Genomic DNA, 113,945 nt, shown 5'->3' on the forward strand with positions numbered 1-113,945 from the left:
TCAGCTTGCCCTTGGCGTGCTGCGCCTCGGTCGCCCGGTCGCTCGGCCCGCGCCGGGCTTCCTCGCGGAGGGCGTGCAGCTCGGCCACGCGCCCGCGGGCGTCCGTCGGCTCGCTCGGAGTCTGGTCCACAACGGTCATGTACCGACCTTACGAAGCCCGGCCCCGAAAACCCTCCGTTGGTTCTACACAGTCTCGGACCCGATCCGCTGTGCGGGCCGGACAGAACCGCCGCAGGATGCAGGGACTCCCCCAGTCGGGACGAGGGGGCTTTGTGAGAGTCCTACAAAAGGCGTGACGCGCCAGCTCCCCAGGGGCGGCTACCAGCCGCCCCCGCCGTCGAAGCCGCCACCCCCGTCGAAGCCGCCCCCGCCGCCGAAGTCCCCGCCCCCGAAGTCGGCGGGGTTGAAGTCGGCCCCGGAGACGTCGCCGCCCTCGAAGCCCGAGCCGAAGTCCGCGCCGCCGAAGTCGGCGCCGTAGGCGGGCGAGGACATCATCGAACCGAGCATCGTTCCCACCAGCAGGCCGGGCAGGATGCCGCCGCCGAAGTAGCCGCCGGCCCAGGGACCGTACGCCGGGCCGGCATCGTAGTACGGGCGCGGTCCCCGGTCGGTCTCGACGGTGCGGACGGCCGGGTCCAGGCCGTCGCGCAGCCGTACGGCGTCCGCCGCGCAGACCGGCACGCTGCGGGCGGCCCCGCCGGCCGGGGCCCAGGTGGCGTCCTCGGTGCTCGGCCCGTGGCGCGGGTCGAAGAAGCACGGCGCCCGGCGTTCCGGTACGGGCTCGCCCCGGCGGCGCGCGTCGAGGCGGGCCAGTGCGAAGCGCCCGTCCTCCAGGGCCTGGGTCACGCCCTGCACCTCTTCCGGGCGCTCTACCGAGGCCATGATCTGCTTGGCCTTCTCGTAGGAGTCCAGGGCCTGCTCGTAGTCCGTGCGCATGGCGTCGTCGGCGCCCGGCTCCCCCGGGTGGAAGTCGAGCCGGTCGAGCTCCTCGCCGAAGGCGGTGATGTCCTCGTCCACGACCACGCCGAGGCGGGCGACGGCCTCGCGGCGCGCCTCTTCCTTCTGCCTGCGGCTGCGCCTGACCAGCGCGTACGCACCGCCGCCGCCGATCACCGCGACCGCGCCGAGCCCGATCAGGGCGCCGCCCGAGAAGGAGCCGTCCGCCGCGGAGCCGCCCCAGGAGGCCGGGGCGTGGCCCTTGACCTGGGGCAGGGCCTGGTCGACGAAGTTGTTCAGCTCGGTGTTCGCGTCCACCGGGGCGCCGGTCTTGACGGCCTCGGTGAGGTTGCGGACGGCGTTGACGGGCATCACGGACCGGTCGGCGCCGGCGTTGAAGCCGTCGCCGAGGCGGATCGCGTAGAGCCCGGTGATCCCGGTCTCGGCGCGGACGGCGCCGAGCACCTTGTCCTGCGGGAACTGCGCGGAGTTGGGCAGAACGGCCACGAACAGCGGCTTCCCGGCGTCCTTGATCTTCTTGGCCAGCGCGTCGGCCTGCCCCTGGGACAGCTGCGCCCGCGCGCCGGGGTCCACGTAGACGGGGCCCTCCTTCAGCGCCTCGCCGACGGCGGACACCCCGGTGGCCGCCGACGCCTGCGGTGCGGCCACGAAGGCCGTCGCCGACAGGGCCAGCAGCATCCCGGCGAGCAGCGGTCGAACGCGTACGGACGTGCGCCTGGTCCTCATGTCTACGACGCTACCGGAACCGCTACTTTCCCGTGTGAGCCGGGCATAAGCGCCCTACTCCGCCGGTTCGACCCCGGCGTGCAGGAGGCCGAAGGTGAAGGCGTCCTCCAGGGCCTGCCACGAGGCGGCGATGACGTTCTCGGCGACACCGACGGTGGACCACTCGCGGGTGCCGTCCGTCGTGGCGATCAGGACACGGGTCGTGGACTCCGTGCCGTGCTTGCCCTCCAGGATGCGGACCTTGTAGTCGACCAGCTCGAACTTGGCCAGCTGCGGGTAGAAGCGTTCGAGGGCCACCCGCAGCGCCCGGTCCAGGGCGTTGACCGGGCCGTTGCCCTCCGCCGTGGCGACGATCCGCTCGCCCTTGGCCCACAGCTTGACGGTGGCCTCGTTGGCGTGGGTGCCGTCGGGGCGGTCCTCGACGATGGCGCGCCAGGACTCGGTACGGAAGTACTTGCGGGACCGGCCCTCGACCTCGGCGCGCAGCAGCAGCTCGAAGGAGGCGTCGGCGGCCTCGTACGTGTAGCCCCTGAGCTCCCGCTCCTTGACCCGCTCGACGACCCGGGAGATCAGCGCGCGGTCCCCGCCGAGGTCGACGCCGAGCTCCTTGCCCTTGAGCTCGATGGAGGCGCGGCCGGCCATGTCGGAGACGAGCATCCGCATGGTGTTGCCGACCCGCTCGGGGTCGATGTGCTGGTACAGGTCGGGGTCGACCTTGATGGCGGAGGCGTGCAGGCCCGCCTTGTGCGCGAAGGCGGAGACGCCGACGTACGGCTGGTGCGTGGAGGGGGTGAGGTTGACGACCTCGGCGATGGCGTGCGAGATCCGGGTCATCTCGGCGAGCGCGCCGTCGGGCAGGACCCGGCGGCCGTACTTGATCTCCAGGGCGGCGACGACCGGGAAGAGGTTGGCGTTGCCGACGCGCTCGCCGTAGCCGTTCGCGGTGCACTGCACGTGGGTGGCGCCCGCGTCGACGGCGGCCAGGGTGTTGGCGACGGCGCAGCCGGTGTCGTCCTGGGCGTGGATGCCGAGGCGGGCGCCGGTGTCGGCGAGGACGGTGGCGACGACGGCGGTGACCTGGGCGGGGAGCATGCCGCCGTTGGTGTCGCAGAGGACGACGACGTCGGCGCCGGCCTCGTGGGCGGTGCGGACCACGGACTTCGCGTACGCGGCGTTGGCGCGGTAGCCGTCGAAGAAGTGCTCGCAGTCGACGAAGACGCGGCGGCCCTGGGCGACGAGGTGGGAGACGGTGTCGCGGACCATCTCCAGGTTCTCTTCGAGGGTGGTGCGCAGCGCGAGCTCGACGTGCCGGTCGTGGGACTTGGCGACGAGGGTGATCACCGGGGCGCCGGATTCCAGCAGGGCGCGGACCTGCGGGTCCGTGGCGGCGGAGCCGCCGGCCCGGCGGGTGGCGCCGAAGGCGACCAGCTGGGCGTTCCGGAAGGTGATCTCGGCCCGGGCGCGGGCGAAGAACTCGGTGTCGCGGGGGTTGGCGCCGGGCCAGCCGCCCTCGATGAAGCCCACGCCGAAGTCGTCCAGGTGCCGCGCGATCGTCAGCTTGTCCGCGACCGTGAGGTTGATGCCCTCACGCTGGGCGCCGTCGCGCAGGGTGGTGTCGAAGACGTGGAAGCCGTCATCGAGTGCCGCTGTCGGCTCAGTCGCCTCTGGCGTCGTCATGCTGATCTGACTCCTGTCGGATGAGTGGTTCCGGAATCCCGGGATCCACTGCCCCCATCATCGCGCGCCGCCGCTCCGCCGTGTTCGGTACCGGGAAACGAAAAGACCCCTCGCGGGTGCGAGAGGTCTGCGCGCGGGTCTGAGGCACGGTGGCCGCTGCCGCGAAGGTCTTCCACGGTCTCAGCGGTCACAGAGGACCGGCGCGCCGCTGTCCATAATCATGAGCTGAGCGGGCACGCTCGCAGTGTGCCATACCGCCCGGCGTCCGTGGACGCCGGTCTCAGCATGCGGTCAACGTCCCGGCGGGCCCCGCTCACCCCTGCGGGGCGAGTGCGTCGGTGAGGAACTCCCGTACGTGGTCCAGGATCGCCTCGCGGGACAGGAGCGGCAGCCCGACCGCCAGCTGGATGCTGAACCCGTCGAGCAGGGCCCGCGTCCTGGTCGCGAAGCGGTCGGCGTCCACCGGTCGGAACTCCCCGCGCGAGATGCCCTCGGCGAGGAGGGCGACCAGGTCGCGGTGCCAGGCCCCCTCGATGGCGGCCTGCCGGTCGCGTTCCTCGGGGCCGGCGTTCTGGGAACGGTTCCAGACCTCCAGCCACAGCGTCCAGTGCGGGTCCCGGGGGCCCTCGGGCACGTAGAGGTCCACGTACGCCCGGACCCGCTCGCGCGCCGTGCCGGGCCGGGACAGCAGGGCGCGGCGCTCGGTGCCCAGGGCCGCCTCGCTCCACTCCAGGGTCTGCAGCAGGAGCTCGTCCTTGCTGCCGAAGTAGTAGAGGAGGTGGCCGCTGCTCATGCCGACCTGCCGGCCGAGGCCGGCCATGGTCAGGCCCTCCAGGCCCCGCTCGGCGATCGTGGCCATGGCGGCGACGAGTACGTCCTCGCGCGGGGGCGCGTTCTTGCGCGCCGCCCGTACCGGTACTCCACCCGCCACCATGGGCCACTCCTTCACGAGGTACGCCGGTGGTCCGTGGATCAGACCTTCGGCTGCTGCTGGGTGATGCAGTGGATACCGCCACCCCCGGCGAAAATCGTACGTGCGTCGACGAGGGTCACGGTCCGCTCGGGGAACAGGCCGCGGAAGATCTCGGCGGCCTCCTCGTCGCGCGGGTCGTCGAAGGCGCAGAGCACCACGCCGCCGTTGCAGAGGTAGTGGTTGATGTACGAGTAGTCCACCCACTCGCCGTCCTCCTCCAGCACGGTCGGCGCGGGGACCTCCACGACCTCCAGCCGCCGGCCCCGGGCGTCGGTGGAGGCGCGCAGGAGGGCGGCGATGGTCTTGCAGCGCTCGTGGTCGGGGTGGGCGGGGTCGGGCTGGGTGTGGACCAGCACCACACCCGGGCGGGCGAAGGCGGCGACGATGTCCACGTGGCCCTGGGTGCCGTAGGTGCCGTAGTCGCCGGCCAGGCCGTACGGGAGCCAGATGGCCTTGGTGGTGCCGAGGTGGGCGTGGATCTCGGCCTCGACCTGCCGGCGGGTCCAGCCGGGGTTGCGGCCCTCGCCGAGCTGCACGGTGTCGGTGAGCAGGACGGTGCCCTCGCCGTCGACGTGGATGGCGCCGCCCTCGTTGACCAGGCGGGTGCTGTACGTACGGGTGCCCGCGAGGTCCGAGACGTGCCGGGCGATCTTCGCGTCGTGGTCCCAGCGGGCCCACTCCTGGGCACCCCAGCCGTTGAACGTCCAGTCGACGGCGGCCAGTTCCCCGGCGTCGTTGGTGACGAAGGTCGGGCCGATGTCGCGCATCCAGGCGTCGTCCAGCTCACGCTCCACGAGCTGTACGTCCTCCCCGACGATCGCGCGGGCGGACTCGGCGTCGCCCGGGGCGACGACGAGGGTCACGGGCTCGTACGCGCGCACCGCGCGGGCCACGGCGCCCCAGGCCTCGCGGGCCTCGGCGAGCTCCCGCTCGTTGGTGAAGGTCGGGTTGGGGCTGGGCCAGGCCATCCAGGTGCGCTCGTGGGGGGTCCACTCGGCGGGCATCCGGAAACCGGCGTCGGCGGGCGTGTTCGTGGTCATGGCAGGCGTCCTTCGCGGTGCTACAGGAAGTACAGGCGGTTGAGGGAGACCGATTCGGCCGCTTGGGAGCGCAGCGGTTCCCCGTCGAGGGAGACGAGTCCGCTGCGCGCGTCCACATCGACCGCGCCCACCCGGGAGTTGAGGAGGAGGTCGCCCGGACCGATGCCGCGGGTGCCGCGCACGGCGACCCGGCGGCGGCGCGTGGGCATGTCGTCGGAGCCCAGCGCGGCGGCCGCGGCGGAGACGAAGGCGACGGAGATGTCCGCGGCGGTGGCCCCGTAGGAACCGAACTGCGGTCCGAGGACGAGGGGTTCGCAGGTGTCGGTGGCGGCGTTGGGGTCACCGGTCACCCCGTAGGCCGGGAAGCCGGATTTCAGGACCAGCTGGGGCTTGGCGCCGAAGAACTGCGGGCGCCAGAGCACGATGTCGGCGAGCTTGCCGACCTCGATGGAGCCGATCTCGTGGGCCAGGCCGTGGGCGATGGCCGGGTTGATGGTCAGCTTGGCCATGTAGCGCAGGACGCGGGCGTTGTCGTCGCCCTCGCCGTCGCCCTCCAGCGGGCCGAGCTCGCCCTTCATCTTGGCGGCCATGGCGAAGGTGCGGCGGATGGTCTCGCCCGCGCGGCCCATGCCCTGGGCGTCGGAGGAGGTGATGCCGATCGCCCCGAGGTCGTGCAGCACGTCCTCGGCGCCCATCGTCCCGGCCCGGATCCGGTCGCGGGCCATGGCCGCGTCGCCGGGGAGGTCGGGCTTGAGGTCGTGGACGGAGACGATCATCCCGTAGTGCTCGGCAACCGCGTCCCGGCCGAAGGGCAGGGTGGGGTTGGTGGAGGAGCCGATGACGTTCGGCACGCCGGCCATCTTCAGGACGTTGGGGACGTGGCCGCCGCCGCAGCCCTCGATGTGGAAGGCGTGGATGGTGCGGCCGTCCAGGACGCGCAGGGTGTCCTCGACGGAGAGGCACTCGTTGAGGCCGTCGCTGTGCAGGGCGACCTGGACGTCGTGCTCCTCGGCCACCCGCAGCGCGGTGTCCAGGGCGCGGGTGTGCGCGCCCATGTCCTCGTGGACCTTGAACCCGGACGCGCCGCCCTCGGCCAGCGCCTCGACCAGCGGGGCCGGGTCGGAGGAGGAGCCGCGGGCCAGGAAGCCGATGTTGACGGGCCAGGCGTCGAAGGCGTTGAAGGCGTGCTTCAGCGCCCACGGGGAGTTGACGCCGACGCCCCAGACCGGGCCGAACTCCTGGCCGATGATCGTGGTGACGCCCGCCGCGAGCGAGGCCTCCATGATCCGCGGGGAGAGCAGGTGGACGTGGGTGTCCACGGCTCCGGCGGTGGCGATCATGCCCTCGCCGGAGACGATCGAGGTGCCGGTGCCGACGACGACGTCGACCCCGTCGAGGGTGTCGGGGTTGCCGGCCCGGCCGATCGCGTGGATGCGGCCCTCGCGGATGCCGATGGACACCTTGCGGATGCCGAGGACCGCGTCGATCACCAGGACGTTGCTGATCACCACGTCGCAGGTGTCGCGGACCGCGGCCGCCTTCAGGTGCAGGCCGTCGCGGGCGGTCTTGCCGAAGCCCGCCAGGAACTCGTCGCCCGGCTTCTGGGCGTCCGACTCGACGCGCACGGTCAGCCCGGAGTCGCCGAGCCGGACCCGGTCGCCGGCGCGCGGGCCGAAGACGGAGGCGTACTCGTACGGGTCGATGTGCCGGCTGCCGGGGGCGCAGTGGTCGCTGTGGGGGGTCTTCTTGCTCACGCCGGGGCTCCGTCCGGGCTGTCGGGGGTGCCGGGGGTGCCCGGGGCATCGGCGGCGGCGACGCCGAGGTAGCCGCACGCGGCGGCCCGGCGCAGGGCCTCCGCCCGGGCACCGGGGGCGTCCAGGGGGCCGTCGACCAGGCCCGCGAAGCCGATGGCGATCCGGTCGCCGCCGATCGGGACCAGGCCCACCTCTCCCTCCCCGTGCGGGTCGAACCGTACGGAGGAGCCGGCGGGCACGCACAGCCGCATGCCGTAGGCGGCGGCCCGGTCGAAGTCGAGCCGGGGGTTCGCCTCGAAGAAGTGGAAGTGGGAGGTGACGCTGACCGGCACCGAGGCCGTGTTGCGCACCCGCAGGTGGCGGACCGGCTCGGGCTGCGGGACGCCCGGGCCCGGCACCACGGCGCCGGGGGCGTCGTCGCCGAGGCCTGCGGCGCCGCGGATCGGGGCGGAGACCACCGCGAGCCGGGATCCGTCGTCGAAGACGGCCTCCACGTGCACCTCGGTGACGACGTCGGCCACCCCGGGCAGCACGTCGTCGGGGCCGAGGACGCTGCGGGCCTCCTCGATGGCCTCGGCGAGCCGCTTGCCGTCGCGCGCGGCCTCGCAGACCGTGTCCGCGATCAGCGCGGTGGCCTCGGGGACGTTGAGCCGCAGGCCCCGGGCCCGCCGGGCCCTGGCCAGTTCCGCGGCGCTGCGCAACAGCAGCCGGTCACGCTCCGTAGGGGTCAGCCGCACGCCGATCCACCACCTTTTGAGTCGATGGGTTAGAGCATCACTCTAACTCTTCATTTGCCTGCAAGGAATCATTGACCTGGGACCAGGGCTTAGGTCACATTGAATGTCGCTCAAACAACGGCGCAACCACCCCCCGCCCTGCCAAGGGAGTCCCCCCATGCCCATCGAACAGCGCGGAGTCGACACCATCCCGGAAGAGGAACGGACGAGCGGTCCCCGTGACCTGATCTCGATCCTCCTCGGCTCCAACCTCTGCCTCGGCGTCATCGTCTTCGGCTGGCTGCCCCCGTCCTTCGGGCTGGGCCTGGTGCCCTCGGTCACCGCCATCGTGACCGGCACGCTCGTCGGGATCGCCTTCACCGCGCCGCTCGCGCTGGTCTCCCTGCGCACCGCGACCAACCTGTCCACCTCCAGCGGCGCCCAGTTCGGCGTACGGGGAAGGCTCGTGGGGTCGGTGGTGGGCCTGCTGCTCTCCCTCGGCTACACCGCCCTGACCCTGTGGATCGGCGGCGACGTGATGGTCGGGGCCCTGTCCCGGCTCACCGGGCTGCCCGACACCGGCCTCTCGCGGGCCGCCATGTACGGCGTGCTCGCCGCCTGTACCGTCGTCGGGGCCGTCTTCGGCTACCGGCTGCTGCTGCGCATGAGCAAGGTGCTGTCCATCGGCATGGTGATCCTGCTGGCCGTCGGCCTCTACGCCTACGCGCCCGACTTCACCAGCGCCGCCCCGCCGGACACCGCCTACCTGCTCGGCTCCTTCTGGCCGACCTGGCTGCTGGCCGCCGTCGCCGCCGGCCTGAGCGGTCCCGTCGCCTTCATCACCCTGCTCGGCGACTACACCCGCTACATCTCCCCCACCCGGCACAGCTCCCGCAAGGTGCTCTGGGCCACCGGCTTCGGCCTGCTGATCGGCCTGCTCATCCCGCAGCTGTTCGGCACCTACACCGCCCTCGCCGCCCGGGCCGGCACCGACTACGCCGGACCCCTCGTGGCCGCCTCGCCCTTCTGGTACCTGGTCCCGCTGCTCGCCGCCGCCGCGGCCGGCTCGGTGGGCAACGCCGGGCTGATGCTCTACTCCATGGGCCTCGACCTGGACGCCATCGTGCCCAAGGCCACCCGGACCAAGGCCACCGTCATCGCCGCCGCCGTGGCCACCGCCTTCGTCTTCGTCGGCTCCTTCGAGTGGAACGTGCAGTCCGCGATGACCTCCTTCGTCCTGGTGCTGACCGCCATCGGCACCCCGTGGGCCGTCATCACCCTGATCGGCCACGTACGCTGCCGCGGCCGGTACGACGCCGACGCGCTCCAGGTGTTCAACCGCCGCTCGGTGGGCGGCATCTACTGGTACCGCGGCGGGTGGAACCTGCGCGCCACCGCCGCCTGGGCCGTGGGCGCCGGCGTCGGGCTGCTCGCCGTGACCACTCCCTTCTACGAGGGGCCCCTGCTCGCCCTGACCGGCGGGGTGGACTGCTCCTTCGTCCTCTCCGGCCTGGTCGGCGGGCTCGTCTACCTGGCGCTGGGCAGGGGCGGCGCGCCCGTGTCCGCCTCGGCGGCGGCGGCCCCGGCGGAGGAGCCGGCCACCGTGTGAGGCCGCCCCCGACCGGTGTAAGAAGGCCCGCGCTCCCTGGTTCCGGAGGCGCGGGCCTTCGTACGTAAACGTGGTGCCGGGGGGTACCGGCGGGTGCCGGCTAGCCGAGCGGGTGCATCCAGCCGTGGTCGTCGGCGGTGCGGCCCGTCTGGAGGTCCAGGAGCGCCTTGCGCAGCTTCATGGTGACCTCGCCGGGCTCGCCGTCGCCCTGGGTCCAGTTGGCGCGCTCGGACTTGACCGAGCCGACCGGGGTGATGACGGCGGCCGTGCCGCAGGCGAAGACCTCGGTGAGGGTGCCGTTCTCGTTGTCGCGCTTCCAGTCCTCGGTGGTGATGCGGCCCTCCTCGGCGGTGTAGCCGAGGTCGCGGGCGATGGTGAGGAGGGAGTCGCGGGTGATGCCCGGCAGGAGCGAGCCGGTCAGCTCCGGGGTGACGATGCGGTCGCCGTACACGAAGTACAGGTTCATGCCGCCCATCTCCTCGATCCAGCGGTGCTCGACGGCGTCCAGCCAGACGACCTGGTCGCAGCCGTGCGAGGCGGCCTGCGCCTGGGCGACGAGGGAGGCCGCGTAGTTGCCGCCGGTCTTGGCGGCGCCGGTGCCGCCCTTGACGGCGCGGACGTACTCCTCGGAGAGCCAGACGGAGACGGGCTTGACGCCGCCGGGGAAGTACGCGCCGGCGGGCGAGGCGATGACCATGAACAGGAACTCGTTGGCCGGGCGGACGCCCAGGCCGACCTCGGAGGCGAACATGAACGGCCGCAGGTACAGCGAGGCCTCGCCGGAGTCCGGCACCCAGGCGCGGTCCTGCTTGATCAGGGCGTCGCAGGCCTCGATGAAGAGGTCGGCGGGCAGCTCGGGCATCGCCATGCGGCGGGCGGAGGCCTGGAAGCGCTCGGCGTTGGCGCGCGGGCGGAAGGTGGCGACGGTGCCGTCGGGCTGCTTGTAGGCCTTGAGGCCCTCGAAGATCGTCTGCGCGTAGTGCAGGGTCATGTTCGCCGGGTCGATCGACAGCGGCGCGTACGGGACCAGCTCGGCGTCGTGCCAGCCGCGGCCCTCGGTCCACTTGATCGTCACCATGTGGTCGGTGAAGTGGCGGCCGAAGCCGGGGCTGGCCAGGATCGCCTCGCGCTCCGCGTCGGACAGCGGGTTCGAGGAGGGCTTGAGCTCGATCGTGGGCGTCGTCATGAGTGCTTGTCCTTCACCGTTTGGGTAGGGCGGACCGCGCTCATGTCGTACTAGGACGTCCGAGCTTCCCCGTATTCCGCGGCCTCGCGTTCGATTATCGCCCGGGAGGGGTCGTCGCGGTGAAACGGGGTGGGTAGCGGCCCAGGGGAGATGGTGGCACCCGGGGCCGCACAGGAGAAGCCGCCGGGTCGGTGGTCGCTTCCCGGCGGCTTCCTGAGGTGGGGCTGCCGGGTCAGCCGGCTACGCGGGCGGCGAGGGCGTCGCCGATCGCGTCGGTGGAGCGGAAGGTTCCGTCGCGCTCGGCGAGGTCGGCGGTGACCGCGTCCTCGATGCGGACGGCCTGGTCCTCGTAGCCGAGGTGGCGCAGCAGGAGGGCGACCGAGAGGATCGTCGCGGTCGGATCCGCCTTGCCGGTGCCCGCGATGTCGGGGGCGGAGCCGTGGACGGGCTCGAACATGGACGGGAAGGCGCCGGTCGGGTTGATGTTCCCGGAGGCGGCCAGGCCGATCCCGCCGGTCACGGCGGCGGCCAGGTCGGTGAGGATGTCACCGAAGAGGTTGTCCGTGACGATGACGTCGAAGCGCTCCGGCTGGGTGACGAAGAAGATCGTCGCGGCGTCGACGTGCAGGTAGTCGGTGGTGACCTCGGGGTACTCGCGGCCGACCTTGTCGAAGGTGTTCTTCCACAGGTGGCCGGCGTAGACGAGGACGTTGTTCTTGTGGACCAGCGTCAGCTTCTTGCGGGGGCGGGCCTTGGCCCGCTCGTACGCGTCCCGGACCACGCGCTCGACGCCGTACGCGGTGTTCACGCTGACCTCGGTGGCCACCTCGGCCGGGGTCCCGGTGCGCAGGCTGCCGCCGTTGCCGGTGTACGGGCCCTCGGTGCCCTCGCGGACCACGACGAAGTCGATCTCCGGACGGCCGGCGAGCGGGGTCGCGGTGTTCGGGAAGAGCTTCGAGGGGCGCAGGTTGATGAAGTGGTCGAAGGCGAAGCGGAGCTTCAGCAGCAGACCGCGCTCCAGGACCCCGGACGGGACCGAGGGGTCGCCGATCGCGCCGAGCAGGATCGCGTCGTGGTGGCGGAGGGCTTCGAGGTCTTCGTCCGGGAGGGTCTCACCGGTGCGGTGCCAGCGCCGGGCGCCGAGGTCGTACTCCCTGGTCTCCAGCTTCACGTCCTGGGGCAGGACCGCGGTAAGGACCTTGAGTCCCTGAGCCACGACTTCCTGGCCGATGCCATCACCGGGGATCACTGCGAGATTGATGCTGGTCGACATGACGGAACCGTACTCCGTGTATCAGCCCTCGGGCATATCGCGTCCACCATATGGACGTGGTGCGGACGCGCGGGGACGCGACAGGCCCGAGGGGTGGGTCCGTACGGACTCAGTGGCCGGTCGAGCCGCCGTTGTCCCGGCGGTCCAGGGCGCGCTGGAGGGCGGCGGCGGCGTTCTTGCGGTCGGCGTCGGCCGGGGAGGCGTGGCGGACGCGACGGGTGGCGGCGGAGGTGGGGGTCATGGTGATCGACTCCTTGAGATCACGGCGTGGCGGGGCCACGGATGAGGGGTTCCTTCAAGGCGCCGGAAGAGGCGGGGAGCGGGGCGCCGCAGGGGTTGCCTGCCAGGGGCGCGCGCTCTCGACCGCCATTCGCCGGATCGGCGAGACGTTCGGCTCCTACAAAGCTAGGCCAGGTCCCGCTGTATGTCTCGGCAATTACTCGGGCTTCCTACTATTTGAGACGGGCCCGACCGTCCGGCAGGCCCCCGATCCCCCGTCCCAAGCGACCGCCCCGCTCCGCTTTCAGCCCTTCTCGGCCCTGAGTTCCCTGATCAGAGCCCTGACGGCGAGACTCGATGCCAGTTCCGGTGTGGTGACGTACCCCACCCGCCTCACCGGCCCCTCGGGCCCCAGCGGGGCGATGTCGACGGCGTCCGTGGCCTCCCGCAGCGACAGTTCGGGCAGGATCGCCATGCCCAGGCCCCGGCCGACCATGGTGAGCACCATGGCGTCGTCCTCGGCCTTCAGGGTGGCCCGGGGGATCCAGTCCTGGGCCCGCCACCAGTCCCGGGTGTAGGAGCCGCAGTTCTCGTCCCAGTCCAGCAGCGGCAGCGCCCTGGGGTCCGGATGGCCGGCCGGGTGGACGAGGGCGTACGCCTCCCGGGTGAGTTCCCCGGCCAGCAGGCCGGGCGGCAGTCCCTCGGACGGTACGTCGCCGGGCCCGCCCAGGGTGGCGAGGGCGAGATCCGCCCGCCCGGCGGCCACCTCCCCCGCGGTCCCGGCGCCGAGTTCGCGCACCACCCGCACCTCGGGCCGGATCCCGGGATGCAGCGCCGCCAGCCGTTCCAGGGCGGGCGGCAGCAGGTGCAGGGCCGCGCTGCGGAACGCGGCCACCCGCAGCACCCCGTCCAGCGGCCGCGGACCGGCGTCGGAGCGGCCGGCGGCGCGGGCCTCCGCGCCGAGGACCTCGTACAGCCGCAGGATGCGCCGGCCCAGGGCCACCGCACGCTCCCCCGCCGGGGTGGGCGAGGCCCCGGCGCGGCCGCGCTCGAAGAGGACCGCCCCGACCTTGGCCTCGCTGCCGCGCACGGAGTGCGAGACGGCCGACTGGGTGATCCCGAGCCGGACGGCGGCGGCGGAGAAGCCGCCCGTCTCGGCGACGGCCGCCAGCACCCGGAGTTCTTGCGGAACGAGCTCGGCCACGGGTCCCCCACCTGGACGTATGAGCCGCGTTCATGGACGTGCGGCTGCCATGAGGGCAACCTACTGCCCGGGCCGGGGATTCCTTCCTACCGTCGTGGCCATGACCACGCACACCGCTTCCGCCGTCCACCTGACCGCCCGCCCGAGCGGCTTCCCCGCCGCCTCCGGCTTCGCGTACGTCTCCTCGCCGGTCCCCGAACCGGCCCCGGGCACCGCCCTGGTGGAGAACCTGCTGCTCTCGGTGGACCCCTACCACCGCGGGCTGATGGACGGCGGCGAGGACGGCTTCGACCTGCACGCCCCGCTCGAAGGGCGCGCGGTGGGCCGGGTGACCGCCTCCCGGGATCCGGGGCTCGCCGAGGGCGACCTGGTCTTCCACCGCGCCGGCTGGCGCACCCACGCGCTGGTCACCCTGGGGGTGGACGGCACCCGTAGGCTCCGGGGCCACGCGGGCGTCCCGCTGGAGGCGTACCTGTCGATCCTGGGCGGGACCGGCCTGACCGCGTACGCCGCCCTCACCCGGACGGCGGTCCTGCGGCCGGGCGAGGACCTGTTCGTCTCGGCGGCCGCCGGCGGGGTCGGCACGGCCACCGGGCACCTCGCCCGGCTGCTCGGCGCCCGCCGGATCATCGGCAGCGCGGGTTCGGCGGCGAAGGTGGCCCACCTGACCGGCGCCCTCGGTTTCGACGCCGCCTTCGACTACCACGACGGGCCGGTCGGGGAGCAGCTGGCGCAGGCCGCCCCGGACGGCATCGACGTGTACGTGGACAACGTGGGCGGGGACCATCTGGAGGGGGCGATCGATGTCCTGCGGGAGTACGGGCGGATCGCCTGGGTCGGCGGGATCTCGATGTACAACGGCGACCGCTCCCCCGCCGCGCCGCGCAATCTCTTCGAGGTCGTCCACAAGTCGCTGCGCCTGGAAGGGGTATTGGTTCGAAATCACACCAATCTGCAAGATGAGCTGGAGGACTTCCTGGTCCCCCATCTGCAGAGCGGCCGGGTGCGCCCCGACACCACCGTTGTCCAGGGCTTCGACCGCACGGTGGAGGCTTTCCAGGGCATGCTCCGGGGGGACAATCTGGGCAAGATGCTGGTCCGTCTCACGGACTGATTCCAGCCAACCGGAAGTTCACCGAGTTCTTACCGCACGGATGTAGACCTTTGCGGTGGCTGCCGCCACTCTTGCCGTCAATGTGCCAGCGGGGCATTCGAGTTGGAGGCGAGCAGCCAGTGACACCCATCAGCCGCAGAGGTTTCGTGGGAATCGGCGCCGGGCTCGTGGCGGGGGCGGCCCTGCCCGCGCTCACGCCGGCGTCGGCGGCCGCGGCCGCCGCGAGCGGCACGATCACCGATGTGAAGCACGTCGTGATCCTGATGCAGGAGAACCGCAGCTTCGACCACTACTTCGGCAGGCTGAAGGGCGTCCGCGGCTTCGGCGACCGCGCCGCCGGCAACATCCCGGGCGGCTGGGGCACCTTCAACCAGCCCAACTGGGGCGGCCGCCAGTACCCCTGGAAGCTCTCCGCCACCCCGCCGGCCGGCGGCGCCGACAGCGAGACCCTGGCCCAGTGCACCGGCGACCTGCCGCACAGCTGGACCTCGCAGCACGCCGCCTGGAACAAGGGCCGGATGGACAACTTCGTCACCGGCGTCGGCAACACCCGCACCCTCGGCTACCTGGACCGCGGCGACATACCCTTCCACTACGGGCTCGCCGACAACTACACGATCTGCGACGCCTACTTCTGCTCGACGCTGAGCGCCACCGGACCCAACCGCACCTTCCTGTGGAGCGGCAAGGTCGACCCCTCCAGCAAGGACGGCGGCGACGAGTCCGGGCTGACCTGGGAGACGTACGCGGAGGCCCTCCAGCGGGCCGGGATGACCTGGAAGGTCTACCAGAACGCGCAGGACAACTACGGGGACAACGGCCTCGCCTACTTCAAGCAGTTCACGGACGCCGTCCCCGGCACCCCGCTGTGGGACCGGGGCATGGCCTCGGTGCCCAAGGTCACCGGCTCCACCCCGGACGACATCGCCGCCGCGATCCGCGCGGACGTGGTCGCGGGCACGCTGCCGCAGGTGTCCTGGGTCGTGGCGAACGAGGCCTTCTCGGAGCACCCGTACGCCCCGCCCGGCGACGGCGCGCACTTCGTCGACCTGGTCTACCGGGCGCTGGCCGCGAACCCGGAGGTCTTCGACTCCACCGTCCTGTTCCTGAACTACGACGAGAACGACGGCTTCTTCGACCACGTCGCCCCGCCCGTCGCACCGCCCGGCACGCCCGGCGAGTACATCGACGGCCTCCCCGTCGGCCTCGGCTTCCGCGTGCCGATGCTCGTGATGTCCCCGTGGACCCGTGGCGGCTGGGTCAGCTCCGAGGTCTTCGACCACACCTCCGTGCTGCGGTTCATGGAGACCTGGACGGCGGCCCGGGGCACCCCCGCCGTCTGCCCCAACATCAGCGAGTGGCGGCGCAAGGTCGTGGGCGACCTGACCGGCGTCTTCGACTTCAAGAACCCGGTCTACGGTGTCCCCTCCGGCCTGCCGTCCACCGCGAAGGTGATCGGGCAGGCGACCTGCGGCCCGCTGCCCAACCCGGCCCCGCAGGACAACGCCCTCCCGGCGCAGGAGCCCGGTACCCGCCCGGCGCGCGCCCTCCCGTACCAGGTCAACGGCAACCTCGACCGGCTGGAGTTCGGGGCGGCCGGGCAGATCCTGGCCTGGTTCTCGATGGCGAACCAGGGCGCGCCGGCCAAGCGGGCGGCGCACTTCTCGATCCACCCGCACCAGCACCGCGACACCACCCCGTGGCAGTACACCGTCGAGCCGGGCGCCACCTCGACGGACTTCTTCAACGTCGGCCTGGCCAACGGGACCGGCCAGTACGACATCTCCATGTACGGGCCGAACCGCTTCCTGCGGCGCTTCATCGGCGACGCGAACAAGGCGGGCAGGGCCCTGGAGGTCGCCTCCCGCTTCGCGGTGGAGCAGGGCACCGGGAAGATGGCGATCTGGTTCAAGATGACGAACGGCTCGTCGGCGCCGGTCACCTTCACCATCCACTCGAACGCCTACCGGAGCGACGGGCCGTGGACGTACACCGTGCCGGCGAACTCCTCGCGCGAGGACTTCTTCAACGCGGTGGCCTACCACAAGGGCTGGTACGACTTCACGGTCCTGGCCGACGCGGACGGCACCTGGTCGCGCCGCTACACGGGCCACATCGAGACGGGCGCCCCCAGCGTCAGCGGCAGCTAGCGGTTCTCACACCACGTCGCCCTCCCGCCAGTCGAAGTCGATCCGCCCGGCGGGGTCCGGCACGGCCCCGCCGGGCGGCGTCCACACGTAGGTCGTACCCTCCTCGTCGGGCAGCCGCTCGGGGCCCCGCGGTCCGAGCACCCCGATCCGCCCGGCGTACGGGCGCCAGCCCCGGCCCTCGTACAGCGCCGCCCCGGCCGCGGAGGCGGAGAGCGCGCCGAGTACGTAGGCCCCGGCGATGACCCCCTCCAGCGCCTCCATCACGGCCCCGCCGAGCCCCTGCCGGCGTACGTCGGCCCGTACCGCCACGGCCTCCACGTACCCCGTGCGCAGGGCGCGGCCGTGGTGCAGCACCCGGCGCTGGACGACACTGCCGTGCGCGAGGAGCTCGCCGTCCCGGTGGACCAGGGCGTGCATCCCGCCGAGGGCGTGCTCGAAGTCCGCGTCGTCGAAGTTCCCCTCGAAGGCGGCGCCGAGCAGCGCCCGGATCCCCGCGAGTTCACCCGGATCGAGCTGCGCGGTGTGCACGAGCCGGTTCCACGTCCTGTTCATCCCCCCAGTCTGCGGCGCGGTCGGGGAAGCGTTCCGGGAAAGGCCGGAAATACGCGGGGGCCGCGAAACCCGGAGTGCCTCACCACACGCCCCGGACGTCCCGGTGCCCGATGCCGGCGAGCGGGATCCGCAGGGGCGTCGGCCCGGCCGGGCGGGGGGCGTGGTCCACCCCGGTCTCGTCGTCGTTGCGCAGGTCGATGACGGTCCGCACCCGGTGCGCGGCCGGCCTGGTCCAGCCCCGGGCCGTGTGCCCGCCGGGGCTGTCGGCCCGTACGAGGACACCGCGCGGCGGCGTCCCGAGACCGCCGGGGTCGCGGGCGTCGAAACAGCCCGGCCGGTCCACGAATCGACCGACGTTCGTCACGGTCATAGCCCCCCTGTCCGTACACAACGGACAGCCGTGGCGGACGCGACTCTGGCCACAGGGGTTCCACCGCGTGAAAATCTGGCCATGTCGCCCCATACCCAGCAGTGGACCCCGACCCATGGCCAGCCCTACCGGCCCGTCGCCTACCGGCCCGCGCGCATGCCGAGTCAGGAATCCCTCGCGCGCGCGGCGGAGCTACGGGCCCGCATGGACGAGCGGCGCACCGTACGCCACTTCTCCCCGGACCCCGTCCCCGACCAGGCCGTCCGCGACGCCATCGCCTGCGCGGCCACCGCCCCCTCCGGGGCGCACCAGCAGCCGTGGACGTTCGTCCTGGTCAAGGACCCGACGATCCGCCGGCAGATCCGCGCGGCCGCCGAGCAGGAGGAGCAGATCTCCTACGACGGCCGCCTCGGCGACGAGTGGCTCGCGGCGCTGCGCCCCATCGGCACCGACGCCGTGAAGACCCACCTCACCGACGCCCCGGCGCTGCTCGTGGTGTTCCAGCAGCGCTACTGGCTCGGCCCGGACGGCACGAAGCGCAAGCACTACTACGTCGACGAGTCGGTCGGCATCGCGGTCGGCATGCTCCTGTCCGCCCTGCACCTGAGCGGCCTGGCGGCCCTGATCCACACCCCGAGCCCGATGCGCTTCCTGTCCCACGTCCTCGGCCGCCCCGAGAACGAGAAGGCCTTCGCGGTCCTGCCGATCGGCTACCCCGCCGACGACTGCGAGGTCCCGGACCTGACCCGCAAATCCCTGGACCAGGTCCTGGTGGAGGTCTGACCCGGCCGTGCGGCCCGGCCGTGCGGCCCCGGACATGGAGACCGCCCCCGCTCCGGGCTTGGGGGTACCGGAGCGGGGGCGGGGTGGGGCGGGGGCGGTCAGCCCATGTGGGGGTAGCCGTACTCGGTCGGCGGGACCAGGGTCTCCTTGATGGAGCGGGTCGAGGTCCAGCGGAGCAGGTTCGAGGCGGCGCCCGCCTTGTCGTTCGTGCCCGAGGCGCGGCCGCCGCCGAAGGGCTGCTGGCCGACGACGGCGCCGGTCGACTTGTCGTTGATGTAGAAGTTGCCCGCCGCGAAGCGGAGCTTCTCCATCGTGTCGGCGGCCGCGTAGCGGTCCTGCGCGATGACGGCGCCGGTGAGGGCGTACGCGGAGACGTTCTCCATCTGCGCGAGCATCGCGTCGTAGTCCGCGTCCTCGTAGACGTGGACCGCGAGGATCGGGCCGAAGTACTCGGTCGTGAAGACCTCGTTCTCCGGGTCGGTGCACTCGATGACGGTCGGGCGGACGAAGTAGCCCTCCGAGTCGTCGTACGTGCCGCCCGCGACGATGGTGCAGGTCGGGTCGGCCTTCGCGCGGTCGATCGCGGCCTTGTTCTTGGCGAAGGAGCGCTCGTCGATGACGGCGCCGATGAAGTTCGTCAGGTCGCGGACGTCACCCATGGCGATGCCGTCGACCTCGGCCGCGAACTGCTCCTTGAAGCCGTCGTTCCAGATGGAGGCCGGGACGTAGGCGCGGGAGGAGGCCGAGCACTTCTGGCCCTGGAACTCGAAGGAGCCGCGGGTCAGGGCGGTCTTCAGGATGCCGCGGTCCGCCGACGGGTGCGCGACGACGAAGTCCTTGCCGCCGGTCTCGCCGACCAGGCGCGGGTAGGAGCGGTACTTCTCGATGTTGTTGCCGACCGTCTTCCACAGGTACTGGAAGGTCTTGGTCGAGCCGGTGAAGTGGATGCCCGCCAGCTCGGGGTGGTTCAGGGCCACCTCGGAGACGGCGATGCCGTCGCCGGTCACCAGGTTGATGACGCCCTTGGGCAGGCCGGCGGCCTCCAGGAGCTCCATCAGCAGGACCGCGGAGTGGGTCTGCGTCGGGGACGGCTTCCACACGACCACGTTGCCCATCAGGGCGGGGGCGGTCGGCAGGTTGCCGGCGATGGCCGTGAAGTTGAACGGCGTGATCGCGTAGACGAAGCCCTCCAGCGGGCGGTGGTCGCTGCGGTTCCACACGCCGGCGGAGTTCGCCGCGGGCTGCTCGGCCAGGATCTGCCGGGCGAAGTGGACGTTGAAGCGCCAGAAGTCGACGAGCTCGCACGGGGTGTCGATCTCGGCCTGCTGGGCGGTCTTCGACTGGCCGAGCATGGTGGACGCGGCCAGCTTCTCGCGCCAGGGGCCGGCCAGCAGCTCGGCGGCGCGCAGGATGATCGCGGCGCGGTCGTCGAAGGACATCGCGCGCCAGGCCGGGGCGGCGGCCAGGGCGGCGTCGACGGCTTCCTGGGCGTCGGCCTCGGTGGCGTTGGCGTAGGTGCCGATGACGGACTTGTGGTCGTGCGGCTGGACGACGTCGAAGCGCTCGCCACCGCCCATCCGCTTGACCCCGTTGATCGTCATCGGGAGGTCGATCGGGTTCTCGGACAGCTGCTTGAGCTGGATTTCGAGGCGGGCGCGCTCGGCGCTGCCCGGGGCGTACGAGTGGACCGGCTCGTTGACCGGCGCGGGGACCTGGGTGACAGCATCCATGGTGCTGGTAACTCCTTGAGCTAGTGGGGTGCCTAGTTCTTGGTGATCATCGAGCGGAGGAAGAAGAGCAGGTTGGCCGGCTTCTCCGCGAGGCGGCGCATGAAGTAGCCGTACCAGTCGGTGCCGTAGGCCGTGTAGACGCGCATCCGGTGGCCCTCGGCGGCGAGCCGCACGTGCTCCTCGCTGCGGATGCCGTACAGCATCTGGAACTCGTACTCGTCCAGCTTGCGCCCCGCCTGGCGGGCCAGCTCCTGGCCGATGGCGATCAGGCGCGGGTCGTGGGACCCGATCATCGGGTAGCCGTCGCCCTCCATCAGGATCTTCATGATCCGGACGTACGCCTTGTCGATCTCGGCCTTGTCCTGGTACGCGACCTCGGCGGGCTCCTTGTAGGCGCCCTTCACGATGCGGACGCGGCTGCCGGCGGCGGCCAGGCGCCGGGCGTCGGCCTCGGTGCGGAAGAGGTAGGCCTGGATCACGCAGCCGGTACGGGGGAAGTCCCGGCGCAGCTCCTCGTGGATGGCGAACATCGAGTCGAGGGTGGTGTGGTCCTCGGCGTCCAGGGTCACGGTGGTGCCGATGGCGGCGGCGGCCTCGACGACCGGGCGGACGTTGGCGAGGGCCAGCTCGTGGCCGCCCTCCAGGGCCTGGCCGAACATGGAGAGCTTGACCGACATCTCGACGGACTCGCCGAGGCCCAGCGCGGCGAGGCGCTCGATCAGTTCGAGGTACGCGTCGCGGGCGGCGTGCGACTGCTCCACGGCGGTGATGTCCTCGCCGACGACGTCGAGGGTGACCTCCAGGCCGTGCCGCGTGAGGTCCTCGACGATCGGGATGACCTGGTCGACCGTCTCACCGGGGATGAACCGGTTCACCACGGGCTTGGTCACCGGGGCGGCGGAGACGATTCGGCGCATCTTGTCGCTGCGCGAGGCGGCGAGGATCACGGGACCCAGCACGGGGCACCTCCAACGGGTGGCAGAAGCGGATACGGCCACCGCACGGGTGGGCCGCGGCCGTCAGGAAAACGCAAGTGAAACCACCGTGAAACCTAAGGATCTCCACGATCCTCTGCCATCGACAGCTGTCACGCATCCGTGTCCCTGATCTCATACATCTGTCTGAAGCGCGGTCGGCGGGGTGGGAGAATGGGCGCGTGAAGGGCGATTACCAGGACCTGGTCGACGAGATCTCGGCGCTGCTCGGCGCCCCGGCCACGCTGGAAAACCGGGATTTCCGTCTGATCGCCTTCGGCGCCCACGACAGCGACGACGACCTCGCCATGGACCCCGTCCGCACCCGCTCGATCCTCACCCGCCAGTCGACGGCGGCCGTCCGGTCCTGGTTCGAGGCGTTCGGGATCGCCCGCGCGACCGGCCCCGTCCGGATCCCGGCGGCCCCCGACGCGGGGGTCTTCCGGGGGCGGATCTGCCTGCCCGTGCGGTACCGGGGCATCGTGCAGGGTTACGTGTGGCTCCTCGACCGGGATCCCGGTCCCGGGCCGGAGGCGCTGGCCGCGGCCATGGAGGTGGCCCAGCGGATCGGGGTGCTGCTCGCCGAGGAGGCCAAGGCGGGCGCCGACCTCTCCCGGGAGTTCCTGGCCGTGCTCACCGCCGGCCGGGGCTGGCAGCAGGACATGGCGGTGGCCGCGCTGCGGCTGGCGCTGGGGGCGGAGGCCGAGGGGGTGCACGCCGCCGTGTGCGTGGCGCCGTGGTCCGGGGAGGCTCCGGCGTCGGTGCCGGGTGCGTCGGCGGTGTGCGTGGTCCCGGGGGACCCGGGCGGGGCGGCGGTGGGCCCGGCGGTACTCGCCGTCCTGCTCCGCCTCCGCTCGCCGGACGCCCTGGCTCCGGCCCTCACGGCGATCGGCCGCCTCCTCCCCCGCGCGCCGGCCTCGGGCGCGGCGGCGGGCGCCGGGCACGGGGTGACGGCCGGGCTTTCCGAGCCCGTACGGGGGCTCGGGGGGCTGCCCGGCGCCTGGGCGCAGGCCACCGCCGCGGCCCGGGCGGCCGCCGCGCAGCCGCGCTTCGGGCCGGTGGCTCGCTGGTCGGAGATCGGCCCGTACCGGATGCTGGCCGCCCTGGCGGCGGACCCGGTGGACGACCCGGCGACCCGGTCGCTGCTTGCCCCGGCCCACCACGAACTGGCCCGTACCGCCGAGGTGTTCCTCGACTGCGCGGGCCAGGCGGGCCGCGCGGCGGCGGCCCTGGGCATCCACCGCCAGACCCTGTACTACCGGCTGGGCCGAGTGGAGCAGCTGACGGGGCTCGACCTGGACGAGGGCGAGGACCGTCTCCTGCTCCACATGGCCCTCAAGTCGGCCCGCCTGCACGGCTGACCCGCCGCGGACCACCGGGCCGCCGGGACCACCGGCGACCGGCGACCGGCGACCGGCGACCGGCGACGGTCACGCCGGCCGCGGCCCCTGCGGATCGCGCCGCGGGCCCGCCGTGCGCGTCAGCCCCTCCGCCACCCGCCGCAGCCCCTCCGTGAACTCCTCCGCCGTCGCGGCGCTCGCGGGGTCGAACAGCCACTGCACCATCAGGCCGTTGAGGAGCGCCTGGTAGACGGCACCGAGGGTGCGCTCGTCCTCAGCCGTGACCTCCTCCTCCGGCGTCCCGGTCAGCATCGAGATCAGCCCCCGGCGCCCCTCGGCCTGTGACGCGGCGAGCAGCGCCCGTACCTCGGGCAGCCGGTCGCCGCTCAGCGCGACCTCCAGGCTGGCGGCCCAGACGGGCGCCGTCGCCTCGTGCTGGTCCAGCACCCCCTGCCACAGCCACCGCATCCGCTCCAGCGAACCGTCAGCCCCCCCGGGCCCGGAGGCGTGCACCCCCTCCCCCCACTCCTCCATGAGGGCGACGAAGGCCTGGGTGAGCAGGGCGTCCTTGGAGCCGTAGTGGTAGCCGATGGACGCCAGGTTGGTACCGGAGGCGCTGACGATGTCCCGCGCGGTGGTGCGCACGAAACCCTTCTCGGCCAGGCACTTCTTCGCGCCTTCGAGCAGATCTTCACGATGTCCCATGCCGTCCACCGTAGCAAGACAGCTGTCCTAGACGGAAGTTCCATACAACCGTCATAGACAAGCGTTTAAGACGTGTGTACCGTCCTCCTCATGACGAACCCCGCCGCTACGGCGCACCTCGCCGGACGCCGTGAATGGACCGCGTTCACCGTCCTCCTGCTGCCCCTGCTCCTGGTCTCGATGGACGTCTCCGTCCTCTACTTCGCGATCCCGGCCATCACCCGGGAACTCGACCCGAGCGCCACCCAGCAGCTCTGGATCTTCGACAGCTACGCCTTCGCCCTCTCCGGCCTGCTGATCACGATGGGCTCGCTCGGCGACCGGATCGGCCGCCGCAAGCTGCTGCTGATGGGCGCGACCGCCTTCGGCCTCGCCTCCGTCGCCGCCGGGTACGCCACCAGCGCCGAGATGCTGATCGCGGCCCGCGTGCTGCTCGGCATCGGCGGCGCGACGCTGATGCCGTCCACGCTGGCCCTCGTACGCAACCTCTTCCGCGACGACAAGCAGCGCGGCAAGGCCATCGCCATCTGGTCCGGGGCCATGACCGGCGGCATCGCCCTCGGCTCCGTGCTCAGCGGCGTCATGCTGAACCACTTCTGGTGGGGCTCGGTCTTCCTGATCAACGTGCCCGCGATGCTGCTCCTGCTGGTCCTGGTCCCGGTGCTGGTACCGGAGTTCAAGGACCCGGCGCCCGGCCGCTTCGACCTGCTGAGCATCCCGCTGTCGACGGCCGCCGTCCTGCCGGTGGTCTACGGGCTCAAGGAGATCGCCGCCAACGGCTTCGAGCCGCTCTCCCTCGGCTGCCTCGCCGTCGGTCTCGCCGCCGGGTACGTCTTCGTCCGCCGCCAGCGCCGCCGCGAGGACGCGATGATCAGCCGGGCGCTGTTCCGGGGCCGCGGCTTCGCAACGGGCATCGGCCTCAACACCGTCGCCGCCTTCGCCATGATGGGTTCGGCGTACTTCACCACCCAGTACCTCCAGGCCGTGCTCGGCATGGGCACCCTGGAGGCGGCCCTCTGGAGCCTCGCGCCCTCCCTCTTCATCGGCGCCGCGGCCCCCGTGGGCGCCGCCCTGGCCCAGAAGACCGACCGGGCGCACGTCATCGCGGGCGGCTTCGTCCTGGCCGCCGCCGGATTCGGCCTGATCTCGCTGGCGGGCACCGACTCCCTGTGGCTCGTGCTGGCCGGCGCCGGGGTACTGGCCAGCGGCATCGTCACCGTCATGACGCTGGTCTCGGAGCTGGCGCTGGGCTCGGCCCCCGCCGAGAAGGCCGGTACGGCCGCCTCCCTGCTGGAGACCGGCCAGGAGTTCGGCGGCGCCCTCGGCATGGCGCTGCTCGGCAGCCTCGGCACCGCCGTCTACCGCTCCGACCTGGCCGGCGCGGCCCCCGCGGCCCGCGAGACCCTGGGCGGCGCGATGGCCACCGCGCAGCAGACCGGTGGCGCGGCGGGCGCGGAACTGCTGGGCCTGGCCCGCGAGGCCTTCGTCCACGGGATGGCGTACGCGGCCTGGGCCGGGGCGGCGCTGCTGCTCGCGGCGGCGGTCCTCACCCTGACCCGGGCGCGGGGCACCGGAGCCGCCGCCTCCGTCCCGGCCGCGGCGGAGCCGGCCGGCGCCGCTGTGGCGCCGGTGCGCTGAGCCGCGTAAGGCGGGGGGAACGCGCGAGGGCCCGGGACGGATGTCCCGGGCCCTCGCGGATGCGCTGCGACGGTCAGCCGAGGTTGACCGTACGGGCCGAAGCGGCGCCGATCTCGGCCGAGATGGCCGCGAGGACGTCCACCGGGACCGCGGCGTCGACGGTGAGGACGACGAGCGCCTCGCCGCCCTCCTCGGCGCGGGCGACCTGCATGCCCGCGATGTTCAGGCCGGCCTCGCCGAGCAGCTGCCCGACCTTGCCGACCACGCCCGGGCGGTCGGTGTAGCGGAGCACGATCATGTGGTCGGCCAGGGCCAGGTCCACGTCGTACTCGCCGACGCCCACGATCTTCTGCAGGTGCTTCGGACCCGCCAGGGTGCCGGAAACCGACACCTCCTGACCGTCCGACAGGGTGCCGCGCACCGTCACCACGTTGCGGTGGTCCGGGGACTCCGAGCTGGTGGTCAGCCGCACCTCGACGCCGCGCTCCTGCGCGAACAGCGGGGCGTTGACGTAGGAGACCGTCTCGTCGACGACGTCCTCGAAGACGCCCTTGAGCGCGGAGAGTTCGAGCACCTTGACGTCGTGCTGGGTGATCTCGCCGCAGACCTCGACATCGAGGCGGACCGCGACCTCGCCCGCGAGGGCGGTGAAGATGCGGCCGAGCTTCTCGGCGAGCGGCAGGCCGGGACGGACGTCCTCGGCGATGACGCCGCCCTGGACGTTGACGGCGTCCGGCACGAGCTCACCGGCGAGCGCGAGGCGCACCGACGTGGCGACCGAGATGCCGGCCTTCTCCTGGGCCTCGTCCGTGGACGCGCCGAGGTGCGGCGTGCAGACGACCTGGTCGAGCTCGAAGAGCGGGGAGTCCGTGCAGGGCTCCTTCGCGTACACGTCGAGGCCGGCGCCGGCGACGCGGCCCTCCTTGAGGGCGGAGTACAGCGCGGCCTCGTCCACGATCCCGCCGCGCGCGGCGTTGACGATACGGACGGACGGCTTCACCTTGTGCAGGGCCTCGTCCCCGATGAGACCGAGGGTCTCGGGGGTCTTGGGCAGGTGCACGGTGATGAAGTCGGCGACCTCCAGCAGCTCGTCCAGCGTCAGCATCTTGACGCCCAGCTGGGCGGCGCGCGCGGGCTGTACGTAGGGGTCGTACGCGACGACCTTCATGCCGAAGGCCGACATGCGCTGGGCGACCAGGACGCCGATGCGGCCGAGGCCGACGACGCCGAGGGTCTTCTCGCTGAGCTCGACGCCCGTGTACTTGCTCCGCTTCCACTCGCCGTTCTTCAGGGCGGAGTTGGCCTGCGGGATGTGCCGGGCGGTGGCCACGAGCAGGCCGCAGGCGAGCTCGGCGGCGGTGACGATGTTGGAGGTCGGGGCGTTCACGACCATCACGCCGGCCTTGGTGGCGGCGGCGACGTCGACGTTGTCGAGGCCGACACCGGCGCGAGCGACGACCTTCAGCTTCTTGGCGGCGGCGATGGCCTCGGCGTCCACCTTGGTGGCGGAGCGGACCAGGATCGCGTCGACGTCGACGATCGCGGGCAGCAGCTCCGCGCGGTCGGCTCCGTTGACGTGCCGGATCTCGAAGTCCGGACCGAGCGCGTCCACCGTGGCGGGCGACAGCTCTTCGGCGATGAGTACGACAGGTTTCGAGCTCACGTGGGTCCTCACAAGTCCAGTGCGGACGGCCGTCCCGACGGCCGCAGGCGGTGGAGGGGGTAGCCGCGTGGAAGACGCACGACACTGTGGGCCTGACGCGTTGTGTTGAGCAGTGTAGTGGCGGATCGGTACCGGAATTCCGCCTGTACGGAAGGATCACCCGTCCGGGATTGGCCGGGGTGGATAATCCGCACTACAGGACGGCTTTATTCCGGCCGTCTCCCGCCCGGCTGCCTCCACCGATGGGGTGATGCGCGGCGGGGCCGGGACTGTCGTCCCGGCCCCGCCGTGTGCGAGATCAGCTCTCGTCGTTGTCGACCCAGCTCATCAGCTTGCGCAGCTTCTTGCCGGTGGTCTCCAGCAGGTGGGCCTCGTCGGCCTTCTTGTACTCGTTGTACTTCGGCAGGCCGGCCTTGTACTCGGCCATCCAGGTGTTGGCGAACTCGCCGCTCTGGATCTCCGCGAGGACCTTCTTCATCTCGGCCTTGGTGGCGTCGGTGATGATGCGCGGGCCGGTGACGTAGTCGCCCCACTCCGCGGTCTCGGAGACGGACCAGCGCATCTTCTCCAGGCCGCCCTCGTACATGAGGTCCACGATGAGCTTCAGCTCGTGCAGGCACTCGAAGTACGCGATCTCCGGCTGGTAGCCGGCCTCGGTCAGGGTCTCGAAACCGGCCTTGACCAGCGCGGAGGCGCCACCGCAGAGGACGGCCTGCTCACCGAACAGGTCGGTCTCGGTCTCCTCGGTGAAGGTCGTCTTGATGACGCCGGCGCGGGTGCCGCCGATGCCGGCCGCGTAGGAGAGCGCCAGGTCGAAGGCCTTGCCGGTGGCGTCCTGCTCGACGGCCGCGATGCACGGAACGCCGCGGCCCTCCTCGTACTGACGGCGGACCAGGTGGCCCGGGCCCTTCGGGGCGACCAGGGCGACGTCGACGTGGGACGGGGGCTTGATGAAGCCGTACCGGACGTTGAAGCCGTGGCCGAAGAAGAGCGCGTCGCCCTCCTTGAGGTGGTCCTTGATGGACTCCTCGTAGATCTCGGCCTGGAGCGGGTCCGGGGTCAGGATCATGATGACGTTCGCCCACGCGGCGGCCTCCGCCACGGGGACGACCTTCAGGCCCTGCTCCTCGGCCTTGGCCTTGGACTTCGAGCCCTCCTTGAGGCCGACGACGACGTCGACGCCGGAGTCACGGAGCGACAGCGCGTGGGCGTGGCCCTGGCTGCCGTAACCGATGACCGCGACCTTGCGGCCCTGGATGATGGACAGGTCGGCGTCGTTCTCGTAGAACAGCTCGGCCACTGGGATATCTCCTTGGTGCGCTGGTGTTGCTCCCACCGTACGGCGGGGAACGGAATCTGAGTTTGTCGGTCTCGCCATTCGAGCCGGGGAACCGGGGCGGTCGTCCGGCGCGGCGGCGGGGGTCAGGCGCTGCGGTCGAGGGAGCGCAGACTGCGGTCCGTGATGGACCGTCCGCCACGCCCTATGGCGATCGTGCCGGACTGCACGAGCTCCTTGATGCCGAACGGTTCCAGCATCTTGAGCATGGCGCCGAGCTTGTCGGTGCCGCCGGTGGCCTCGATGGTGACGGCCTCCGGAGAGACGTCGACGGTTTTGGCGCGGAACAGCTGGACGATCTCGACGATCTGCGAGCGCGTCTCGTTGTCGGCGCGGACCTTCACCAGGACGAGTTCACGCTCGATCGCGTTGTGCGGCTCCAGCTCGACGATCTTGAGCACGTTGACCAGCTTGTTGAGCTGCTTGGTCACCTGCTCCAGCGGGAGGTCCTCGACGTTCACGACGATGGTGATGCGGGAGATGTCGGGGTGTTCGGTGACGCCGACCGCGAGGGAGTCGATGTTGAACCCGCGGCGGGAGAACAGGGCGGCGATCCGGGCCAGGATGCCGGGCGTGTTCTCGACCAGGACGGAGAGCGTGTGCTTGGACATGTGGGGCGTTCTCTCTCTCGGCTCTCTCGGCTCAGTCGTCTTCGTTGTCGCCGAAGTCGGGGCGGACGCCCCGGGCTGCCATGACCTCGTCGTTGGAGGTGCCGGCGGCGACCATCGGCCACACCATGGCGTCCTCGTGGACGATGAAGTCGATGACGACCGGACGGTCGTTGATGGCGTTGGCCTCGGCGATGACCTTGTCGAGGTCGGCCGGGTCCTCGCAGCGCAGCGCGACGCAGCCCATGGCCTCGGACAGCTTGACGAAGTCCGGGACGCGCGTGCCCTTGCGGGGGGCGAGGGACTCACCCAGCTGGGAGCCGACGGTGCCGTGGCCGGTCTCGTCCGCGTGCAGCACGGTGTTGGAGTACCGCTGGTTGTAGAACAGGGTCTGCCACTGGCGGACCATGCCCAGCGCACCGTTGTTGATGATCGCGACCTTGATCGGGATGTTGTTCAGGGCGCAGGTGGCAAGTTCCTGATTGGTCATCTGGAAGCAGCCGTCGCCGTCGATCGCCCAGACGGTGCGCTCCGGCATGCCGACCTTGGCGCCCATCGCGGCCGGGACCGCGTAGCCCATGGTTCCGGCGCCGCCGGAGTTCAGCCAGGTGCGGGGCTCCTCGTACTTGACGAAGTGGGAGGCCCACATCTGGTGCTGGCCGACGCCCGCCGCGAAGATCGTGCTCTTCGGCGCGAGGGCGCCGATCCGCTCGATGACCTGCTGCGGGGAGAGCATGCCGTCCTCGGGCAGGTCGTAGCCCAGCGGGTAGGTCTCGCGCCAGCGGTTGAGGTCCTTCCACCAGGCGGTGTAGTCGCCCGCGTGGCCCTCGGTGTGCTCGGCCTGGACGGCCTGGATCAGGTCGGCGATGACCTCGCGGGCGTCGCCCACGATCGGGACGTCGACCTCGCGGTTCTTGCCGATCTCGGCCGGGTCGATGTCCGCGTGGATGACCTTGGCGAAGGGCGCGAAGCTGTCCAGCTTGCCGGTGACGCGGTCGTCGAAGCGGGTGCCGAGGGCGATCAGCAGGTCCGACTTCTGCAGCGAGGTGACGCCGGTGACCGAGCCGTGCATGCCCGGCATGCCGACGTGCAGCGGGTGGCTGTCGGGGAAGGAGCCCAGCGCCATGAGGGTGGTGCAGACGGGGACGCCGGTCAGCTCGGCGAGGACCTTCAGCTCGGCCGTGGCGCCGGACTTCATGACGCCGCCGCCGACGTACAGGACCGGGCGCTTGGCCTGGCAGATGAGCTTGGCGGCCTCGCGGATCTGCTTGGCGTGCGGCTTGGTGACCGGCCGGTAGCCGGGCAGGTCCATGACCGGCGGCCAGGAGAAGGCGGTCTTCGCCTGGAGGGCGTCCTTGGCGATGTCGACCAGGACGGGGCCGGGGCGGCCGCTGGCGGCGATGTGGAAGGCCTCGGCGATCGTCCGCGGGATGTCCTCGGCCTTGGTGACCAGGAAGTTGTGCTTGGTGATCGGCATGGTGATGCCGACGATGTCCGCCTCCTGGAAGGCGTCGGTGCCGATCGCCTTGGAGGAGACCTGGCCGGTGATGGCGACGAGCGGGACCGAGTCCATGTGCGCGTCGGCGATCGGGGTGACCAGGTTGGTGGCGCCCGGGCCGGAGGTGGCCATGCACACGCCGACCTTGCCGGTGGCCTGCGCGTATCCGGTGGCGGCGTGGCCGGCGCCCTGCTCGTGGCGGACCAGGATGTGACGGACCTTCGTGCTGTCCATCATCGGGTCGTACGCGGGGAGGATGGCGCCGCCCGGAATGCCGAAGACGGTGTCGCACCCCACCTCTTCGAGAGAGCGGATGAGGGACTGCGCGCCCGTGACGTGCTCAACTGCGGTGGGCTGGTGTCCACCCGTACGGGGCCGCGGCTGCGGATGGTGGGCCCCGGAGGCCTGCTCGGTCATCGGCATTCTCTTCTCGAAGCTGAGGGTTTTACGAGGAGCGGGGATCCCCCGGATCACGACCGGGGGCGTGTGCCAGTGCAACAAAAAACCCCTCGTGCCTGGTGGCAAGCGAGGGGAGCGCGTCGGTAGCGTTGAGCGGGGACATGGAGGTCCCCGCTTCAGCCGACGCGCTTTCCAAGTACGAGAATTCGGGTGCGCATGGCATTGACCCTCCCTCCGGCGGGAGGTGGATGTCAAGTGGGTGGGACGGGCGTCTCATTATGTGAGCCCCCATGGATGACCATCGAGCCACCGGACGCCCCTCCGGCCAAGGCCGGCTGGGCCGTACCGCCCGGTACTGGGAACGTACCCCTGACGAGCGCGCGCCGCAGCCGGTATTCGTCGAGCGGTCCGGAGAAGGCCGCTCCCTGGCCGTGGGTGCACCCCATCGCGCGCAGTGCGGCCACCTGCTCGGGCAGGTCCACCCCGTCCGCCACGGACTGCATGCCCAGGTCATTTGCGATCCGCAACAATCCCGCCGTGATCTTGTGCAGCCGGGCGGATTCGACGACGCCCTCGACCAGTCCCCGGTCGAGCTTGAGCAGGTCGACGGGGAGCCGGCGCAGGGCGCTGATGGCTGCGTAACCGCTGCCGAAACCGTCGAGGGCGATCCGTACCCCCAGCCGGTGCAGGGCCGTCAGGCGGCGCTCCAGCTCGTCGAAGGGGACCCTGGGGTCGGAGGCGGCCAGTTCCAGCACCAGCGCCCCGGAGGGCAGGCCGTGCCGGTTCAGCAGCGCCTCCACCGAGCCCCGGGGCAGGGACCGGTCGAGCAGCCGCCGCGCGGTCATCCGTACGGCCACTGGTACGTCGTGCCCGGCCCGGTGGCGCTCGGCGGCCTGCTCGACGGCCTCTTCGAGCAGCCAGCGGCCCAGTTCCGCGGTGCGCGGGCTGTCCGGCCCGCCGGCCGCGCCGCCCTCGCTGACCCGGAGGAACTCGGCCGGGGTGAAGAGGATCCCCTGGGTGGAACGCCAGCGGGCCTGGGCGGCGACCGCCGCGACCTCCCCCGTGCCCAGCGAGACCACGGGCTGGTGCAGCAGGGCGAACTCGCCCTCGTGGAGGGCGGTGCGCAGCCGCCCGGCCAGCTCCGCCTTGCGGACCACCTCGGCCTGCATCTGCGGGGCGTACAGCTCGACGCGGTCCTTGCCGCCCGCCTTGGCCCGGTACATCGCGAGATCCGCGTTGCGCATGAGGTCCGACGGGGTGATGCCGGGGTCGGCGAAGGCCACCCCGATGCTGGCGGCGACCCGGACCTCGCTGCCGGCGATGCGGTAGGGCTGGGAGAGGGTGGTGCGCAGCCGCTCGGCGATCTCGTGGACCTGGTACTCCCGGGCGCCGCGGTCGCGGCTGCCGTCGCCGAGGATCAGCGCGGCGAACTCGTCCCCGCCGAGCCGGGCGGCGGTGTCCCCGGCCCGGACGGCGTCCTGGAGGCGGTGGGCGGCCTGGACGAGCAGCTCGTCGCCCGCCTGGTGGCCGATGGTGTCGTTGACCGCCTTGAAGCCGTCGAGGTCGATGAAGAGCACGGCGGTGCTGTGGTCCCCGGCCCGGCGGCCGGTCAGCGCCTGGCGGACCCGGCGGGTGAACAGCGCCCGGTTGGGCAGGTCCGTCAGCGGGTCGTGCTCGGCGCTGTGCTGGAGCTGCGCCTGGAGCCGGACCCGCTCGGTGACGTCACGGCTGTTGAGGATGAGGCCGCCCTGGTGGCGGTTGACGGTGGACTCCACGTTGAGCCACTCGCCGCCGCCCGACTTGAACCGGCACTCGATGCGGGTGGTGGGCTCCTCGGCGGGCGGGGCGGCGAGGAAGCGGCGTACCTCGTGGACCACGCGGCCGAGGTCGTCGGGATGGATCAGGGCGGCCAGCTCGCTGCCCACCAGTTCCTCCGCCTCCCGGCCGTAGACCCCGGCGGCGGCGGGGCTGACGTAGCGCAGGGTCCCGGTGGGCGCCGCGATCATGATCACGTCGCTCGATCCCTGGACCAGGGAGCGGAAGTGGTTCTCCTTCTGGGCCAGTTCCTGGGTGAGCGCGATGTTGTCGAGGAGCATGATGCCCTGCCGGATGACGAGGGCGAGGACCACGGTGCAGCCGGTGAAGACGACCATCCGGTCGACCTTCCGGCCGTCGACGACGTTGTAGAGGATGCCGAGGGTGCAGACCGCGGCCGCGAGGTACGGGGTGAGGGCGGGCAGCGAGCCGGTGATGGGCCGGCTGTGCGGGCGCTCGCCGCGCTGGTGGGCGCCGCGGTCCAGCGGCTCGGGCCGGTGCGCGCCCCAGGGGGCGTACGCCAGCAGCAGGGAGCCCGCGAACCAGCCCGCGTCGAGGATCTCGCCCGAGCGGTAGGTGGTGTTCAGCAGCGGCGAGGTGAAGAGCGCGTCGCTCAGGACGGTGAGGGCGAGGGCCGCGATGGCCGTGTTGACGGCGGAGCGGTTGTTCGCGGAACGGCGGAAGTGCAGGACCAGGACCATCGAGACGAGCGCGATGTCCAGGAGCGGGTACGCGAGCGAGAGAGCGGCGCGCGGGACGCTGCCGGGGGCTCCGGACTGGGCGCTGCGCGCGGCGTTGGCGAGGGCCAGGCTCCACGAGAGCGTGAGCAGTGAGCCGCCGATGAGCCAGGAGTCGAGTCCGAGGCAGACCCACCCGGCCCGGTTGACCGGGCGTTTGGCGAGGACGAGCAGGCCCACGATGGCGGGCGGTGCGAAGCAGAGGAAGGCGAAGTCGGCGAGCGAGGGCTCGGGGACCTTCTGGCCGAGGACGACCTCGTACCAGCCCCAGACGGTGTTCCCGATGGCTCCCATGAACGAGGAGAAGGCGAACATCAGCCAGGCGCCGCGTTCACGGCGGTCCACGGTCCGCGCGTAGTGGTAGCAGGAGACCGCCGCGAGTAATCCGGCCGAACTGAGGCCGAAGTCGCCCATGAAGTTGGCGAGTCTGTTGGACCCCCACCCGAGGGCGGCCCCCACGGCGTACCCGCCGCTGACGACCGCGAGGAGGAGCTGCCCCGCCAGGCCCTTGCCGCCGCCCGCGACGGGCGGGCGGGTCAGGAACGCGGCCCCCGGGGCGCTCACCGGTCCCCCTCGCCGGCTGGTCCCGGCGCGGTCCAGTCCCGGCAGCGTCGCCTTCGGCGGCTCTGCCGCGTCGGATCCTTTGTCCATTGGCCGTGCATCGCCCGTCGCCCCCCAAAGTGTCCGATCACTCCCCAGCGCCAGACGTACGTGGCGCGGCCCCTGGTTCCGGACGATACACCACTTTCGTCACTCAGCGACATAGTTTCTCTACTCTCCGTCACCAGCTGCGGGGTTGTCGACACGATGCGCGTTCGGGTGGTCGCGCTGCGTGTGCGCCGTATTGCGCCCGCGTACGCCTACCCGGTGACGAGGACGGTGTTGTCGACGGGCTCCCCGGCGGCGAACCGGGCGAGCTGCCGCGCCACCAGCCGCTTCGCCCGGGGCTCGAACGCCGAGCTGCTTCCGCCCACATGGGGGGTGATCAGGACGTTCGGCGCGTGCCAGAGGGGGTGGCCCGGCGGCAGCGGTTCCGGGTCGGTGACGTCGAGCGCCGCGCGCAGCCGGCCGGATCCCAGCTCCGCCAGCAGCGCCGCGGTGTCCACGACCGGGCCGCGCGCGACGTTCACGAGCAGGGCGCCGTCCTTCATCCGGGCCAGGAAACCGGCGCCCGCCAGGCCCCGGGTGTCCTCGGTCAGCGGGGTGCACAGGATCACCACGTCCGCGCCGGGCAGCAGGCGCGGCAGCTCGGTGAGGGCGTGCACCGGCCCGTGCGGGGTGGTCCGTGCGGAGCGGGCGACCCGGGTGACGGGCCCGACCTCGAAGGGGAGCAGCCGGTCCTCGACGGCCGCGCCGATCGATCCGTAGCCGACGATCAGGACGGACCGGTCGGCGAGGGCGTCGTAGAAGCCGCCGCGCCACTCCTCGCGGTCCTGGCCGCGGACCATCCCGGGGATGCCGCGCAGGGAGGCGAGGACGAGGGTGAGGGCGAGCTCGGCGGTGCTGGCCTCGTGGACGCCACGGGCGTTGCAGAGCCGGACGCCCGGGGGCAGGTCGCCGAGGCCGCCGAGGATGTTGTCGATGCCCGCGGTGAGCGTCTGGACGACCCGCAGGGCGGGCATGCGGGCGAACGGGCGCAGCGTCACGGCCTGGGACTTCATGTACGGGGTGACGTAGAAGACACAGTCCGCGGGGTCGGCCGGGAACGATTCCTCGCCGTCCCACCGTCGGTAGCGGAAGGAGCCGGGGAGACCTTCGATCTCCTCGGCCGGGAAGGGGAGCCAGACGTCCCCGGTCGCAGCAGTCATGATCACGAGGCTATGCGAAGGGAACCGGATCAAGCCGTTAGTTTGAGGGCCGGACCGGGAGGGGGACTCAGGGGTGGAGCGCAGGGCGATCGGGGCGGGGCCGCTGACGGTCGGGGCCATCGGGCTCGGGTGCATGCCGATGAGCTGGGCCTACGCGCCTTCGCGCCGCCGGGGCGAGGAGTCGCTGCGCACCGTGCACACGGCCTTGGACCTGGGCGCCAGTCTGCTGGACACGGCCGACCTCTACGGGCCCTACACCAACGAGCTGGTGGTCGGGCGGGCGCTGCGGGAGCGGCGCGGCGACGCCTTCGTCTCCGCCAAGGTGGGGCTGCGCGCCGGTGAGCAGCACGTGGTGGCCGACGGGCGGCCGGGGTACGTGCGGCGGGCGTGCGACGCCTCGCTGCGCCGGCTGCGGACCGACGTCATAGACCTGTACCAGCTGCACCGGGTCGACCCGGACGTCCCGGTGGAGGAGACCTGGGGCGCCATGGCGGAGCTGGTGGGCGCGGGGAAGGTACGGGCGCTCGGGTTCTGCGCGCTGGGCGCGGGGGCCGGGCCGGGGGCGGGGCGGCGCGGGGACCGCGGCTACCGCTCGACCCTGCGGCAGCTGGAGCGGGTCCAGCAGGTGTTCCCGGTGACGGCCGTGCAGGCGGAGCTGTCGGTGTGGTCCCCGGAGGCGGCGTGGCAGCTGCTGCCGTGGTGCGCGGCGCGCGGGGTGGGGGTGCTGGCCGCGATGCCGCTCGGGAGCGGGTTCCTGACCGGGACGCTGACTCCGGGGCAGGGGTTCGAGGACGCCGACGTACGGGCCCGGCACCCCCGATTCACGGCGCACGCCATGGCGACGAACCAGGTGCTGGTGGCGGGACTGCGCCGGGTGGCGCGGCGGCACGGGCCCGGGGTCACGGCGGCGCAGGTGGCGCTGGCGTGGGTGCTGGCGCAGGGGCCGCACGTGGTGCCGGTGCCGGGGGCGGAGCGGGCGCACTGGGCGGCGGAGAACGCCCGGGCGGCGGAGGTGCGGCTGACGGCGGCGGAGCTGGCCGAGATAGCGGCGCTGCCGGCGGCGGTGGGGGCCTGGGACTGAGTCGGCGGGCTGGGGGCAGGGGCGGCTGGCCGGCGGCGGGCGGCGGGTTCGGCCGGATCCACGCAACCACTCGATCGAGTGTACGAGTGGCGGAACTCGATGACGGCTCGGAGCTGTTGAGAGGGGTGGAAGGCAGGACCGGAGGACCTGAGGGGAGCGGAACCATGCGATACGTACGAGGGACCGGGGGCAGGGCCGGCGGAGCGCCGCATGCGGGTGCGGTCGGATACGGATACGAGTACGGGTACGGGCGCGCGCGGCGTCGGGGTGTGCTGGCGGCGTTCGCCCTGGCGGGGTGCGGGGTCCTGCTGACGGCCGGCTGTTCCGCCTCGGGAGGCGCACCGGCGGCCACGGGCGGCTCCCCACCGGGGCCGCCGCCCGCGGGGACGGCCTCGCCGGGCGCGACGGGCCCGTCGGCGTCGGCTGCGCCGGCCCGGGGTTCGGTGACGGTGTCGGGCGAGGTGGCCAAGGGTCTGGACTCGCCCTGGGGGGTGGCTCCGCTGCCGGACGGGGACCTGCTGGTCGCCTCCCGGGACAAGGGCACCATCAGCCGGGTCCGGACGGCGACCGGGGAGGTCACGCCGGTCGGCGAGGTGCCCGGAGTGGCGCCGGGCGGCGAGGGCGGCCTGCTGGGCCTGGCCCTGTCCCCCGCTTTCGCCTCGGACCGGCTGGTGTACGCGTACTTCACGACCGAGTCCGACAACCGCATCGCGCGGATGCGCTACGACGAGCAGCGGCCGCCGGGGCAGCGGCTGGGCGCCCCGGACACGGTGCTGCGGGGCATTCCCAAGGGGGTCGTGCACAACGGCGGCCGGATCGCCTTCGGCCCGGACCGGATGCTCTATGCCGGCACCGGGGAGACCGGGGACAAGGCGCTGGCGCAGGACCGGAAGTCGCTGGGCGGCAAGATCCTGCGGATGACCCCGGACGGGCAGCCGGTGCACGGCAATCCCGAGGCCGACTCGGTCGTCTACTCGTACGGCCACCGCAATGTGCAGGGTCTGGCCTGGGACGGGGACAAACGGCTGTGGGCCGCGGAGTTCGGCCAGAACACCTGGGACGAGCTGAACCTGATCGAGCCCGGCGGCAATTACGGCTGGCCGGAGGTGGAGGGGAAGGCCGGCAGAGCCGGCTTCCGCGACCCGGTGGCGGTGTGGAGGACGGACGACGCCTCGCCCAGCGGGATCGCCTGGGCGGAGGGCTCGGTGTGGATGGCCGGGCTGAAGGGCGAGCGGCTGTGGCGGATCCCGCTGAGGGGGGCCGTTCCGGTGGCGGAGCCCGAGGCCTTCCTCCAGGGGAAGTACGGGCGGCTGCGGACGGTGGTCTCGCTCGGCGGGGACAAGCTGCTGCTGGTGACGAGCGAGACGGACGGGCGCGGGTCGCCGGAGGCGGGCGACGACAGGATCCTGACCCTGACGGTGAAGTGAGCGGCACGTGCCCCCGAGGGGGCGGAAAGGCACGGTGAGCGCGGTGTTCAACATGATCCAGGAGTTGTTCCATCCCGGTTCGCGGCACACGGAGGAGGAGAGGAAGCGGCTGGAGCTGTCCCGGACCGATGTGAGCGACGGTGATCCGGGGCGGGGTCCGATAGACCTCGACTCCGGCAAGGTGCTCATACGCCCGGACGCGGACCAGCCGGATGGGGACCGGCCGGGCGCGGACCGGCCGGGCGGGGAGGCCGGCGTCCGCTAGTCGCGGTTCGCCGGGAGGGCGCGGGCGAGGGGGGTGAAGAGGCGCAGCCGGTGGGCGAGGGCCGCGGCTTCGCCCCGGCCGGCGACGCCCAGCTTGGCCAGGATGTTGGAGACGTGCACGCTGGCCGTCTTCGGGGAGATGAAGAGTTCCTCGGCGATCCGGCGGTTGGTGCTGCCCGCGGCGACCAGGCGCAGGACATCGCGCTCGCGGCTGGTCAGGCCGAGCGCTTCGAGGGGGTCGGTGTCCTCGGCGGCCGGGCCCGGGCCGGTGTCGCAGATGGCCAGCGGGAGCCGGGCGCGCTGGGCGAGCAGGGCCAGCTCCTCGCGGAGCCGGCGGGAACCGAGCCGGTCGGCGGTGGTGTGGGCGTCGCGCAGCAGGGCCGCGGCCGATTCCCGGTCCCCGCCGGCGGCCAGCAGGGCCTCGGCGAGGCGGTGGCGGGCCCGGGCCAGCAGGTAGGGGCGCTGGAGCGGGCGGAGGGCGGTCTCGACGGCAGCCCAGTCGGCGGGGGTGTCGCCGCCCTCGGCGCGGAGCAGCTCGGCGCGGAGGTACTCGGCGTGGGCGGTCCACACGGGTGCCGGGGCGGCCAGGGCCCGGGCGGCGGTGCGCAGCAGGGTCAGCGCCTCCTCCCGGCCGGCGTCGGCCGCGGGCAGGCCCCGGGCGTCGGCCTCGGCCGTGGCGGAGGCCAGCAGCAGCGGCCAGGCGTAGCGGTGGTGGCCGAGGGGGAAGCCGTGGGCGACGGCCTCCGTGGTCTCGGCCCGGAGGTCGGCGAGCCGGCCCTCGGCCTCGGCGATGCCGATCGCCAGCCGGTAGAGCGGCAGCCGGTGCTGGGGCTGGGTGTCGTGGGTGCCGAAGTGGGTGTGCGCGGCGGCCAGCTGGTGGGCGGCTTCGGTCAGTTCACCGCGGGCCAGGGCCAGGTAGACCAGGCGGGCCGCCGCCATGCCGCGCGGGGGTGCGCCCTGGCCGTCGCGCAGGGTGCGGCGGGCTTCCGTGGCGGCCTCGTCCCAGCGGCCGAGGCTGTACAGGCTCTCGGCCATGTTGCCGCGGAGCCAGGCCTCGGTGTCCAGGAGCCGGGACTTGGCGACGAGCCGGATCCCCTGTTCGGCCAGTTCCACCGCTTCCTGGGAGCGGCCCAGTCCTTCGAGTTGAGAGCTGAGGTTGATGTGAGCACGGCCCGAAAGCTGGATGAACCCGAGTTCGGCGGCCCGGTGCAGGACCGCGCGTATCTCGGCGATGCCCTTCTCCGGGTCACCGGAGTCGACGAGCAGGCTGCCGTGGGTGATCCGGGCGTTGAGTTCGGTCTCCTCGGCACCGACCATCCGCGCGTACTCGACGGCGCGTTCGGCGGCGGCGAGGTTGGCGGGGCCGGGGTTGTGGAGCATGCCCCAGCCCGCGGCCCGGACGAGGACGTCGGCGTGCACCTGGGACGGGGGCAGCCCCTTGACCAGTTCCTGCGCCTTGGCGATCTCCTCCCAGCCGTCGCCCCGGGCGAGGTTGGCGACCAGCCGGGAGCGCTCGGTCCAGAACCAGGCGGCCCGCAGCGGGTCGGACCCGTCCTCGTCGAGGGTGCGCAGCGCCAGTTTGACGAGCTTCAGGGCGCGTTCGCGCTCGCCGCCGAAGCGGGCGGCGACGGTGGCCTCGGCGAGCAGGTCGAGACGTTGCAGCGGGGTGGTCTCCGGATCGCAGCCGCAGGGCGGGTACACGTCGGTGTAGTCCGCCGGGCGCAGGGCCTCGCGCACCTCGTCGGGGGCGGTGTCCCAGAGTTCCATGGCCCGCTCCAGCAGGGTGAGCTGCTCGGAGTAGGCGTGCCGGCGACGGGCGGTGACGGAGGCGGCGAGGACGGCGGGCAGGGCCTTGGCGGGGTTGTTCGCCGCGTACCAGTAGTTGGCGAGCCGGATGACCCGCTCCTCGGGGCGGACCAGCGTCTCGTCGGCCTCGACGGCCTCGGCGTAGCGCCGGTTGACCCGGGCGCGTTCGCCGGGGAGCAGGTCGTCGCTGACGGCCTCGCGGACCAGCGAGTGGCGGAAGCGGTAGCCGTCGCCGTCGGAGGTGGCGAGGAGGATGTTGGCGCCGACGGCGGCCCGCAGGGCCTCGATGAGTTCGTCCTCGCCGAGCTGGGCCACGGCGCGCAGCAGGCCGTACTCGACGGTGGAGCCGCCCTCGGCGACGATCCGGACCACGCGCTGGGCGGCGTCGGGGAGCACTTCGACGCGGACGAGCAGCAGGTCGCGCAGGGATTCGGTGAGGCCGGTGCGGCAGCCGCTCTCGTGGGAGGCGACGAGTTCCTCGACGAAGAAGGCGTTGCCGTCGGAGCGGTCGAAGACCGAGTCGACGAAGCTCTCCTCGGGCCGCGCGGAGAGGATCCCGGTGAGCTGGCGGCGGACTTCGGCGCGGTTGAAGCGGCGCAGTTCGATCCGCTGGACGGTGCGCAGCCGGTCGAGTTCGGCGAGCAGGGGGCGCAGCGGGTGGCGGCGGTGGATGTCGTCGGCCCGGTAGGTGGCGACGAGGACGAGCCGGCCGCTGGCCAGGGTGCGGAAGAGGTAGGCGAGCAGGTGCCGGGTGGAGGTGTCCGCCCAGTGCAGGTCTTCCAGGACGAGGACGACGGTGCGGTCGGCGGCGAGGCGTTCCAGCATCCGGGCCGTCAGTTCGAAGAGCCGGGCGGTGCTCTCCTCGTCGTGGGGGCCCCGGGGGGTCTCGCCGAGTTCGGGCAGGATCCGGGCGAGTTCGTCCTCCTGGCCGGCGGCCGCCGCAACGAGTTCGTCGGGGAGCCGGCGCAGCAGGGTGCGAAGGGCCGTCGAGACCGGGGCGAAGGGGAGGCCCTCCGCTCCGATCTCCACACAGCCGCCGACGGCCACCACGGCTCCGCGGCGGGCGGCCTCGCCGAGGAACTCCTCGGTCAGCCGGGTCTTGCCGACGCCCGCTTCTCCCCCGATGAGCAGAGCCTGCGGCTCCTGGCCGGCGGCGCGCGTCAGGGCGTCGACGAGTACGGCCAGTTCGTCGGCTCGGCCGACGAACACCGGGCTGACAGATCTGGTCTCCACGCCGCCGAGCATCGCACACGGGTGCGGGCCGGCGGCAGTCGTTATCCGTGCGCTCCTGATCACGTGTGGGCCCGCGCGGTACGCGACGCGCGCTACGCGGCGCGGGTGAACCGACTGCGGTGTGCCCTCACCGGCCTTTCGGATTCCTGGCCGCGCGAGGAGGCGGCGGTGGCCTTCCTGGCCTCCCGGGCCATCCGGAACAGGTCGGCCTCGCGGATGAGGTCGGCGCGGCGGGCGGTGGCCATCTCGTACTCGAACATCTCGTACTCCCTGATCGCGTTTCTCGGGCACCTCGTTCGGTGTGATCCAAGATTCGCGTCCCAGAGGGGTCCACCGCATGGGGCGCATGCCGCATCTGCGCGGTGCGGGGTGCCTTAGTCCCGGGCCCGGTGCCCCCGGGGGGACTTAGGCGGAGGAGGTGAGGGGCCGGGGACGGCTAAGGCGGTGCCTACTCGGCGGCCGTCGGCAGGGCGACGAGGAGGTCGAAGTACATGAGGCCGAAGACCAGGACGCCGATGACACCGAGGGCGACGGCGGCCCAGGAGACGGAGCGGACCCAGACCGGCAGGACCCGGCCGGGGGTGCCGAAGGCGGGGCGGGCCAGCACGAAGACGGCGACGAGGAGGGCGAGGGTGGACAGGACACCGTTGACGAGGGCGGTCATGTGCCAGGCGTCGCCGTACAGGGCGGCGATCTTCTCCTTGGCGGTGGTCGCGCTGGCCGACTCGATCTGGCCGATGAGCGTCTGGCGCTCGGCGATCACGCGGGACACCCAGCTGCCACTGAGGGCGACGAGACCGAGGCCGGCGGCGACGATGGCAGCGGCGGCGGATCCGACGCCGGAGCCCTGCGCGGTGGCCTCGGGGCCGGCGCCGTCCACCTCGAATTCCGCGTCGTCGGCGGCGGAGTCGGCAGCGTCCTCGGCAGGGGTCTCGGCCGCGTCGGTGCTCTCGACGGCCGTTTCGGCGGCGGCCTCGGCGGTGGTGGCCTCGGCCGGGGTGTTCTGTGCCGCCTTGTCCTCGGCGGCGTCCGCGTCGGAGGCGGTCGGGGCGAGGGTCTTCGTGGTGTCCATGCCGGGCACCGTAGGCGCCCTTTCTGAGAGGTTCCTGAGAAGACTCACGGGGGCCCGGCCGCGCCGGGGGCGGGCAGCCGGGTCAGGCCGGTGACCCGGGGGCGTCGGCGCGGTAGCCGGGGAGCGAGGGCCACCGCACGGTGAGGACGACCGTGTCCTCTTCGGCGTACCAGGAGTGGTCGACCCCGCGCCCCCAGACCACGTAGTCCCCCTGCTCGGCGAGGACCACGGTCCGGCCGGGGAACTCCAGCCGGAACCGCCCGCTGATGAGGACCTGGAGGGCGGTGCGGCGTTCGCCGGTCACCCAGCGCTCGCGCGCGTCGCCCTTGGGGTGCACGCCCCACTTGATCTCGACGTCCTCGCTGTGGCGGGGATCGTCCGGCTGCTTGAAGTGGCCGAGGAGCCAGCCCCGGTCGGCGGCGGCGTCGGGGGTGGCCTTGCCGGTGTAGATGGCGCGATCGTCGTTCACGGGGCGAGGCTAATGCAGTTGTCGCGGCCGGTCCGCAGCTGGTGAGCTGCCCCGATGACGATGGAACCTGAGGAACTGGCGCGGGTGCGCGACCTGTACGACGCGCGGATGCGGCGCGACGCCGTACCCGACTCCCCCCACGCGCGCGTCGAACGGGTGGGCAGGGTCGTACGGCAGACCGCACCCGGTCTCGGCTGGAACGGCGTGCTGTGGTCGGACCTGGACGAGGCCACGGCGGACGCGGAGATCGCGGCGCAGGTGGCGTACTTCGGCTCGCTCGCGCGGGACGGCGGTGGCACGGAGTTCGAGTGGAAGCTGTACTCCCACGACCGCCCCGCCGGCCTCGGGGAGCGGCTGCGGGCGGCGGGCTTCGTGCCGGAGCCGCCGGAGACGCTGCTGGTCGCCCGGACGGCGGATCTCGCCGCGCTGCCGGTGGAGCCGCCGGAGGGCATCACCCTCCGGGTGGTCACGGACGAGGCCGGGGTTGACCTGATGATGGCGGTCCACCACCGGGCCTTCGGCACCGAGCGGCCCCGGATCCGGGAGCAGCTGCTCACCCTGCTGCGGGAGGAACCGGACACGGTCGAGGCCGTGCTGGCGATGGCGGGCCCGGTCCCGGTGAGCGCGGCGCGCATGGAGATGCGGCCGGGCAGCCCGTTCGCCGGCCTGTGGGGCGGCGGCACGGACCCCGCCTGGCGCGGCCGGGGTGTCTACCGCCTGCTCGTGGCCCACCGCGCCCGGGTGGCGGCGGCCCGCGGCATCCCGTACCTCCAGGTGGACGCCTCGGATGACAGCCGCCCGATCCTGGAGCGCCTGGGCTTCGGCGTCCTCGGCGTGACGACCCCGTACGTCCGGACCGTCTGACGACCCCGGCCGACGGCCCCGCGCCGGGGGCCGGGCCGTGAGAAGCTCCGGCCGGACGGGCAGCCGAGGGAGTGTGGAGGGGGCCGTCGTGGGGACTTGCGGGAGATCACCGGGCACGGGCAGGGGGCGGCCCTGGTCGTCCGGACCGCTTACGGCGACGAGCGCCGCTGGCGGGTGGTGGCGAAGGAGCTGCGGCTGCCGTGGGGCGAGGACGGGGAGTACGAGCCGGACGTCCACCTCGTGGACGACCCGGTCTGGTCCGGCGCCTTCCCCGAGGAGGTCCGTACGGCGGCCCGCCGGTGCGGGAAGCTGTCGGTGGTGTTCGTCGCCGACGTGGTGACGATGCGGTCGGCGGACCACGTCCTGCTGGCCGTCGATCTGGCGGAGCGCCAGGTGCCGCCCCCGGTGGACTTCGCGCGGCCGGCGGCCCCCGCGTCCCGGGCGGCGCGGTCGCCCCGGGCGCCGCACGTGTTCCGCACCGTCCCGGACGGGGTGCACTGGGTGCACGCGAGCCTGTCCCTGGCCACCATGGACTTCGAGGAGTTCGCCGAGGCGGCCGCCGCCGCGCCGGGCGGCGTCTTCGACGGCCTCGCCGGCTGACGCCGCACCCCGGAGATCCGCGCGCGGCCTGTTCCCCCGGATCGGGGAGGCAGGCCGCGCGGTGGCTCAGGACGCGCGCCCCACCCTTATAGTTAGGTCAGCCTAACCTAAGACGCTTGGGGGAGAGTGTGAGCAGTGTGAATACCGAGGCCTACGAGGTCTTCCGCGACCGTTGGGGCGTCCCGCACCTCCGCGCCTGCGACCCCCTCCGGCTCTCCTACGCCCAGGGCCGGGTCACGGCCGTGGACCGGGCCTGGCAGCTGGAGGTCGAGCGGCACCGGGCTCAGGGCTCCAGCGCCGCGTTCCTCGGGGCGGACTGCGTCACCTGGGACCGCTTCGCCCGTCAGGCCCACCTCGACGACACCGGCCGACGCTGCTACGAAGCCCTCGACCCCGGGACCGCCGCCTGGGTCCGCGCCTACGTCGACGGCGTCAACGCGGGCCTCGCCGAAGGGGCCGCCCGCGACGACCGCTTCGCGCGCGCCGGCCACACGCCCGCCGCCTGGCAGCCGTGGGTCCCGCTGTCCATCTGGATCGCCACGCACATCCTGTTCGCGGGCTTCGCCACGAAGCTCTGGCGCGAGCGGGTCGCCCGCGCCCTCGGCGACGGCGCGGCCACCCTCTTCGCCACGGACGGCCCCGGCACGGCGGGCAGCAACGGCTGGCTGGTCCCGGGCGACCGGACCGCCTCCGGCGCGGCGATCATCGCGGGCGATCCGCACCGCTTCATCGAGGACCCGGGCGTCTACCAGCAGATACGCCTGGCCTGCCCCGAGTTCGACGTCCTCGGCCTGGCCGTCCCGGGCGTGCCCGGCCTCGGCCACTTCGGGCACACCGGCAGCGCCGCCTGGGCGATCACCAACGCCATGTCCGACTACCAGGACCTCTACGTCGAGCGGCTGCGGCCCGCGGCCGGCGGCGACGGGGTGGAGGCCCTCGGCCCGGACGGCAGCTGGGAACCGGTGGACCGGCACACCGAGACGATCACCGTCGCCGGCGGGGCGGACGTCGAGGTCGAAGTCCTGGAAACGGCCCGCGGCCCGGTCATCATCCGCGCCGAAGATCCCGCTAACGGCCCCAGCGCGGACTCCGCTGACGCCCCCGACGCCCCCCAGACCCTCTCCCTGCGCTACCCGCCCCGCGTCCGCGCCGACCTCGGCTTCGCCGTCCTCCCCGCCCTGCTCCGCGCCCGCACCGTCGCCGACATCGACCGCGCCCTCGACGGCTGGGCCGAGCCCGTGAACGTCGTCCACGCCGCCGACACCGAAGGCGGCCTGCTGCACCGTGTCGCGGGCGCCGTCCCGCTGCGCGACCCCGCCAACCGGCTCCGCCCGGTGCCCGCCTGGGAGTCCCGGTACGCCTGGCGGGGCTGGGCGGCCACGCCCGCCGAGCCGGTGCGGGGCTTCGCCGTCATGGCCAACGCCCGCGGCATCGCCTCCCCGCTCGGCGTCGAGTTCGCGCCCCCGCACCGCGCCGACCGCATCCGCGCCCTGCTCGGCGGCTCGGCGGACTGGACCCCGGCCGCGATGGCCGACGTACACCGCGACACGCACCTCGGCTCCGCCGCGCCGCTCCTCGCGCCGCTGGCCGGCCTGGACGGCCTCTCCCCCGCCGCCGAGGAGCTGCGGGCCCGACTGCTCGCGTGGGACCGGCGCATGGAGGCCGGCAGCTGTGACGCCACCGTCTTCGCGGCCTTCCGGACCGCGACCGTACGCCGGTTCGCGGCCGACCCCGTCTTCGCCGGCCTGGCCCCGGCCCCGGGCGGCCCGGACGTGTTCCACCCCTGGCTCTACCTCGTCCCGCGGATCGGCTACGCCCTGGAGGGCCTGCTGACCAGCCCGCTCCTGCCCGGGCTGGACCGCGTCGCGCACCTGCGCGCCGCCCTGGAGGAGACGGCCGCGGCGGAGCTCCCCGACACGCCCTGGTCGCGGGTGCACGTGCTGGCGCCGTGGCAGGCGCTGCCCGACGAGGACGCGCCCTGGCCCGGCCTCGGCGGTGACCACGACTGCGTCAACGCCACCTCGTCCGTCCCCGGGTTCACCGACCGCGCGGCCCGCGCCTCGGCGGCCCGCTACGTCTGGGACCTGGGCCGCCGCGAGGACAGCCTCTGGGCGGTCCCGCTGGGCGCGGACGGCGTCACCGGCGCCCCGCACCACCGCGACCAGCTCCCGTACTGGGCGGACTGCGCCCTCGTACCCGTCGTCACCGACTGGGCCCTGCTCACCAAGGAAGAGTCCGTATGACCCCCTCCTCGACCCGCGCCCCCGTCCACACCGGTCAGGCCGAGGGCTTCGGGACGCTCACCCTCACCCCCGTCGACCCCGCCGCCGACGCCGCCGTGATCCACGGCTGGGTCAGCCAGGAGCGGGCGCGCTTCTGGGGCATGAACGGGGCCGGGGCCGATCTGGTGCGGGAGATCTACGAGGACGTCGACCGCCGCACCACCCACCACGCCTTCCTCGCCCGTCTCGACGGCGAGCCGGTGGGGCTGTTCCAGACGTACGACTGCGCCGAGGACCGGGTCGGCGAGTGCTACGAGGTCCGGCCCGGGGACGTGGGCGTGCACCTGCTGGTCGGCCCGGGCGGGGGCCCGGCCCGGCCGGGCTTCACGGGCGCGCTGCTGACCGGTTTCCTCTCCTACGTGTTCTCCGACCCGGCCGTGCGCCGGCTGGTCGCCGAGCCGGACACCCGCAACGCCAAGGCCGTCGACCGGCTGGTGCGCACCGGCTTCGTGCCCGGCCCGGAGGTGGAACTCCCGGAGATCGACCTGCCCGAGGTGTACCTCCCGGCCAAGACCGCCCGGCTGCTCTTCCTCGCCGCGCCGGATACGGCACGCTGAGGCCCCTTCCGGTACGCCGCCTGGACGCGGCCGCCGCGCAACGACGAGGGGCCGTGCCCGGGAGATCCCGGGCACGGCCCCTCGTACGCGTGCGCTGTCGCGCGGTGGCCGAAAATCAGCCCTCGGACACGCCCAGGCGCTCCAGGATGAGTTCCTTGACGCGCGCCGCGTCGGCCTGGCCGCGGGTGGTCTTCATGACCGCGCCGACCAGGGCGCCCACGGCGGCGATCTTGCCGCCGCGGATCTTGTCGGCGATGGCCGCGTTGCCCGCGATGGCCTCGTCCACGGCCGCGCCCAGCGCGCCCTCGTCCGAGACGACCTTCAGGCCGCGCTTGTCGACGACCTCGTCCGGGGTGCCCTCGCCGGCGAGGACGCCCTCGATGACCTGACGGGCCAGCTTGTCGTTGAGCGAGCCGTCCGCGACCAGGGCCGCGACCCGGGCCACCTGGGCCGGGGTGATCGGCAGCTCGTCGACGACGACGCCCTGCTCGTTGGCGTTGCGGGCCAGCTCGCCCATCCACCACTTGCGGGCGGCGGCCGCGTCGGCACCGGCCTCGGTGGTGGCGACGATGGAGTCCACCGCGCCCGCGTTGAGGATCGACTGCATGTCGTGCTCGCTGACGCCCCACTCCTCGCGGAGCCGGTTGCGGCGCACGCGCGGCATCTCGGGCAGACCGCCGCGCAGCTCCTCGACCCAGTCGCGGGCCGGGGCCACGGGCACGAGGTCCGGCTCCGGGAAGTAGCGGTAGTCCTCGGCGTTGTCCTTGATGCGGCCGGCCGTGGTGGAGCCGTCCTCCTCGTGGAAGTGCCGGGTCTCCTGCACGATGGTGCCGCCGGAGGAGAGCACCGCCGCGTGGCGCTGGATCTCGAAGCGGGCCGCGCGCTCGACCGAACGCAGCGAGTTGACGTTCTTGGTCTCCGAGCGGGTGCCGAAGGGCGCCTCGGGGCTCGGGCGCAGCGACAGGTTCACGTCGCAGCGCATCTGGCCCTTGTCCATGCGGGCCTCGGAGACGCCGAGCGCCTTGATGACCTCGCGCAGCTCGGCGACGTACGCCTTGGCGACCTCGGGGGCCCGCTCGCCCGCGCCCTCGATCGGCTTGGTGACGATCTCGATGAGCGGGATGCCGGCGCGGTTGTAGTCCAGCAGGGAGTGGGAGGCGCCGTGGATGCGGCCGGTGGCACCGCCGACGTGCAGCGACTTGCCGGTGTCCTCCTCCATGTGGGCGCGCTCGATCTCCACGCGGAAGATCTCGCCGTCCTCCAGCTGTACGTCGAGGTAGCCGTTGAAGGCGATGGGCTCGTCGTACTGGGAGGTCTGGAAGTTCTTCGGCATGTCCGGATAGAAGTAGTTCTTCCGGGCGAAGCGGCACCACTCGGCGATCTCGCAGTTCAGCGCGAGACCGATCTTGATGGCGGATTCGACGCCGATCGCGTTGACGACCGGCAGGGAGCCGGGCAGACCGAGGCAGGTGGGGCAGGTCTGCGAGTTGGGCTCGGCGCCCAGCTCGGTGGAACAGCCGCAGAACATCTTGGTCTTGGTGCCGAGCTCGACATGGACCTCAAGGCCCATGACGGGGTCGTACGACGCGAGGGCGTCTTCGTACGACATCAGTTCGGTGAAGGTGGTCACGGTGAAACTTTCCCTCTCAGCCCAGCAGGACGTCGTCGTCGCCCAGGCGCTTCAGCTCGCGGTACAGGATCGCGAGACCGGTGGCGATGGCGGCGGCGGACACGACGGCGTCGATCAGCTTCAGCGTGTCGTGCTCGGTGCGGGCCTTGCGGGCCTGCTTGATCACGCTGATGGCACCGAACGCGGTGGTGCCGATCGACAGGTACGTACCGGACTTGGACTTCTTGAAGCCCTTGGCCTTGGACAGCGCACTCGAACTCACAGCGACGGAGCCTCCTCAAGCAGCGGGTGTCCCCAGCGGGCGGTGAAGGCGGCCTCGACGGCGGCGCCGACCTTGTAGAGCCGGTCGTCCTTCATCGCGGGGGCGATGATCTGGAGCCCGACCGGCAGACCGTCCTCCGGGGCCAGGCCGCAGGGCAGCGACATGGCGGAGTTGCCGGCCAGGTTGGTCGGGATGGTGCACAGGTCCGCGAGGTACATCGCGAGGGGGTCGTCGGTGCGCTCGCCGAGGGGGAAGGCGGTGGTCGGGGTCGTCGGGGAGACGATCACGTCGACCTGCTCGAAGGACTTCTCGAAGTCCTTCGAGATGAGGGTGCGGACCTTCTGGGCGGAACCGTAGTACGCGTCGTAGTAGCCGGAGCTGAGCGCGTACGTGCCGAGGATGACGCGGCGCTTGACCTCGTCGCCGAAGCCGGCTTCGCGGGTCAGGGCGGTGACGTCCTCGGCGGACCTGGTGCCGTCGTCGCCGACGCGCAGGCCATAGCGCATGGCGTCGAAGCGGGCCAGGTTCGAGGAGCACTCGGACGGCGCGATCAGGTAGTACGCGGCCATCGCGAGGTCGAAGGACGGACAGTCCAGCTCGACGATCTCGGCGCCGAGCTCCTTGAGGAGCTCCACCGACTCGTTGAAGCGCTGGACGACGCCGGCCTGGTAGCCCTCGCCGGCGAACTGCTTGACGACACCGACGCGCATGCCGGCGACCGAGCCGTTGCGGGCCGCCTCGACGACCGGCGGGACCGGGGCGTCGATGGAGGTGGAGTCCAGCGGGTCGTGACCGGCGATGACCTCGTGCAGCAGGGCCGCGTCCAGGACCGTACGGGCGCAGGGACCGCCCTGGTCGAGGGAGGAGGAGAAGGCGACCATGCCGTAGCGGGAGACCCCGCCGTAGGTGGGCTTGACGCCGACGGTGCCGGTGACGGCGGCGGGCTGGCGGATGGAGCCGCCGGTGTCCGTGCCGATGGCGAGCGGGGCCTGGAAGGCGGCCAGCGCGGCAGCGGAGCCGCCGCCGGAGCCGCCGGGGATCCGGGTCAGGTCCCAGGGGTTGCCGGTGGGGCCGTAGGCGCTGTTCTCGGTCGAGGACCCCATGGCGAACTCGTCCATGTTGGTCTTGCCGAGGATGACGACGCCGGCTTCCTTCAGCTTGCGCGTCAGGGTGGCGTCGTAGGGCGGGATCCAGCCTTCGAGGATCTTCGAACCGACGGTGGTCGGGACCCCGACGGTGGTGAAGATGTCCTTGAGCGCGAGCGGGACGCCGGCCAGCGGGCCGAGCTTCTCGCCGGCGGCCCTCTTGGCGTCGACGGCGCGGGCCTGCGCGAGGGCGCCCTCGCGGTCGACGTGCAGGAAGGCGTGCACCTTCTCGTCGGTCGCGTCGATGCGGGCCAGGTGGGCCTCGGTGACCTCGACGGCCGTGAGCTCGCCGGAGGCGATCTTCTCGGCGGTCTGGGCTGCCGTGAGCTTGATGATGTCGGTCATGGCTGTTAGTCCTCCCCCAGGATCTGCGGCACCTTGAAACGCTGCTGCTCCTGGGCGGGAGCGCCGGAAAGCGCCTGCTCGGGGGTGAGCGACGGACGGACCTCGTCCGCGCGCATGACGTTCGTCAGCGGCAGCGGGTGGGAGGTCGGCGGGACGTCTTGGTCGGCGACCTCGGAAACGCGGGCGACCGCGCCGATGATGTCGTCGAGCTGTCCGGCGAAGTGGTCGAGCTCTTCGCCGGACAGCTCCAGACGTGCCAGCCGAGCGAGGTGGACGACCTCCTCGCGCGTGATGCCAGGCATGCAGCGATCCTCTGGGGGTGGTGAGTGTGTAGGTTTCGGGCCCAATCCTATGGGGCCCGCCCCCGACGCACTAAACGGTTACCCCCGGGCCGCCGCCCGCTCCCCCCGGGTACGGCCGGCCGGGCCCGTACGTCAGGAAGCGCCGGTCGGGGTTTCCGCGGCGGCGGCCGCCGCGGCGGCCAGTTCCGCCGTGATGTCGGCCGGGCGGCGCCAGCCGCGTTCGCCGCGGGCCAGCAGCCAGGCGGTGGCCTCCTGCGGGGGCATGGCGGCGGCGACCAGCCAGCCCTGGACGGCGTCGCAGCCCAGGTCCCGCAGCCGCTCCCACGTCTCGTCGTCCTCGACGCCCTCGGCGACGACCAGCAGCCCGAGCGAGTGGGCCAGGTCCACCGTGCAGCGCACGATCTCCGCGTCCTGCGCGTCCACCGCCAGCCGGGCGACGAAGGACCGGTCGATCTTCAGCTCGCTGACCGGCAGCCGGCGCAGGTGCACGAGCGAGGAGTAGCCGGTGCCGAAGTCGTCCAGCGACATCTTGACCCCGTGTCCGGTCAGCCCGGCCATGGTGTCCGCCGCCCGCTGGGGGTCCTCCAGCAGGACGTGTTCCGTTATCTCCAGCTGCAGCCCGCTCGCCGGCACCCCGTGCCGGGCCAGCCGGGCGGCGACCGCGCCCGCGAAGCCGGGGGTGTGGACGTCGCGCGGCGACACGTTGACGGCGACCGGCACCTTCAGCCCCTGGGCCCGCCAGCGCGCGACCTGCGCGAGGGCCGTCTCCAGGACGTACTCGGTGAGGTGCGGCATCAGCCCGGAGGTCTCGGCGATGGCGATGAACTCGTCGGGCGGGACCCGACCGCGCTCCGGGTGCACCCAGCGCACCAGCGCCTCCAGCCCCGCGACCTGCCCGTCGAAGCGGACCTTCGGCTGGTAGTGGAGCTCCACCTCGCCGGCGTCCAGGGCGCGCCGCAGGTCGCCGAGGAGGCCGAGCCGGTCGGGCGTGTTGCTGTCGCGCTTGGACTCGTAGACCTCGACGCCGGTGCGGTCCCGCTTCGCCTGGTACATGGCCACGTCGGCCCGGCGCAGCAGGCCCTCCGCGTCCAGCGCGTGGTCGGGGAAGACGGCGAGCCCGGCGCTGGCCTCCAGGACGAGGGTGAGCCCGTCCAGGTCGAGCGGCGAGCTGAGCTCGGCGGCCAGGTGGCGGGCGACGCGCTGGGCGCTGGTGGTGGAGTCGGCGACCGGCAGCAGTACGGCGAACTCGTCGCCGCCGAGCCGGGCCACCTCCGCGTCGGGCGGCAGGGCCTCTCTGAGCCGGTCCGCGATCTGGAGCAGCAGCCGGTCCCCCGCCAGGTGGCCGAGGGTGTCGTTGACGGCCCGGAAGCGGTCCAGGTCGATCAGCACGAGCGCGGCGCGGGTGCCCAAACGTTCAGCCTCGTCGAGCGCGGACCAGGTCCGCTCCAGCAGCCACTGCCGGTTCGGCAGGCCGGTCAGCGGGTCGCGCAGCTGTTCCTCGGCGCGGGCGCGGGCGATCCACAGGGTGGAGTCGAGCGCGATGAGCGGGACGGCGAACAGCGGCAGCAGCACCGGCTGGGTGCTGGCGACCACGCAGATCAGCGGGGCGATGCCGAGCAGGGCCGCGGCGACCAGCCCCTGCCGGAGCAGGGCGGTGCGGGCCACCGTGGGCAGGCCGCCGCCGCGCGGGGTCAGCGCGTACCAGAGCAGGGCCCGGGTGACGAGCAGGTAGGAGACGGCTACGAGGACCACCTCGGGGACGGCCGCGATGTCCCAGCCGGCCGGCAGCCAGGGGGACTCGACGGTCGGCGCGTCGCCGAAGGCGGCCAGCACCAGGGCCCCGGCGCCGATGCCGAGGATGTCGACGGCGCCGTGCAGCAGGCCCTGCCGCCAGCGGTGCCGGCGGGCGGCCCCGACCAGGGAGACCACCGCGAGCGAGACGAGTCCGGCCGGGACCCAGCCGTAGAGGAGGAGCACGCCGAGGGTGAGGGCGGCGCCCGATCCGGTGCCGCCCCACCAGCGGTCCCGGCCCAGCGCGACCAGGTGGCCGACGATGATTCCCGTGAGCAGGGCCAGCGCCCAGCCGACCGTGCCCCCGGGGAACAGCGCCTGACGGTCGGTCAGTGCCGAGACGATTCCGCCGGCCAGTACGACGGCGGACAGGCCCACGACGACGAGGGGCAGCACGGTGCGCCCCTTCTGCCCCGGGCCGCCCGGCCCGCCGTCGGCGGTCCGGTTCTCCGGTGTCCTGGCTCCCAGGACACCGCGCCGGCCCGCCCGCATGGACGGGATGTCCCCGCCGAACTCAGGTGACGGGTCGGCGCTTTCGGTGGGTTTCATGCCCGTCCCTCTCACAGCCGGCGATGCCGATGTCACGCGATGGCCCCGGTGTCATGCCATCACGGCTGGAAGCGCGTCAGGCAGCCGTGCACGACAGGCACACCCCACAACAGTAGGACGCGAGAGGCACCCAGGGGCAGCGGTCGGCGGTGGTTGCCCGAATGCGACCCAGCCATCCTCATCAGTACGGTATCCGCCGAACGGGTGAGTTTGGACCAGGACTCCCGGGTCACCCATCCGATGATCCGACAGCCCACCGCCCCCGGACCAGCCCTGTACCGGCCGTTTGCCACCGGATACCGCGCCGGGCGCGCGCCCGCCCGTACGGCCGCACCTCACGCATCAGTTCGGCCGAACGGGCACGGCCGCGCCTCCACCGCGGCACTCACTCCTCGGCCGCCGCCTCCTCGACCGCCGCCGCCTCGGCCTCGGCGCCGCCGTCCACCGGGAGGGCCGCCGCGCGGGCCGCGTCCGGGCCCTCGGCCAGCAGGATCTCGAACCCGGCGTCGTCCAGGACCGCCAGCTTCAGCTGGACCGCCTTGTCGTACTTCGAGCCGGGGTTGTCCCCGACCACGACGAAGGAGGTCTTCTTCGACACCGAGCCGGTCACCTTGGCCCCCCGGCTCTGCAGCGCTTCCTTGGCGCCGTCGCGGGTGTGGTCGCGCAAGGTGCCGGTGACGACCACGGTCAGCCCCTCCAGCGGGCGCGGCCCCTCCTCCTCGGCGGAACCTTCCTCCTCCATCCGCACCCCGGCCTCCCGCCACTTGCGCAGGATCTCCTGGTGCCAGTCGACGGCGAACCACTCCTTGAGGGAGGCGGCGATGATCGCCCCGACGCCCTCGGTGGCGGTCAGCTCCTCCTCGGTGGCCTGCTCGATGCGCTCGATCGAACGGAACTCACGGGCGAGGGCCTCGGCCGCGACCGGGCCGACGTGCCGGATCGACAGGCCGTTGATGATGCGGGCGAGCGGGCGCCGCTTGGCGGCGGCGATGTTCTCCAGCATCGCCAGGGCGTTCTTCTTCGGCTCGCCCTTCTGGTTGGCGAAGACCGTGACGATCTTCTCCTCGCCCGTCTTCGGGTCCCGCTTGGGCAGCCCGCTGTCCTGGTCCAGGACGTACGCCTTGATGGGCAGCAGCTGCTCGATGGTCAGGCCGAAGAGGTCGCCCTCGTCCAGCAGCGGCGGGACGGCCGGCTCCAGCGGCCCGGTGAGGGCGGCCGCCGCGACCATCCCGAAGTTCTCGATGTCCAGGCTCTGGCGTCCGCCGAGGTAGAAGAGCCGCTCGCGCAACTGGGCGGGACAGGTCTGCCCGTTGGGGCAGCGGACGTCGATGTCCCCCTCCTTCATGGGCCGCAGCGCCGTCCCGCACTCGGGGCACTCGGCGGGCATCACGAACTCCCGCTCGCTGCCGTCACGCAGGTCGACCACCGGGCCGAGGATCTCGGGGATGACGTCACCCGCCTTGCGCAGGACGACGGTGTCCCCGATGAGCACGCCCTTGGCCTTGACGACCTCCTGGTTGTGCAGCGTCGCGAACTCCACCTCGGAGCCCGCCACCGTCACCGGCTCCACCTGCGCGTACGGGGTGACGCGGCCGGTGCGGCCGACGCCGACCTTGATGTCGATCAGCTTGGTGTTGACCTCTTCGGGCGCGTACTTCCAGGCGATGGCCCAGCGCGGGGCGCGGGCGGTGGAGCCGAGCCGGCCCTGGAGGCCGATCTCGTCGAGCTTGACGACCACGCCGTCGATCTCGTGCTCCACCGAGTGCCGGTTCTCGCCGAAGTAGGCGATGAACTCGCGGACCTCGGCGAGCGAGGACACCACCTTGTTGTGCCGCGCCGTGGGCAGGCCCCACTCGTGGAGCAGTGCGTACGCCTGCGACTGGCGCTCGATCTCGAAGCCCTCGCGGGCGCCGATGCCGTGCACGACCATGTGCAGCGGGCGGGTCGCGGTGACCTTGGGGTCCTTCTGGCGCAGCGAACCGGCCGCCGCGTTGCGCGGGTTGGCGAAGGGCTTGCCCTCCGCCGCGACGAGTCTCGCGTTGAGCTCCTCGAACTTCTCCATCGGGAAGAAGACCTCGCCGCGGATCTCGACCAGGGCCGGGATCCGGTCGCCCTTGAGGCGGTCGGGGATCTCGGCGATGGTGCGGACGTTGGGCGTGATGTCCTCGCCGGTGCGGCCGTCGCCGCGGGTGGCGGCGCGGGTGAGGCGGCCGTGCTCGTAGGTGAGGTTCACGGCGAGGCCGTCGACCTTCAGTTCGCACAGGTAGTGGTAGTCCGAGGTGTTCACGTCCCGGGCCACCCGCTCGGCCCAGGCGTCGAGTTCCTCGTCGGCGAAGGCGTTGTCGAGGGAGAGCATCCGTTCGCGGTGCCGGACGGCGGCGAAGTCCGTCTCGTACGCCCCGGCCACCTTCTGGGTGGGCGAGTCGGGCGTGCGCAGCTCGGGGTACTCCTCCTCCAGCGCCTCCAGCGAGCGCAGCAGCGTGTCGAACTCGGCGTCGCTGACGACCGGCTGGTCGTTGACGTAGTACCGGAAGCGGTGCTCCTCGATCTGCTCGGCGAGCAGCTGGTGCTGCTCGCGCACCGCCGCCGGTACTGCCGTGTCCTGCTGTTCGGCTGCCATGCCGTGTCCTCCCGTGGCCCGTCTCGACCGTCACTCAGGGTTGTCGGCGAGCGACCTCGCCGCTCTGACGCAGTGCGCCTGCACCGCCCGGGCGTAGGCGGGCGAGGCGCCCGCCAGCCCGCAGGACGGGGTGACCACGACGGACTCCGCGAGAGTCCCCGGGGACAGCCCCAGCCTGCGCCAGAGCTTCCTGACACCCATGACGCTACCGCCCGGGTCCGACAACGGGACGTCGGTGGCGGGCACCACTCCGGCGAAGAGTTTCATGCCGTCCTCGACGGCCTCGCCGAGGGCGTCGTCCTCGCGCTCGGTGAGCAGGGAGAAATCGAACGACACCCCGGCCGCGCCGGCCCGGCGCAGCAGCGCGAAGGGCACCTCGGGGGCGCAGGAGTGCACGATGACCTCCCCGTCGTGGACCGCGAACAGCTCCCGCAGCGCGGATTCGACGACCTGCCGGTCGACGGCCCGGTAGGTCCGGTAGCCGCTGGCGGAGCGGACCCGGCCGAGCAGGACGGCGGTGAGCGAGGGTTCGTCGTACTGGAGGACGATCTCGGCGCCGGGGATCCGCTTGCGTACGTCGTCCAGGTGCGCGCGCAGGCCCTCGGCGAGGGATCCGGCGAGGTCCCGGCAGGCGCCCGGGTCCTGGAGCATGGCCTCGCCGCCGTGCAGTTCCAGCGCGGCGGCCAGGGTCCAGGGGCCGACGGCCTGGACCTTGAGCCGGCCGGTGTACCCCTGGGTGAACTCCTCCAGGGCGTCGAGGTCCTCGCCGAGCCAGGAGCGGGCGCGCCGGGTGTCGCGGCCGGGGCGGTCGCTGACGCGCCAGCCGCTGGGCTCGACGTGCGCGTACATGTCGACGAGCAGGCCGAGGGAGCGGCCGAGCATGTCGGCGCCGGGGCCGCGCGCGGGCAGTTCCGGCAGGTACGGGAACTCCTCGAAGGAGCCGGTGACGGTCTTGGCGGCCTCGCGGGCGTCCCCGCCGGGCAGCGAGCCGACGCCGGTGGCGTGGGCGGTCATCGGCCGGGCCTCACGGTCAGGTCGTTGACCTCGGCGTCGCGCGGCAGGTCGACGGCCATGACGACGGTGGTCGCCACCGATTCGGGGTCGATCCAGGCGGCCGGGTCGTACTCCTTGCCCTCCTGGGAGTGCACCTTGGCCTGCATGGGGCTGGCGGTGCGGCCGGGGTAGACGGAGGTGACGCGGATGCCGTTCGGCTTCTCCTCGGCACGCAGGGAGTCGGCGAGGGCCTTGAGGCCGTGCTTGGAGGCGGCGTAGGCGCTCCAGTCGGCGTGCGCGGCGAGGCCGGCGCCGGAGTTCACGAAGACGATGGTGGCCTTGGAGGCGCGCAGGGTGGGCAGCAGCAGCCGGGTGACCTCGGCGGGGGCGATCAGGTTGACGTTGAGCTGCTGGTGCCAGGTCTTGGGGCGCAGGTCGCCGACGGGTCCGAGGTCGACGATCCCGGCGATGTGCAGGAGGGAGTCGATCCGCTCCGGGACCGGCTGCTTGGAGAAGGCCCAGGACAGCCGGTCGGGATCGGCGAGGTCGCCCACGAGGCTGCGCGCGCCGGGGTAGCGCTCGACGAGCTGCCGGGCGCGGGCGGCGTCGCGGGCGAGCAGGACGAGGTCGTCGCCACGGGCGTGCAGGCGGGCCGCGACGGCGGCGCCGATGCCGGATCCGGCACCGGTGATCAGGTGAGTAGCCATACCGCCCATGCTCGCACCCGCGGCGCCCGGCGGACGCCCGGGTCAGAGCCCCGCGTCGGCGCGCATGCGGGCGGCCGTCCCGGCGGCGTCGTAGTCGGCGGGGACGCCCTCGATGAGGAAGGTCTCGCCGGCGATGTGGGCGGTGCGCAGCGGGAGGATCGCCTGGTAGGCGGGTGAGGCGTACCAGGCGCGGGCCCGCTCGATGTCGGGGAAGCCGATGACGACCAGCGTGCCGGGGAAGGGGCCCTCCAGGACTTCGGGCATCTGCCCGTGGACCAGGAAGCGGCCGCCGAAGGGGTCCATGGTCGCCTGGATCCGCTCGATGTAGCGCAGTACGTCCGCGTGGAGGCCTTCGGGACGGAGGTGGGCGACGGCGTACGCGGTCATGGTCTTCTCCCTGCTGAGCGGGTGGATCGGGCTGTTGTCCCGATGCTGTCAGCGGGCCGGGGCCCGGTCGATTACCTCCCGGGTCATGCGGTCGCGGGCTGGCGGGTCTCCTCGGCGGCGGGACCGTGGAAGGTGCGGCGGTAGGCGATCGGGGAGACGCCGAAGGCGGTGCGCAGGTGCTGGCGCAGGGAGTTCGCGGAGCCGAAGCCGGCCCGGTGCGCGACGAGGTCGACGGGGAGGTCGCTGGATTCCAGCAGGTGGCGGGCGACCTCCAGGCGCTGGACGGTGAGCCACTGGACCGGGGTCATGCCGACCTCGTCGCGGAAGCGGCGGGTGAAGGTGCGCAGGCTCATCCGGGCGTGGGCGGCCAGCTCGGCGAGCGTGAGGGGTTCGGCGAGGCGTTCCAGGGCCCAGGCGCGGGTGGCGGTGGTGGTGGCGACCGTGGGCGCGGGGACGGGCCGGTCGATGTACTGGGCCTGGCCGCCGTCGCGCCAGGGCGGTACGACGCACATCCGGGCGGCGCGGTTGGCGACGGAGCTGCCGTGGTCGCGCCGGATCATGTGCAGGCACAGGTCGACCCCGGCGGCGACGCCGGCGGAGGTTAGCACGTCGCCGTCGTCGACGAACAGGACGTCCTCGTCGACCAGGACGCGGGGGTAGGCGCGGCGGAACTCGGGGGCGAGGTTCCAGTGGGTGGTCGCGGGGCGGCCGTCGAGCAGGCCCGCGGCGGCCAGCACGTAGGAGCCGGTGCAGATGGAGACCAGGCGGGTGCCGGGGCGGATGCCCGCGACGGCCGCGGTGACGGCGGGCGGCAACGGCCCGCCGCGGCCCAGTTCGGGCATGGCGTGGGTGGGCGGGACGATCACCGTGTCGGCCGCGGCGAGGGCCTCGGGGCCGGCGGCCGGCTGGACGGTGAACCCGGCGTCGCTGAGCACGGGAGCGGCGTCGGCGGTGCAGACGATGACCTCGTAGAGGGCCGCGCCGTTCTCGTCCACCGCGCTGCCGAAGACCCGGGAGGGGATGCCCAGCTCGAAGGGCGGAACGCCCGGGAGGGCGAGGACCGCGATCCGGTGGAGTGCCGGAGCCGGTCCGTCGTGTTCGTGGTCGTGGTCCGCTGTCGTGGCGCACTGCCTGTCCATGGCCAGATCCTGTCACAGGGTGGCCATCAGGCCAACACCGCCGACGGCCGGAATGTCCGAACGTGGGACGTGCCGCCGGGGAAGGCCCGGGCGGCGCGAACGGACGAGACACCGAACGGAAAGAGGCGGACGGACATGCGCGCGATGATCGTGAACGGCTGGGGCGGACCGGAGAACCTGGTCGAGCGCGAGCTGGAGCGGCCCGAGCCGGGCCTGAACGAGATCCTCGTACGGGTCCACGCGGCCGGCGTGAACCCGGTGGACTGGAAGACCCGCGAGAGCGGCGCCATCATCGGCTGGGGCGCGGTCCCGATGGTCGGCTGGGACGTCTCGGGCACCGTCGAGGCGGTCGGCCCGGGCGTGACGCTGTACCGCGCGGGTGACGAGGTGTACGGCATGCCGCACTTCCCGCGCCAGGCGGGCGGCTACGCCGAGTACGTGGTCGCGCCGGCGCGGCACTTCGCCCGCAAGCCGGCCGCGCTGGACCACGTCCAGGCGGCGGCCCTGCCGCTGGCGGCGCTGACCGCCTGGCAGGCCCTGGTGGACACGGCCGGCGTGGGGCCGGGCACGCGGGTCCTCGTCCACGCGGCGGCCGGCGGGGTCGGCCACCTGGCGGTCCAGATCGCCAAGGCCCGCGGCGCGTACGTGATCGGCACGGCCAGCGCCGCCAAGCACGGGCTGCTGCGCGAGCTGGGCGCCGACGAGGTGCTCGACTACCGCACCACGGACTTCGAGGACGTCGTCTCCGACGTGGACGTCGTGCTGGACGCGGTGGGCGGGGAGTACGGACGGCGCTCGCTGAAGGTGCTGAAGCCCGGCGGCCACCTGGTGACCCTGCCCGGCCCGGACGGCCTCCCGGAAGACCCGCGGGACGTGCACGCCGTCTGGCTCCTGGTCGAGCCGGACCTCAAGGGCCTCCAGGAGATCGCCTCCCTCGCCGACCGCGGCCTGCTCAGGCCGCTGGTCGACACGGTCCTGCCGCTGGAGCAGGCCGCGAAGGCCCACGAGATCGGCGAGCGCGGCCGCACCACCGGCAAGATCGTCCTGACGGTGGTCTAGGGCCCGTCGGCTCAGACCGCGGCGGCGGCCCGGGTGGTGGTGGCGATGGTGGCGGAGCCGACCACGCGGGTGCCGTCGTAGAGCACGATCGCCTGGCCGGGGGCCACACCGCGGACCGGCTCGGTGAAGGTGACCCGCAGCTCGCCGTCCACCAGCTCGGCGAAGACCTCGCTCTCGCCGCCGTGGGCGCGCAGCTGCGCGGTGTAGGTGCCGGGGGCGGCGGCGGTGGAGCCGCACCAGCGGGGGCGGATCGCGGTGAGGGCGCTGACGTCGAGGGCCTCGACGGGGCCCACGGTGACCGTGTTGTTCACCGGGGAGATGTCGAGGACGTAGCGGGGCTTGCCGTCGGGCGCGGGGTGGCCGATGCGCAGGCCCTTGCGCTGGCCGATGGTGAAGCCGAAGGCGCCCTCGTGGGTGCCGACCTTCTCCCCGGTCTCGTCGACGATGTCGCCCTCGGCCTTGCCGAGGCGGTGCGCGAGGAAGCCCTGGGTGTCGCCGTCGGCGATGAAGCAGATGTCGTGGCTGTCGGGCTTCTTCGCGACGGCGAGACCGCGCGCCTCGGCCTCCGCGCGGATCTCCTCCTTGGTGGTGAGGGTGTCACCGAGCGGGAAGAGGGCGTGGGCGAGCTGCTTCTCGTCCAGGACACCGAGGACGTAGGACTGGTCCTTGGCCATGTCGGAGGCGCGGTGCAGTTCGCGGGTGCCGTCCTCGCTGCGAACGACGGTGGCGTAGTGGCCGGTGCAGACGGCGTCGAAGCCGAGGGCGAGGGCCTTGTCGAGGAGCGCCGCGAACTTGATCTTCTCGTTGCAGCGCAGGCAGGGGTTGGGGGTGCGGCCGGCCTCGTACTCCGAGATGAAGTCCTCGACGACGTCCTCGCGGAAGCGTTCGGCGAGGTCCCAGACGTAGAACGGGATGCCGATGACGTCGGCGGCGCGGCGGGCGTCGCGGGAGTCCTCGATGGTGCAGCAGCCGCGGGCGCCGGTCCGGAAGGACTGCGGGTTCGCGGAGAGCGCCAGGTGGACGCCGGTGACGTCGTGCCCGGCTTCGACCGCGCGGGCGGCGGCGACGGCGGAGTCCACGCCGCCGGACATGGCGGCCAGGACGCGAAGGGGGCGGGAGGTGCGCGGCAGGTTCTCAGTCATAGCACCGTCCAGGGTACGGGGAACCGCGCGGGGGCACGGCGCGTTATCGCCTGTGGGGGGTGGATCACATGGTGGAGCGGGCGCAGAAGGACCCGGCGGGTGCGGGAAAGGCGGGGAAGCCGGGCGCGGGGCGGCGGACCCGGCGGGCGGTGCTGTTCGGCGGGCTCGGGGTGCTCGCGGTGGCGGCGCTGGCGGGCCGGGAGGAGATCGGGCGGGCCTGGTGGCTGCTGCCGGGGGTGAGCAAGCCCCGCAAGGAGGGCGAGCTGGACCACGCGGGGGCGAGCTGGACGGCGGCGTCCCCGGCGAACTGGCGGATGGCGGACCGGCCCGCGGACTACCGGGTGGACCGGATCGTCATCCATGCCACCCAGGGCAGCTTCGCGTCCTCGGTGGACGCCTTCAAGAATCCCTTCCACAAGGCGTCGGCGCACTACATCGTCCGCAAGGACGGTCATGTGGAGCAGATGGTGCGCGAGCTGGACGTGGCCTTCCACGCCGGAAACCGCGCGATGAACGAGCGCAGCGTCGGCATAGAGCACGAGGGCTTCATAGACCGTCCGCAGGACTTCACGGACGCCATGTACGCGGCCTCGGCGCGGCTGGCCGCCGATGTCTGCCGGAGGTACGGCATACCGGCGGACCGCCGGCACTTCCTGGGGCACTCCGAGGTCCCGGGCACCGACCACACGGATCCGGGGCCGCACTGGGACTGGGACCGCTACCTCGGCCTGGTCCGCGCCGAGCTCGCGGCGCCGGCGCCGGCCGCGACGCCGGCGCCCGCGTCCCCGCCCGCGGCTAGGCCGTCTCTTTCGGATCTTGCCGGTTAAGCCCGCGTCTCCCCCAGCTACCGCTGGGAGGTGCCCCCAGGTGCCGTGCATCGCAAGGCGGAGAGGCTCCCGATTACTGGACGTCCTCGGGTGCCTCGACAACGCGGCGAGGTGCGGTGCCGGGCGGCGCGGGTCAGGCAAGATCCGGAAGAGACGGCCTAGCTGAGGCCCGCCGTGCGGGCCCGGTCCACGGCGGGGCCGATGGCGGCGGCGACCGCGGCGACGTCCTCCTTCGTGGAGGTGTGGCCGAGGGAGAACCGCAGGGTGCCGCGGGCGAGCTGCGGGTCGGTGCCCGTCGCCAGCAGTACGTGGCTGGGCTGGGCCACGCCGGCGGTGCAGGCGGAGCCGGTGGAGCATTCGATGCCCTGCGCGTCCAGGAGCAGCAGCAGGGAGTCGCCCTCGCAGCCGGGGAAGCTGAAGTGGGCGTTGGCGGGGAGCCGGTCGTCGGGGTCGCCGCCGAGGACGGCGTCGGGGACGGCCGCCAGGACGGCGCACACGAGGTCGTCGCGCAGCGCGCCGATCTCCGCGGCGAAGGTCTCGCGCCGCTCGGTGGCGAGCACCGCGGCGACCGCGAAGGCGGCGATGGCGGGGACGTCGAGGGTGCCGGAGCGGACGTGCCGCTCCTGGCCGCCGCCGTGCAGGACGGGGACGGGGCTCTGGTCGCGGCCCAGCAGCAGCGCGCCGATCCCGTACGGGCCGCCGATCTTGTGACCGCTGACGGTCATGGCGGCGAGGCCGCTGTCGCCGAAGCGGACGTCGAGCTGCCCGAGGGCCTGGACCGCGTCCGAGTGCAGCGGGATGGCGAACTCGCGTGCGATGGCGGTGAGTTCGTGAATCGGCAGGACGGTGCCGATCTCGTTGTTGGCCCACATGACGGTGGCCAGGGCCACGTCCTCGGGGGCCCGCGCGACCGCTTCGCGGAAGGCGTCGGGGTGGACGCGGCCGTAGCGGTCGACGGGCAGGTACTCGACCCGCGCGCCTTCGTGCTCGGCGAGCCAGTGCACGGCGTCGAGGACGGCGTGGTGCTCGACGGGGCTGGCGAGGATGCGGGTGCGGGCGGGGTCGGCGTCGCGGCGGGCCCAGTAGAGGCCCTTGACGGCGAGGTTGTCCGCCTCGGTGCCGCCCGCGGTGAAGACCACCTCGCTCGGGCGGGCGCCGAGTGCCTCGGCGAGGGACTCCCGGGCCTCCTCGACGGTGCGGCGGGCCCGGCGGCCGGCGGCGTGCAGGGAGGACGCGTTGCCGGTGGCGGCGAACTGCGCGGTCATCGCCGCAGCGGCTTCCGGCAGCATCGGCGTGGTCGCGGCGTGGTCGAGGTAGGCCATGATCCCCCGATTCTACGAGCCCCGCCCCCGGCCCGGTCCCCCGGTCCACGTCCACCGGCGGGGCCGCCCCGGGAGCCGGGGGGCCGGGCCCGGCGGGGTGGGCCCGGCGGGGGCGGCCGAGGGCGCCTGAGGTTACTGGCGGGGGGCCCGGGCCAGTTGGCGGGACTGGGCCACCAGGTGGTCCGTGGAGTCCCAGACCTCGGCGTCCTCCTCCAGGAATCCCCCGGCCAGGTTGCGGGTGACGAGGGACACCCGCAGCGGCCCCGGCGCCGGGCGGCGCCGGACGTGGGTGGTGAGCTCCACCGTCGGGGCCCAGCCCATCAGCCCGAGGTCGAACGCGGTCGGCGGCAGCGCGTCCACCGCGAGCAGCAGCGACAGCGGATCCGCGTCGCGCCCGTCGGCCAGCCCGAACCAGGCCCGCATCTCCCCCTTGCCGGAGGGCGCGCCGACCGCCCAGCCGGCCGTCGCCGGGTCCAGGCGCAGCATGAGCCGGTCCACGATGGCGGAGCTGCCCGGGATCGGGGCCGGACCGGCCTCGGGGCCGAGGCAGTCCTCGTACGCGGGCATGAGCGGCGGCCGCGCCGCCGTCTGGACCGAGTCCGGGAGGGCGGCGAGGTCCCCGTACGAGGCGAGGACGCGGATGCGCTCGACCTCGGCGCCGTTCTCGTCGAACTGGAACAGGGACGCCTGGCCGGTCGAGAGGTTCCGCCCGGTCCGCACGACCTGGGTGCGGATCACGGCGGGGCCGGGCACCGAGGAGGTCAGGTAGTGCGCGGAGACGGTGAAGGGGTCCGGGTGCGGCAGGGCCGCCGACAGAGCCCGGCCGACCAGGGCCAGCAGGTATCCGCCGTTGACGGCCCTGATGATCGTCCAGCCGGCGGAGAGCTCCGCGTCGTACACCCCGGGCTCCCCCGCGCGGGGGACGATGGTGGTGTCGCGGTCGAACTCGCTGTCGCCGATGGCGGCCTGGGCAGCTGCGTATGACATGGCTCGACGGTACACTGGCAAGCTACTAAGCGGTAGCTTTTACTACGGCTCTTCGGACACCGCGGACCGGCGGTTCCAGGCCAGCGGGGCCCGCCAGTGGTAGCGCATGGCGAGCAGGCGCAGCACGAAGGTGGTGACGATCGCGACGCCGGTCGTCAGGGCGTTGAGCACCTCCAGGCCGATGAAGACGGCCACCATCGAGGCGCCGACCGCCGCGGGGACGGCGTACATCTCGCGGTCGCGCAGCAGCGAGGGCACCTCGTTGACCAGGACGTCGCGCAGGACGCCGCCGCCGACGGCCGTCGCCAGGCCGAGCGCGGCGGACGCGGTCAGGCCGAGGCCGTACTCGTAGGCCTTGGTGGTGCCGGTGACGCAGAAGAGGGCGAGGCCGGCGGCGTCGAAGACGTTGATGGCGCGGTTGATGCGCTGCACTTCGGGGTGCAGGAAGAAGACGAGCGCGGCGGCGATCAGGGGGGTGACGAAGAAGCTGAGCTCGCCGAAGGCGGCGGGGGGTACGGCGCCGATCACCAGGTCGCGGAAGAGGCCGCCGCCGAGGGCGGTGACCAGGGCGAGGACGGCGATGCCGAAGACGTCGAAGTTCTTGCGGACGGCGAGCAGGGCGCCGGCCGTGGCGAAGACGAAGATGCCCGCGAGGTCCAGGGCGTGCTGGACGTCGGGCGGGAAGAGATCGTGGAGCACCCCGCCATTGTCGCCCGCCCGCCGGCTCCGCCGGTCGCACGGTACGGCGGAGCCGGGCGCCGGGCCGGCGGAACAGCCCGGCGGGGCCGGACCCGCGGGGGCTCCGCCCCCGGACCCCGCGCCTCAAACGCCGGCGAGGCTGGATTTGCCCGGCGGCCGAGAAGCAGGCTGGCGGGGCTCCGGTTGCAACCGGAGCCCCGCCCGGGGGTGGTGGGGCCGGCCGCTACTCCGGGCCCACCACCCCCGCGTCTGCTGCGCCCGGCCAGGGCCTACGCGTCCGGCAGGGCCGGGTCTCCGGGGGCCTGGTCGGGGGCGTTTTCCGGGTGGTGGCAAGCCACCTGGTGTCCGGTCTTCAGGGCCACCAGCGGCGGGTCCACCGTCGCGCACATCTCCGTCGCCTTCCAGCACCGCGTGTGGAAGCGGCACCCGGACGGCGGGGAGATCGGCGAGGGCACGTCGCCCTTCAGCAGGATGCGCCCGCTCTTCGTCCCGCGCCGCCTCGGGTCCGGTACCGGCACCGCCGACATCAGCGCCGTCGTGTACGGGTGCATCGGTGCCTCGTACAGCGCCTTGCGGTCGGCCAGCTCCACGATCTTGCCGAGGTACATCACCGCGATGCGGTCCGAGACGTGCCGGATGACCGACAGGTCGTGCGCGATGATCACGTACGTGAGGCCGAGCTCCTCCTGGAGGTCGTCCAGCAGGTTCACCACCTGCGCCTGGATCGACACGTCCAGCGCCGACACCGGCTCGTCCGCGACGACCAGCTTCGGATTGAGGGCGAGGGCCCGCGCGATGCCGATGCGCTGGCGCTGGCCGCCGGAGAACTCGTGCGGGTAGCGGTTGAAGTGCTCGGGGTTCAGCCCGACCAGCGACAGCAGCCGCTGCACCTCCGCCTTCACGCCGCCCTCGGGGCTGACCTTCTGGAGCCGGAACGGCGCCCCGACGATCGTGCCGACGGTGTGCCGCGGGTTCAGCGAGCCGTACGGGTCCTGGAAGATCATCTGCACGTCACGGCGGAGCGGGCGCATGCCGGTCACGCTCAGGTGCGTGATGTCCTTGCCCTCGAACTCGATCTTCCCGCCGGTCGGTTCGAGCAGCCGCGTGATGAGCCGGCCCATGGTGGACTTGCCGCAGCCGGACTCGCCGACGACGCCGAGGGTCTCGCCCCGCCGCACCTCGAAGTCGATGCCGTCGACGGCCTTGACGGCCCCGGTCTGCCGGCGCAGCAGCCCCTTGCTGATCGGGAAGTGCTTGACCAGCCCGGTCACCTTCAGCAGCACATCCCCGTGCTCGGGCGTCTCGCCCACGGAAGTCGCGGTCGCGGTCTCGGTCTCGGTCTCGCTCACAGCTTCGGCGCAATCTCTTCGGTCCAGATCCGGGTCCGCTCCTCCTGCGACATGTGGCAGGCGGACCAGTGCATGCTGTCGTCCTGGGTCAGCTCGGGCCGCTGGGTGCGGGTGATGCCGCCCTTGGGGACGTCCGCGTACGGGCACCGCGGATTGAAGGCGCAGCCGCTCGGGATGTTGATGAGGCTGGGCGGCGAGCCCTTGACCGGGATCAGGCGCTCGGTCTGGTCGCGGTCGATGCGCGGCATCGAGCCGAGCAGGCCCCAGGTGTACGGGTGCCGGGGGCCGTAGAAGACCTTCTCGGCGGTGCCGCGCTCGACGCACCGGCCGCCGTACATCACGAGGATGTCGTCGGCCATCTCGGCGACCACGCCGAGGTCGTGCGTGATCATGATGACCGCGGAGCCGAACTCCTTCTGGAGGTCGCGGATCAGGTCGAGGATCTGCGCCTGGACGGTGACGTCCAGGGCGGTGGTCGGCTCGTCCGCGATGAGCAGCTCGGGGTTGTTGACCAGGGCCATCGCGATCATCGCGCGCTGGCGCATGCCGCCGGAGAACTCGTGCGGGTACGCGTCCACGCGCCGGTGCGGCTCCGGGATGCCGACGCGGTCGAGCATCTCGACGGCGCGGGTGCGGGCCTTCTTCTTGTCGACGTCGTGGTGCGTGCGGTACGCCTCGACGATCTGCTTGCCGACCGAGTAGTACGGGTGCATCGCGGACAGCGGGTCCTGGAAGACCATCGCCATCTTGCGTCCGCGCAGGCGCCGCACCCGGTCCGCGTCGGCGGCTACCAGGTCCTCGCCGTCGAGCACGACCTCACCGGAGATGTGGGGCCGGCTGCGCGCGTTGCCGGTGCGGTGCAGGCCCATGATGGCCAGCGAGGTGACCGACTTGCCGGAGCCGGACTCGCCCACGATGCCGAGGGTCTTGCCGCGTTCCAGGTCGAAGGAGAGGCCGTCGACGGACTTGACCAGGCCGTCGTCGGTCGGGAAGTGCACCCGCAGGTCGCGTACCGAGAGGAAGGGGGCCGACTCGCGCGGGCCGCCCTGCTCGGGGACGAAGGCGGGGTCGTCGGGAACGGTCTTGGTCACGTCAGCCTCACGCGCGGGTCGATGACGGCGTACAGCAGGTCCACGATCAGGTTGGCCATCACCACGAAGAGCGCGGCGAGCAGGGTGACTCCCATGATCACGGGGAGGTCGCCCTGGCTGATGGCGGCGACGGCCGCCGTCCCCAGACCCTGGAAGTTGAAGGTCGTCTCGGTGAGCACCGCGCCGCCGAGGAGTCCGCCGAGGTCGAGGCCGAACATCGTGACGATGGGGGTGAGGGTGGAGCGCAGGGCGTGTTTGCGGATGACCACGCCCTCCTTGAGCCCCTTGGCGCGCGCCGTGCGGATGTAGTCCTCGCCGAGGACTTCCAGCATGGTGGCCCGGGTGATGCGGGCGTAGGTCGCGGCGAAGAGGAAAGCGAGGGTGACCCAGGGCAGGATCAGGCTGTTGAGCCAGGCCAGCGGATCCTCGGTCAGGGGTTTGTAGTTGGAGACGTCCAGCCAGCCGAGGCTGTAGACGAAGATCGCGGGGGCCACCATGCCGGTGAAGAAGATCGGCAGCGAGACGCCGGCGAGGGCGCCGACCATCACCGTCCGGTCGATCGCGGTCCTGCGTTTGAGCGCGGAGATGACGCCGGTGGCCACGCCCGCGAGCACCCAGATGACCGCCGCGCCGAGGGCGAGCGAGAGGGTGACGGGGATGCGGTCCATCATGGTCTCCCAGACCGGTGCCTCGGTCTTGAAGGAGTAGCCGAAGCACGGGGCCGCGCAGTGCGTGACGCCCGCGCCGCCGTCGTAGTCGCGCCCGGTGAAGATTCCCTTGGCGAAGAGCAGGTACTGCTCGGAGATCGGCTTGTCGAAGCCCATCTTGACGCGGATGCCCGCCAGAGCGGTCTCGTTGGTCTCGCGTCCGGCGTACATGAGCGCGGGATCGCTGCCGGTCAGCTTCGGGACCGCGAAGAAGATGCCGAAGGTGACCACGGAGACCACCAGCAGCGTGGCGGCGACGTTGAACAGCCGCCGTATGAGGTAGACGAGCACTGCAGTCGGCCGCCCGGCGCGGGTGGCCGCCGCCCCTCGTGGGGGCGGCGGCCACCGCCTGCGGCCTTCACCTGCCCTTCGGACTAACGCATGTGCGGTGAAGGCACTTGCCTGTGGTGTTACGTGGTACGTGACGACTCGGGCCGGGGGCCGGCCGGTGTTACTGCTTGATGCCCACGGTGGCGAGGTCGATCTTGCCGAAGGACTCGTTGAAGTAGACGTTCGTCAGGCGCGGGTTGTGGTAGACGAGCGCCTTGTCGAAGTTGATCGGCAGGTAGAGCGCCTTCTCCATGACCTTCTGGTTGATCTGCGTGTAGAAGGGCGCGGCCTCTTCCGGAGACTTGGTGGCGGCCGTCTTGAAGAGGCCGTTGATCTCCGGGTCGTTGATCATCGTGTAGTTGTTGTTGCCGTTCGGCAGGATGAACGAGCCGTCGACGAGCGGCTGGAGGAAGCCCGAGCCGGAGTTGTAGTCGGCGCCCCAGCCCATGACGATGATGCCGTAGTTCTTCTTCTTCACGTTCTCGGGCGAACCGATCACGGAGGAGTTGAGCTTGCCGTCGTACTGGTCGATCGTCGCCTTGATGCCGACCTTGGCGAGCGAGGCCTGGAGGGACTCGGCCGTCTTCACCTCGGGTGCCTTGTTGTTGCGCACCGCGATGGTGGTCTCGAAGCCGCCCTCCTTGCCGCAGGCCTTGAGGGCCTCCTTGGCCTTGGCCTCCTGCGGCTTGCCCTTCGTCAGACCGAACGGGTCGTAGCCCTTGTCCGAGCCGGGGACGCCGGGCGGCAGCATGTTGGCGCCCAGGTCACCGCTGGTCGGGCCGCCGCGGGCGGTCTGCAGGGACTTCGGGTCGGCCGCGTAGATGACGGCCTTGCGGCACTCGATGTTGTCGAACGGCGCGACCGTGGTCGGGAAGGCGAAGTAGCGGATGTAGCCCGTGAACGGGTTGTCCGCGTTCTTCTTGAGGTTCGTGTCCTTGAGGATCTTGTTCTTGGCGGCCTGCTGCACGCCGGTGCCGTCGATCGCGAGGTCGATGTCACCGGAGAGCAGGCGCTGGTCCATGTCGTCCGGGTTGGTGGTCACCGTGAAGGAGACCTTGTCCGGCAGGCCCTTGCGGATCGGGTCCGTCTTCGGGTCCCAGTTCTCGTTGCGGACGAAGGTCGCGCCCTTGCCGGCCGTGAAGCTCTCCACCTTGTAAGGGCCGGTGGATATCGGCTTGTTGGTGTAGGTGGCGCCCGTGTCCTTGCCCACCGGGACCGGCGAGGAGGTCGGCATGGCCAGCAGGTAGCTGAAGTCGGAGTTGGCGCTCGCCAGGTTGAAGACGATCGTCTTGTCGTCCGGCGTCTCGACGGACTTCAGGCCCATCTTGTTCGGGTCGGTGTCCTTGTACGGGCCGGGGTACTTCTGGCCCTGGTCGAGGAGGTCGATCAGATAGGTCGGACCGCCCGACAGCACGTCCTGCGCGAAGACGCGCTCGACGCCGTACTTGACGTCCTTCGAGGTGATCGGCGTGCCGTCCTCGAACTTCACCCCGTCCTTGAGCTTCAGGGTGTACGTCTTGCCGTCGTTGGTCACGACCGGCAGCGCTTCGGCGAGGTCCGGGACCGCCTTGGTGCCGTCCTTGCCGGGCTTCGCGTCGTAGGCGAGCAGGCTGCGGACGTACAGGCGCTGTATGTCCCAGACGAAGCCGTAGTAGGCGCGGGCCGGGTCGAGGTAGTCGACGTCCTGCGGGGACCAGAGCTTGAGCTCTCCGCCCTTGGCGTCGGAGGCGTTGATGACGCCGTCGGCGGCACCGCTGTAACCCTTGCCGCTGTCGGCCTTGGTGTCGTCCGTCTTGTTCCCGTCTCCACCGCACGCGGCGGTCAGGGACAGGGCGGCCATCACGGCGGTGATCGCCAGAGCCTGCTTTCTGCGGATCACGGTGGTCCAACCTCCATAGGTGGGTGAATCGAAGAAGCGGTTCAGCTGCCCTTGGGGTCGAGTGCGTCGCGCAGCCCGTCCCCGAAGAGGTTGAACGCCAGGACGGTGATGAAGATCGTCATACCGGGGACCACCATGTACGTGGGGTCGTCCTGGTAGATGGGGACGGCGTCGGAGAGCATCTTTCCCCAGGAAGAGGTGGGGGGCTTGACGCCGGCGCCCAGGAAGCTGAGGGCCGCTTCCGTCAGGATGTTGGTCGGGATGATCAGCGTGGTGTAGACGAGGATCGGCGCGACCAGGTTCGGCATCAGCTCCTTGAGGAGGATGTAGCCGCGGCCGGCGCCCAGGCTCCGCGCCGCCTCGACGTACTCGCGCTCCCGCAGGGAGATCGTCTGGCCCCGGACGATGCGGCCGATGTAGGGCCAGCCGAAGAAGCCGATGACGACGATCAGCACGCCCATCCGTACACCCGAACCCTCGAACCCCCAGAGGGAGTTGGGGACGACGGAGACGAGGGCGATGGTGAACAGCAGCTGCGGGAAGGCCAGCAGCAGGTCCATCACGCGGCTGATGACGGCGTCGGCCCAGCCGCCGAGGAAGCCGGCCATGGCGCCGAGCAGGCTGCCGAGGACGACCGAGACGAAGGCCGCCAGGAAGGCGACGATCAGCGAGATGCGGGCGCCGTAGACGATCCGGCTGAACACGTCGCGGCCGTTGGTCGGTTCGACGCCGAGCAGGTAGTCGGAGCTGATGCCGCCGAAGGAACCGAGCGGCGTGCCCAGGTCCGGGTCGATCATGTCCTCGTGGAACTCGTTGGGGTCGTGCCCCAACAGGTTCACGATCAGCGGCGCGAAGACCGCCACCAGGATCAGGAGGATCACGACCACACCGCCCGTCAGCGCGACCTTGTCGCGCTTGAGGCGCATCCAGGCGATGCGGCCGGGCGAGCGGCCTTCGATGGCCTTGGCAGGGACGTCGGCTACGGACACGGGTGCGGGTGTTTCCGCGCTCGTGTCGTGCAGTGGTGCCGTCATCGTGGTGGGGACCCCTCTCGGCCGACGGGTGGCCGGCCCATGCCCGCCGCTGTGGCGGCGTTGGTGCGGAGTGGCGCTCGGAGTGCTCGGGACGCCTGGAGCGCGTGCGAAGTGCGGTGTGGTGAAGGTGATGCAGCCGGAGTGCGGGAAGTGCAGGAAGTGCCGGGAGTGCTGTGTGAAACACCAAGCGAAGACCACGTGCCGAACCGGGGTCTGGCAGGACTGACCGGCTCTTGGGTGGGGAGTCTTCATCGGGCGCTCGACCAGCCGCCAGACCCGCAGATGAATGGATGCGCAAACGTGATCTGAGGCCCGAGTTCCCGTTATCCGGACTCCGCTCACGGCTCAGCGGAGCAACACCGTCTGTTCGGTACGCAAACGGACATGGCGCGCAACTCACAAGAGGAGCACGCCTATTGGACACCCATCACGGGCGATACCCGGACAAGCGGAAGGCCGCCGGGAACGGGGTTCCCGACGGCCTTCCGCTCACGCGTCCCTAGTAGGCCGCGGCCTGACCCTCGCGGTCGTAGAACGGGCGGGTCCGCGCCCGCAGCCACATCGCGACCGGATCGTGCTCGTCCGCCAGCGCCACCGTGCACACCGGCACCCCCTCGGGCACCGCGCCGACCGACTGCCGCATCATCTCCCGTACGGATTCCAGCGCGGGCGCCGAGGCGTCGTACAGGTCCAGCCCGACCGCGAGGTACGCCGACCCCAGCGCGGGCTGCACCCAGGCGCGGCGCAGCGCGCGCACGGCCGGGGTGCGGTGGGCGTGCTGGGTGAGCAGCCCGTAGAACTGCGGGAGCTCCAGGGCCGGCTCCGACAGCCGCAGCGGGCCCGCGGGCATCCGGTCCAGGCCGGTGGCGACGCGGCGCAGGTCGGCCCACGGCACGCCGAGGCCGCCGCCGGGGGCGTGCGGATTGACCCACAGGCCCCAGCGGTCGGGGTACAGGGCGCGGGCGATGTCCCGGCCGGTGACCACCTCGTAGCCGCGGTTCCAGCCGCTGGCGGCCAGCTCCTGCGGCGAGGTCACGCAGGGCGCGTAGCCGAGGCCCTCGACCTCCATGCCGCCGTACTGGGCGTCCGGCGAGCCGGCCTGCCCCTGCCACAGCAGCATCCACAGCCGCCCCTCGGCGAGGGAGTGCAGGAACGACTCGTACCCCTCGTAGCGCCCGGGAGTCACCTGGCGCAGCATGTGCTCGACCTGCCCGGCCGCGGCCGTGCCTGACGCACTCACCCGGTACCCCTCTTCCGCCCGTCGTCCACCCGTACCGACCAGCTTAAGCGGCGCTAGGGAAGGTAGAAGGGGCGTACGCGCTCACGAATCCAGTCCGTGACCGGGTCCTCGGCCGCGTCGAGCAGGATCAACTGGACGGGCCAGGGCGCCGGTACGCGGGCCAGCGCCCGGCCGAGCGCCGCCAGCGGGGCCTCCCGGGCGGCGGGATCCCATCCCACCAGGCGGACACCGACGTACAGCTGCGGCGGCCCGGCCTCGACGCTGGCCAGGCAGCGGTGCGCGGCGGCGACCACTGCGGTGGCGCGGAACTCCTCGGCGGCGGCGGCGAGGAAGTCGACGGGGTCCTCCTGCCAGTCGGGCTCGTAGAGCCGGACCCGGCCGCCGGTGGCGGGCCCGTCGAGCGGGGTCCGTCCGGCCCGGCACAGCTCCGCGACGGCTGCCGGGGGCAGCGGGACGCCGACGGCGCCCTCGGGGTTCACGGCGATGCCGAGCTGCGGGGGCAGGCCGCGGGCGAACTCGACGGCGGGGGCGACCGCGAAGTCCATGGCGGGTCCGGCGCAGAAGCGGAACTGGGCCTCGGAGCTGTAGACGGGGACGTAGGCCGCTTCGCCGATCAGCATCGTGGGCAGGTCGAGGGCGGCGTGCCCGGGGCCGCCGCCCTGCGGCAGCGGGACCCAGACCTGGCTGCGGCCGAGCACCTCCAGGATGCGCGGCCCGGCGTCCGGTGCGCCGAGGGCCGCCCCGAGGACCTGTTCCAACTCGTTCGCCGGCCAGCCGCTGCCCTGCATGTACCCCTGCTCTCCGTAAGGCTCCGCCCCGATGTCGCCCCGAGGCTACCGCCCCCTCGGCGGCCGTCCGTCAGGGGTGGAAGGCGATCCGGCTCACGGCGGCGGCCGAGCGGCGGTCGAGGAGCACGGCGGAGGCGCAGCCGGCCGGGAGCCGGCCCGCCTCGGCGTCGCGCAGCAGCCGGCCCACCGCGCCCCGGTGCCGGGCGAAGGCGTACGCGGAGACCCGCCGGCCCCGCGCGGCCTGCCCGGACAGGGCCTCCTCGGCGCTGGTGTCCAGCAGCAGCAGGTGCAGCGAGCGGCCCCGGCGGCGGGCGGCGGCGGCGAGCAGGCCGCGCACCCACACCTGGGTGCCGCAATCGTGGACGACGACGGAGGCCCCGGAGCGCAGCCGCCGCCAGAGCCCCCAGTAGTGCGCGGCCCGCACCAGCGGCCGGTACACGGCGTACGGCAGGGCCGCCGGCATCCGCCGCTCCCAGCGTTCGCGGACGTCCTGGGAGTCGACGCCGTCCTGCGCGGCGCGCTTGATCAGGGTGCTCTTGCCGCCGCCGGGCAGGCCGGACACCACCACGATGTCCCCGTCGCGGAACCCGAGCCGCCGCGGCCCGCACGCCGGGCCGCCGCGCAGGTCGCGCACCGGGGCCGCCGTACGCGGCCGGGGGCTGCGCTGGGCCGGGACCCCGCTCACGGTTCCCGTCGTCGTCAGCACTCCGAATCTCCGCACAGTGATCGTCTCCCCCCGATGCCGGACCGCCGGGACACCGATGCCCGCCGAGTGTAAAGAGACGGTAATCCCGGGGTCCCGGTTCCGGTCCGTCCGTTCTTCAGGGCCCCACTGCCCGCGCCCGAGCGGGCCGTGCAATGATGTGCGCCATCTGGACACCAACTGCATACCGGCCGCTTGAATCCGCGCGGGAGAGTCCCGGCACGCCGTGAGGCCGTGCCCGGGCGCCGAAGGAGCAAGTACCTCCCTTGAATCTCTCAGGCCCCGTACCGCGTGGATGAGGCAGATCTGAAAAGCGAGCCGCGAGATGTCCGTCCCCGACGGCCGCCGCGCGCTCCACCCAAGGTGCAAGCCCAGGGCGTCCCGTCCTTCACACGGGGAACTCTCGGCGAACCTCTCAGGTTCCGATGACAGATGGGGAGGATCGTCCTCGTCATGTCATGCCCTGGGACCCGGGAGCCACACCCATGAGCACTGCCCCCCGCCTGACCGCGCTCGACGCGCTGCACCGCTCGCTCGGTGCGACCATGACCGACTTCGCGGGCTGGGACATGCCGCTGCGCTACGCCAGTGAGCGCGACGAGCACAACGCCGTGCGCACCAGGGCCGGTCTCTTCGACCTGTCCCACATGGGCGAGATCACCCTGACCGGCCCCGAGGCCGTCAAGGTCCTGGACTACGCGCTGGTCGGCAACATCTCCACCGTCGGCGTCGGCCGCGCCCGCTACACGCACATCTGCCAGGAGGACGGCGGGATCCTGGACGACCTGATCGTCTACCGCCTGGGCGAGAGCGAGTTCATGGTCGTCGCCAACGCCTCGAACGCCCAGGTCGTGCTGGACGCGCTGACCGAGCGGGCCGCCGGCTTCGACGCCGAGGTCCGCGACGACCGCGACGCGTACGCGCTCATCGCCGTCCAGGGCCCCGAGTCCCCCGGCATCCTGAAGTCGCTGACCGACGCCGACCTGGACGGCCTGAAGTACTACGCGGGCCTGCCGGGCACCGTCGCGGGCGTGCCCGCGCTGATCGCGCGCACCGGCTACACCGGCGAGGACGGCTTCGAGCTGTTCGTCGCCCCCGAGCACGCCGTGGAGCTGTGGCAGGCGCTGACGAAGGCCGGCGAGGGCGTCGGCCTGGTCCCGGCCGGCCTGTCCTGCCGCGACACGCTGCGCCTGGAGGCGGGCATGCCGCTGTACGGACACGAGCTGACCACCTCGCTCACGCCCTTCGACGCGGGGCTGGGCCGGGTCGTGAAGTTCGAGAAGGAGGGCGACTTCGTCGGCCGCGCCGCGCTGGAGGCCGCCGCCGAGCGCGCCGCGACGAACCCGCCGCGCAAGCTGGTCGGCCTGATCGCCGAGGGCCGCCGCGTCCCGCGCGCCGGTTTCCCGGTCGTCGCCGGCGGCGAGGTCATCGGCGAGGTCACCTCGGGCGCCCCGTCCCCGACGCTGGGCAGGCCGATCGCCATGGCGTACGTGGACGCGGCGCACGCCGCGCCCGGCACCTCCGGCGTCGGCGTGGACATTCGCGGTACGCATGAGGCGTACGAGGTCGTGGCGCTGCCGTTCTACAAGCGGCAGAAGTAGTCACCACCGCCGTGCGCCCGGCCGTGCGGCGGTGTTCCGGCGCCCCGGCGCCCGTCTCGGCAGGCGAGACCACTGTTCACATCCACTCCCCCGCATCCAGGAGAATCAGGTCATGAGCAACCCCCAGCAGCTGCGTTTCAGCAAGGAGCACGAGTGGCTGTCGGCCGCCGTGGACGGCGTCGCGACGGTCGGCATCACGGAGTTCGCGGCCAACGCGCTCGGTGACGTCGTCTACGCCCAGCTCCCCGAGGTCGGCGACACGGTGACCGCGGGCGAGACCTGTGGTGAGCTGGAGTCGACCAAGTCCGTCAGCGACCTGTACTCCCCCGTCTCCGGTGAGGTCGTCGAGGCCAACCAGGACGTCGTGGACGACCCCTCGCTGGTGAACTCCGCTCCGTTCGAGGGCGGCTGGCTGTTCAAGGTGCGCGTCTCGGAGGAGCCGGGCGACCTGCTCTCCGCCGACGACTACGCCGCGTTCACCCACTCCGACAACTGATCCCCGGGGACTCCTGATGTCCGTACTGAACACTCCTCTCCACGAGCTCGACCCGGACGTCGCCGCCGCCGTCGACGCCGAGCTCGTGCGCCAGCAGTCCACCCTGGAAATGATCGCGTCGGAGAACTTCGCTCCGGTCGCCGTCATGGAGGCCCAGGGCTCGGTCCTGACCAACAAGTACGCCGAGGGCTACCCGGGCCGCCGTTACTACGGCGGCTGCGAGCACGTCGACGTGGTCGAGCAGATCGCGATCGACCGCGTCAAGGCGCTGTTCGGCGCCGAGGCCGCGAACGTCCAGCCGCACTCCGGTGCGCAGGCCAACGCCGCCGCGATGTTCGCGCTGCTGAAGCCGGGCGACACGATCATGGGCCTGAACCTGGCCCACGGCGGTCACCTGACCCACGGCATGAAGATCAACTTCTCCGGCAAGCTCTACAACGTGGTCCCGTACCACGTCGACGAGACCGGCGAGGTCGACATGGCCGAGGTCGAGCGCCTCGCCAAGGAGTCCAAGCCGCAGCTGATCGTCGCCGGCTGGTCCGCGTACCCGCGCCAGCTGGACTTCGCCGCCTTCCGCCGCATCGCGGACGAGGTCGGCGCGTACCTGATGGTGGACATGGCGCACTTCGCCGGCCTGGTGGCCGCCGGTCTGCACCCGAACCCGGTGCCGCACGCCCACGTCGTCACCACCACCACGCACAAGACCCTCGGCGGTCCGCGCGGCGGTGTCATCCTGTCGACGCAGGAGCTGGCCAAGAAGATCAACTCCGCGGTCTTCCCGGGCCAGCAGGGCGGCCCGCTGGAGCACGTGATCGCCGCCAAGGCCGTGTCCTTCAAGGTCGCCGCCTCGGAGGACTTCAAGGAGCGCCAGGTCCGCACCCTGGAGGGCGCGAAGATCCTCGCCGCCCGCCTGGTCCAGGACGACGTCAAGGCCGTGGGCGTGGACGTCCTCACCGGCGGCACCGACGTGCACCTGGTCCTGGTGGACCTGCGCAACTCCGAGCTGGACGGACAGCAGGCCGAGGACCGCCTCCACGAGGTCGGCATCACGGTCAACCGCAACGCCATCCCGAACGACCCGCGGCCGCCGATGGTCACCTCGGGTCTGCGGATCGGCACGCCGGCCCTGGCCACCCGCGGTTTCGACACCGAGGCCTTCACCGAGGTCGCCGAGATCATCGCGCAGGCGCTGAAGCCCGACTTCGACGCCGCGGACCTGAAGGCGCGCGTCTCCGCGCTCGCCGCGAAGTTCCCGCTGTACCCGTCGCTGTAACGGCCCAGCGGAAGGGCCCGGCCGTGTTCTCCACAGGGCCGGGCCCTTTTCGTGCCGCCACTCCGGTCGCCCGGCCGCCCCGGGCCGCCCGCCGGGGGCCCGGCACCGCCCGGGGCCGCACCCGCCCGGGCACCGGAACGCGAGCCGGCTCACGTCCGGCCGACCCGTCCACGAGCCGAAACGTTCATCTCCACGCGTTACGCTCGTCTGCCGGACAAAATCCGCAGATCCGCCATCCCTGCCCCCTCCCACCCACGAGCAGACAAGGGAGTCTCGCCACCGTGGCCATCTCCGTCTTCGACCTCTTCTCCATCGGCATCGGTCCCTCCTCCTCCCACACGGTCGGCCCGATGCGGGCGGCGCGCATGTTCGTGACCCGCCTGAAGAAGGAAGGCGTCCTCGCCCAGACGGCTTCCGTCCGCGCGGAGCTCTTCGGCTCGCTCGGCGCGACCGGCCACGGCCACGGCACCCCCAAGGCGGTCCTGCTGGGCCTGGAGGGCCACTCCCCCCGCACGGTGAACGTGGAGAACGCCGACGCCGAGGTGGAGCGGATCCGCCAGAGCGGCCGGCTGCGCCTGCTGGGCGCCGAGATAGGCCAGGCGCACGAGATCGCCTTCGACGAGCCGAGCCAGCTCATCCTGCACCGCCGCCGCTCCCTGCCCTACCACGCGAACGGCATGACGCTCTTCGCGTACGACGCGGCCGGCGCCCCGCTGCTGGAGAAGACGTACTACTCGGTCGGCGGCGGCTTCGTCGTGGACGAGGACGCGGTCGGCGAGGACCGGATCAAGCTCGACGACACCGAGCTGAAGTTCCCCTTCCGCAGCGGCGACGAGATGCTGCGCATGGCCCGCGAGAGCGGCCTGTCGATCTCCGCGATGATGCTGGAGAACGAGAAGGCCTGGCGCACGGAGGAGGAGATCCGCGAGGGCCTCCTGGAGATCTGGCGGGTCATGCAGGCCTGCGTCGCGCGCGGCATGTCGCGCGAGGGGATCCTGCCCGGCGGCCTGAAGGTCCGGCGCCGCGCCGCGAACACCGCGCGCAAGCTGCGCTCCGAGGGCGACCCGCAGGCGCTGTCGATGGAGTGGATCACCCTCTACGCGATGGCCGTGAACGAGGAGAACGCCGCAGGCGGCCGGGTGGTCACCGCCCCGACCAACGGCGCCGCGGGCATCATCCCGGCGGTACTGCACTACTACATGAACTTCGTGCCCGGCGCCGACGAGGACGGCGTGGTCCGCTTCCTGCTGTCGGCCGGTGCCATCGGGCTGCTCTTCAAGGAGAACGCCTCCATCTCCGGCGCCGAGGTCGGCTGCCAGGGCGAGGTCGGCTCCGCCTGCTCGATGGCGGCCGGCGCCCTCGCCGAGGTCCTGGGCGGCAGCCCGGAGCAGGTCGAGAACGCCGCCGAGATCGGCATGGAGCACAACCTCGGCCTGACCTGCGACCCGGTCGGCGGCCTCGTCCAGATCCCGTGCATCGAGCGCAACGGCATGGCCGCCGTCAAGGCCGTCACCGCGGCCCGGATGGCGATGCGCGGCGACGGCTCCCACAAGGTCTCCCTGGACAAGGTCATCAAGACCATGAAGGAGACCGGCGCCGACATGAAGGTCAAATACAAAGAGACCGCGCGCGGCGGTCTCGCGGTCAACGTCATCGAGTGCTGACCGGCCCCGCCCCCGCGCGCTGACCGGCCCCCCGAGCCCGCCCTCCCCCGGAGGGCGGGCTCGTGCGCGTCCCGGCCGGCGGCGCGGATCCGCGCGGACCCTGGGTAGGCGCCGGGCAGGTCCCGGGATCGGGCCGAGCGGCCCCCGCGCTCGGGACCTTCGGCCCCGGGGAGGGCCGGGATCGTCGGCTAGCGTGCCCGAGGGGGGCCCGTGAGCCCACCGCGCGAAGAGAGGCAGAGCCACCATGGCCACCACCGAGCACCGCGTCCTGCCGTTGCGGCTGGAGGCCGTACCGCTGACCGTCCCGCTGACCGGCACCTTCGTGTACCGCACGGACCGGCCGTACGAGCTGGCCGTCGACTTCCGCGGCGCCGGGACCCACCTCGCCCGCTGGGTGTTCTCGCGCGAGCTGCTCCTCGACGGGCAGACCTGCGGCACCGGCGAGGGCGACATCCAGGTGTGGCCGCTGCGCCGGGGCACCGAACCGCGGGTGTTCCTCGCCTTCAGCAACGGCCGGCACAGCTGCGTGGTCTCCGCCCGCGCCAAGGACGTACGGGAGCTGTGCCGCCGGATGACCGACCTGGTCCCGCGCGGGCAGGAACGGCGCCACTACGACCTGGACGCGGAACTGAGCGCGCTGCTGGCGCACTGAGGGAACCGCCGGGGTCCCCGGCGGTGTCTTCCCGGGTGACAGGCAGTCCCCGTCTCACGAGAATCGGGGGGACTTCATGCGTCACCCGCTCAGCCCGCGCCGCCGCCGGACCGTGGCCCTGGCCACGGGCGCCCTGCTCACCGCCGGACTCGCGCTCAGCGCCCCGGCATCGGCCGCCGCCCCAGCCGTCAGTGCCGCGACCCCGCTCGTCGTGAACGCCCGCTGGGGCGGTCACTGCACGTACGACCGGATCGTCATCGACCTGCAGGGCGCCGCCCCGCCGGTCACCGTCACGCCCGTCTCCGAGCTGGTCTACGACGGGTCCGGCAAGCCCGTCCCGCTGGCGGGCACGTACTTCCTGGAGATCCGCCTGCACCCCGCCGCCGCACACGACGACGCGGGCCACAACGTCTACCAGGGGCCCAAGCTCCAGCAGATCGGGCTCAGCAAGCTCAAGGGCCTCGCCCTGACCGGCGACTACGAGGGGTACGTGACCTTCGGCGCCGCCTTCGACACCCCGCCCGCCTTCACCACCAGCGTCCTCCACTCGCCCGAGCGGTACGTGGTGGACGTCGCCCACCCGGCCACCTGCTGAACCGGCCGCCCGGGCGCCGCCGGCGGACCGCGTCCCTCCGGGGAGCGGGTTTGTTGCCGGTCCGCCCGGGCGACTAGGGTCAACAAGCCTTGGTGTTCGGGAAACCGGTGGGAAACCGGTGCGGCCCTCGCCACTGTGATCGGGAAGTCCGGCTCCACTCCTGCGGGAAGCCACTGGACCCGCGCGGGAGACCGCGGGGGACCGGGAAGGCGGAGCCCGGGCATCATGACCCGTAAGCCAGGAGACCGGCCGGGGCGCGTCGTCCATCCACGAGGTGCTGGAGAGGTCTCCCACACATGCATATAGCCGAGGGGTTCCTGCCCCCCTTGCACGCGGCCGCCTGGGGCGCCGCGTCGGCCCCGTTCGTCGTCCACGGTGTCCGCGCCCTGACCCGCGAGGTGAAGGCCAACCCGGAGAGCACGCTGCTGCTCGGCGCGTCCGGCGCGTTCACCTTCGTCCTGTCCGCGCTCAAGATCCCCTCGGTGACGGGCAGCTGCTCCCACCCGACCGGGACCGGACTCGGGGCCATCCTGTTCCGGCCGCCGATCATGGCGGTCCTGGGCACGATCACCCTGTTGTTCCAGGCGCTGCTGCTCGCGCACGGCGGCCTGACCACGCTCGGCGCGAACGTCTTCTCGATGGCCATCGCCGGCCCCTGGGCCGGGTACGCCGCCTACCGGCTGCTGCGGAAGTCCGGTGCGCCGCTGATGGTGACCGTCTTCGCCGGGGCGTTCGTCGCCGACCTCGTCACCTACTGCGTGACCTCCGTACAGCTCGCGCTCGCCTTCCCGGACCCCTCCAGCGGGTTCCTGGGCTCCCTGGAGAAGTTCGCCGGCATCTTCGCCGTGACCCAGATCCCGCTCGCGGTGAGCGAGGGGCTGCTGACCGTCCTCGTGATGCGGCTGCTGATGCAGTCCAGCCGGTCGGACCTGGTCCGGCTCGGGGTCGCGCGGATGACCGGCACCGCCGGGGCGCGCCGGGAGGCGGCGCTCTGATGGCCCTGACCCGGAACGCGAAGATCAACACCCTGCTGCTGCTCCTGGTGGCGGCGCTCGCCGTGCTCCCGCTCGCGCTGGGGCTCGGCGACGACAAGGAGGAGCCGTTCGCGGGCGCGGACGCGCAGGCGCAGACGGCCATCACGGAACTGGAGCCGGACTACAAGCCCTGGTTCTCCCCGCTGTACGAACCTCCCTCCGGGGAGGTCGAGTCGGCGCTGTTCGCCCTCCAGGCGGCGCTGGGCGCGGGCGTGCTCGCGTACTACTTCGGGATCCGCAAGGGCCGTCGGCAGGGCCTGGCCCTGGCCACGGCCCAGGCCTCGGACCCGGCGGTGGACCCGGTCGCGGGCCCGGGGGCCACGGCCGGCCCGGCGGCCCCCGTCCCCGCCGCGCCGGAGGCCTAGGCGGTGCTGCCGATCGACGTGGCGGCCCACTCCAGCCGTTGGCGCGGCCGGCACCCGCTGGAGAAGGCCCTCCTCGGGCTCGGGCTGACGGTCACCGCCGTCTGCCTGCCGCCCTGGCCCGGCGGACCGCTGGTCGCGGCCGCCGCCCTCGCCGTGCTTTTGGGCCCGGCCGGGGTGGCGGGCCGGCAGCTGTGGCGGGCCTTCCGGGTGCCGCTCGGTTTCTGCGTGACCGGGGCGCTGCCGCTGCTGGTGTCGGTGGGCGGCCCGGCCGGGTTCGTCGCCCTGGCCCCGGACGGGCCCCGGCACGCGGCGGAACTCCTGCTGCGCACCTCGGCGGCCTCCCTCGGCGTGCTGCTGTTCGCCTTCACCACCCCGGTCTCGGACGTACTGCCCCGGCTGGTGCGGGCCGGGGTGCCCGCCCCGGTGGTGGACGTGGCACTCGTCATGTACCGCATCGGCTTCCTGCTGCTCGACTCGATGGCGCGGGTCCGCCGGGCCCAGGCGGCCCGGCTCGGCCAGACGGGCCGGGCGGCGGTGTGGCGTTCGCTGGCCGGGCTCGCCGCGACCACGTTCGTCCGGGCCTTCGACCGCGCCGCCCGGCTCCAGGAGGGGCTGGCCGGGCGCGGTTACGACGGCGCGCTACGGGTCCTCGTCCCCGAGGCGTCGCTGTCCTGGCGGTTCCTCACGGCCTCCGCCGCCCTGCTGGCCGCCCTGGTCGCGGGGACCCTCGTACTGAAGGAGCTGTGCCCGTGAGCGTGGTGGTGGAACTGGCCGGGGCGGGATACGCCTACGAGGACGGCCCGGCCGTGCTGTCCGGGGTGGACTTCGGGATCGAGGAGGGCCGGGCGCTGGTCCTGCTGGGCCGCAACGGCAGCGGCAAGACCACGCTGATGCGGCTGCTCAGCGGCGGGCTGCGGCCCGTCACGGGCACGCTGCGCCTGGACGGCGCGGTGGTGGCCCACGACCGGGCGGGGCTGACCCGGCTGCGGACCTCGGTGCAGCTGGTGGTCCAGGACCCGGACGACCAGCTCTTCGCGGCCTCGGTCGAACAGGACGTGTCCTTCGGGCCGATGAACCTGGGGCTGTCCGCGCCGGAGGTCCGCGAGCGGGTCGAAGCCGCCCTCGCCGCCCTGGACATCACCGCGCTGCGCGGCCGCCCCACCCACCTCCTCTCCTACGGGCAGCGCAAGCGGGCGGCCATCGCCGGGGCGGTGGCGATGGCACCGCGCGTGCTGATCCTCGACGAGCCGACGGCCGGGCTGGACCCGGACGGGCAGGAGCGCCTCCTGGACGTACTGGCGGGTCTGCGCGCGGCCGGCACCACGGTGGTGATGGCCACCCACGACGTGGACCTCGCGGTGCGCTGGGCCGACGACGCGGCGGTGCTGACCCCGGCGGGCATCAGGACCGGCCCGGCCGCGGCGCTGCTGGCCGACCCGGAGCTGCTGGCCTCGGCGGGCCTGCGCCAGGCCTGGTCCCCGGCGGTGTCGGCCCTCCTGCGCGCCCGCGGCCTGCTGGCCGCGGACGCCCCCGGCCCCCGCGTACCGCAGGCCCTGACCGCCTGGCACTGAGCCACCGGCTCCGGCGCGGCGCCCGGCAAACCTAGGATGGCCGCATGTCGCTGCCGCACGCCATCCTCACCGCCCTGCTGGAGAAGCCCTCGTCGGGGCTGGAGCTGACCCGGCGCTTCGACAAGTCGATCGGGTACTTCTGGTCGGCGACGCACCAGCAGATCTACCGGGAGCTGGGGCGGCTGGAGGAGGCCGGGCTGATCCGGGCGCTGCCCAGCGAGGGTCCCGTGCGCGGCCAGAAGAAGGAGTACGAGGTGCTGCCCGACGGCGGGGTGGAGCTGGCCCGCTGGGTGGGCGAGAGCCAGGACCCCAAGCCGATGCGGGACGCGCTGCTGCTGCGGCTGCGCGCGGCGGCCGTGGTGGGGCTCCAGGGCCTCGGGCCGGAGCTGCGGCGCCACCGGGACCTGCACCGGGAGCAGCTGGCGACGTACGAGGCCATCGAGGCGCGGGACTTCCCGCCGGGCCGGGACGCCGTGGAGGACCGGCTGCGCCGGCTGGTGCTGCGCGGCGGGATCGCCCTGGAGGGCTTCTGGCTGAGCTGGCTGGAGGAGGCCCTGGACGAGGTCGGGGACATGGGCTCCTCCCCCGGGAATTGAGCGCGCCCCCGCACCGGGCAGGCGGTACGGGGGCGGGGGCGGCGCGGAGCCTACTTGTTCAGGGCGGCCCAGAACTCGTCGAAGCTCAGCAGGCCGTCGCCGTTGGTGTCCTTGGAGGCGACCACGGCGTCCGCGACCGAGGCGGTGACGAACGCGTCGCCCATCGCCTTCATGGCAGCGCTGTACTCGTCGGCCGTGATGAAGCCGTCACCGTTCACGTCGAACTTGTTGAACGTCGCCCGTGCGCTCTCGATGTCCGCCACTGGGTCCACCCCTTCTTGGTGCTTGTTGACCGGCTCAGAGTAGCGGCATCCCGGGCGGGCCCCGTGCGCGGGTCCCGTTCGGGCGGCAGATAGAAATTCAATTCCCCTTCCGCAATACGGAAGCGCACATTCCAGCCAATAAATCAGCCCCGCACTTGTCACGCTCCGGGATCGCGGCATAACGTAACGGCATTGCCGCCACACCAGGAGCGCAGGGCTCCCAGGGACAAGCGGCAAAAAGGGCGATCACACAGATGACGATCACAACTGACGCATCATTCGAAGTTCTGCCCTTCACCCGCACTTGCCGCCATATCTGGGAAGACGGCGACCATGTGCTCATCGGAGTGAGCCCCGGCAACAGCTACTTCAGCTCCGAGCGCATATCCAGCCTGACCCGATGGGCGACGACCCGCTTCGCGCAGGTCGACTTCGTCTACGCGGACCTCCACGTAGCCCGGATGTTCGCCGCTTTCGGCTACAGCCGGGAGCATGCGGAGAAGCGTGCGGCGAAGGAGATCAAGGCGGTCCGCAGAAGGATTCTCAAAGGTGTCGGGGAATCAGCGCCCCAGCACGCGGAGATCCGGGTGAGGGCACTTTCGGAGTTCCAGCCGAACCCCGTGTACCAACTGCTGCACCGACGCATCATGCATTTCCTGGACACGGACGACGTGTTCCGCAAAGGGTGCGAGGAAATGGCCCTGCACTTTGTCGGCTCGAAGTTGCCGGAAGGTGAATCCATGACGGACGGCCAGTTGCGGGTCTGTTTCGATTACATGGCGGCGGAGCTGCCTTTCTTCGTGGATACCCCGAGCATTCTCGACGTGCCGTCCTCGGTGGCGGCCTACCACGTCAAGATGCCGATGACCGACGTCCTCTTCGCCCGCGGCGGGGGCCTGCGCGCCACCCGCAACCAGGCGTACGCCGTCGTACGCCCCGAAACCGTCGCGCACACCGCCGCACCCACCGAAAGGACCGTCGATGAGCGTCGAGCAGCTTGAGGGCGCGGAGCGTGCGCGGAGCACGGAAGGCACGGGAGACACCGGCGACCGGGAGCACCCCCTCCTCGACTTCCCCCTCTCCCGGCGCGGCGACGTGCTCCCCGAGGAGTGCGCGTGGCTGCGCGAGCAGGCCCCGGTCGCCCGGGTGCGCACCCTGACCGGGGATCCGGCCTGGCTGGTCAGCAGTCACGCGCTCGCCCGGCAGGTGCTGGAGGACGAGCGGTTCAGCCTCAAGGACACCGCGAACGCCGGGGTGCCCCGCCAGTACGCGCTGACGATCCCGCCCGAGGTCGTCAACAACATGGGCAACATCAACAGCGCCGGACTGCGCAACGCGGTCATGAAGGCGCTCAGCCCCCGCCAGGAGGGGCTGCGTGACCGGCTGCGCGCGGTGGCCGGCGAGCTGATCGACGTCCTCGTCGCCGAGGGCGGGCCGGCGGATCTCCGGGCGGGGTTCGCCGACCCCTTCTCGGCGTTCCTGCACTGCCAGGTCCTCGGGGTGCCGTTCGCGGACTGGCGCCGGCTGATGTCGGGGCTGGACATCGCGTTCATGACCGCCCGCGAGCCCTTCGCCGACTCGGCGCTCAACTGGTACAAGGACGTGGGCTACTTCGCCGACGCGCTGCGGGCGCAGATCGAGCTGCCCGCCGAGGAGCGTACGGGGCTCCTCGGCCGGTTCGCCGCGCTGCGGGAGGCCGACCCCGGGTCGGCCCACCTGACGGACGAGATGTTCGCGACCGTCGCCGTCTCCCTCTTCGGGGCCGGTGCGGTCTCCACCTCCGCGTTCCTGGTGCTCGCGGTCCTCGCCCTGCTCCAGCGCCCGGAGCTGATCGGGTACCTGCGCGCCCACCCGGAGCGGATGGGCCCGGCGGTGGACGAGCTGCTGCGCTGGAACCTCTCCGTGGGCGACGGCCTGCCGCGCATCGCCCTGGCCGACGTCCGGGTCGGGGACGTCCTGGTCCGGGAGGGCGAGCTGGTGCTGGTCCTGCTGGAGGGGGCCAACTTCGACCCGGCGGCCTTCGAGCGGCCGGGCACGCTGGACCTGGAGCGGAAGGATACGGGCGGCCACCTCGCCTTCGGCGCCGGCCGGCACTTCTGCCCGGCCTCCGCGCTGGCCCGGACGCACGCCGAGGTCGCCCTGGAGGTGCTGGCCGAGCGGCTGCCGGGGCTGCGCCTGGCCGTCCCCGCGGAGAACCTCGTCTGGCGGACGGGGTTCATCAAGCGGCTGCCCGAACGGCTGCCGGTGGCCTGGGAGTAGCCCGCCGCACCCCCCTGAACCCGGTGTCCCGGGAGCCGTGCGGTCTCCCGGGGCACCGCCGTACGCGCCGCGCGCCGCTCCCGGCTAGCGGAAGATGCCGGTGTGGCCGAGGGAGTAGCGGCCGGGCTGCGGGTACACGGCGAGGCCGTGCGGGCCGTCGCCGACGGGGATCCGGGCCAGCTCCTTGCCGCTCGCGGTGTCGATCGCGTAGACCTCGGAGTTGTAGCGGCCGGACAGCCACAGCACCTTGCCGTCGGCGGAGACCCCGCCCATGTCCGGGCTGCCGCCGTCGGGCAGCTCCCACTTCTTGGTGAGCCGGTCCGCCTTGAAGTCGAAGACGGAGATGGTGCCCTCGCCCCGGTTGGAGATGTACATCTCCCGGGAGTCGCGGCTGACGTACAGGCCGTGGCAGCCCTTGCCGGTGGGCAGCAGCTTGGGGACGTCGAACTTGTCGCCGCTGAGCACCCACATGCCGTGCGCCATCATGTCGGCGACGTAGAAGGTCTTCCCGTCCGGGGAGACCTTGACGTCCTGCGGCATGGCGCCCTCGAAGGGCAGTTTCTGCTGGCCGACGACCTCCATCTTCTCGGTGTCGACCTTGAGCAGTTCACCGGAGAACTCGCAGCTGACGATGAAGTAGCGGCCGTCCGCCGAGAAGTCGGCGTGATTGACGCCGAAACAGCTCACCGGGACGGTCTTCACCCGGTCCATGGTGTGCGGGTCGCGGAAGACCAGCTCGCGGTCCATGGAGGCCATCACGATGGCGTACTTGCCGTTGGGCGTGAAGTACAGGTTGTACGGGTCGTGCACCTCGACGGCCTCGCCGGCCTCGCCGGTGGCCGGGTTGATCGGGGTGAGCGTGTGCCCGCGGTTGTTGTTGACCCACAGCGTCTTCATGTCCCACGAGGGCACCACGTGCTGGGGCTGGATGCCGACCGGGATGGTGTCGATGACCTTGTACGTGGCCGGGTCGATCACCGTCACCGTGTTGGAGTTGGTGTTCGGTACGTAGACCCGCGACGGGAAGTCCTTGACCACCGGCGACAGCTGGTTCGGCCGGTCCGCCGCGTACACGTCGGCCGGATCGAGGAGGGGCGGCATCCCGGCCAGGCCGGGCGGGACGGCCTTGACGGGACGGGCCGGCGCCCTGGAGCCGAGCGCCTCGGGCTCGCCCTTCCCTCCGGATCCGCAGCCCGCCAGGGCGGCGAGGACCAGTGCGGCGAGGAGCGCGGTGGCCTTCCGGGGAAGACGGTTCGTGGTCATGAGGTCAGCAGCTCCGTGGTGGTCACCGCGCGCAGCTCGCGGCGCGCGAGTTCTTCGAGGAGGGGCGGCAGCGCGTCGACCGTGTCCGCGTAGCCGAAGTGCAGGCTCACCACCGATCCGCCGTGGATCGTCCCGGTGACGTTGCGGATGACGGCCGCGGCGCCGGGCGAGGTGAAGTCGAGGGAGTCCACGTCGTACGAGAGGACGTGCGGGTAACCGGCCCGCTGGGCCAGCCGCTGGACGAGCGGGGAGGCGTACTGGGTCTGGGAGGGGCGGAACCAGGTGCCGATCGAGCCGGTGAGCCGCTTGAGCCGCTGGGCGCAGCCCGTGATCTCGGCGTAGGCCTCCGCTTCGGGCATGTCGTTGATCGCGAGGTGGCGCTGGGTGTGGTTGCCGAGCTCGTGGCCGCCGTCCAGGACGCGGCGGGCCATCTCCGGGTGGTCGTCGAGCCAGGTGCCGATGGCCAGGACGGTGATCCGCGCGCCGGCCTTCTCGACCTCGGCGAGGACGGAACGGGCGATGGCGGGGTCCCCGTTGCCGTGGAAGGTGAGGGCCACGGCCGGGCGGTCGCGCGGCCCGTGGCCGATCTCCACCGGCTGGCCGGGGAAGCGGCGAGGGGTGGCCGGAGCGGGCTTGGCGCGCGCCGGGCCGACGGAGGCGGCGGGGACAGAGGAAGAGGCGGCGGGGGCGGCGGGTCCGGCGGCGGTCCGGTCCGGCGCGCAGGAGGCGGTGAGACCGGCCAGGGCGGCGGCGCCCGCGCGCAGGGCCGCGCGGCGGCCTGGTGGTGAGAACACCTGCCCATTTAAGGGGTGAATGGGCGAGAAGGTAACGATTGACCCTATTCGCGACCCACGCCGCCAACGAGCCGAGCGGGTGATCATCCGCTCGGCAATCGACGATTCACGCAGAGCTGCGGATACTTATTCATGGAAAGCGAGGCGAGTGGCCCACCTCACCTAGGATTTAGGGGGAAACTCTTAGGATATGCACACTTATGTCCGACTAGGTGCTTTTGGCGTTTGGGCCCTCGTCTGCCATAGTCGGAATCACGGCTTCCCTTTGACCCGAGCGAAGTCTCCGCCGAGGATCACACACCCCATCGATCCTCGGCACACCCAGGAAACCCCCTCAGCGCCCCATCGCGGCGACAGGGGGTTTCTGGCGTTCACGGGGCCGACGGGAGCCCTAGCGGTCGGCGACCCGCATCTCGAACCAGGTGATCTTGCCGCGGGGCAGCAGGTCGGCGCCCCAGCGGTCGGACAGCTTGTCGACGAGGAACAGCCCCCGGCCCGTGACGTCCATCTCGTGCACCGGCAGCAGACAGGGCAGCCCGCGCGAGGGGTCGCGCACCTCGACCCGGATCCAGCCCCGCCGGCGCACCATCCGTAAGCCGAAGGAACGCGCGCCGGTGTGGCGCACCGCGTTGCCGACGAGCTCCGAGACCAGCAGGACGGCGTGCTCGGCGATCTGCGGCGAGAGCCCCCAGAAGCGGACCACCACGCTCTGCGTGAGCCGGCGGGCCGTACTCGCCGACTCGGGCATGGACGGCAGCGTCACTTCCTCCTCGGCCGGGTTCCCGTAACACTCCAGCGCTTGTTCGTCCTCGGCCGCCGCCGTGACCCGCACGGCGGCGACGCTGCCACGCCGCCGCGGCTGTTCCACACCCTCCAGGCCCGCCATGCACCCATCATGGACGGCCGGCGCACCCGTCCGGGCCGTTCCCGGGGAAAACGCCCCCCGGCACCCGGGGCTCCCGGGGCGGTCCCGGCATATGCGAAAGGCAACCGGGACCGCCCCCAACAGATCTGACCTGCGGTGACGTTGGGCGCTGCGGCGATCACCCTGAGTCGATCTCCGGGACCGCTTAAGGCCCCCTTAAGGCCTGGCTAATCCACCCGCAGGGGTACTCGGCGACTAGACGAACTTGGCCTTGCCCGGGCCCTCTTCGACGAAGCTGCGCATTCCGCGCTCGCGGTCCTCAGTGGCGAACAGGCCCGCGAACCAGGTGCGTTCGATGGTCAGGCCGGTGTCGATGTCCGCCTCCAGGCCCGCGTCCACGCACTCCTTCGCGGCGCGCAGCGCGAGGGCCGGACCCTGCGCGAGCTTCGCGGCCCAGGTGCGCGCCTGCTCGTACACCTCGGCGGCGGGTACGACCCGGTCCACCAGGCCCAGCGCGAGCGCCTCCTCGGCCTTGACCATCCGGCCGGTGAAGATGAGGTCCTTGGCCTTGGAGGGACCGATCAACCGGGACAGCCGCTGGGTGCCGCCCGCGCCCGGGATCAGGCCGAGCAGGATCTCGGGCTGGCCGAGCTTGGCGTTGTCGGCGGCGATCCGGTAGTCGGCGCAGAGCGCGAGCTCGCAGCCGCCGCCGAGCGCGTAGCCGGTGACGGCGGCGACGACGGGCTTGGGGATCCGGGCGACGGCGGTGAAGGCGTCCTGGAGGCCACGGGAGCGGGCGACCATCGCCGCGTGGTCCATCGTCTGCATCTCCTTGATGTCCGCGCCGGCCGCGAACACCTTCTCCCCGCCGTAGAGGATCACCGCGCGCACGTCGGCGCGGTCGGTGGCCTCCACGGCGAGCTCGCGCAGCCGGTCCTGGGTGGCGACGTCCAAGGCGTTCATGGGCGGGCGGTCCAGGCGGATCGTGCCGACGCCTTCGGAGACTTCGAGAGAGAGGGTCATACGCGGAAGGTTAGCCGCGGCCCACGCGCAGCGGCCCGGCGCCGTGGGTCACGGCGCCGGGCCACTTCGGGTGCGTGTCGACTACGCGGGAGCGGGGCCTACTTGGTCCACTCCGCCCAGTCCATGTTCCAGCCGTTGAGGCCGTTGTCCGGGGCGATCTGCTTGTCCTTGGAGTTCTTCACGACCACCACGTCGCCGATCAGGGACTCGTTGTAGAACCAGGCTGCGGGCGTGCTGTCGTCACCGGCGCCGCGCTCGTCCTCCAGGCCGACGCAGCCGTGGCTGACGTTCTCCGAGCCGAAGGTGCTGGAGGGGGCCCAGTAGTTGCCGTGGACGAAGGTGCCCGAATTGGACAGGCGCATCGCGTGCGGGACGTCGGAGATGTCGTACTCGCCGCCGAAGCCGACGGTGGCGCCGTTCATCCGGGTCACCTTGTACTTCTCGCTGATGACCATCTGTCCGTTGTAGGTGGTCGTCGCCGGGGCGCCCGCCGTGATCGGGATGTCCTTGAGGACCTGGTTGTCGCGGACGACCTGCATGGTGTGGGCGCTCGCGTCGACGGTGGTGACCTGCGAGCGGCCGACGGTGAAGGTGACCGTACGGGTCTGCTTGCCGTAGACCCCGGGCCGGCCCTCGACGCCGTCGAGGGCGAGCTTCACGGTGACCTTGGTGCCCGCGGCCCAGTACTTCTCGGGGCGGAAGTCGAGGCGGTCGTTGCCGAACCAGTGGCCCTCGACCGGCACGGACGGCTCGGCCGTGACGGTGATGGCCTTCTCGACGGCCTCGGGATTGGTGATGCCCCGGGTGAAGTTGATGGAGACCGGCATGCCCACGCCGACGGTCGAACCGTCCTCGGGCGTGTAGTGGCCCACGAAGGTGTTCTGCGGGGTCAGGGTGGTGAAGGTGGTGTCCTTGGCGGACTCCCGGCCGGCCTCGTCCTTGGCGACCGCGTGCACCTTGTACTCGGTGGCGGCGGCCAGGTTGCGGGCGGGCTCCCAGCTCGCGCCGTCGCCGCCCAGCTTGCCCTCCACCGCGTTGCCCTTGGTGTCGGCGACCGTCACCGCGGTGAGCTTGCCACCGGTGCTGGAGATCTTCAGGATGCCGCTCGTGGCGACCTCCTTGGCCCCGTCGTCCGGCTTGACGTTCACGACGGCCTTGGACGCCTCGGTGCCGCTCTTGGCCCCGGCCGTCGTCCCCTTGGCGTCGTTCCCGCCCTTGCCCCCGCTGTCGCTTCCGCCCGCACCGCAAGCGGTGGTGAGCAGCAGGGCCGCTCCCAGCAGAAGGGCCGGCAGGCCGCTGCGGACGCGGCCGCGTATCGGCTGCAGGTTCACTCGTGTTCTCCCCATGTCCCCCGCGCACGGACAGTCGCGCGCTTGTCGACAGGAAATCACACGGGTGGACTACGAAAAGGCACGGTCATGTCACTGTTCAGTCCCAAGTGACGGGAACCGGCTGCGTCAGTCCTCGGTGCCGGGCTTGGTGCCCCAGACGTAGACCACGTCCCCTTCCGACAGCAGGTTCCACAGGCGTTCGGCGTCCGGCACCGACAGGTTCACGCAGCCCGCCGAGCCGCCGTGCGCGTACAGGTCCCCGGGCCGGCCGTGCAGGGCCTGGCCGCCGTCGAAGAACTGGGCGTACGGCATGGGGGCGTTGTCGTAGAGCGTGGAGTAGTGGTCCTTGTGCCGCCAGTAGATCTCGTGCCGGCCGGGACGGGTCTCCTGCTCGTCGCGGCCGGTGCGGACGGGCACCGGCGGGAAGACCACCCGGCGGCCGACCTGCACCCACAGGAGCTGGCGGTCCAGATCGACGCAGGTCACCCGGTGGTCGCGGACGGGGCAGCGGCCCGCGGCGTTGGGGTCGGGGCGGGCGGCGACGGCCGTCATCGTACGGAAGGTGGCGAGGCCGGCGTAGCCGTCGGCGGGGGTGACGGCGTGCCCGCGCTGGAAGGCGCGGACGGCCGCGCAGTCGGCCGGTGACTGGACCCCGTCGACGGGCCGGGCGAGGTGGGCCTCCAGCTCCCGCTGGTAGGGGCCGGTCCCGGCCGTGCAGGCCGGCTCGGGCGCGGGGCCCGCCGCCGCCAGGGCCGGGTCCGGCAGGGCGGCGAGCCCGAGGAGGGCGGCCAGCGCGGCCACGGCGGCCCGCCCGGCCGGTACCGGGCGCCGGGCCGGGTGCCCGGACGAGCGCGGGGTCACCGGTCCTCCCCGGTCCCGTCGTCCGTGCCGTCGTCCGTCACGTCGTCCCGGCCGTCGTGGCCGCCCTCACCCTTGCCCTTGCCGTGGTCGTCACGGTCGTTGCGGACGGTGACCTCCACGTGGTTCCCGGGGGCTCCGGCGCTCACGTGCAGCGGTCCGGTCACCCGGTCGCGCGGCAGCACGTACCCCTCGGGGACGTCCGTCTCGACCAGGTAGTACCAGCCCTCGGGGAGCGCCTCGAAGTCACAGACGCCGGCGCGGTCGGTCGCGCAGCCGTCCTTGGCCTTCTCGTCGGCGTTGATGCCGCGGGTCTGCAGGCCCGGGGTGCGGTTGGTCTCCTTCCAGACCTCGAACACCGCCCCGCGCAGCGGCCGTCCCGTCTTGGCGTCCTTCTTCAGCACGCGCAGCGAGCCCGTCGGGTCCTCGGCCGTCCTCCGGTTCGTGACGGTGACGACCCGGTCCCGTACGACGTCACCGGCCGTCAGCTCGAAGGCGGTGACGGGGTCCGCGGGCCGCTCGTAGCCGTCCGGGAGGCCGGTCTCCCGCCAGTAGTAGGCCGCGCCGACCGGCAGCTCGACCGTGCAGCTGCCCTCCGGGCCGGTGACGCAGAGGCCGTCGAGCCGCTCGTCGGCGTCGTCGCCCAGGGTCTGGAGGCCGGGCCGGCCGTTGGTCTCGCGCCACAGCTCGAAGCGGGCGCCGGGCAGCGGGGCGCCGGTGTCCCGGTCGGTCTTGCGCAGCACGACCCGGGCGCCCGGGGCGGGGGCGCACTCGGGGAGGTCCCCGTTGAAGGGGTAGGCGTGGAACTCCTGGCCGCCCCCGCCGACCGTGTCGCTGCCGTGGGTGACGGAGCCGGTGGTGAAGAAGCGTCCGTTGATGCCGGGCAGGGTCACGGTGGTCTCGGAGGACTGGTTGCCCATCAGGAAGCTGCCCTGGAACTGGCCGCCGCCGGTCAGGTTCACCGTGGTCGCGTCCGGGAAGTTCCACAGCAGCCGCTCGCGGTAGGCGTTGAGCGGATCGGTGTCCGCGAGTCCGCCGCTGTAGGTGTTGATGGTGCGGTCGGCGCCGAGGACGTTGACGAGGATGGTCGCGCCCGCCGGGATCCGCGCGAACCGCACGCCCTGCTGGCCACCCCGGGCTCCGGCCAGGTCGGCGTCCACGGTGAAGACCTGGAGCGCGGAGCTGCCGTCCCCGGTGAACAGGGTCTCGAAGCCGTTGTTGACGACGGTTCCGGTCGCCGGGCGGGGGCGGCCGTCGACCCGGGCGTAGCACTGGCTGGCGGCGCTGAGGCGGTCGCGCAGACCCGCGTACGGGGCGACGGCGGCGGCGTCCCGGACGCGGGTGCCGGTCACGGTGCCGGTGAGGTCGCCGGCGTGGCGGACCACGCCCCGGTCGGCGATCAGGGTCTCGCCCGGGGCGACGGTGACACCGCCGCCGGTGGTGAGGAAGTCGGCGCCGTCGGAGGGCGGGACCAGGGAGCCCGCACCGACGATGCCGACGTTGTAGCGGGAGTCCCCGCCGGCCAGCTTGTCCTGGTCGAAACCGCCGAGGACGACCAGCCGGCCCTCGGCCTCGGAGGCGCGTCCGCGCACCCGGAACTGTCCGCCGGCGAAGATGTTGACGGCGTTGTCGTGCCCCCGGGTGCGGCCGTCGCTGCCGACCGGCGGGAAGGGGCTCGGGCAGCTGCCCGGCACGCACGGACCGAGCCCGCCGGGCAGCGGGGCCCGTACGGCGCGGGCGGCCGGGGGCCGGGCGTCCGGGCCGGCCGCCAGGGCCACGGGGGACCCGGCGGCGACGACCGCCCCGATCGCGAGCCCCAGGGTCCAGTTCCTTGCTGACATGACGCTCCGTCCGTATCCCGCCGGGTGGCCCTGACAGGCTGCGGGCGGGTCCGGGCGGCACGGACGGACGACACTCCCGCACCGCGGAATTCCGGTCTGACAATCACTCGATTGCGGCGACCGGGGGCGTGCGGGCGAAGGGCGGAGGGCGCCGGGTCGGCCGGCGCCGGGTCAGCCGAGGGCCGAGCCGGCCACCCAGTCCGCCCAGGACATGTTCCAGCCGCCCATCCCGTTGTTGGCCGCCACCGTCTGGTCCTGCGAGTTCACGACCTCCACCACGTCCCCGACCAGCGTCCGGTCGAAGAACCAGCCCGCCGGGGTGTCCGAGCCGCCGCCCTTGTCGTCGCGCAGGCCCACGCAGCCGTGGCTGACGTTGGTGTGGCCGAAGGTGTCGGGGCTGGCCCAGTAGTTGCCGTGCAGGAAGGTGCCGGAGGTGGTGAGCCGCATCGCGTGGGGGACGTCGGGGATGTCGTACTCGCCGCCGAACCCGACGGTCTGACCGTTCATCCGGGTCACGTCGAAGAGCTCCATCACCACCATCTTGCCGTTGTAGGTGGTGTTCTTGGGCGCCCCCGCCGTGATGGGCAGGGTGGACAGCAGCTCTCCGTCGCGGCGCACCTCCATCGTGTGGGCGGCGGCGTCGACGAGGGAGACCTGGGAGCGGCCGACGGTGAAGCGGATGGTCTTGTCCTGGATGCCGTACGAGCCGGGCGCGCCCTCGACGTCCCGCAGGTCCATCGTGACGGTGACCTCGGTGCCGGGCTTCCAGTACTCCTTGGGCCGGAAGTCGAGCCGCTCGTCGCCGAACCAGTGGCCCACGACGGGAACGGGCGGGACGGAGGTCACCTTGACGGCCCGTTCCACGGCGGCGCGCTGCTTGATGGAGCGGTTGAACTTGAACGAGACGATCATCCCGGTGCCGACGGTGGAGCGGTTCTCGGGCTTGAAGTAGCCGATGAACCGCTCCTCGGGCACGTAGGTGGTGAAGGTGGTGTGCCGGGCCTGGCGGCGGTCGTGCCCGTCGCGGGCGACCGCGTCGACGGTGTACTTGGCGGCGAGCGCGAGCCGCCCTGCCGACGGGTCCGGGCTCCAGCTGAGCCCGTCGGCGGCGATGGCGCCCGGGACCCGCTCCTCCTGGGCGTCCTCGACCTTGGTGACGACGACCCGCTCCAGCCGCCCCTCCGGCACGTGCACCCGCAGCGGTCCCTCGGCCGGCACGCCCTTGGCGTTGTCCTCGGGAGTGATCCGGATGGCCTCGTCCGGCGAGCGGGGTTTGCCGGGCAGGGACACCTCCACCGGGGAGCCGCCGTCCTTGGTGCAGCCGGCCAGGCCGCCCAGCAGGGCCGCCCACGCCGCCACGGCGGCCAAGCCCGCCCCTGCCCGCCTCGTCAGAAGGTTCACGCCCCCTCCAACGATCGGGCACCTCCGGGGGAAACGTGAGGGCCGGGCACGTTCCGGGCAGAACTGTCCGGGCAGAACAGTGGGAAGGACCAGACGGGGGCGGGCCCAGGCCGGGACGCCGGGGCCGCACGCCCCCGCCGGTACCAGGAGCCGTGGAGGCGGGCAGTGTCGAGCGCAGCCGAGCAAGAGGCGGTGGAGACCGCCGCCAGCAATGCCGTGGTCGCACCGGGGACGACGACGGGCCGGGACGGCATGGACGCCGTGCGGGCGCGGGTCCAGGCCCAGGTGCTACGGGCGGCCGCGCGCCCCTCGCCGCCCGTGTGGCCGGGGTCCGCGCATCCGCTGGGGGCGCGCTTCCACCCGGGACCCGGCGGGGTCGCGGGTACCAATTTCGCGCTGTGGGCCCAGGGCGCGGAGGCGGTGGAACTGTGCCTGTTCGACGGGCAGGGCGGGGAGACCCGCTGCGCGCTGACCGAGCTGACGCACGAGATCTGGCACGGTTTCGTGCCGGGCGTGCGGCCCGGGCAGCGCTACGGGTTCCGGGTGCACGGCCGCTGGGACCCCTGGACGGGCGCCCGCCACAATCCGGCGAAGCTGCTCCTGGACCCGTACGCCCGGGCCGTGGACGGGGACTTCACGCTGCCCCCGGAGGTGTACGGGCACGTCCGGGACTGGCCGCAGCAGTACATCGCCGACACGGTGCGCGACGACCGGGACTCGGCCCCGTACGTGCCGAAGGGGGTGGTCGTCCACGATGACGACGACTGGGCGGACGACGTCCGGCCGAAGACCCCCTGGGCCGATTCGGTGATCTACGAACTGCACGTGCGCGGGTTCACGATGCGCCATCCGGGTGTTCCGGAGGAGCTGCGCGGCACGTACGCCGGGCTGGCGCACCCGGCGGCGGTCGACCACCTGACCCGGCTCGGCGTGACGGCGGTGGAACTGCTGCCGGTGCACCAGTTCGCGCACGAGGACCATCTGCTGCGACGGGGCCTGCGCAACTACTGGGGCTACAACTCGGTCGGCTACTTCGCCCCGCACGCCGGGTACTCCGCCAGCGGGACGGCCGGGCAGCAGGTCGGCGAGTTCAAGCGGATGGTGAAGGCGCTGCACGCGGCCGGGATCGAGGTCATCCTCGACGTGGTCTACAACCACACGGCCGAGGCCGGGGAGCTGGGCCCGACGCTGTCGCTGCGCGGCATCGACAACCGCGGGTACTACCGGCTCCAGCCCGACCAGCGCCGCTACGCCGACTACACGGGCTGCGGGAACACCCTGCACGCCGGGCGGCCGCACGTGCTGCGCCTGATCACCGACTCGCTGCGGTACTGGGTGACGGAGATGGGGGTGGACGGCTTCCGCTTCGACCTGGCGGCGGCGCTGGCCCGCTCGATGCACGACGTGGACATGCTCTCGCCGTTCCTCGCGGTGATCGCCCAGGACCCGGTGCTGCGCCGGGTCAAGCTGATCGCGGAGCCGTGGGACGTGGGGGCGGGCGGCTACCAGGTGGGGGCGTTCCCGCCGCTGTGGACGGAGTGGAACGACCGCTACCGCGACGCCGTGCGCGACTTCTGGCGGGGCGCGCTGCCCGACGTGCGGGACCTCGGCTACCGGCTGTCGGGCTCCAGCGACCTGTACGCGTGGGGCGGGCGCAGGCCGTACGCCTCGGTGAACTTCGTGACCGCGCACGACGGGTTCACCCTGCGCGACCTGGTCTCGTACGAGCGCAAGCACAACGACGCCAACGGCGAGGCGGGCCGGGACGGGACCAACGACAACCGCTCGTGGAACTGCGGGGCGGAGGGCGAGAGCGACGATCCCGCGATCGGGGCGCTGCGCCGGCGCCAGCTGCGCAACCTGCTGACCACGCTGCTGCTGTCGACCGGGGTGCCGATGCTGGTGGCGGGGGACGAGTTCGGGCGCACGCAGGGCGGCAACAACAACGCGTACTGCCAGGACAACGAGACGGGGTGGGTGGACTGGTCGCTGCTGTCCGATCCGGCGTGGAGCGAGCTGTTCGCGCTGGCCCGGCGGTTGATCGCGCTGCGCCAGGCCCATCCCGTGCTGCGGCGGCGGGCCTTCTTCTCCGGGCGGCCGCAGGGCGCGGACGGGCTGCGGGACCTGGCGTGGTTCACCCCGCGGGGCGAGGAGATGACGGAGCGGGACTGGTACGCGCCGGCCGCGGCGGTGGGGCTGTACCTGTCGGGGCGGGACATCCCGGGCCGCGACGAGCGCGGGGCGCAGGTGACGGACGACAGTTTCCTGGCGCTGCTGCACGCCGGGGACGGGCCGGTGGAGTGGCTGCTGCCGGGCGCGCCGTGGGCCGGCTCGTACGAGCTCGTCCTGGACACCGTGCGCGAGGAGCAGGCCGCCGCGCCCGGCGGCCGGCACCGGGGCGGGGAGGTGCTGACGGTCCCGGCGCGGTCGGTGCTGCTGCTGCGGGTGCTCTCGTAGGGACGCTCGGGCGGCCCCTGCGATGATGTGCCCTTCGTACGAACGCGCGTACAGCGGTACGCGTGTGCCATCGAGGGGCTCAGGGGTACGCATGGCGAGAGTCGGGACCGCGCTGCGGGAGCTGCGCGGGGCGCAGAAGTCGGCGAAGGGCGTGTCGCTCTACTCGCGGTACGTGAACCGGCCCGCCGGCCGCTACCTGGCCGCCGGGTCGTACGCGGCGGGCCTCACGCCGAACCAGGTGACGCTGGTCAGCGCCGTCTTCAGCTTCGCCGCCGTGGCGGCGCTCGCGCTGGCCGCGCCCTCGTGGGGGCTGGGGCTCGCCGTGTGGGCGGCGCTCGCGGTGGGCTTCGCCTTCGACTCCGCCGACGGGCAGTTGGCCCGGCTGCGCGGGGGCGGCAGTGCGGCGGGCGAGTGGCTGGACCACGTCGTGGACTGCGCCAAGCTCACGGCCCTGCACACCTGCGTGCTGATCGCCTTCTACCGCTTCCCGGACGCGTACGGGACGGGCTCGGACGGCTGGCTGCTGGTGCCGCTGGGCTTCCAGTTCGCCTCGGTGGTGACCTTCTTCGGCGGTCTGCTGACCGAGAAGCTGAAGCCGAAACCGGCCCCGGGGAGCGCCGCCGCCGCGCCGTCGACGCTGCGCGCGGTGGCGTTGCTGCCCGTGGACTACGGGGTGTTCTGCCTGGTGTTCCTGCTGCTCGGCGGCGGGGCGCTGTTCCGCTGGGCGTACGCGGGGCTGGGCGTGGTCGCCGTGCTGTTCCTGCTGGCGTTCCTCGCGAAGTGGTTCCGGGAGCTCAGCGCCGTTCGGCGGTGAGCGGCTCGGCCTGGGGGCGGGCGAGCGCGTCCAGGGCCCGGCGCAGCTGGGTGCTGGAGGTGTGCACGGTGTAGGGGAAGTAGACGACCTCGACCCCGTGCGGGGCGAAGTCCCGCTCCAGCCGGTCGCCCTTGGGGGTGCCGCGCCAGTCGTCGCCCTTGAAGATCACGTCGAAGCGGACCTGCTTCCAGGTCTCGACCTTGTCGGGGACGGTCTCGACGAAGGCGGCGTCGACGTACTTGACGCTGCGGACGATCTCCAGCCGCTCGACCAGCGGGATCATCGGGCGCCGGCCCTTGGCCCGTTCCGCCATCTCGTCGGAGACCACCCCGGCGACGAGGTAGTCGCAGCGGCTGCGGGCGTGCCGGAGGATGTTGAGGTGTCCGATGTGGAACAGGTCGTAGGCGCCGGGCGCGTAACCGACCCGGTACGGCCCGCGCGCGCCCGCGGCAGGTTCGGACATGTCGTACTCCGTCATCGGTTACCCCCCAGCGGCCGCACCCCCCGGTGCGGCGGATGAGCAGACAATAGCGCGCACGTTCCCCGCCCTGCCGGTGAACGCATAGGGTGACGTGCGCATCATCCAGGGGAGAAGGGGACGTTCAGTGTCCACATCCGGTCACCGGCGCCTGCTGCTGGTTTCCACCAACTACGCCCCCGAGCACGCGGGCATAGGCCCGTACGCCACGCAGATCGCGGAGCACTGGGCGCACTCCGGCCACGAGACGCACGTCCTGGCGGGCATGCCGCACTATCCGGCCTGGTCCGTCGAGCCGGAGTACCGGGGTGCGCTGCGGCGCACGGAACGGCGCGCGGGGGTCACCGTGCACCGGCGCGCGCACACCGTGCCGCCGCGTCAGACCGCCGTCCGGCGCGCGCTTTTTGAAGGATCGATTCTGCTGCACGGCGCGGTGGCCCCGCCCCGGATGCCGAAGCCGGACGCGATCCTGGCCCAGATGCCCAGCCTGGCGGGCGGTGTGCTCGCCGCCCGGCTGGCGGCGAAGTGGCGCGTCCCCTACGTCCCGGTCGTCCAGGACCTGATGGGGGCCGCGGCCGCGCAGAGCGGGATCAGCGGCGGTGACAAGGCGGCCGCGTTCGCCGGGCGGGCGGAGGCGTACGCGCTGAAGCGCGCCACCCTGGTCGGCGTCATCCACGAGACCTTCGTGGACCGGGTCGTCGGCATGGGCGTGGACCCGGCCCGGATCCGCCTCGTGCCCAACTGGTCCCACGTGGCGCAGCCGACCAGGCCGCGCGGGGAGACCCGCCGCCACCTGGGCTGGGCCCCCGGCCAGACCGTGGTGCTGCACTCCGGGAACATGGGCCTCAAGCAGGGGCTGGACGTCCTCGTCGGCGCCGCCCGGCTCGACCCGGGCGTCCGCTTCGTGCTCATGGGCGACGGCAGCCAGCGCGCGGCGCTGGCCTCGCTGGCGGCCGACGTGCCGAATCTGGACATCATCCCCCCTGCCGCCGACGGCGAGTTCCCCGATATCCTCGCGGCGGCGGACGTCCTCGCGGTCACCCAGCACGCGGCCGTGCTCGACATGAGCGTCCCGTCCAAGCTGACCTCCTACTTCCGGGCCGGCCGGCCCGTCGTCGCGTCCGTCGCGGCCGAGGGCGGGACCGCCCAGGAGGTGGAACGTTCCGGCGCGGGGGTGCTCGTACCCCCGGAGGACCCCGCGGCCCTGCTCAAGGCCGTACGGGCCCTGGCCGAGGACCCCGAGGGCGCGGACGCGCTGGGCGCCGCCGGGCCCGTCCACGTGGCGGCCCACCTGAGCCGTGAGGCGGGCCTGGCCCGCATCGACGCACTGATCGACGAAGCACTTGGGGGTCTCCAGCCGTGATCGAGACGAACCGCCCGGCAGCGGCCCCGGCCGAGGACGAACCGGACCTCCTGCGGGACCAGTTCAAGCAGCTGCTGCGCTACCGCCGCCTCCTCGGCGCGGGCGTGGGCATCGGCCTGCTGGGCGGCGTCTACCTCGGCATCTCCACGGCGGACACCTACGTCGCCACCGCCGACATCGTGCTGCGCGCCCCCACCGACGACCCGTTCAACCCGAGCCTCGCGCCCGACAAGGCCATCAACATCGGCTCGGAGCGCCAGGTCGCGCTCTCCAGCTCCATAGCCGAGCAGGCCGCCAGGAAGCTCGGCACCCCCGCGAAGGACCTCGGCGCGCTGCGCGCCGGCCTCCAGGTGACCAACCCGCCGCAGACGATGGTGCTCCGCTTCACCTACACCTCGTCCTCCCCCCGGGAGGCCGCCAAGCGGGCCAACGCGCTGACCGAGGCCTACCTGTTCAAGCGGCAGGAGTCCCTCGACGCCACCCGCGACAAGATGGTCAAGGGGTACGAGGACCAGCGCGACCCGGTCGCCAAGCAGCTCGACGACACCGCCCGGCAGGCCAACAACCTCCCGGCCGGCACCGCCCGCGACTCCGCGCTGTCCGCCAAGACCGACCTGCAGAGCAAGGTCAACACCCTCAACAGCAACATCGCCAAGCTGGCCGCCCTGGACATGACCCCCGGCCGGGTCACCAGCCCCGCGGCCGCGCCCGGCGCCCCCGACGGGCCGGGCCTGCCCATGTCGCTCGCGCTCGGCGCGGCCGTGGGCCTGGCCCTCGGCCTGCTCGCCGCGTGGGTCCGGCTGGTCTTCGACCCGGCGCCGCGCTCGGAGGGCGACGTGGCCCGCGCCCTGCGCGCGCCCGTCCTCGGCTACCTGCCCCGGGACAAGACCGGCGGCGGGCCGCTGCTCGCGGCGGGCGAGGCCGACCCCCGGCTGGCCGAGGAGTACCGCTCGGTGGCCTTCCGGCTGGCCTACGACTCCCGCTTCGCGGACCGGCGCCGGCTGCTGGTGGTCGCCCCGCGCGGCTCCAGCGAGACGGCCGCCGCCGTGGCCGTGAACCTCGCCGCCTCCTTCGCGGAGACCGGCAAGGACGTCCTTCTCATCGAGGCCGACCTGCGCACCCCGGTGCTGGCCAGCCAGCTGCCCACCGACGCGGGCGGCCGGCCCGGCTGGAGCCTGCCGGCCGGCGGCGGGAGCGGCGCCGACGCCGACTGGCCCGACGGACGCCAGCTCGTCGTGGACGCCGGCGAGTCCGGCGCCTTCGACCTGATCCCCGGCGAACGGGTGCGCAACGTCCCCCGCGCGCTGACCTCCCCGCGCTCCACCCGGCTGATCTCCGAGGCCGACTCCCCCAACGCCACCGTCGTGGTGCTCGCGCCGCCCGTGCTCTCGTACGCCGACGCGCTCGCCCTCGTCGACCGCGTCGACGGCGTCCTGGTCGTCTGCGACCCGCGCGCCGTGCACCGCAGCGACCTGGCCCGGATCCGCGAGCTCATCAGCGGCGCCGGCGGCACCGTCCTCGGCGCCGTGCTGCACGCCCCGCTGCCCGGCGAGAAGCGCGGCGGGGTCGGCGGACGCGGCAAGAGCGCCCAGCCCGCCGCCCCGGCCGCGAACGCGCCCGCCGCCCCCGCGCCGCCGACCCGCGGGCCCGCCGGGCCCGGACAGCACCCGACGGGTGACGGCAGCGACACGGTCGCCCTGCGCACGGTCCGTACGGGCCGGCGGTGAGCCGGCGGGGCCTCGCCGCCGTCTCCTCCGTCCTGGACCAGGCCGCCTCCAGCGCCACGAACATCCTGGTGCTGGTGCTGGCCGCCCGGCTGTCCTCGGCGTCCGGCTTCGCCGACTTCTCGATGGTGTACGTGACCTTCAGCGTGCTCCTCGGGCTGAACATGGCGTACGTCGGCCAGACCGTGGTCCTGGAGAAGGGCGAGCGGCTCGCGGTGGTGTGCCGCTCCTCCGTGCTGTTCACCGCGGCCGCCTCGGCGGCGGCCGGGCTGGTGCTGGCGGGGGCGGGCCTCGCGCTGCCGGGCGGCTCCGGCGGCGGGTTCCTCGCGCTGGGGCTCGTCCTGCCGCTGGTCCTCGTACAGGACGGGCTGCGGTACTGCTTCTCCGCGCTGCGGGCGCCCCAGCGGGCGCTGGCCGCCGACGCGCTGCGCCTGGTGTGCGTGGTCGCGGCGCTGGCCGTACAGCCGGCCGGGGCGTCGGCCGCCCGGCTGGTGCTGGTGTGGGGGCTCTCGGCGCTGCCCGCGCTCGCGCTGGGGCTGTGGCTGCTGCGGCCCGCCGTGCGCGGAGTGCGGGCCGAGCTGCGCCCGTACCTGCGGCGCGGGCACCTCGGGCAGCGGTTCGTGATCGAGTTCGCCGTGGGCAACGGCTCCAGCCAGCTCGCCGTGCTGGGCCTCGGGGCGTTCGCGACCCCGCTGGCCGTCGGCGCGCTGCGCGGGGCGACCACCCTCTTCGGCCCGCTGAACGTGCTGTTCAACTCGGCGAACGCCTTCGGGCCGCCGCTGGTCGGCCGGGCCCGCGGCAAGCGGGGCGTGGTCCGGCTGACCCTGCTGACGGGCGCGGTCCTCGCCGTGCTCGGCGGCGGCTGGGCGGCCGTCCTGTACGCGCTGCCCGACCGGATCGGCGCCCGTCTGCTCGGCGACACCTGGGCGGCGGCCTCCGCGCTGCTGCCCGCGACGGGCGCGCAGTACGCGGTGATGGGCCTGGGCACCTGCGCCCTGCTGACGCTGCGGGTGCTGAACCCCCGGGCCACCCTCTCGCTCCAGGTGGTCTTCTCCCTGCTGTCCGTGGCCCTGCTGCTGGGCGGGTACGCGCTCGGGGGCGTGGCCGGGGCCGCCTGGGGCCTGGCCGCGGGCTCGGCGGCGAAGGCGGCCGCGGGCTGGCTGCGCGTGGCCCGTCTGGAGGCGGGGGCGCCCGAGGTGGCCGCGGCGGCCTGAGCGGACCGCTCAGCGCAGGGTCGTACCCCGCTCGGTGCGGTACGTGGCCACCAGCGAGAGGCACAGGCCCGCGATGGCGACCCGGCCCGAGGCCTGGAGCAGCGGGCCGCGCAGCAGGATGAAGGAGTATCCGGCGACCAGCGGGACCACCGTGGAGATCAGGCTGCCCGGGGGCGAGCGCCGGGTGGCCCGCCGGGCGTAGCGGCGGTCGACGCGGGCGGCGGCGTACCCCATGGCCAGCAGGCCGCCGCCCATGCCCAGCGGCCCGAAGTCGAGCCACAGTTCGGCCCAGATCGGCGAGGACAGGTTGGTGTTGACCGTGCCCATCCACTGGCCGACCATCACGCCGGTGTCGCGCGGTTTGCCCGGCCACACCGAGCGGGGCACCGCGAAGAAGACGGATCCGGCGAGCTGGCGGCCGTAGAAGTGGCCGGGGCCCGAACGGGAGAAGGTGAGGGTGTTCGCGAACATGCCGATCTGGTCGTAGTCCTTGAGCGCCATCGGCTCCAGGAACGAGGTCGTCTCGACGGGCTTGTAGTTCTTCTCGTCGTAGCGGAAGCGGTCCGCGAAGGGGAAGACGAGCAGGGCGATCACCACGGCCATCGACAGCGCCACCCGGTACATCGCCGCGCTCACCGGGAAGACGGTGAAGAGCAGCGCGAACATGACGGTCAGGAACCAGTAGCGCGGGTTCGACACCGGGTTGTTGACGATCAGGTTGAGGACGGCGAGCGCCGCCCAGATGACGATGACCGAGACCTTGCGGCGGGCGTAGCGCGAGGTGATCAGCCACCGCGTGTACAGCAGCAGGGCGAGCAGCGCCGGTACGGTGCCGAAGCCGCGCAGCAGCGCCTGCCCGGCCTGGCCGTCGCCGTTGGAGACGCCGGCCTCCTGGATGCCGGCGATGATCTCCTGGCGGCTGGAGAAGAACACCGCCGGGCCGCCCAGCTTCACGATGAAGGCCGCGCTGCCCAGGAAGGCGAGCACGGTGAGCAGTTGGAGCCGCCGGTGGTGGACCATCAGCGGCCGGGGCTCCTTGGGGGAGCCGCCCGCGCGGCCCGCCGGCCGGTGCCGGGCCAGCAGCACGCCCACGTCGAAGGCCGTACAGCCGAGCAGGACGAGGCCGATGGCGACGGTGAGGTCGGAGCGCGGGCCGACGACGGGGGTCGGGACGCGGCCGAGGACGGCCTGGGCCAGGGGGGCCACCCCCATGGCCATGTAGACGAACAGCCAGAAGGAGCCCTGGAGCAGTTTGCGGCGGCTGGTCAGCACCATGGCGGAGAGCCGCGCTCCGGCGTACATGGCCAGCAGCAGCTGGAGCCAGAAGGCGGCGTCGCGCTGCCCGTCACCGGACTGGACGGCGACGAAGAACGGCAGGAAGACGGTGAACCCGAGGGCGAGGGGGACCGACAGCGCCCGGGAGAGCAGCGTGCGCGGGGTGGTGACCCGGCCCCACCGGGAGTCGTCCACGGGGGGCGGCGGCGCGGGTGCGACGGCGGGTTCCTGCACGTCCGTAACCACTGTTGCCCCCACCCCTGTGCGTGATCCGGGCGCAGTCTAGTCTGAGCGTCCGGCGGCCGGGGAGGCACGTCGGGGGACGACGGGGGGCGACTGGTGCGTGATCTTCCTGCCTTCACGCTGGCCGGCTACGACAAGGGGCGCGGGTTCCTGACCCAGGCCCTGTGGTTCGCGGTGATGAACACGGTGTTCATGGCGTGGTGCTGCCCGGCCCGGCTGCGGGTCGCGCTGCTGCGGGCCTTCGGCGCGACGATCGGTGAGGGCGTGCTGATCCGGCACAGGGTGCGCGTGCTGTGGCCCTGGAAGCTGACCGTCGGGGACCACACCTGGATCGGTGAGGGCACCTGGCTGCTGAACCTGGAGCCGGTGACCATCGGTGCGCACGTGTGCCTCTCCCAGGAGTCGATGCTGTGCACCGGCTCGCACGACCACCGGGCCGCCGACTTCCGCTACCGCAACGCCCCGATCGTGGTCGAGGACGGCGCGTGGGTGGCCGTACGGGCGACCGTGCTGGCCGGTGTGACCGTCGGCCGGTGCGCGGTGGCGGGCGCCGGGGCCGTGGTCCACCAGGACCTGCCGGAACTGACCCTGCAAACCCAGGACGGCCGGCGCCGCCCGGTGGAGGAGCCCAAGTGAAGCCCGCATCGAGAGTCCTGCACGCGGTCACGCTGCACTCCCCCTCGCACGCCTTCGGCGGGCCGGTCCGGGTCGCGCTGAACCTGGCCAAGGGCCTGCGGGAGCGCGGCCACGAGGCCCGGCTGGTCGCCCTCGGGGAGGGCTTCGACCCGTGGCCCGACGAGGTGGAGGGGGTGCCGGCCCGGCTGTTCCCGGCCCGGCGGATCCTACCCCTCGGCTTCAGTGGCATGACCTCGCCGGCCCTGCTGGCCTCGGCGGCGCGGCTGGTGCGCGGGGCCGACGTGGTCCACGTCCACCTGGCGCGGGACCTGGTGACCCTGCCGGTGGCGCTGGCGGCGCTGCGGGCCGGCACGCCGCTCGTGCTGCAGACCCACGGGATGGTGGACCCGAGCGGGAAGGCGCTGGCCAAGGTGCTCGACGCGGTGGCGGTACGCCGACTGCTGCGCGGCGCCGACGCGCTGCTGTACCTGACCCCGCACGAGCGGGAGGGGCTGGAGGCGGTGGTGGGCGGCGCCCTGCCCCGGGCGGTCCGCCTGGTCAACGGCACCCCGGCGCGGGACGCGCGGCCGGCTCCGGCCGGGGCGCCGCGGATCCTCTACGCGGCCCGCCTGCAGGCCCGTAAGCGGCCGGTGGACTTCGTCGACGCGGCCCCCGCCGTGCTCGCCGCCCACCCCGACGCGCACTTCGTGGTCGCCGGGCCGGACGAGGGCGAACTGGCCGCCGTCCGGGCGCGGATCACGGCGCTCGGGCTGTCGGACCGCTTCACCGTGCCGGGCGCCCTGTCCGCGGCCGAGGTGCTCGCGCAGCTGCGCCGGGCCCACGTCTACGTACTGCCGTCCGTGGACGAGCCGTTCCCGATGTCGGTGCTGGAGGCCCTCGCGGTGGGCGTTCCGGCGGTCGTGACCCACTCCAACGGGCTGGCCCGCGACATCGCCGCCGCGGGCGCCGGCCGGGCGGTCGAGCCGGGTCCGGCGGGCGTGGCGGAAGCGGTCCTCGCCCTCCTGGACCCGGCCGCGGGCGCCGCGGCCTCCCACGCCGCCCGCGAACTGGCCGCGCGGGCCTACTCGATGGACGCCGTCCTCGACACCCTGCTGGGCGTCTACGAGGGCATCGGGCGCTGAGCGCGCGGGTCACAGGACGTCACGGCGCTCCTCCACCACGGGGACGGCGCCCAGGGCGCGGCGGCGCTTGAGGACGCTCGCGTAGACGGCGAGGCCCACGGCGCCGCCCACCATCATGATCAGGCCGACCACGTCCAGGTTGACGTTCTCCATCTGCCAGTCGCTCGCGAAGGTGAGGATGGCACCCACCACGATCAGGGCTATGCAACCGCCGATGCCGCGCATAGGAATTCGCCTCCACAGGGGTCTTCGTGTGACCCGCAGGTACCCGGCGAACGGGAGCGGAAACGCCACCGCCGCCCGGGAGTTCGGGCGGCGGTGGCGTGCGACGGGAGGCCGGGCGGGGGTGGTTACGCGGGCACCCAGGCGTAACAGCCCGACGAGCGGAACTCGGCGGTGCCCGGCGGGACGGTGGCGGTGATCTTGTCACCGGCCTTGGGCGGGGCCTCGGGGCCCGAGGCGAGGACGGCCCCGTCCTTGCCCTTGGCCTCCCAGACGCAGGTGGTGCTCTGGGTGAGCGCGCGGTAGGTGCCGGGGGCCGGTGCGGTGCGCGGGGCGTCCCCGAAGCCCTTCTGCGCCGCCGCCAGGACCGGCTGCTGCTCGGGGCACAGGAAGGTGATGGCGTCCTTCGCCCCGGTGACGTCGCCGGAGATGACGGCCGCGACCGCCGCGTCCTTGTCCCGCTTCGCGGTGCGCTCCACCCGCTGGCAGGTCTCCTGCCCGGTCTGGAGGACGGCCGCCGGGTCCGTCTGGGCCGGGACGCGGCCGCTCAGGTACTTCTTCTCGTTGTCCTTGAAGCTGCCCGTCTTCGGGATCAGCTGCGCGTCCGGCAGGACGGCGCCCGTCGGCTTGGCGTCCGGCGGCGCGGGCGCGCCGGGCGCGGGGGTGGCGTCCGCCGGGTCGGGGGCCGAGGACGAGGCCGGGGGCTTGGGGGTGGCCGGCGCACCGGCGGCGGCCTTGCCGTCCCCGTCGGAGCCGCAGGCGGTCAGCGTCAGGGCGGCGGCCAGCAGGACGGCGGCCGCGGCGGAGCGTCGGTACATCAGGTGGCTCCCGTACGGGGTGGGACAGGCGTACGGGGCCCGGCGCGTGCCGGCCGGGCCCCGTACGCCGTCGGGCGGTTACTTCGGGCCGAAAGTGAGGATCAGCTGCGGAGCGGCGTCCGCGGCCGTCGACTCCGAGGACCACAGCCACATGGCGTCGCTGCCCGTGCTCGTCAGGCCGAGGCTGTAGCCGGTGCCCAGCACCGCGGAGACGGCGGTGGTGTCCAGCTCGACGTTCTGGACGGCCGATCCGTCCGGCACGCCCGCGATGGTGCCGAGCGGGGTCGTGCCGAGGGTGGGCTTGGTGTTGAACGTCGTGCCCGCGCCGCTCCAGGTGCCGGTGACCGGGACCACGGAGACGGTGTCGGCGGTGCCGGCCCCGGCCTGGGTGGAGGTCTTGAACTGGAGGGAGGCGGCCTTCAGGACCTGCCCGGACGGCGCGGCCGGGAGGGTGAAGCGCAGGTAGGACTCGTACGCGGAACTGCCGCGGACGGCGAGCTGCGTGGAGGTGCCGTACGCGGTGCCCGGGGCGCCCTGGTTGATGTAGGTGTCCTCGGACGCGACGACCTTGGAGACCGTGTCGGTGGGGGCCTTGGCCAGGTCGAAGTGGGACTTCACCTGGGCCTGGGTGAGCGCCGTCGGGTAGACGGCCGTCTCGTCGAGGGATCCGGCGAAGAAGTTGCTGGTCGGGCGGGACGGCCAGCTGCTCATGTTGTCGCCGCCCGCGTGCCAGTAGCCGGTGTAGGGCGTGGAGTTGGTGGCGCTGTTGGTGCCCTTGTTCTGGCCGTCGACGTAGAGCGTCATGCCGCCGGGGCCCTGCGTACCGACGACGTGGTGCCACTTGTTGTCGTTGTACGTCTCGAACAGGCCGGTGCTGATGGTGCGCGAGGAGCCGTTGTAGACGCCGAAGACCAGCCGGCCGGTGTTGGTCATGTACAGCTGCTTGTCGTAGGAGCCGCTGGCGTTGACCGTGTTGTTGCCGAAGCCGATCAGCTTGCCGCCGCGCGTGGTGCCGGTCTTGAACCACGTCTCGATGGAGTACGCGGCGCCGACCGACTGGCGGTGGTCGCTGTAGACCTGCTGGGTGGTGCCGTTGAAGCCCATCGCGGTGCTGGTGCCGGTGATCGCGCCGGGGCTCTGGCGCAGCGTCGGGGCGGCCACCTGGACGCCGCCGGTGTTGCCGGAGACCGAGGAGTCGGCCGCGTACGGGCTGACGGTGTCGTCGTAGCGCCAGTAGAGGGTGGCGCCGTCCGCGCGGACCTGGTCCGGGTAGGCCTGGACCGAGGTCGGGACGGTCACCGAGACGTTCGCCGACAGGGCGCTGGTGTTGCCCGCGCCGTCGGTGGCGGTCACCCGGTAGCTGTAGGCCTGGCCGCCCTTGACGGTGGTGTCGGTCCAGGAGGCCTGTCGGCGCTCCCAGTCCAGGGAGTCGGCCGCGACCGTGGCGATCGGGGTGGCCGAGCCGTTGCGGTAGATCCGGTACGTCAGCTTGCTGTCGTCCTGGTCGTAACCGGTGCGCCAGCGGACCTGGGCCTCGCCGGGCCTGACGCTCCCGGCGCTGACGAGCGGGGTCGTCGGGGCACCGACGTCCCCGGTGGAGGCGAAGCGGGTCAGCGCCTGCTGCGGGGCGCCGTTGATGAGGGTGAACTCACCGCCGACCCACATGTACTTGACGTCGTTCTTCTCCGCGACGGACATGACGCGCGGGCCGATGCCCTCGCCGATGCCGTCGTTGGCGGTGGGGTGCCAGCCCAGCTTCGGCGGGCTCGGCACGAAGCCGTCCACGGGCGCGGGGGCGGCGCCGGTGTGGTCGGTCTGCTGGGCCAGCAGGAAGTTGCGCTTGCCGTCGGGGAACTGGTTCTCCAGCGAGCAGTCGTGCGCGTGCGAGGAGCTGTAGAGCACCCCGTCGTACGGCAGCACGTACTGGGTGGCGCCCAGGCAGCGGTCGCGCCACTTCTCGCCGAAGGCGGTGTCGAGGCCGATGCGGCCGTCGAAGACACCGCCGCCGGAGCCCTCGTTGGCGGTGTAGTAGCCCGTCGCGTCGGCCGCGATGTGCTTGACCACCGAGTTGGAGGGGATGGTGGAGTAGGTCTTGGCGACGGCGCCCGTGGTCGCGTCGACGACCGCCAGGGCGTGCGTGTTGGAGCCGTTGACCGTGAAGAAGTCACCGCCGAGCAGGACGCTCTTGCCGTCGTTGGCGAGCTGGATCGCGCGGCCGGGCTCGTCCGCGTTGGCGGTGAACGGCCTGAGGGCGCCGGAGCCGGCGTCGACCGCGGCGAACCGCTCCCGGGTCTGGCCCTCGACCGTACCGAAGTCGCCGCCGAGGTAGAGGGTGTCGTCGGTGACGGCGAGCGCGCGCACGGTGGCGGGGACGCTCGGGTGGAACGAGGCCTTGGGGGTGCAGCTCTCGATGTCGATCGCCGCGAGGCTGGAGACCGGGGTGCCGTTCACGGCGCCGAAGTAACCGCCCGCGTACAGCGTCTTCTTGTCCCTGGAGACGGCGAGCGCCCGGACGGTGGCGGAGCCGTCGGAGACCGTGAAGGCCAGTTTGCAGTTGGTGGGGTTGCCCGTGGCCGCGTCGAGCGCCACGAAGTTGACGGCCTCCTGCTCGGCGCCGCCGGCGCCGTCCGGCGGGCGGACCGCCGAGAAGGTACCGCCGGCGAAGACGGTGCCGGCCGCCTGGTCCATGGCGAAGACGACGCCGTTCGGCTGCCAGGTGGGCAGCTCGTCGGCGGTGAACGCCACCGGCGGCGTGATGGCGGACGCCTCGGGCATCAGCACCAGGCCTATTCCGGTACCGACACCGGCCAGTGACAGGGCGAGGGCAGCAGTCAGCCCTCTGGATCTACGCATGAGCCCCCCAGGGCAATCGCCCGGTTTGATGGCTGGAACTATCCGAACAGCCATATGTACTGGCGCAGACTAGGGCTCCCGCGAGGACCCGGTCACCTCCCTTGACCCATTGCATACCAACTTGGAATCAAGCCGGTGGGCGCGGAGGGCGCACTGCGGACATACGGCAGGTGTGTGCCGGTCACCACCGCGTGGAACGACGGCAATGACCGGGACACGGCAAATCGTAGGGGAAAGAAAAGGCCTCAGCGGTCGATGCGCACGCTCGCGCCCGCCAGTTGGTCCTGGACCTGGCGCACGTCCGCGTCCACCATGATCCGGGCCAGTTCGGGCACCAGGACCGACGGCTTCCAGCCGAGGACCTCCCGCGCCTTCGAGGCGTCGCCGATGAGGGCGTCGACCTCGCTGGGGCGCTCGTACTTGGGGTCGTAACGCACGTGCTCGTTCCAGTCGAGGCCGGCGTGCGTGAAGGAGGACTCGACGAACTCGCGGACGGTCGCGGCGACCCCGGTGGCCACCACGTAGTCGGTCGGCTCGTCCTGCTGGAGCATCCGCCACATCGCGTCCACGTACTCCGGGGCGTAGCCCCAGTCGCGGACCGCGTCGAGGTTGCCGAGGTAGAGGTGGTCCTGGAGACCGGCCTTGATCCGGGCGACGGCGCGGGTGATCTTGCGGGTCACGAAGGTCTCGCCGCGGCGCGGCGACTCGTGGTTGAAGAGGATCCCGTTGACGGCGAACATGCCGTACGCCTCGCGGTAGTTGACCGTGGTCCAGTACGCGAACACCTTGGCGGCGCCGTACGGGCTGCGCGGGTGGAAGGGGGTCGACTCGTTCTGCGGCGGCGGGGTGGCGCCGAACATCTCGGAGGACGAGGCCTGGTAGATCCGGGTGTCCACACCGCTCGCCCGGATCGCCTCCAGCAGCCGCAGCGCGCCGAGGCCGGTCACGTCACCGGTGTAGAGGGGGGCGTCGAAGGAGACGCGGACATGGGACTGCGCACCCAGGTTGTAGACCTCGTCGGGGCGTATGTCGCGGAGCAGGTTCACCAGGGCGACGCCGTCGGAGAGGTCGGCGTGGTGCAGGACGAAGGACCGGTTGGCGGTCTGCGGGTCCTGGTAGACGTGGTCGATCCGCTCCGTGTTGAAGCTGGAGGACCGCCGCACGAGCCCGTGCACCGTGTAGCCCTTGGAGAGCAGCAGCTCGGCGAGGTACGAGCCGTCCTGTCCGGTGACGCCGGTGATCAGTGCGGTCTTGCCCATGGGGTCCCCCTGGTTGTCGTTGCCGTCGTTCGTTCGCGGGCGCGGGTGGCCCGGCCGGCCGGGGGTGACGTACGAGGCCCCGTCCTCGGGCCGGAACTGCGTACCGTACTGCCTCGTCGGGGCGGCCCCGGCCGCCAGGGCGCCGATGCCGGGGTCCCGGGGTGCGGGCGGGCCCGCGGCGGGCGGACTGGCATCATCGGCGGTATGACAAGTTCGCCGCTCCTGCCCCCGCACGCCCGCGTCTTCGTCGCCGGGCACCGCGGCCTCGTGGGGTCCGCGGTCGCGCGCCGCCTGACCGCCGACGGCCACGAGGTGCTCACCCGCGACCGCGCCGGCCTCGACCTGCGCGACGCCGCCGCCACCGCGGCCCACCTCCGGGACGTCCGCCCGGACGCGGTCGTGCTGGCCGCCGCCAAGGTCGGCGGGATCATGGCCAACAGCACGTACCCGGTGCAGTTCCTGGAGGACAACCTCCGCATCCAGCTGAGCGTCATCGCCGGGTCGCACGCCGCCGGGGTGGGCCGGCTGCTGTTCCTCGGGTCCTCGTGCATCTATCCGAAGCTGGCCCCGCAGCCCATCCGCGAGGACGCCCTGCTGACCGGCCCGCTGGAGCCCACCAACGAGGCGTACGCCCTCGCCAAGATCGCCGGCATCGTCCAGATCCAGTCGTACCGCAAGCAGTACGGGGCCTCGTACATCTCGGCCATGCCCACGAACCTCTACGGGCCGGGCGACAACTTCGACCTGGAGTCCTCGCACGTCCTGCCCGCCCTCATCCGCCGCTTCCACGAGGCCGCCGCCGAGGGCCGCGAGGAGGTCACCCTGTGGGGATCGGGCACCCCGCGACGGGAGTTCCTGCACGTCGACGACCTGGCGGCGGCCTGCTCGGTGCTGCTGGCGCGGTACGACGGCGACGAGCCGGTCAACATCGGCTGCGGTGAGGACCTCACCATCAGGGCGCTGGCCGAAACCGTCGCCGAGGTGACCGGCTTCCGGGGCCGGCTGGCCTGGGACACCGCCAAGCCGGACGGGACCCCGCGCAAGCTGCTCGACGTGTCCCGGCTGACGTCGCTGGGATGGAAGCCGGGCATCCCGCTGCGCGACGGCATCGCCGCCACCTACCGCTGGTGGCTGGACCAGGGCCGGCAGGGCCCGCGGGGCTGACTCCACCGCGGGCCTCAGTACGCTCCGCGACCGTCGACGACGGCGCGGATCGTACGGCCCATCACGTCGACGTCACTGGTGAACGACCAGTTGTCGACGTACTGGAGATCAAGCTGAATCGTTTCATCCCAGGACAGGTCCGACCGCCCGCTGATCTGCCACAGGCCGGTCATGCCGGGCCGTACGGTGAGCCGGCGCAGCTCGACCTCGTCGTACTCCACCACCTCCTCCGGCAGCGGGGGGCGCGGGCCGACCAGGGACATGCTGCCGGTCAGTACGTTGACCAGCTGGGGCAGTTCGTCCATCGAGGTACGGCGCAGCAGCCGGCCCACCCGGGTCACCCGGGGGTCGCGGCGCATCTTGAACATCAGGCCGTCGTTCTCGTTGGCCCCCGCCAGGTTGGCCTTCAGCCGGTCGGCGTCCACCACCATGGTGCGGAACTTCCACATGACGAACGGGACGCCGTCGCGGCCGATCCGGCGCTGGCGGTAGAAGGCGGGGCCGCGCGAGCCGAGCCGGATGGCCAGCACGACCGCCAGGAACAGCGGCGAGAGCAGGAACAGTCCGACCGCGGCGCCGGCCCGGTCCAGCGCCGACTTGAGCAGGGTCTGCACCCCCGTGCGCACGGGCGGCGCGACCCGCAGCACGGCGAGCCCGCCCGCGGACAGGGTCTCCAGCCGCTTGACGGATATCTCCACCAGCCCGGGGAAGACGGCCAGCTCCAGCCGCTCGTCGTGCAGCGCCCAGGCGATCCGGCGCAGCCGCTCCCCCGCGAACCGGGTGCCCGGCGCCACCAGCACCAGGTCGGCGTGGTGGCTGCGGACGGCGCCCAGCACGGCGGCGGAGTCGCCGGCCGGCGCGTCCGGCATCCCGGGATCCAGCCGGGCCGCCACGGGCACCCCGCTGGTCAGGGCGCCGTCGCCGACCGGCACCACGCCGACGACGACGTACGGGTGGTCGGTGCGGGCGGCGAGGCGGGAGATGACGTGCTCGGCGGCGTCCGGCTCGCCGATCACCAGGACCCGGCTGACGGCGTGCGCCTCGCGGCGGGCGGCCGAGAGGTGGCGGTAGGTCAGTTTGTGGCAGCCTATGGTGACGAGCAGGGCCGGCAGGAGCGCACCGAGGGCGGCCAGCCGGGGGGTGCTCTCGCCCGTCAGGACGCGGGCGACGGCCAGGACACCGATGAGAATCAGCCAGTCGTGTACGACGGGCAGCACGCCGCGGGATTCTCCGAGCGCCCGGGAGGCGTAACGTCGGCGCAGGGCCTGCACTCCGGTCCACGCGAAGGCGGCGGCGAGGGCGCAGGACACCGGGCTGGCCTGC

Annotated in this window: 99 protein-coding genes and 2 riboswitches (1 of these 101 running past the window's edge); of the genes, 36 read left to right on the forward strand and 63 right to left on the reverse strand. The window is 72.7% G+C overall.

Annotated elements, in window-relative coordinates:
- Positions 1-318: 318 nt before the first annotated feature.
- The 6 genes from ACZ6ZT_RS07990 to ureA form a co-directional block, all read right to left on the reverse strand.
- On the reverse strand, positions 319-1,683 hold the full coding sequence (locus ACZ6ZT_RS07990; RefSeq protein WP_469716619.1) for a hypothetical protein: 1,365 nt from the start codon (positions 1,681-1,683) through the stop codon (positions 319-321).
- Between the two features lie 54 nt (positions 1,684-1,737).
- On the reverse strand, positions 1,738-3,360 hold the full coding sequence (gene cimA, locus ACZ6ZT_RS07995) for a citramalate synthase (RefSeq protein WP_469716621.1): 1,623 nt from the start codon (positions 3,358-3,360) through the stop codon (positions 1,738-1,740).
- Between the two features lie 313 nt (positions 3,361-3,673).
- Positions 3,674-4,294, reverse strand: coding sequence for a TetR/AcrR family transcriptional regulator (locus ACZ6ZT_RS08000; protein ID WP_469716622.1), 621 nt, complete (start codon positions 4,292-4,294; stop codon positions 3,674-3,676).
- A 38-nt stretch (positions 4,295-4,332) separates the two neighbouring features.
- On the reverse strand, positions 4,333-5,373 hold the full coding sequence (locus tag ACZ6ZT_RS08005; protein ID WP_469716624.1) for an agmatine deiminase family protein: 1,041 nt from the start codon (positions 5,371-5,373) through the stop codon (positions 4,333-4,335).
- 20 nt (positions 5,374-5,393) lie between these two features.
- The gene (locus tag ACZ6ZT_RS08010; RefSeq protein ID WP_469716626.1) at positions 5,394-7,127 is read right to left on the reverse strand and encodes an urease subunit alpha; all 1,734 of its coding nucleotides are present in this window, start codon (positions 7,125-7,127) and stop codon (positions 5,394-5,396) included.
- Positions 7,124-7,864, reverse strand: coding sequence for an urease subunit gamma (gene ureA, locus ACZ6ZT_RS08015; protein ID WP_469716628.1), 741 nt, complete (start codon positions 7,862-7,864; stop codon positions 7,124-7,126). The genes ACZ6ZT_RS08010 and ureA overlap by 4 nt, the downstream gene beginning before the upstream one ends.
- A gap of 157 nt (positions 7,865-8,021) precedes the next feature.
- Here ureA and ACZ6ZT_RS08020 point away from each other — a divergent pair, with 157 nt between their 5' ends.
- Positions 8,022-9,452 carry a cytosine permease gene (locus ACZ6ZT_RS08020; RefSeq protein ID WP_469716630.1) on the forward strand — a complete coding sequence of 477 codons (1,431 nt, stop codon included), beginning with the start codon at positions 8,022-8,024 and terminating at the stop codon, positions 9,450-9,452.
- A 100-nt stretch (positions 9,453-9,552) separates the two neighbouring features.
- Here the strand turns inward: ACZ6ZT_RS08020 and ACZ6ZT_RS08025 are convergent, their stop codons facing one another.
- The 4 genes from ACZ6ZT_RS08025 to ACZ6ZT_RS08040 all read right to left on the reverse strand — a co-directional run bounded on the left by ACZ6ZT_RS08025 (position 9,553) and on the right by ACZ6ZT_RS08040 (position 13,334).
- Entirely contained in the window at positions 9,553-10,638 is a 1,086-nt protein-coding gene (locus ACZ6ZT_RS08025) for a branched-chain amino acid aminotransferase (protein ID WP_469716632.1), read from the reverse strand.
- 232 nt (positions 10,639-10,870) lie between these two features.
- Positions 10,871-11,911 (reverse strand): 3-isopropylmalate dehydrogenase, encoded by a 1,041-nt coding sequence (locus tag ACZ6ZT_RS08030; RefSeq protein ID WP_469716634.1) that lies wholly within the window; start codon positions 11,909-11,911, stop codon positions 10,871-10,873.
- Positions 11,912-12,020: 109 nt separating this feature from the next.
- On the reverse strand, positions 12,021-12,152 hold the full coding sequence (locus tag ACZ6ZT_RS08035; RefSeq protein WP_469716636.1) for a hypothetical protein: 132 nt from the start codon (positions 12,150-12,152) through the stop codon (positions 12,021-12,023).
- 282 nt (positions 12,153-12,434) lie between these two features.
- Positions 12,435-13,334: a LysR family transcriptional regulator gene (locus tag ACZ6ZT_RS08040; RefSeq protein ID WP_469716638.1), complete on the reverse strand. Its 900-nt coding sequence runs from the start codon at positions 13,332-13,334 to the stop codon at positions 12,435-12,437.
- Positions 13,335-13,434: 100 nt separating this feature from the next.
- On the opposite strand from ACZ6ZT_RS08040, the gene ACZ6ZT_RS08045 reads away from it, so the two are divergent.
- Together ACZ6ZT_RS08045 and ACZ6ZT_RS08050 are read left to right on the forward strand one after the other, a co-directional pair.
- Entirely contained in the window at positions 13,435-14,448 is a 1,014-nt protein-coding gene (locus ACZ6ZT_RS08045; protein ID WP_469716640.1) for an NADP-dependent oxidoreductase, read from the forward strand.
- Positions 14,449-14,567: 119 nt separating this feature from the next.
- Positions 14,568-16,598, forward strand: a complete 2,031-nt coding sequence (locus ACZ6ZT_RS08050; RefSeq protein WP_469716641.1) for a phosphocholine-specific phospholipase C — start codon at positions 14,568-14,570, stop codon at positions 16,596-16,598.
- Positions 16,599-16,604: 6 nt separating this feature from the next.
- On the opposite strand, the gene ACZ6ZT_RS08055 is transcribed toward ACZ6ZT_RS08050, so the two are convergent.
- Positions 16,605-17,150 carry a GNAT family N-acetyltransferase gene (locus tag ACZ6ZT_RS08055; RefSeq protein ID WP_469716643.1) on the reverse strand — a complete coding sequence of 182 codons (546 nt, stop codon included), beginning with the start codon at positions 17,148-17,150 and terminating at the stop codon, positions 16,605-16,607.
- Positions 17,151-17,229: 79 nt separating this feature from the next.
- Entirely contained in the window at positions 17,230-17,520 is a 291-nt protein-coding gene (locus tag ACZ6ZT_RS08060) for a tyrosine-protein phosphatase (RefSeq protein WP_469716645.1), read from the reverse strand.
- Positions 17,521-17,601: 81 nt separating this feature from the next.
- Between ACZ6ZT_RS08060 and ACZ6ZT_RS08065 the strand changes: the two genes are divergently transcribed.
- Complete coding sequence (locus ACZ6ZT_RS08065; RefSeq protein ID WP_469716646.1) at positions 17,602-18,303, forward strand: nitroreductase family protein; 702 nt, start codon at positions 17,602-17,604, stop codon at positions 18,301-18,303.
- Between the two features lie 98 nt (positions 18,304-18,401).
- Here ACZ6ZT_RS08065 and pruA read toward each other — a convergent pair whose 3' ends face one another.
- Positions 18,402-20,033 carry an L-glutamate gamma-semialdehyde dehydrogenase gene (gene pruA, locus ACZ6ZT_RS08070; RefSeq protein ID WP_469716648.1) on the reverse strand — a complete coding sequence of 544 codons (1,632 nt, stop codon included), beginning with the start codon at positions 20,031-20,033 and terminating at the stop codon, positions 18,402-18,404.
- A 32-nt stretch (positions 20,034-20,065) separates the two neighbouring features.
- The gene (locus ACZ6ZT_RS08075) at positions 20,066-20,992 is read right to left on the reverse strand and encodes a proline dehydrogenase family protein (protein ID WP_469716650.1); all 927 of its coding nucleotides are present in this window, start codon (positions 20,990-20,992) and stop codon (positions 20,066-20,068) included.
- Between the two features lie 197 nt (positions 20,993-21,189).
- Between ACZ6ZT_RS08075 and ACZ6ZT_RS08080 the strand changes: the two genes are divergently transcribed.
- Positions 21,190-22,368: a PucR family transcriptional regulator gene (locus tag ACZ6ZT_RS08080; RefSeq protein WP_469716652.1), complete on the forward strand. Its 1,179-nt coding sequence runs from the start codon at positions 21,190-21,192 to the stop codon at positions 22,366-22,368.
- Positions 22,369-22,437: 69 nt separating this feature from the next.
- Here the strand turns inward: ACZ6ZT_RS08080 and ACZ6ZT_RS08085 are convergent, their stop codons facing one another.
- Positions 22,438-23,052: a TetR/AcrR family transcriptional regulator gene (locus tag ACZ6ZT_RS08085; protein ID WP_469716654.1), complete on the reverse strand. Its 615-nt coding sequence runs from the start codon at positions 23,050-23,052 to the stop codon at positions 22,438-22,440.
- Positions 23,053-23,142: 90 nt separating this feature from the next.
- Here ACZ6ZT_RS08085 and ACZ6ZT_RS08090 point away from each other — a divergent pair, with 90 nt between their 5' ends.
- Complete coding sequence (locus tag ACZ6ZT_RS08090) at positions 23,143-24,690, forward strand: MFS transporter (protein ID WP_469716656.1); 1,548 nt, start codon at positions 23,143-23,145, stop codon at positions 24,688-24,690.
- Between the two features lie 73 nt (positions 24,691-24,763).
- On the opposite strand, the gene serA is transcribed toward ACZ6ZT_RS08090, so the two are convergent.
- From serA to ACZ6ZT_RS08120, 6 genes are all read right to left on the reverse strand, one after another.
- Entirely contained in the window at positions 24,764-26,353 is a 1,590-nt protein-coding gene (gene serA, locus ACZ6ZT_RS08095) for a phosphoglycerate dehydrogenase (RefSeq protein WP_469716658.1), read from the reverse strand.
- Between the two features lie 298 nt (positions 26,354-26,651).
- Entirely contained in the window at positions 26,652-27,653 is a 1,002-nt protein-coding gene (gene ilvC / locus ACZ6ZT_RS08100) for a ketol-acid reductoisomerase (protein WP_469716660.1), read from the reverse strand.
- A gap of 122 nt (positions 27,654-27,775) precedes the next feature.
- Positions 27,776-28,300, reverse strand: coding sequence for an acetolactate synthase small subunit (gene ilvN / locus ACZ6ZT_RS08105; RefSeq protein WP_030236168.1), 525 nt, complete (start codon positions 28,298-28,300; stop codon positions 27,776-27,778).
- 31 nt (positions 28,301-28,331) lie between these two features.
- Positions 28,332-30,218 carry an acetolactate synthase large subunit gene (locus tag ACZ6ZT_RS08110; protein ID WP_469716662.1) on the reverse strand — a complete coding sequence of 629 codons (1,887 nt, stop codon included), beginning with the start codon at positions 30,216-30,218 and terminating at the stop codon, positions 28,332-28,334.
- A gap of 227 nt (positions 30,219-30,445) precedes the next feature.
- A complete protein-coding gene (locus ACZ6ZT_RS08115; protein WP_469716664.1) occupies positions 30,446-33,310 on the reverse strand; it encodes a putative bifunctional diguanylate cyclase/phosphodiesterase in 2,865 nt (954 codons plus the stop codon).
- Positions 33,311-33,606: 296 nt separating this feature from the next.
- Positions 33,607-34,554 (reverse strand): 2-hydroxyacid dehydrogenase, encoded by a 948-nt coding sequence (locus ACZ6ZT_RS08120; RefSeq protein ID WP_469716666.1) that lies wholly within the window; start codon positions 34,552-34,554, stop codon positions 33,607-33,609.
- A gap of 73 nt (positions 34,555-34,627) precedes the next feature.
- Between ACZ6ZT_RS08120 and ACZ6ZT_RS08125 the strand changes: the two genes are divergently transcribed.
- The 3 genes from ACZ6ZT_RS08125 (at position 34,628) to ACZ6ZT_RS08135 (ending at position 37,327) form a co-directional block, all read left to right on the forward strand.
- Positions 34,628-35,635: an aldo/keto reductase gene (locus ACZ6ZT_RS08125; RefSeq protein WP_469716667.1), complete on the forward strand. Its 1,008-nt coding sequence runs from the start codon at positions 34,628-34,630 to the stop codon at positions 35,633-35,635.
- Positions 35,636-35,904: 269 nt separating this feature from the next.
- Positions 35,905-37,062, forward strand: a complete 1,158-nt coding sequence (locus ACZ6ZT_RS08130) for a PQQ-dependent sugar dehydrogenase (RefSeq protein ID WP_469717276.1) — start codon at positions 35,905-35,907, stop codon at positions 37,060-37,062.
- A gap of 34 nt (positions 37,063-37,096) precedes the next feature.
- Positions 37,097-37,327: a DUF6191 domain-containing protein gene (locus ACZ6ZT_RS08135; protein WP_469716668.1), complete on the forward strand. Its 231-nt coding sequence runs from the start codon at positions 37,097-37,099 to the stop codon at positions 37,325-37,327.
- On the opposite strand, the gene ACZ6ZT_RS08140 is transcribed toward ACZ6ZT_RS08135, so the two are convergent.
- The 4 genes from ACZ6ZT_RS08140 to ACZ6ZT_RS08155 all read right to left on the reverse strand — a co-directional run bounded on the left by ACZ6ZT_RS08140 (position 37,324) and on the right by ACZ6ZT_RS08155 (position 41,906).
- Entirely contained in the window at positions 37,324-40,377 is a 3,054-nt protein-coding gene (locus ACZ6ZT_RS08140) for a helix-turn-helix transcriptional regulator (protein WP_469716670.1), read from the reverse strand. The genes ACZ6ZT_RS08135 and ACZ6ZT_RS08140 overlap by 4 nt on opposite strands.
- Before the next feature lie 80 nt (positions 40,378-40,457).
- On the reverse strand, positions 40,458-40,625 hold the full coding sequence (locus ACZ6ZT_RS08145) for a hypothetical protein (protein WP_469716671.1): 168 nt from the start codon (positions 40,623-40,625) through the stop codon (positions 40,458-40,460).
- Positions 40,626-40,813: 188 nt separating this feature from the next.
- Entirely contained in the window at positions 40,814-41,437 is a 624-nt protein-coding gene (locus tag ACZ6ZT_RS08150; RefSeq protein WP_469716673.1) for a hypothetical protein, read from the reverse strand.
- Positions 41,438-41,519: 82 nt separating this feature from the next.
- The gene (locus tag ACZ6ZT_RS08155) at positions 41,520-41,906 is read right to left on the reverse strand and encodes a cupin domain-containing protein (RefSeq protein WP_469716674.1); all 387 of its coding nucleotides are present in this window, start codon (positions 41,904-41,906) and stop codon (positions 41,520-41,522) included.
- A 60-nt stretch (positions 41,907-41,966) separates the two neighbouring features.
- Here ACZ6ZT_RS08155 and ACZ6ZT_RS08160 point away from each other — a divergent pair, with 60 nt between their 5' ends.
- The 4 genes from ACZ6ZT_RS08160 (at position 41,967) to ACZ6ZT_RS08175 (ending at position 46,209) form a co-directional block, all read left to right on the forward strand.
- Positions 41,967-42,770, forward strand: coding sequence for a GNAT family N-acetyltransferase (locus ACZ6ZT_RS08160; protein ID WP_469717278.1), 804 nt, complete (start codon positions 41,967-41,969; stop codon positions 42,768-42,770).
- 96 nt (positions 42,771-42,866) lie between these two features.
- Positions 42,867-43,370, forward strand: coding sequence for a DUF6924 domain-containing protein (locus ACZ6ZT_RS08165; protein ID WP_469716676.1), 504 nt, complete (start codon positions 42,867-42,869; stop codon positions 43,368-43,370).
- A 128-nt stretch (positions 43,371-43,498) separates the two neighbouring features.
- Positions 43,499-45,613, forward strand: coding sequence for a penicillin acylase family protein (locus ACZ6ZT_RS08170; RefSeq protein ID WP_469716678.1), 2,115 nt, complete (start codon positions 43,499-43,501; stop codon positions 45,611-45,613).
- Complete coding sequence (locus tag ACZ6ZT_RS08175; protein ID WP_469716679.1) at positions 45,610-46,209, forward strand: GNAT family N-acetyltransferase; 600 nt, start codon at positions 45,610-45,612, stop codon at positions 46,207-46,209. Before ACZ6ZT_RS08170 ends, ACZ6ZT_RS08175 begins: the two co-directional genes overlap by 4 nt.
- Positions 46,210-46,324: 115 nt before the next feature.
- Here ACZ6ZT_RS08175 and gatB read toward each other — a convergent pair whose 3' ends face one another.
- The 10 genes from gatB to ACZ6ZT_RS08225 form a co-directional block, all read right to left on the reverse strand.
- On the reverse strand, positions 46,325-47,818 hold the full coding sequence (gatB, locus tag ACZ6ZT_RS08180) for an Asp-tRNA(Asn)/Glu-tRNA(Gln) amidotransferase subunit GatB (RefSeq protein ID WP_469717280.1): 1,494 nt from the start codon (positions 47,816-47,818) through the stop codon (positions 46,325-46,327).
- Between the two features lie 37 nt (positions 47,819-47,855).
- Complete coding sequence (locus ACZ6ZT_RS08185; protein WP_125598451.1) at positions 47,856-48,101, reverse strand: hypothetical protein; 246 nt, start codon at positions 48,099-48,101, stop codon at positions 47,856-47,858.
- A complete protein-coding gene (gene gatA / locus ACZ6ZT_RS08190) occupies positions 48,098-49,591 on the reverse strand; it encodes an Asp-tRNA(Asn)/Glu-tRNA(Gln) amidotransferase subunit GatA (RefSeq protein ID WP_469716681.1) in 1,494 nt (497 codons plus the stop codon). Before gatA ends, ACZ6ZT_RS08185 begins: the two co-directional genes overlap by 4 nt.
- 5 nt (positions 49,592-49,596) lie before the next feature.
- Positions 49,597-49,893 carry an Asp-tRNA(Asn)/Glu-tRNA(Gln) amidotransferase subunit GatC gene (gene gatC, locus ACZ6ZT_RS08195; RefSeq protein ID WP_266842456.1) on the reverse strand — a complete coding sequence of 99 codons (297 nt, stop codon included), beginning with the start codon at positions 49,891-49,893 and terminating at the stop codon, positions 49,597-49,599.
- A gap of 132 nt (positions 49,894-50,025) precedes the next feature.
- The gene (locus tag ACZ6ZT_RS08200; protein WP_469716683.1) at positions 50,026-52,233 is read right to left on the reverse strand and encodes a putative bifunctional diguanylate cyclase/phosphodiesterase; all 2,208 of its coding nucleotides are present in this window, start codon (positions 52,231-52,233) and stop codon (positions 50,026-50,028) included.
- A 385-nt stretch (positions 52,234-52,618) separates the two neighbouring features.
- Positions 52,619-54,853 carry an NAD-dependent DNA ligase LigA gene (ligA, locus tag ACZ6ZT_RS08205; RefSeq protein WP_469716684.1) on the reverse strand — a complete coding sequence of 745 codons (2,235 nt, stop codon included), beginning with the start codon at positions 54,851-54,853 and terminating at the stop codon, positions 52,619-52,621.
- Between the two features lie 30 nt (positions 54,854-54,883).
- Positions 54,884-55,867, reverse strand: a complete 984-nt coding sequence (locus ACZ6ZT_RS08210; protein ID WP_469716685.1) for a methionine synthase — start codon at positions 55,865-55,867, stop codon at positions 54,884-54,886.
- Entirely contained in the window at positions 55,864-56,553 is a 690-nt protein-coding gene (locus ACZ6ZT_RS08215; protein ID WP_469716687.1) for an SDR family oxidoreductase, read from the reverse strand. The genes ACZ6ZT_RS08210 and ACZ6ZT_RS08215 overlap by 4 nt, the downstream gene beginning before the upstream one ends.
- 42 nt (positions 56,554-56,595) lie before the next feature.
- A complete protein-coding gene (locus ACZ6ZT_RS08220) occupies positions 56,596-56,940 on the reverse strand; it encodes a DUF1330 domain-containing protein (protein WP_469716689.1) in 345 nt (114 codons plus the stop codon).
- Between the two features lie 83 nt (positions 56,941-57,023).
- Positions 57,024-58,079 (reverse strand): GlxA family transcriptional regulator, encoded by a 1,056-nt coding sequence (locus ACZ6ZT_RS08225; protein WP_469716691.1) that lies wholly within the window; start codon positions 58,077-58,079, stop codon positions 57,024-57,026.
- A 135-nt stretch (positions 58,080-58,214) separates the two neighbouring features.
- Here ACZ6ZT_RS08225 and ACZ6ZT_RS08230 point away from each other — a divergent pair, with 135 nt between their 5' ends.
- Entirely contained in the window at positions 58,215-59,138 is a 924-nt protein-coding gene (locus tag ACZ6ZT_RS08230; protein ID WP_469716693.1) for an NADP-dependent oxidoreductase, read from the forward strand.
- Positions 59,139-59,149: 11 nt separating this feature from the next.
- Here the strand turns inward: ACZ6ZT_RS08230 and mnmA are convergent, their stop codons facing one another.
- Positions 59,150-60,280 carry a tRNA 2-thiouridine(34) synthase MnmA gene (gene mnmA, locus ACZ6ZT_RS08235; RefSeq protein ID WP_469716694.1) on the reverse strand — a complete coding sequence of 377 codons (1,131 nt, stop codon included), beginning with the start codon at positions 60,278-60,280 and terminating at the stop codon, positions 59,150-59,152.
- A 68-nt stretch (positions 60,281-60,348) separates the two neighbouring features.
- Between mnmA and ACZ6ZT_RS08240 the strand changes: the two genes are divergently transcribed.
- Positions 60,349-61,107, forward strand: coding sequence for an N-acetylmuramoyl-L-alanine amidase (locus ACZ6ZT_RS08240; protein WP_469717282.1), 759 nt, complete (start codon positions 60,349-60,351; stop codon positions 61,105-61,107).
- Between the two features lie 158 nt (positions 61,108-61,265).
- On the opposite strand, the gene ACZ6ZT_RS08245 is transcribed toward ACZ6ZT_RS08240, so the two are convergent.
- The 11 genes from ACZ6ZT_RS08245 to ACZ6ZT_RS08295 form a co-directional block, all read right to left on the reverse strand.
- Entirely contained in the window at positions 61,266-62,429 is a 1,164-nt protein-coding gene (locus tag ACZ6ZT_RS08245; RefSeq protein WP_469716696.1) for a cysteine desulfurase family protein, read from the reverse strand.
- Between the two features lie 132 nt (positions 62,430-62,561).
- Positions 62,562-63,416, reverse strand: a complete 855-nt coding sequence (locus ACZ6ZT_RS08250) for a thioesterase family protein (RefSeq protein WP_469716698.1) — start codon at positions 63,414-63,416, stop codon at positions 62,562-62,564.
- Between the two features lie 42 nt (positions 63,417-63,458).
- Positions 63,459-64,115, reverse strand: coding sequence for a trimeric intracellular cation channel family protein (locus ACZ6ZT_RS08255; RefSeq protein ID WP_469716700.1), 657 nt, complete (start codon positions 64,113-64,115; stop codon positions 63,459-63,461).
- Positions 64,116-64,384: 269 nt separating this feature from the next.
- The gene (locus tag ACZ6ZT_RS08260) at positions 64,385-65,464 is read right to left on the reverse strand and encodes an ABC transporter ATP-binding protein (protein ID WP_469716702.1); all 1,080 of its coding nucleotides are present in this window, start codon (positions 65,462-65,464) and stop codon (positions 64,385-64,387) included.
- The gene (locus ACZ6ZT_RS08265; protein WP_469716704.1) at positions 65,461-66,555 is read right to left on the reverse strand and encodes an ABC transporter ATP-binding protein; all 1,095 of its coding nucleotides are present in this window, start codon (positions 66,553-66,555) and stop codon (positions 65,461-65,463) included. The genes ACZ6ZT_RS08260 and ACZ6ZT_RS08265 overlap by 4 nt, the downstream gene beginning before the upstream one ends.
- The gene (locus ACZ6ZT_RS08270) at positions 66,552-67,553 is read right to left on the reverse strand and encodes an ABC transporter permease (protein ID WP_469716706.1); all 1,002 of its coding nucleotides are present in this window, start codon (positions 67,551-67,553) and stop codon (positions 66,552-66,554) included. Before ACZ6ZT_RS08270 ends, ACZ6ZT_RS08265 begins: the two co-directional genes overlap by 4 nt.
- Before the next feature lie 160 nt (positions 67,554-67,713).
- Positions 67,714-69,432: an ABC transporter substrate-binding protein gene (locus tag ACZ6ZT_RS08275; RefSeq protein ID WP_469717283.1), complete on the reverse strand. Its 1,719-nt coding sequence runs from the start codon at positions 69,430-69,432 to the stop codon at positions 67,714-67,716.
- 80 nt (positions 69,433-69,512) lie between these two features.
- Positions 69,513-70,505, reverse strand: a complete 993-nt coding sequence (locus tag ACZ6ZT_RS08280; RefSeq protein ID WP_469716707.1) for an ABC transporter permease — start codon at positions 70,503-70,505, stop codon at positions 69,513-69,515.
- A gap of 499 nt (positions 70,506-71,004) precedes the next feature.
- Entirely contained in the window at positions 71,005-71,745 is a 741-nt protein-coding gene (locus ACZ6ZT_RS08285; RefSeq protein ID WP_469716709.1) for an enhanced serine sensitivity protein SseB C-terminal domain-containing protein, read from the reverse strand.
- 53 nt (positions 71,746-71,798) lie between these two features.
- The gene (locus ACZ6ZT_RS08290) at positions 71,799-72,533 is read right to left on the reverse strand and encodes an enhanced serine sensitivity protein SseB (protein ID WP_469716711.1); all 735 of its coding nucleotides are present in this window, start codon (positions 72,531-72,533) and stop codon (positions 71,799-71,801) included.
- Between the two features lie 70 nt (positions 72,534-72,603).
- Positions 72,604-73,236: an AAA family ATPase gene (locus ACZ6ZT_RS08295; RefSeq protein ID WP_469717285.1), complete on the reverse strand. Its 633-nt coding sequence runs from the start codon at positions 73,234-73,236 to the stop codon at positions 72,604-72,606.
- A gap of 196 nt (positions 73,237-73,432) precedes the next feature.
- A riboswitch (glycine riboswitch) is annotated at positions 73,433-73,536 on the forward strand.
- 185 nt (positions 73,537-73,721) lie between these two features.
- Between ACZ6ZT_RS08295 and gcvT the strand changes: the two genes are divergently transcribed.
- The 11 genes from gcvT (at position 73,722) to ACZ6ZT_RS08350 (ending at position 83,083) form a co-directional block, all read left to right on the forward strand.
- Entirely contained in the window at positions 73,722-74,837 is a 1,116-nt protein-coding gene (gene gcvT, locus ACZ6ZT_RS08300) for a glycine cleavage system aminomethyltransferase GcvT (RefSeq protein WP_469716713.1), read from the forward strand.
- Between the two features lie 112 nt (positions 74,838-74,949).
- Positions 74,950-75,333, forward strand: a complete 384-nt coding sequence (gcvH, locus tag ACZ6ZT_RS08305) for a glycine cleavage system protein GcvH (protein ID WP_469716715.1) — start codon at positions 74,950-74,952, stop codon at positions 75,331-75,333.
- 16 nt (positions 75,334-75,349) lie between these two features.
- Positions 75,350-76,606, forward strand: coding sequence for a serine hydroxymethyltransferase (glyA, locus tag ACZ6ZT_RS08310; RefSeq protein WP_469716717.1), 1,257 nt, complete (start codon positions 75,350-75,352; stop codon positions 76,604-76,606).
- Positions 76,607-76,887: 281 nt separating this feature from the next.
- Positions 76,888-78,270: an L-serine ammonia-lyase gene (locus ACZ6ZT_RS08315; protein ID WP_469716718.1), complete on the forward strand. Its 1,383-nt coding sequence runs from the start codon at positions 76,888-76,890 to the stop codon at positions 78,268-78,270.
- Positions 78,271-78,514: 244 nt separating this feature from the next.
- Complete coding sequence (locus ACZ6ZT_RS08320; RefSeq protein ID WP_469716720.1) at positions 78,515-78,922, forward strand: SsgA family sporulation/cell division regulator; 408 nt, start codon at positions 78,515-78,517, stop codon at positions 78,920-78,922.
- A 76-nt stretch (positions 78,923-78,998) separates the two neighbouring features.
- Positions 78,999-79,517 carry an AMIN-like domain-containing (lipo)protein gene (locus tag ACZ6ZT_RS08325; RefSeq protein ID WP_469716722.1) on the forward strand — a complete coding sequence of 173 codons (519 nt, stop codon included), beginning with the start codon at positions 78,999-79,001 and terminating at the stop codon, positions 79,515-79,517.
- Between the two features lie 50 nt (positions 79,518-79,567).
- Positions 79,568-79,785: riboswitch (cobalamin riboswitch) on the forward strand.
- A gap of 28 nt (positions 79,786-79,813) precedes the next feature.
- On the forward strand, positions 79,814-80,512 hold the full coding sequence (locus tag ACZ6ZT_RS08330) for an energy-coupling factor ABC transporter permease (protein ID WP_469716724.1): 699 nt from the start codon (positions 79,814-79,816) through the stop codon (positions 80,510-80,512).
- 5 nt (positions 80,513-80,517) lie between these two features.
- Positions 80,518-80,916 carry an energy-coupling factor ABC transporter substrate-binding protein gene (locus ACZ6ZT_RS08335; RefSeq protein ID WP_469717287.1) on the forward strand — a complete coding sequence of 133 codons (399 nt, stop codon included), beginning with the start codon at positions 80,518-80,520 and terminating at the stop codon, positions 80,914-80,916.
- 3 nt (positions 80,917-80,919) lie between these two features.
- On the forward strand, positions 80,920-81,669 hold the full coding sequence (cbiQ, locus tag ACZ6ZT_RS08340) for a cobalt ECF transporter T component CbiQ (protein WP_469716726.1): 750 nt from the start codon (positions 80,920-80,922) through the stop codon (positions 81,667-81,669).
- Positions 81,660-82,487 (forward strand): energy-coupling factor ABC transporter ATP-binding protein, encoded by an 828-nt coding sequence (locus ACZ6ZT_RS08345; RefSeq protein WP_469716728.1) that lies wholly within the window; start codon positions 81,660-81,662, stop codon positions 82,485-82,487. The genes cbiQ and ACZ6ZT_RS08345 overlap by 10 nt, the downstream gene beginning before the upstream one ends.
- Before the next feature lie 44 nt (positions 82,488-82,531).
- The gene (locus ACZ6ZT_RS08350) at positions 82,532-83,083 is read left to right on the forward strand and encodes a PadR family transcriptional regulator (protein WP_469716730.1); all 552 of its coding nucleotides are present in this window, start codon (positions 82,532-82,534) and stop codon (positions 83,081-83,083) included.
- A 50-nt stretch (positions 83,084-83,133) separates the two neighbouring features.
- Here the strand turns inward: ACZ6ZT_RS08350 and ACZ6ZT_RS08355 are convergent, their stop codons facing one another.
- Positions 83,134-83,346: an EF-hand domain-containing protein gene (locus ACZ6ZT_RS08355; protein ID WP_469717289.1), complete on the reverse strand. Its 213-nt coding sequence runs from the start codon at positions 83,344-83,346 to the stop codon at positions 83,134-83,136.
- 254 nt (positions 83,347-83,600) lie between these two features.
- On the opposite strand from ACZ6ZT_RS08355, the gene ACZ6ZT_RS08360 reads away from it, so the two are divergent.
- Positions 83,601-84,347, forward strand: a complete 747-nt coding sequence (locus tag ACZ6ZT_RS08360; RefSeq protein ID WP_469716732.1) for a tRNA-dependent cyclodipeptide synthase — start codon at positions 83,601-83,603, stop codon at positions 84,345-84,347.
- Positions 84,328-85,605 carry a cytochrome P450 gene (locus ACZ6ZT_RS08365; RefSeq protein WP_469716733.1) on the forward strand — a complete coding sequence of 426 codons (1,278 nt, stop codon included), beginning with the start codon at positions 84,328-84,330 and terminating at the stop codon, positions 85,603-85,605. Before ACZ6ZT_RS08360 ends, ACZ6ZT_RS08365 begins: the two co-directional genes overlap by 20 nt.
- Before the next feature lie 84 nt (positions 85,606-85,689).
- Here ACZ6ZT_RS08365 and ACZ6ZT_RS08370 read toward each other — a convergent pair whose 3' ends face one another.
- From ACZ6ZT_RS08370 to ACZ6ZT_RS08405, 8 genes are all read right to left on the reverse strand, one after another.
- On the reverse strand, positions 85,690-86,868 hold the full coding sequence (locus tag ACZ6ZT_RS08370) for a YncE family protein (RefSeq protein ID WP_469716735.1): 1,179 nt from the start codon (positions 86,866-86,868) through the stop codon (positions 85,690-85,692).
- Positions 86,865-87,662 carry a polysaccharide deacetylase family protein gene (locus ACZ6ZT_RS08375; RefSeq protein WP_469716737.1) on the reverse strand — a complete coding sequence of 266 codons (798 nt, stop codon included), beginning with the start codon at positions 87,660-87,662 and terminating at the stop codon, positions 86,865-86,867. Before ACZ6ZT_RS08375 ends, ACZ6ZT_RS08370 begins: the two co-directional genes overlap by 4 nt.
- A 391-nt stretch (positions 87,663-88,053) precedes the next feature.
- Complete coding sequence (locus ACZ6ZT_RS08380; protein WP_469716739.1) at positions 88,054-88,548, reverse strand: ATP-binding protein; 495 nt, start codon at positions 88,546-88,548, stop codon at positions 88,054-88,056.
- A 234-nt stretch (positions 88,549-88,782) separates the two neighbouring features.
- Positions 88,783-89,550, reverse strand: coding sequence for an enoyl-CoA hydratase/isomerase family protein (locus tag ACZ6ZT_RS08385; protein WP_469716740.1), 768 nt, complete (start codon positions 89,548-89,550; stop codon positions 88,783-88,785).
- A 98-nt stretch (positions 89,551-89,648) separates the two neighbouring features.
- Entirely contained in the window at positions 89,649-90,881 is a 1,233-nt protein-coding gene (locus ACZ6ZT_RS08390; RefSeq protein ID WP_469716742.1) for a L,D-transpeptidase, read from the reverse strand.
- 126 nt (positions 90,882-91,007) lie between these two features.
- A complete protein-coding gene (locus tag ACZ6ZT_RS08395; RefSeq protein ID WP_469716744.1) occupies positions 91,008-91,742 on the reverse strand; it encodes a L,D-transpeptidase family protein in 735 nt (244 codons plus the stop codon).
- Positions 91,739-93,580 carry a choice-of-anchor A family protein gene (locus tag ACZ6ZT_RS08400; protein WP_469716746.1) on the reverse strand — a complete coding sequence of 614 codons (1,842 nt, stop codon included), beginning with the start codon at positions 93,578-93,580 and terminating at the stop codon, positions 91,739-91,741. The genes ACZ6ZT_RS08395 and ACZ6ZT_RS08400 overlap by 4 nt, the downstream gene beginning before the upstream one ends.
- Before the next feature lie 171 nt (positions 93,581-93,751).
- Positions 93,752-94,972, reverse strand: a complete 1,221-nt coding sequence (locus tag ACZ6ZT_RS08405) for a L,D-transpeptidase (RefSeq protein WP_469717290.1) — start codon at positions 94,970-94,972, stop codon at positions 93,752-93,754.
- Between the two features lie 174 nt (positions 94,973-95,146).
- Here ACZ6ZT_RS08405 and glgX point away from each other — a divergent pair, with 174 nt between their 5' ends.
- Together glgX and ACZ6ZT_RS08415 are read left to right on the forward strand one after the other, a co-directional pair.
- Positions 95,147-97,438: a glycogen debranching protein GlgX gene (glgX, locus tag ACZ6ZT_RS08410; RefSeq protein ID WP_469716749.1), complete on the forward strand. Its 2,292-nt coding sequence runs from the start codon at positions 95,147-95,149 to the stop codon at positions 97,436-97,438.
- A gap of 91 nt (positions 97,439-97,529) precedes the next feature.
- Positions 97,530-98,252: a CDP-alcohol phosphatidyltransferase family protein gene (locus ACZ6ZT_RS08415; protein WP_469716751.1), complete on the forward strand. Its 723-nt coding sequence runs from the start codon at positions 97,530-97,532 to the stop codon at positions 98,250-98,252.
- Here ACZ6ZT_RS08415 and ACZ6ZT_RS08420 read toward each other — a convergent pair.
- On the reverse strand, positions 98,233-98,715 hold the full coding sequence (locus ACZ6ZT_RS08420) for an FAD synthase family protein (RefSeq protein WP_469716753.1): 483 nt from the start codon (positions 98,713-98,715) through the stop codon (positions 98,233-98,235). The genes ACZ6ZT_RS08415 and ACZ6ZT_RS08420 overlap by 20 nt on opposite strands.
- A 172-nt stretch (positions 98,716-98,887) precedes the next feature.
- Here ACZ6ZT_RS08420 and ACZ6ZT_RS08425 point away from each other — a divergent pair, with 172 nt between their 5' ends.
- Genes ACZ6ZT_RS08425 through ACZ6ZT_RS08435 form a run of 3 tightly spaced genes read left to right on the forward strand, consistent with a single transcriptional unit; the run spans position 98,888 to position 103,031 of the window.
- A complete protein-coding gene (locus ACZ6ZT_RS08425) occupies positions 98,888-100,093 on the forward strand; it encodes a glycosyltransferase family 4 protein (RefSeq protein ID WP_469717292.1) in 1,206 nt (401 codons plus the stop codon).
- Positions 100,090-101,820 carry a lipopolysaccharide biosynthesis protein gene (locus tag ACZ6ZT_RS08430; RefSeq protein ID WP_469716755.1) on the forward strand — a complete coding sequence of 577 codons (1,731 nt, stop codon included), beginning with the start codon at positions 100,090-100,092 and terminating at the stop codon, positions 101,818-101,820. Before ACZ6ZT_RS08425 ends, ACZ6ZT_RS08430 begins: the two co-directional genes overlap by 4 nt.
- Entirely contained in the window at positions 101,817-103,031 is a 1,215-nt protein-coding gene (locus ACZ6ZT_RS08435; RefSeq protein WP_469716756.1) for an MATE family efflux transporter, read from the forward strand. The genes ACZ6ZT_RS08430 and ACZ6ZT_RS08435 overlap by 4 nt, the downstream gene beginning before the upstream one ends.
- A gap of 9 nt (positions 103,032-103,040) precedes the next feature.
- On the opposite strand, the gene ACZ6ZT_RS08440 is transcribed toward ACZ6ZT_RS08435, so the two are convergent.
- Positions 103,041-104,540, reverse strand: coding sequence for a hypothetical protein (locus ACZ6ZT_RS08440; RefSeq protein ID WP_469716758.1), 1,500 nt, complete (start codon positions 104,538-104,540; stop codon positions 103,041-103,043).
- 105 nt (positions 104,541-104,645) lie between these two features.
- Here ACZ6ZT_RS08440 and ACZ6ZT_RS08445 point away from each other — a divergent pair, with 105 nt between their 5' ends.
- Together ACZ6ZT_RS08445 and ACZ6ZT_RS08450 are read left to right on the forward strand one after the other, a co-directional pair.
- The gene (locus tag ACZ6ZT_RS08445) at positions 104,646-105,185 is read left to right on the forward strand and encodes a WcaF family extracellular polysaccharide biosynthesis acetyltransferase (RefSeq protein WP_469716760.1); all 540 of its coding nucleotides are present in this window, start codon (positions 104,646-104,648) and stop codon (positions 105,183-105,185) included.
- Complete coding sequence (locus tag ACZ6ZT_RS08450) at positions 105,182-106,306, forward strand: glycosyltransferase (protein WP_469716762.1); 1,125 nt, start codon at positions 105,182-105,184, stop codon at positions 106,304-106,306. Before ACZ6ZT_RS08445 ends, ACZ6ZT_RS08450 begins: the two co-directional genes overlap by 4 nt.
- A 9-nt stretch (positions 106,307-106,315) precedes the next feature.
- On the opposite strand, the gene ACZ6ZT_RS08455 is transcribed toward ACZ6ZT_RS08450, so the two are convergent.
- The 4 genes from ACZ6ZT_RS08455 to gmd form a co-directional block, all read right to left on the reverse strand.
- A complete protein-coding gene (locus ACZ6ZT_RS08455) occupies positions 106,316-106,531 on the reverse strand; it encodes a DUF6458 family protein (RefSeq protein ID WP_469716764.1) in 216 nt (71 codons plus the stop codon).
- Positions 106,532-106,656: 125 nt separating this feature from the next.
- Positions 106,657-107,346: a hypothetical protein gene (locus ACZ6ZT_RS08460; protein ID WP_469716766.1), complete on the reverse strand. Its 690-nt coding sequence runs from the start codon at positions 107,344-107,346 to the stop codon at positions 106,657-106,659.
- Between the two features lie 78 nt (positions 107,347-107,424).
- A complete protein-coding gene (locus tag ACZ6ZT_RS08465; RefSeq protein ID WP_469716768.1) occupies positions 107,425-110,199 on the reverse strand; it encodes a CBM96 family carbohydrate-binding protein in 2,775 nt (924 codons plus the stop codon).
- 245 nt (positions 110,200-110,444) lie between these two features.
- Positions 110,445-111,458: a GDP-mannose 4,6-dehydratase gene (gene gmd, locus ACZ6ZT_RS08470; protein ID WP_469716770.1), complete on the reverse strand. Its 1,014-nt coding sequence runs from the start codon at positions 111,456-111,458 to the stop codon at positions 110,445-110,447.
- 204 nt (positions 111,459-111,662) lie between these two features.
- Between gmd and ACZ6ZT_RS08475 the strand changes: the two genes are divergently transcribed.
- Positions 111,663-112,622, forward strand: a complete 960-nt coding sequence (locus ACZ6ZT_RS08475; protein WP_469716772.1) for a GDP-L-fucose synthase family protein — start codon at positions 111,663-111,665, stop codon at positions 112,620-112,622.
- Between the two features lie 14 nt (positions 112,623-112,636).
- On the opposite strand, the gene ACZ6ZT_RS08480 is transcribed toward ACZ6ZT_RS08475, so the two are convergent.
- Positions 112,637-113,945 carry the 3' portion of a sugar transferase gene (locus tag ACZ6ZT_RS08480; RefSeq protein ID WP_469716774.1) on the reverse strand. Its footprint extends 179 nt past the window's final position, so the window shows 1,309 of its 1,488 coding nt (coding positions 180-1,488); the start codon falls outside the window, past its right edge; its stop codon occupies positions 112,637-112,639.

It is taken from the genome of Streptomyces sp. NPDC102258, from assembly GCF_055584685.1.

Excerpts from the sequence above, each read along its gene's own strand:
- gmd (WP_469716770.1), bottom strand. The coding sequence starts at position 111,458 with ATGGGCAAGACCGCACTGATCACCGGCGTCACCGGACAGGACGGCTCG.
- ACZ6ZT_RS08320 (WP_469716720.1), top strand. The coding sequence starts at position 78,515 with ATGGCCACCACCGAGCACCGCGTCCTGCCGTTGCGGCTGGAGGCCGTA.
- ACZ6ZT_RS08145 (WP_469716671.1), bottom strand. The coding sequence starts at position 40,625 with ATGTTCGAGTACGAGATGGCCACCGCCCGCCGCGCCGACCTCATCCGC.
- gatA (WP_469716681.1), bottom strand. The coding sequence starts at position 49,591 with ATGACCGACATCATCAAGCTCACGGCAGCCCAGACCGCCGAGAAGATC.
- ACZ6ZT_RS07990 (WP_469716619.1), bottom strand. The coding sequence starts at position 1,683 with ATGAGGACCAGGCGCACGTCCGTACGCGTTCGACCGCTGCTCGCCGGG.
- ACZ6ZT_RS08160 (WP_469717278.1), top strand. The coding sequence starts at position 41,967 with ATGGAACCTGAGGAACTGGCGCGGGTGCGCGACCTGTACGACGCGCGG.
- ACZ6ZT_RS08200 (WP_469716683.1), bottom strand. The coding sequence starts at position 52,233 with ATGAAACCCACCGAAAGCGCCGACCCGTCACCTGAGTTCGGCGGGGAC.
- gatB (WP_469717280.1), bottom strand. The coding sequence starts at position 47,818 with ATGTCGTACGAAGACGCCCTCGCGTCGTACGACCCCGTCATGGGCCTT.
- ACZ6ZT_RS08065 (WP_469716646.1), top strand. The coding sequence starts at position 17,602 with ATGTCGCCCCATACCCAGCAGTGGACCCCGACCCATGGCCAGCCCTAC.
- ACZ6ZT_RS08455 (WP_469716764.1), bottom strand. The coding sequence starts at position 106,531 with ATGCGCGGCATCGGCGGTTGCATAGCCCTGATCGTGGTGGGTGCCATC.
- ACZ6ZT_RS08475 (WP_469716772.1), top strand. The coding sequence starts at position 111,663 with ATGACAAGTTCGCCGCTCCTGCCCCCGCACGCCCGCGTCTTCGTCGCC.
- ACZ6ZT_RS08055 (WP_469716643.1), bottom strand. The coding sequence starts at position 17,150 with ATGAACAGGACGTGGAACCGGCTCGTGCACACCGCGCAGCTCGATCCG.
- gcvT (WP_469716713.1), top strand. The coding sequence starts at position 73,722 with ATGAGCACTGCCCCCCGCCTGACCGCGCTCGACGCGCTGCACCGCTCG.
- ACZ6ZT_RS08325 (WP_469716722.1), top strand. The coding sequence starts at position 78,999 with ATGCGTCACCCGCTCAGCCCGCGCCGCCGCCGGACCGTGGCCCTGGCC.
- ACZ6ZT_RS08150 (WP_469716673.1), bottom strand. The coding sequence starts at position 41,437 with ATGGACACCACGAAGACCCTCGCCCCGACCGCCTCCGACGCGGACGCC.
- ACZ6ZT_RS08025 (WP_469716632.1), bottom strand. The coding sequence starts at position 10,638 with ATGACGACGCCCACGATCGAGCTCAAGCCCTCCTCGAACCCGCTGTCC.
- ACZ6ZT_RS08240 (WP_469717282.1), top strand. The coding sequence starts at position 60,349 with ATGGTGGAGCGGGCGCAGAAGGACCCGGCGGGTGCGGGAAAGGCGGGG.
- ACZ6ZT_RS08000 (WP_469716622.1), bottom strand. The coding sequence starts at position 4,294 with ATGGTGGCGGGTGGAGTACCGGTACGGGCGGCGCGCAAGAACGCGCCC.
- ACZ6ZT_RS08360 (WP_469716732.1), top strand. The coding sequence starts at position 83,601 with ATGACGATCACAACTGACGCATCATTCGAAGTTCTGCCCTTCACCCGC.
- ACZ6ZT_RS08020 (WP_469716630.1), top strand. The coding sequence starts at position 8,022 with ATGCCCATCGAACAGCGCGGAGTCGACACCATCCCGGAAGAGGAACGG.
- ACZ6ZT_RS08290 (WP_469716711.1), bottom strand. The coding sequence starts at position 72,533 with ATGCAGGGCAGCGGCTGGCCGGCGAACGAGTTGGAACAGGTCCTCGGG.
- ilvN (WP_030236168.1), bottom strand. The coding sequence starts at position 28,300 with ATGTCCAAGCACACGCTCTCCGTCCTGGTCGAGAACACGCCCGGCATC.
- ACZ6ZT_RS08210 (WP_469716685.1), bottom strand. The coding sequence starts at position 55,867 with ATGACCGCCCACGCCACCGGCGTCGGCTCGCTGCCCGGCGGGGACGCC.
- ACZ6ZT_RS08465 (WP_469716768.1), bottom strand. The coding sequence starts at position 110,199 with ATGCGTAGATCCAGAGGGCTGACTGCTGCCCTCGCCCTGTCACTGGCC.
- ACZ6ZT_RS08275 (WP_469717283.1), bottom strand. The coding sequence starts at position 69,432 with ATGGCCGCCCTGTCCCTGACCGCCGCGTGCGGTGGAGACGGGAACAAG.
- pruA (WP_469716648.1), bottom strand. The coding sequence starts at position 20,033 with ATGGATGCTGTCACCCAGGTCCCCGCGCCGGTCAACGAGCCGGTCCAC.
- ACZ6ZT_RS08220 (WP_469716689.1), bottom strand. The coding sequence starts at position 56,940 with ATGACCGCGTACGCCGTCGCCCACCTCCGTCCCGAAGGCCTCCACGCG.
- ACZ6ZT_RS08370 (WP_469716735.1), bottom strand. The coding sequence starts at position 86,868 with ATGACCACGAACCGTCTTCCCCGGAAGGCCACCGCGCTCCTCGCCGCA.
- ACZ6ZT_RS08415 (WP_469716751.1), top strand. The coding sequence starts at position 97,530 with ATGGCGAGAGTCGGGACCGCGCTGCGGGAGCTGCGCGGGGCGCAGAAG.
- gcvH (WP_469716715.1), top strand. The coding sequence starts at position 74,950 with ATGAGCAACCCCCAGCAGCTGCGTTTCAGCAAGGAGCACGAGTGGCTG.
- cimA (WP_469716621.1), bottom strand. The coding sequence starts at position 3,360 with ATGACGACGCCAGAGGCGACTGAGCCGACAGCGGCACTCGATGACGGC.
- ACZ6ZT_RS08250 (WP_469716698.1), bottom strand. The coding sequence starts at position 63,416 with ATGTCATACGCAGCTGCCCAGGCCGCCATCGGCGACAGCGAGTTCGAC.
- ACZ6ZT_RS08215 (WP_469716687.1), bottom strand. The coding sequence starts at position 56,553 with ATGGCTACTCACCTGATCACCGGTGCCGGATCCGGCATCGGCGCCGCC.
- ACZ6ZT_RS08350 (WP_469716730.1), top strand. The coding sequence starts at position 82,532 with ATGTCGCTGCCGCACGCCATCCTCACCGCCCTGCTGGAGAAGCCCTCG.
- ACZ6ZT_RS08330 (WP_469716724.1), top strand. The coding sequence starts at position 79,814 with ATGCATATAGCCGAGGGGTTCCTGCCCCCCTTGCACGCGGCCGCCTGG.
- ACZ6ZT_RS08365 (WP_469716733.1), top strand. The coding sequence starts at position 84,328 with ATGAGCGTCGAGCAGCTTGAGGGCGCGGAGCGTGCGCGGAGCACGGAA.
- gatC (WP_266842456.1), bottom strand. The coding sequence starts at position 49,893 with ATGCCTGGCATCACGCGCGAGGAGGTCGTCCACCTCGCTCGGCTGGCA.
- ACZ6ZT_RS08460 (WP_469716766.1), bottom strand. The coding sequence starts at position 107,346 with ATGTACCGACGCTCCGCCGCGGCCGCCGTCCTGCTGGCCGCCGCCCTG.
- ACZ6ZT_RS08175 (WP_469716679.1), top strand. The coding sequence starts at position 45,610 with ATGACCCCCTCCTCGACCCGCGCCCCCGTCCACACCGGTCAGGCCGAG.
- ACZ6ZT_RS08385 (WP_469716740.1), bottom strand. The coding sequence starts at position 89,550 with ATGACCCTCTCTCTCGAAGTCTCCGAAGGCGTCGGCACGATCCGCCTG.
- ACZ6ZT_RS08120 (WP_469716666.1), bottom strand. The coding sequence starts at position 34,554 with ATGACTGCTGCGACCGGGGACGTCTGGCTCCCCTTCCCGGCCGAGGAG.
- ACZ6ZT_RS08280 (WP_469716707.1), bottom strand. The coding sequence starts at position 70,505 with ATGACGGCACCACTGCACGACACGAGCGCGGAAACACCCGCACCCGTG.
- ACZ6ZT_RS08035 (WP_469716636.1), bottom strand. The coding sequence starts at position 12,152 with ATGACCCCCACCTCCGCCGCCACCCGTCGCGTCCGCCACGCCTCCCCG.
- ACZ6ZT_RS08090 (WP_469716656.1), top strand. The coding sequence starts at position 23,143 with ATGACGAACCCCGCCGCTACGGCGCACCTCGCCGGACGCCGTGAATGG.
- ACZ6ZT_RS08005 (WP_469716624.1), bottom strand. The coding sequence starts at position 5,373 with ATGACCACGAACACGCCCGCCGACGCCGGTTTCCGGATGCCCGCCGAG.
- ACZ6ZT_RS08030 (WP_469716634.1), bottom strand. The coding sequence starts at position 11,911 with ATGTCGACCAGCATCAATCTCGCAGTGATCCCCGGTGATGGCATCGGC.
- ACZ6ZT_RS08110 (WP_469716662.1), bottom strand. The coding sequence starts at position 30,218 with ATGCCGATGACCGAGCAGGCCTCCGGGGCCCACCATCCGCAGCCGCGG.
- ACZ6ZT_RS08230 (WP_469716693.1), top strand. The coding sequence starts at position 58,215 with ATGCGCGCGATGATCGTGAACGGCTGGGGCGGACCGGAGAACCTGGTC.
- ligA (WP_469716684.1), bottom strand. The coding sequence starts at position 54,853 with ATGGCAGCCGAACAGCAGGACACGGCAGTACCGGCGGCGGTGCGCGAG.
- ACZ6ZT_RS08380 (WP_469716739.1), bottom strand. The coding sequence starts at position 88,548 with ATGGCGGGCCTGGAGGGTGTGGAACAGCCGCGGCGGCGTGGCAGCGTC.
- ACZ6ZT_RS08060 (WP_469716645.1), bottom strand. The coding sequence starts at position 17,520 with ATGACCGTGACGAACGTCGGTCGATTCGTGGACCGGCCGGGCTGTTTC.
- glyA (WP_469716717.1), top strand. The coding sequence starts at position 75,350 with ATGTCCGTACTGAACACTCCTCTCCACGAGCTCGACCCGGACGTCGCC.
- ACZ6ZT_RS08140 (WP_469716670.1), bottom strand. The coding sequence starts at position 40,377 with ATGCTCGGCGGCGTGGAGACCAGATCTGTCAGCCCGGTGTTCGTCGGC.
- ACZ6ZT_RS08400 (WP_469716746.1), bottom strand. The coding sequence starts at position 93,580 with ATGTCAGCAAGGAACTGGACCCTGGGGCTCGCGATCGGGGCGGTCGTC.
- ACZ6ZT_RS08225 (WP_469716691.1), bottom strand. The coding sequence starts at position 58,079 with ATGGACAGGCAGTGCGCCACGACAGCGGACCACGACCACGAACACGAC.
- ACZ6ZT_RS08045 (WP_469716640.1), top strand. The coding sequence starts at position 13,435 with ATGACCACGCACACCGCTTCCGCCGTCCACCTGACCGCCCGCCCGAGC.
- ACZ6ZT_RS08085 (WP_469716654.1), bottom strand. The coding sequence starts at position 23,052 with ATGGGACATCGTGAAGATCTGCTCGAAGGCGCGAAGAAGTGCCTGGCC.
- ACZ6ZT_RS08245 (WP_469716696.1), bottom strand. The coding sequence starts at position 62,429 with ATGGCCTACCTCGACCACGCCGCGACCACGCCGATGCTGCCGGAAGCC.
- mnmA (WP_469716694.1), bottom strand. The coding sequence starts at position 60,280 with ATGACTGAGAACCTGCCGCGCACCTCCCGCCCCCTTCGCGTCCTGGCC.
- ACZ6ZT_RS08420 (WP_469716753.1), bottom strand. The coding sequence starts at position 98,715 with ATGTCCGAACCTGCCGCGGGCGCGCGCGGGCCGTACCGGGTCGGTTAC.